The organism is Actinomadura spongiicola (assembly GCF_003432485.1).
GTDB classification, from domain to species: domain Bacteria; phylum Actinomycetota; class Actinomycetes; order Streptosporangiales; family Streptosporangiaceae; genus Spirillospora; species Spirillospora spongiicola.
Genome location: NZ_QVNQ01000006.1, coordinates 397,204 through 510,473 on the forward strand (window position 1 = coordinate 397,204; position 113,270 = coordinate 510,473).

Consider the following 113,270-nt stretch of genomic DNA (forward strand, 5'->3'; position numbering starts at 1 on the left):
CGTGTCCGTGCGTGACTGGACAGAGCAGATGCTCACGAAGCGCCGCGCGGTCGATTTCTGCCGCGTGGCCGCCTCGCTCTGTCGCATGGCCTGAGGCATCGAGCCCGTCCGCCCCCGAGCACTTTCCACCCCAGCTCGTACGCACGCTTCCTCCGCCATGGAGAACCCCGATGCAGGTTGATCCGCGTGGGCCGCGCTTCGGCGCGTCGGTCACGACAGCGGTCCTCGTCGCGGTTCTGGTGACCGGAAGCTGGGTCCTGCTCGCCGCCCAGGCCGTCGTGTTCGCCCTAGCGGCGTTCCTCGGTCTGCGGTACGCCCCGTACGGACTGCTGTTCCGAGTGCTGATCCGTCCCCGGCTCGCTCCGCCCAGGGAACTGGAGGACGCGGCCCCGCCCCGCTTCGCGCAGGGCGTCGGCTTCGTCTTCGCCCTGGTCGGCATGGCCGGATACGCGACGGGGACCATCTGGCTCGGTATCGGTGCCACCGCCCTCGCCCTGGCGGCGGCGTTCCTGAACGCGGCGTTCGGGTTCTGCCTCGGGTGCGAGATGTATCTGTTCTTCCGCCGTGTCACTGCGAAGTTTCGCTCCGAGAGGGAGGTCCCCGCATGAGCCGCTCCGACGTCCTGGTGGACACCGACTGGGTTGAGTCCCACCTGGACGACCCCGGTCTCGTTCTCGTCGAGGTCGACGAGGACGTGTCCGCCTACGACAAGGGCCACATCCGTGGCGCCGTGAAGATCGACTGGAAGACCGAGCTGCAGGACCCGGTCCGCCGCGACTTCGTCGACAAGACCGGGTTCGAGCAGCTGCTGTCCGCCAAGGGCATCGCCAACGACGATCTGGTGATCCTGTACGGCGGCAACAACAACTGGTTCGCCGCGTACGCGTACTGGTACTTCAAGCTGTACGGGCACGACAAGGTGAAGCTGCTCGACGGCGGCCGCAAGAAGTGGGAGCTCGACTCGCGCGAGCTCGTCACCGACGTTCCGACCCGTCCGACGACCGACTACAAGGCCCAGGAGCAGGACCTGTCGATCCGCGCCTTCCGCGACGAGGTCGTGGACGCGATCGGCAACAAGAACCTGATCGACGTCCGGTCCCCGGACGAGTTCAGCGGCAAGCTGCTCGCGCCCGCGCACCTGCCGCAGGAGCAGTCGCAGCGTGCCGGGCACGTCCCGACCGCGCGCAGCATCCCGTGGTCGAAGGCGGCCAACGACGACGGCACGTTCAAGTCCGACGAGGAGCTCCGGGAGCTGTACGCCGAGGCGGGCGTCGACCTGAACAAGGCGACCATCGCCTACTGCCGGATCGGTGAGCGCTCGTCGCACACCTGGTTCGCGCTCCGCGAGCTCCTCGGTCTCCAGGACGTCAAGAACTACGACGGATCCTGGACCGAGTACGGGTCGCTCGTCGGCGTCCCGATCGAGCTGGGCGCCCCCAAGTAAGTCCACGACTTTCCACCCAGGAGGAGTAATGACCCAGGGCTGCGCAGCCCCTGAGCAGACGGCGCACCTTCCCGCGACCGTCGACCTCACCAACGAGGCCGTCATCCAGGGCACCGTCACCCGTGACGGCGCCCCCGTGTCCAGCGCCTACGCCCGCCTGCTCGACTCGTCCGGTGAGTTCACCGCCGAGGTCGTCACCGGCGAGGAGGGCGTGTTCCGGTTCTTCGCCGCCGACGGCGACTGGACCGTGCGCGTCCTCGCGGCGGGCGGCGTCAGCGTCGACAACGCCGTCACCGCCAAGACCGGTGAGGTCGCCGGTCTCGAAGTCGCGATCTGACCTGCGTCGTTCAACGGATCCCGCCGTCCCGGTCAGCCGGGAGGGCGGGATCCGTTGTGCGTGGGGTCGGCGTCCCGGCGTACGTTTCCGCTTCCTGAATGCCCTACGATCGGCGCGATGTTGCGAATGTCCGCGCGATCGCCGCTGATCCTGCCGTGGGCCACGCTGAAACTCGCGGGACGGTTCCTGCTGCCGCTCGCCCTGTGGTTCACGGTGGGCGAGCTGCTGCGCTACGGCGCGATGTACGGCGGCTACCGGCTCGGCTCCATGAAGGGGACGGCCGCGACCGTCGCCCCGATCGCCACCATCGGCCTCCTGGTCGTCATCACGCTGACCGTCGCGGTGCTGATGGTGCACAGCGTCCGGGAGGGCCTGGACGTCGTGCACGCCCGCGAGGCGGACGGCGACCTGACCCCGTGGGCCGTCGGCAACGAGGAGTCGGTGATCGGCGCGCTGGGACGCGCCGCGCTCCCGTTCGTCATCTTCTACCTGGCGTGGGGGCTCCAGGGCGAGGACGCCCGCGAGTTCGCCGACATGGCCGCGAGCCGCGGCTTCGCCGAAGGCGGCATCCAGGGGCAGATCGACAGCCTCGGGATGCTGCTCTCCCTGGAGAAGCACATCGGCCTCGCGATCGGCCTCACCACCGGGCTGTTCGTCCTGAAGGTCGCGGCGGAATGGCGGCTGGAGGAGCGGCTGCCCCGCGCCGTCGGCGCCCTCGTCGCCTTCCTGGAGATCAACTTCGCGTTGTTCGGCATCTTCACCATCGACCATCTGCGCAACAAGGGCACCGAATGGTTCACCGGACGCCAGGCGTGGGCGTGGGTGACCGACGTCGCGGGCCCCGCCCTCCAACTGTGGGGGCCGTTCAAGGAGGCGGTGCTCGGCGCGCTGATCTGGCTGGTGATCGCCGGTGTGATCCTCGGGCTGGACGCCAGGGACGAGCAGATCGTCCTCGGACGGAGCCGGGCCGCGCAGCGGCTCGCCCGCGCCGGCGGCGTCGACCGGGTGAACAGCCCCCGCGAGATCCTCACCCGCGGCCTCCGGGAGATGTGGCTGCCCGCCTGGTACGGGCTGCGGCTCGTCCGCCGCTCCGGAATGATGCCGTTCGCAACCTTCTGCCTACTCTTCGCCGGTCTGGACCTGGCCGAGGAGGGTTCGCGCCGCTTCGTCTACGAACTGATCGGCCCGCACGAGGTGACCTGGTGGATCCGGGCGCTGCCGTTCGTCGGATACGGAACGGCGGTCGTCTTCGAGATTCTCCGGATCTGCCTGCTCGCCGCCGCGTTCAACCTCGTCATGGCGAGGGTCACCGCTCGAACCGCAGCGAAGGCCGTGGATCCCCCTGACCCTTCCGTTCCGTCTTCGGCGCCCGTATCACCAGCTCCAACGAGCCCGCCATGGTACGGGGCACAGTCCCCTTGACGGTGACGCGGACCGCGACACCCGGCCGAGGCTCACCCACCCGCGACCCCATCGCCGACCACTCACGCCCCTCGTCGTCGACGAACCGGTAGACGAGCCCGTAGGAACCGACCGCCTTGGCGCTGGCGGCGTCCCCGGGACGAACGACGACCGCGAGCCGCAACTCCGTCACATCGTTCGACCCGCCGCCTAGGGGCCGCCCCTCCTCACGCCCCATCACCTTCCACTGCGCGCCGACAAGCTCCCCGATCTGCCCCGGCCCGACAGTGCTCACCTTCTCCGGGGGTTCCAGGTGCTTCCGGACGTTGTTGGTCTCGTCCAACCACTGCACGGCGAGAAAGGTGGAAACAGCGCACACCAGGGCGATCGCCTGCACGATGCGCCTGTCCAGGGGACGCAGCCCTCGCTCGTCTTCGGCCTCCACCTGGACGATCGGCTGCGGCCTGGTCTCCGCCGCCGTCACGGTTCGTCCACCTCGACGTCGTAGCGGTCGACGGCCCGCCGGACCAGCTCGTCCACCCGGCCACCGGTGAGACCCAGATCGATGTCGGCCGCCGCGGACAGCTGCGGCAGCAACCCGCCCGTCCCGACGACCAGATGCGCCCCCTCCAACCGGTGCTTCGGCAACTCGAACACGAACACGGTCGGCGTCCAGATCACCGGCTCGAACGTCGGCGGGGACACCGTGGACGCGGAGCCCATGCGCGGGTCGTCCCTAAATGTGTACCCGCCGGGCGTCTCCAGCTCCGCCGACCGCAGCTCCAACGGCTCACGGTGACTCGTCGCCCGAACCCGGACGATGAGGTAGATCCCGTCGGTGCCGACCGGCGGAGGATCGCCGAGACTGAGCCCCGGCGAGAGCGACCGCGCCGCCTCCACCTTCTCGACCCTGATGCTGAAGAACCGGTTGCGAACCTCTTCACCGACCGTCCCGCCGCTCCGGATCGGCTCCAACTCCGCCGCCCGCACCTGAGGCCGCAGCGTATGCAGCCACATCGCCCCGGCAAGGAGCGCCGTCCCACCGATCCCGGCACCACCCTTGAGAAGCACCATCCGCACATTCATCGGCGGCCCACCCTGGGCTTCCGCGCACGCTTCTTGGCACGCGGCGTCGGACGCGTCACCTGCGGCTCGCTCACGGCAAGCGTCAACCGACCGACAAGCCGGTCGTTCTCCCGGTCGACCGTCCAGTTGAAGGTGCTATCGGTGAACCCGTGGCCATACGTCCACTTGCGCAGGCCCACGGTCAGTTTCTGCGGCGCGTCCGCCGGCCCCATCTTCCACATGGCGGACGCCTCGACCGGCAGCCCCGGCTGAACGACATCCGTCTTCGCGCCCCCGGCGACGCCCTCGACCTGCTCGGGCTTCACCCATTTGCCCGCCCTCGTCAACGCCGCGACACCGTCCGCGAGCCCGCCCGTGTTGAGCGGCTCGGTCTCCTTGCCCTTGTTGACGACCCTCATCCGCACGATGAGGAACCGCTCCTTCTTGCTCCCGAAGGCGGCGTCCACCAGCCCGATCCGCGCGTCCCGGACGGTCACGGCGAACAGCCCGAGGTCAAGCCCGCTCCCCGCGGCCCTGACCGGCTGCTTCGGCCTCTCCTCGAACCCACCCGTAACCCACAGCACCGGCACAAGCACGACCACCACGCACAACGGCACCATCCACCGCCGCCACCGCCGCCGTCCTCCCTCAGAACCCGGAGGAATAGCCGCATAAGACTGCATCCGCCAGATGGTAGTCCCCAATGTCCGCAAAATGTCTAGCCGCGAACGCATAGGGTGTCTGTCGATCATGCCGCGAGTTCCTGGAGGAAGACCGATGCGGCGTCCGTCCACACTCTCCTTAGCCTCGGCCCTCGCGCTGTGCGCCGCCTTCGCGTTCCCGCTGTCCGCCCAGGCGGCGGCCTGCGAACAAGAACTGGTCTACGGCAGTCCCGCGCAGGAGCTCCCCCCACAGCTCTGGCCACAGGAGCGCCTGAACTTCACCGACGTCTGGCAGCACACCCGCGGCGCGGGCGTGAAGGTCGCCGTGGTCGACAGCGGCGTGGACACCGCCCACCCGCAGTTGAGGGGACACGTCAAGGCGTTCGACGTGACGACGAGCGGCCTCAAGGACTGCGTCGGCCACGGCACCGCGGTAGCCGGCATCATCGGTGCCGCGGACATGCGCGACAAGGGCATCCCCTTCGTCGGAGTCGCCCCCGAGGCCGAAATGGTCTCCGTGAAGATGGCGGTGAAGGCCAGCGGAAACGATTCCCGCTGGGCCGCACAGGCCATTAAGAAGGCGGTCGACCTCGGCGCGCGGGTCATCAACATCTCGTCCCAGTCGCCGGACCTGCCCGACCTGCGCCAGGCCGTCCACTACGCACAACAACGCGACGTGGTGATCGTCTCCGTCGCCGGAAACCTCACCGACCGCACCAAGCAGACCCCGCAGAAGGCGTATCCGGCGAGCTACCCCGGCGTGATCTCCGTCGGCGCCCTGGCCCAGGACGGGACACTGGCCGGCTTCTCCAACACCGTCACCCCCGTCACCGTCACCGCACCCGGCCAGTCCGTCATCAGCACCTGGCCCCGCGGCTCCTACAAACTCGACGACGGCACCAGCCTCGCGGCCCCCTACATCGCCGGTACCGCCGCCCTGATCCGCGCCTTCAACCCGAACCTGACCTACCAACAGGTCAAACACCGCATCGAAACCACCGCCGACGGCGCCCAAGCCCAGGGCACCGGCTCCGGCGTCGTCAACCCCCTCCGCGCCGTCACCACTGTAGAAACAACCACCGGCAAGGCACCCCCACCCAACATCCACCGCGTCTCCATAGACCAACCACTCCCCAAAGACACCGTCGGCCGCAACCTGGCCCTCTCCATAACCGCCGCCGCCCTCGCAACCGCCGCCATAATCGCCACCGCAGCCGTAGTAATCCCCCACACCCGCCACCGCCCCTAACCCCCACAACTGCAACAAAAGCGCCGCGCATGACCCGACCCAAGAAGAACCATTGGCCGCGTCTTGCCGCCGGCCACCAACCAACGATCGTGGATGCTCAGCGCATGCTGGTCGATTCGTTCCACAACGTCCCCGCCGATCGCTGGACGGCGGCCCGAAAGACTTCGGACCCCACCTTGAAGGTGTCGAGCTCGCACACCTTTACGCCAGCGTGTTCTGCCTTCCACTCTGGTTGATACACGCGCTTAGGTAGTTGAATCGGTGCCTGCTTCGGCCAAGCCATCAGCCATTCGCCCTTCGCTGGAGCAGGCGCCGGAACAATTCGCACTTCCTCCAGTTGGGTCCAGAGAATCCGAGTCGTTCTACCCTTTGCTCGCACTTCCATGGCGCCGTCATCCACGCGAAACTCCAGCGGGTTGTACGCGTACGAGAGAACTGATAGACCACCGAGGAATAGAAAGAAAAAGAAAAGTAACGACATCATGCCGATGACCGGGTTCCAACCATAGATCACGCTCAACACCGTCAGGCTGAGCATAAGCGCGGCCAGTCCTAAAGCCCCCAGTGCGGACTGCCATATCGGCTTCTTATTTGCGTGGAGAACTTGAGAGTACATCGCCTCACCAAACTTGGCTGTTGGGCGTAAACCGCCCATAGGTCGGCACCGGGTTAGCCTATCTTAGTAAAAATTTCTGTGGCGAGCGGCTTGATCTCGGCCACAAAGGAAGGGAAGCAGAAAACAAAGAAACGACGCTGGACTTCGTTCGGCTCGGCCCGAAGAAGGTGCCGCCATTTCCGGGCCAAGCGTAGCCATGACCCCTTGGTGCCCCTGCCAAGCCCAGTGCCCCAGCTTCTACACGTGACCTACCAGCACGGCAGGCTCTGACCTCCTCTTGGTGATAGCCACGGCCCCTACCGTGCGGAAAGCCGACCCGACCTCAGCGCGTCCATGTAACGATGGCCGTCCTTAAGGTTGAGATCGGTGTTGAGAACGATGAGCTTCGTGGCATCGACCGGTTTACCTTTCGCTACGAGAGCGATGGCCGCGCGTTCGACCTCGACGGGTACGTGCCGGGCGAGGACCTCGGCTCGCAGCACCTCAACGTAGGCCTTAGCGTGCTTGCGGTCGGCGCCCGTAGCTTTGTGGACCAGGCTAACCGCCTTGAAAATCTTGCCTTCGGCGACCAGTTCCAGAGCAAACTCGCGAGTCTCGGGGAGCACCCTCAGATGCGGTACCTGGTTGCTCGGCATTCCTTCTCCTTACGGTTCGAACGTCCGCCGACCATTGCCTGTGTGGCGACATCCTGGCGAGACGGAGTCGCCCGAACTTCTCGATCGGCTCGTGCCTCCGGGCCGGAGCATCTTAGGGCTGGATGCGTCGACGCAACTTCTCAAGGTGAAGAGATGCGTCGCCCAAGGCGCTGTCCAAGAGGTCTCGTACCTCCTCGATCCTGGCCGTCATCTTGGCCGGATTCTGCATCATCTCCACAGGGCTGTCGGGCTGCCCCTGGTATATTTCCGCCATCACCGCTCGGACGTTGGTCTGAAGGTCTTTAGCGGCGTCCTGGATGACATTTTTGATAGTGTCGGCGAGGTCGGCCGACGGCATGCGCATGGCTCGCGGGTTGATTTCAAGATCCGCGATTCCTCCAGCGCTGGTGTACGTCACCTTGACGTGCCCATCGGGGGATTCGGCCCGGCCGACTACATCGGAAAGCTTGTTCTGCAACTCGGCGGCTTTCGCGGCGTGCTGCTTGGCTCGCTTGAGCATCTCCTCTGCATCGATGTTGGCGAAGTCACCGAAGTCCTGGGTCATGCCTCGTCCTCTCGACAAGTGATTTCCGTGTACCGGCTACTTGAGCGGACCGCTCGGCATCTCGATCTTGACCTCCTTGAAGTTCGGATCCTGCGCGCCGAGGGTGATGAGGTTGCTGCCCCAGGCACCGCCCGCCACGCCGAGAGCGAGGCCCCCGAAAGCGACCAGCATGGCCTGGACGTTGGCGAATACGGGCATGCTGACCTCCATGATCGTGCATGCTATTGACATGGCCGCTACGTAAGCGGCCTCTCCGATGACCGGAATCGCGAGCTGCGGGATGGTGGCCAGGGTGAGGGCCAAGGCCGCCGTGCCTACCGTCAGCACGGCGATGCAAAGATAGAAGAGGATCTTGGCCACCAATTTTGCCAGACCTTCGACTGTATTCACCGTGTTGTTTAGTTTGTCCAGTTCTCGGATGTAATTTTCGACCGCATTGTCGAAGAAGACCTTGTCGTCTGCCGTCCAGTTCGTGGAGTCAGAATCGAACTTTTTCTTTAGGTCTTCCAGAGCCTTCTTGTAGTCTTCTAGTTTAGCTTTGGACTGCCCCCAGTGCTCCCCTGCGGTGTGGATCATTCCAGGGTTGGAAGTGGCGATGGTCATCAGGGTGGCGACCGGGATGAGTGGTGTGAGCAGCCAGACGGAACCCCATGTCATGGCGGTACCGGCGAGGTGCATGGGCATTCCTGATTCGTACGACATAGTTTCCTCGGTCAGGTGTAGTGGACTTTGCGGGTCCGTACCGGTTGTTGTGGGGGTCAGTAATCGATAGTAGCCGCACTAGTATCATCGGCCGTTGACCACGTCAACGCTGTCTTGATCAACGCTTCTTGAAAAGTGCCCATCTGCTCTCGCGCGCTATCGATGTTGTCCATCGCTTCTTTCTTCAAGCGCTCGTGCGCGAAATGCAGCGGCAAGCCGAGTACGGAGAAGCCGGGAAATCCTACTGATATTTCGTTCAAAATATCTTTTGCGTTGGGCAGATGGGCAGCTCCGATATTCTTCATTTCTTCACCCAGTTTGCGGATGTTAGCGGCTTTGACCTTGGCTTCGATGCTCATTGAGAAATGTCCGTTCGGATAGAAAGGGATGGCGGGAAAGGCGTTCGGTCGTGGTCATCGATGGCACAGTAGATCCGTATCCTGGCGTCGTTCGCATAACAGGTCGCTGCGTGTGGCTGCTCAAAGGAAAAATGCTTTCTAGCCCAGCCTTGACGAGGAGGCTAATGGGGTTGGTCGTTGCGGTGGGGGGTTTGGGTTAGGCGGGTGCCGGTGCGGCGGTCTATGTGGTAGCCGCGGCCTGGGGGGAGTTTGTGGGGTTTGATGTTGCCGAGGAGGATGCCCTCGTCCTTGTTGCCGGACATGAGCAGGCCGGGGGAGGCCATTTCCTTGATGCGGGTGATGGCAGGGTCGAACATGCCACGGCCGGCGCCGCCCATGGCGCGGGCGAGGATGACGTGCAGGCCGATGTCGCGGGCCTGGGGGAGTAGTTCGACGAGGGGACGCAGCGGGTTGTCGGACGTGGCGACCATCTCGTAGTCGTCGATGATGAGGAAAAGGTCGGGGCCCGTCCACCAGGAGCGGGAGCGGAGTTGGTCGGGGGTCAGGTCGGCGGGTGGGAGCCGCTGCATCATGGCGCTGCGGACGTCGTTGACCAATGAGGTCGCCGCGGGCGCGGAAGCGCCGAAGCCGATCTGGTGGTCGGTGTTCGCGACGTCCAGAAGGCTGCGGCCGTAGTCGATGAAGATGATGCGGGCCTGCTCGGGGGTGTAACGGCTGGTGATGCCGGTGGCGATGTGCCGCAGCAGGTTGGACTTGCCGCATTCGGCGTCGCCGAGAAGGAGGAAATGCGGGTCCTGGGAGAAGTCCAGGTAGACGGGGGACAGGGAGTCCTCGTCGATGCCGATCGGGATGCGCATTCCCGTTTCGGCCGGGGACGGCAGTTCCGACACCGGCAGCACGTCCGGGAGCATGCGGACCTGCGGGGCACGCGGGCCCGTCCAGGAATCGTTGACGGCCTGGACGAGTTTGAGGACGCCGTCGTTCAACGATTCGTCGGCGCCGCCGCCGTCGATCCGCGGGACGGCGGTGAGGAAATGGAAGCCGTCACGGGACAGGCCGCGGCCGGGACGTCCCTCGGGAACGTTGTCGGCGAGCTTACGGTCGATTTCCGACTCGTACGGGTCGCCGAGCCGCAGTTCCAGTTTGGTGCCGAACAGGTCGCGGACGTTGCTGCGGAATTCGGTCCACTTGTTGGACGCGGCGATGACATGGATGCCGTATCCGAGGCCGCGGGCGGCGAGCTGGGTGATGGTGTCCTGTGTGGCCTCGTAGTCCTGGCGGAGCGTGAGCCAGTTGTCGACGACGAGGAACACGTCGCCGTATCCGTCGCCGGGGTGTTCGCCGGAGGCGCGCATCCGCCGGTAGGTCGCGATGCCGTCGATGCCGCGTTCGGCGAATTCGCGTTCGCGCTGCTCCAGAAGGCCGCTGACCTCCGCGACGGTTCGGCGGACCCGGTCGGCGTCGAGGCGGGTGGCGATGCCGCCGACGTGGGGAAGGTCGGCGAGTGCGGCGAGGGCGCCGCCACCGAAGTCCAGGCAGTAGAACTGCACCTCGGCGGGGGTGTGCGTGAGGGCGAGGGAAGCGATAAGAGTTCTGATCGTGGTGGATTTGCCGCTCTGCGGGCCGCCCGCGATCCCGATGTGACCCGCGCTGCCGGACAACTCCAGCCAGTAGGGGTCGCGGCGCTGGTGGAACGGTTTGTCAACGATGCCGGCCACGGCGTAAAGGCGTCCGCGACCGTCCCATCCGGGTGTGGTGAGGCCGTACTCCTGGGTGACCTGTAGGGGCGGGAGTAGTTCGTTCAGCGCGGGTGCCGCGTCCAGCGGCGGTAGCCAAATCTGGTGGGCCTTCGCTCCGTGGCCGGCGAGTTGCCGGACCACCACGTCGAACAGGACCTCTCTGTTCTTGTTCTCCTCGGGCTGCGGCTCCGGATTGGGCGGCTGCTCAATGACCTGCGGCCGCATGTAGCCCGGCAGGTACGGGACGATCTGAGTCGTGACCGGCCCTGACGCTTGGCCACTGTTCTGCTGGTCGGGCTGCTCGTCGACCGGGCCCGACACGTAGGCGGCCTTGAAACGCACCATCGGTTCGGTGGCGAACTTCAGGTACCCGTTTCCGGGAGCCGGGGGCAGTTCGTAGGCGTCGGGAACACCGAGGACCACCCGCGACTCCATCGCGGAGAACGTCCGCAGGCCGATCCGGTAGGACAGGTGGGTGTCCAGTCCGCGCAGCTTGCCCTCTTCCAGGCGCTGCGAGGCGAGCAGCAGGTGGACGCCGAGAGAGCGGCCGAGCCGTCCGATCATGACGAACAGCTCCGCGAAGTCGGGCTTGGCGGACAGCAGTTCGGAGAACTCGTCCAGGACGAGGAAAAGCGTCGGCATCGGTGGCAGGTCGGCGCCGTCGAGCCGGGCCTTCTCGTAATCGCGCAGCGAGGCGTAGTTGCCCATGGACCGCAGGTATTCCTGGCGTCGCACCATTTCGCCGTGGAGGGCGTCGTACATGCGGTCCACCAGCGGGAGTTCGTCCTCCAGGTTGGTGATGATGGCGGAGACGTGCTCCAGGCCGTCCATTCCGAGGAAGGTCGCGCCTCCCTTGAAGTCGACCAGGACGAAGTTCAGGATGTCGGGCGGGTGCGTCATGGCGAGGCCGAGCACCAGTGTGCGCAGCAGCTCCGACTTACCGGAACCGGTCGCGCCGATGCACAGGCCGTGCGGCCCCATGCCGCCCTGCGCCGACTCCTTGATGTCGAGTTCGATGGGACGTCCCTCGGCGTCCAGTCCGATCGGCACCCGGAAGCGGTTGCGCTGTGCGCGCGGCCGCCACACCCGCGCCGGGTCGACCTCGTACGGGTTGTCGACACCGAGCAGGGACGTCAGCGTCAGGTTCCCCGACAGGACGTCATCTTCCTCGGTCGTGTCGCTCGCGCTGGTACGGAGGGGGCAGAGTTGGCGGGCGAGGCCCTCGGCCTGCTGGATGCTCACCTTGTCCGGTGCGCCGATCGGGGACGGGACGTCCTTCCCGGTTCGGTCCTTCTTCAGCATGTGGACCCGTCCGGGGGCGACGTTCAACCGCAGAGTTCCGGCCTCCGTGGTGTGGCCGACGGTCTGCCCCAGATCGATGACGCAGACGCCCTCGATGCCGTCGGCGGCGAGTTGCGAGTCGTAGGACGCCATGCCTCCGTCCACGACGACCACGTGGAGCGGCAACTCGTTGGACGCGCGGCCCGCCACGAACCGGGAGCGATCCTTGACCTCCTGACCCAGCAGTACCTCAAGCTCGGACATTGTCGGCGCGATCCTGCGGACCTGACCTGCGGCGTCGTACTCGGTCGGGTGAAGGGCGTGCGGTAACCACTTCGTCCAGTCCCAGAGGGGGAGGTGTTCCTGGGACGTGCAGATGCTGATCTGCAGGTCGTCGGGGGAGTGGAACGCCGCCATCTGCATGAGCATGGCGCGGACCATGGCCCGCTTCGCCTCCGTGTCACCGGACAGGAAGATCCGTGAGAACGACCGCAGGTTGATGGCGACGGGAAGCGCCGGGACGGTCGAGTGCGTCCGCACGAACCGGCGGAGGGCGCCCGCGCTCATCGGTTCCAGGTCTTCGACCGGCTTGGTCTCCGGCGCCACGAGCTGGACGGCGAGCCGCTGCGGACCGGCGCCCACCCGCACCTGGCCGAAGTCGCCGTCCTCGGCGCGCCGTTCCCAGAGCCGGGCGCTCATGACGATCGACCACAGGCGCGTCGGGTCAGGGTTGTACCACTCCAATGCCTCCCGTTGTTGGGTGGCGGCCTTGCGTACCTTCGTCCGGACCTGGCCGAGATAACGCAGATAGTCGCGCCGTTCACTGTTCAGTTTGGACTTCCGCTCGCCGGACTTCTGTCCGACCTGGCTGAACATCATGCCGAACATCGACAGGCCCATCATCCCGCCCGCCACCATCTGTAACGGGTTGGAGTTGGGATTCAGGAACATGAAGGCCATCGCGCCTGAACCAGCCGCCATCGGCAGGTACATCAGGACGTTGCGAAACCCATCGTTGGTGACCTCGGGAAGTTCGGGCGGAGACTCCAGCAGAACCTCTCCCCGCGGCATCTCCGGCGGCTTCCTGCGTTCCTTGCGCCGCACCAGCACAGTGCCCACTGGACCGGGCTCCCCTCTTGCCGTGGGATGTCGCAGCCCGACATCATACGGATAAAACACACCGTCGGCCTTCGGCCTTCGAGTGATCATCAGAGCGGGGTGGTCGGCAGGATACATCCCGCTCTACCGGACGGCCGATGCTGATACCGTCCTCGACGGTGGAACGACCCCGTAGGCACGCGATGTCCTGATTTATCGCGTCATGGTTTCGCCGGTATCCGGATGCTCCCAGGAGCCATGCTTACAGGTGAGGAAGATCAGTGGCCTCAGTCACCGGGGCGGAGCTGTGCAGGGTCACCATCGTGGCCCCGAAGCGTCGCATCGATATCTCACTGCCTGCTCATGTACCGTTCGCGCAGTTCTTCCCCACGATCCTGCACTATTCCGGCGCGCAGATGGCAGACGCAGGTCTCGCGCACGGCGGGTGGGTGCTGCAGCGGCTGGACGAGGCGCCGTTCGACGGGGGAATGACGCCGACTCAGGCCGGCCTTCGCGACGGTGAGGTCCTGTACCTGCGTCCCGGCATGTCGCAGTTGCCCGCGTTGGCGTTCGACGACGTGGCGGACGTGGTCGCGACCGCGATCAACGACCGGCGTGACCGCTGGCGGCCGGAGTGGACACGGCAGTTCTCCCTGTCGGTCGGCGGTGGCGCCTCGGTGGTCGCGACCGTCGTGGTGCTGCTCGCCGGGCCGTCCTGGATCGTCCCGGCCGCATCGGCGGGGGTCATCTGCCTGCTGTACCTCGCCGCGGCGGTCTCGGTCTCGCGCGCCGCGGGCGATGAGCGGGCGGGCACGGTATTGGGGTTCGCCGCGTTACCGCACGCGTTCCTCGCCGGTCTGCTCGCCCCCGCCCGCGACACCCCGCTCTCCGGCCTGGACGCCCTCGACGCGCTGGCCGGCTTCGGCACCCTGGTGCTCGCCGCCGTGATCGCGGTCGTGGGCGTCACCCGGGGCGCGTCGGTCTTCTGGGGGATGGTCGTCGGCGGGCTGCTCGGCACGGTCGCCTCCGGCGTCGCGCTGGCGTTCGAGGACCTCTCCGCGACGGGGATCGCGGCGGTGACGGTGGTGGTCGCGATGATGCTCACCCCGCTGACCCCGACGCTGGCCTTCCGTTTCTCCAGGGTGACACTTCCGCCGGTGCCGCAGAGCGCCGAAGACCTGCGGCGCGACACGATCACCGTGGACGGGCAGGAGATCCTGACCCGCACCGGCCGCGCCAACCGGTTCATGACCGGGTTCACCGCCGGGCTCGGCGTCATCACGATCGTCGGGCTCGTCCCGTCCGCCTTCGACGACGGCTGGCTCGGCCCGACCACCGCGGCGGTCGTCTCGGTGCTGTTGCTGCTGCGCTCGCGGCTGTTCCGCAGCCGGCCCCAACGGCTGAACCTGCTGGTTCCCGGGATGCTCGGCGTCGCGGCGCTGGTGGTCGCGCAGGCATGGGACGCGTCGCCGACCGTGTTGGTGGCCGGTGCGCTGCTCCCCCTGATGGCCGTGGCGGCGACCGTGGTGGGCGTCGGCCTCTGGCTCCCCGGCCATCGGCCCTCACCGTTCTGGGGTCGTGCCGGGGACATCCTGGAAATGCTCCTGCTGATCGCGCTCATCCCGCTCGCCCTCGGCGAGTGCGGTCTGTTCGCGTACATGCGCGGCCTCGCCGGTTAGGAGTCCGCATGCAGACCCGCAAGGACCTGTTACAAGCCCACCGGCTGATGAGCCAGCGGGCGTCGCTCGCCCTCATTTCCGGGGAGCCGGACAACCCCGAGCTGCCGATGCGACGAATGAACATCGCCGCGTTCAGCGGCATCATGATCGGCATCCTGTGCATGGCCGCGTTCGGCATCTATGGCGTCATCCGTCCGGGCGGCGCCACGGGCCTGGAAAAGGCCGGAATGCTGATCGTGGAGGAGGAGACCGGCGCCCGCTACGTATGGTGCGAGAACGGCAAGCTCTGCCCGGTCGGCAACTACGTGTCCGCGCGCCTGGTCGCCGGTGAGAACTCTGACAGCCGCAGGACGGTCTCCACCGCGTCCCTCAAAAAGTTCGAGCGCGGCCCCACCCTGGGAATTCCGGGCGCGCCGAATACCCTTCCCGAGCCGAACGAGTTGACGCGGGGCCCGTGGGCGGTCTGCGTGCGAACGGTCGAGAGCACATCACTGGGACGCCGATCGCTGGTCACGCTCACCGCCGAGCGAAATGTCGGCGGCACCCCGCTGACAGACGGCCAAGCGCTGGTCGTGACGGCGGACGGGCACCACTGGTTGCTGTGGCGCAATTCGCGGATGCGGATACCGCCGTACGGGCTGGCGACGCTCGGAGCGACCCCCGTCCAGATCGCCGGCAAATGGTTGAACTCGGTGACGCAGGGCCCGGATTTCGCCGCGCCGAAAATCCCTGGCATCGGACAGCCCGTGAACGGACCGGCCGGACGCGCGAAAGTGGGCCAGATCTTCAACCTGAGCACGGCGTCCGGCGCGTCGTCCTCGTTCGTCCTCCTCGCGGACGGTCTGGCCCCAATCACTCCGATCCAGCGGGACTTGCTCATCGCCGCTCCGGAAACCCGCGGAGCCTACGGCCCGGAGGGAGTCCGGGCGATCGAGATCAACGCGGGCCAGGTCAACACCGTCGGACGGTCCTCGCATCAGATACGGGATCAGAGATTGGAGGGCAGGGCGCCGGCGATCGTCCCGTTCGGCGGAACAACACCGCTGTGCGCGCTCTACAGCGACCCGAGCGGCAACGACGGCGCCACCCTGACGCTCAACGGCTCGCTACCCGCACCCCCGGAGACAGCGAGCCCCCAGGGCGCCGACCAGATCGCTTTCCCACCCGGAAGCGCCGCGCTGGCCGGTCGGGTCCCGAGCCCAGGGAAGGCAGACCAGGTCAGCACCTATTACCTGGTCGCCGAAGGAAAACGATTCCCCATCAAGGACAGCGAGACGGTGGGAAAGCTCGGTTACTCGCTGCCGGGTGACGCGTCAAAGGTGCCGGCCGGGGTTCTGGACCTGATCGTGCAGGGACCGGTCCTGGACCCTGCGGCCGTATCCGCCGCTCGACCCACGAATGCCCAGGCAGGGAACTAATCATCAAGGGATTTCGGATTCGATGAAACCGGAATGGGAGTCAACACGTCTATGACTGTCGAAGAATGGATGGACAGCCGCCGATGAAGATCCTAGGGTAGGAGAACAATCTGTGGTGCGACCCAAGCCTTCGGAGGCTGAAGAGCTGATTGCGCCACTAAGCGGGGGCAGGTTGGTGTTGGCCCGGCGCCTCTGTTCCGGACCGTCTTCGCGGGTCATGACGAAAACAAGTCACTGGAGGTGACTGATGGGGCAGCAGTCGGCCGTCGACAGAGCGGCAATGAAGCAGGCCGCGGACGACATCGACGCATCCGCGAACGTCATCAAGGGTCTGCAGACGCAGCTCGAAGGCCACAAACAGCAGGTCCGCTCGGCCTGGGAGGGTAACGCCTCGATGGCCTTCGAGCAGGTCTTCAACCGGTTCAACGAAGACTTCACCAAGGTGCTGCGCGCCCTGGAGGGCATGCACCAGAGCCTCGTCCAGACGAAGATCACCTATGAGTCCAAGGAAGAGATGTCGGAGCAGGCCGTAAGCAAGGTCCAGTCTCTGCTCAACGGCACGACCTGACCGAAATTCCTATTAGGTGTCAACGCCTGGAGAAGGAGAGTCATGAGCTACACGAGGGCCAATTTCGGCGGCCTCACGGAGGGTGAGGCCCAGTTCAGCCAGGCCGCGCGTGCCCTGATGGACGAGCTGAGCGACCTGGAGGGCAAGCTCCGGACGAAGCTCAACCAGTGGGAGGGCTCCGCCCAGGAGGCCTACTGGGTCTTTCAGAAGCAGTGGGACGGGGCCGCCAAGGACATGCAGAACGTCGTGGCACAGCTGGGTCTGGCCATCCGCGACGCCCACGACAACTACCAGCAGGCCGAGCGAAGCAACTCCAGCATCTGGGGCTGAACCGCCGACGATGACCGTCCCGGGACACCCCGGGTGTGGTGGCCCTGGCCGTGCGCCCGGCCAGGGTCCGCTTCGTCACCAAGGAACCGGCATGCGGATCGGTGCCGTCTTGTCTCCCGGCGCAGCCGATGAGGCGAGAGGCTGACTAGGAGGTAAGCATGGGACACCCCAAGTATCTGCCCCCCACCGGGGGCAAGGAAATTAAGATCAACCACGACACGATCGACGACATCGTGAGGAAGCTCGAAAAGGACTTAAACGAGCTTAAAAGGCGCCCGACACACAGCCAGCTCATCAATGACGAGACCCCACCCGAGTCCGCGATGGGAAATTACCAGGCGGGCCGTAGCATGTACGCCACGATCACGTCGGCCCGCGACCAGATCGGCAACACCTTCGATCAGTTCGTCGCCGCCTACGAGCAGGTGATCGAGGCTATTCGCGCGTCGAACAAGAACCACCGCACGGCCGACGACGCGTCCAAGCACGGCGTGCAGGCGGCCGGCAATCCAGGCACCGCCATCTGATCAGTCGTGAGTACGGAAAGGGGGATCGTCCGTGGGGAACAATCAGCCAATCCGGAAGGATGTTCAGTTCGGTGACGAAGGCACCGGTGGACTGAACAAGTTCATGGTGTGGAAGGACAATTTCGACAAGGTGCGAGAAATTGTTGATTCCATGCAACCCGGCAAGATGTACACCAGTTCGACGGCCTACAGCAAGCTCGCCGCGCGGATGGACGAGTCCGTTGGCCTGATCTATAACCAGGCGACACGGCTGGTCGAGTCCTGGGGTGGCGAGGACGCCGAAAAGGCGATGACCCAGATGAACAAGGCCTACCGTCAAGCCCAGGAGATTCACGCACAGGCCGACAGGACCAGCAAAGCGCTCAAAACCCACGGGGAGTTGCAGGACGGCTGGCAGAAGCAGTACGGCAGTGGCAGCAAGATGGACAGCTGGGTCAAGGACGCCTTCAACTGGGGCCAGCGCATCATGGCAACCAACCCCGTTACCGGCCCACCCGCCGTCAGTTCCATGATCGGAAACAACCTTGCCGCCGACGCCGTCCTGGACCGCATCCACGACGGCACCAAGCAATCCAACTTCAACTTCCCCGAGGGCATCCGCCAAGACATGCCCCAAACGAATCCAACTATCGGGGGCACGGATCCGCTCAAGAATGGCACCGGCTCTCCCCAGCCGCCCAAGATGCCGGGTGGAGGTGGTCCGGGCGGCGGTCCCGGTGGCATGCCGGGGGGCCCAGGTGACCTGCCCGGCGGTCCTGGAGGTCCTGGCGGTCCCGGTGATCTGCCGAGCGGTCCTGGCGGACCTGGAGGTGTCCCTGGTGGCCCGAATGGTCCCGGTGGCATTCCGGACGGTCCAGGTGGGCCGGGTCTACCCGGGGGACCTGGTAGTGGCAGTGGTTCTCCAGGAACGGACCTGGCCAGTCTGCCGCCGGGGGGTCCTGGCGGTGGCCCTGGCCTCGGTGGTGGCGGCCTGGGAGGTGGTCCTAGCGGGGCTCCCGGACTTGGCAGTGGCGGCCCGGGCGGAATCCCTGGCGGGGCTCCCGGTCTCGGTAGCGGTGGGATCGGTGCCGGTCCGGGCGCCATGGGTGCTGGCGCGCTGGGCGGAAGCGGTTTTGGAGCCAGGGGCGGTATGACCGGTATGGGAATGCCCATGGGCGCCGGTGCCCGCGGCGGCGGGGAAGGAAACGAGCACGAACGCAGCACCTGGCTGACCGAGGACGAGGACGTCTGGGGCGGTAACGACGACACCGCACCACCGGTGATCGGCTGACACAGAGGAAACATGTGACGTACGTGACGGCTTCGGCAGACCTGGCCAGCCCGTCTGCCGAGCTGTCGTTTAACCGCTCCATGCAAAGGGAGTGCAGATGTTGAGGCGAAGCCGAAAAGTGGCTCGTTCAGTCCTGGCCTTGCTCATCGTCGGAGCGATCGCCTGGCCTAGCTCGGCTTCGGCGGCGCCCAAGCCCCGGCCGGACCAGTGGTGGTTCAAGTCCTGGGGTGTACAGAGCCACCTCTGGCCCCTATCAGCGGGGACGGGTATAACGATTGCCTTGATAGATACTGGCGTCCAGGCAAACCTTCCTGAACTTCAAGGTGTTGTACTTTCGGGCATCGATCTGGAGAACGGAACCGCTGACGGTCGCCAAGATCTTGATCGCTTCAACACGCCACCCGGCCATGGCACCGCGATGGCGTCGCTGATTGCTGCTCAAGGTGGACGAACCGGCCTGGTGGGAGTAGCTCCTGAGGTTAAAATTCTTCCGATTGTGGCCCACAGCAATGATGCCTATGCAAAAGGGATCCGCTATGCGGCGGATCGTGGTACTCAGGTGATCAACCTTTCGCAGGCGATCCCAGGGCCGTGCCCCCGCAATCTACAAGAGGCCATTGCGTATGCGCTCGAAAAAGATGTAGTGATCGTCGTGGGGGCGGGAAACGATGGCGACGGTGCCAATTCCAGCAACGCGCCGGCCAACTGCATGGGTGTCTTGTCAGTGGGTGCGGTCGATTCTAAGTTCTCTCCGTGGGTGAAGACGCAGCGACAACCATATGTAAAAGTAGCAGCTCCCGGTGTGGATATGCGGGTCCTTCTTAAGGACGGGGAGTTGTACCGTGGAAAGGGTACAAGCGACGCTGCCGCCGTCACCTCGGCTGCCGTAGCGCTTATTCGGGCAAAACACCCGAATATGAAGAACCGGGAGGTTGTGCGGCAGCTCATCGCCTCGGCGCTGGACATTGGGGAGAAGGGGAAGGACGACCTGACCGGGTACGGCATCATCCGTCCATACCGGCCGCTCGCGGGGAAGGCGCCTCGGGGCACGGCGAATCCGGTGTTCGACGAGTTCGATCGCTGGAGGAAGACCCACGAACCCCAAGAGTCGAAGTCAGCGGCCCCGGCCGCGTCGGAGGACGACGACTCTTCGGCCTCCCTCATCGTGTGGATCGCGGTTATCCTCGCGATAGGGGCGGGAGCGGGTGTTTTCGGGTTCTTCTTCTCCCGCCGGAAGCGGGGCGGGCCGCCGCCCATGGGGCCGGGTAGCGGCTTTGGCGCGCCGCAGGCGTTCGGGCAACAGCCGCCGGGAGGTCCGGGCGGTCCGTACCCGCCGGTTCCGCCGCAGGGGGGCCCGCCGCACTATCAACCGCACCCGCCTGCGCCGCCAGGTCAGCGACCGCCCGGTCAATGGCCGCCAGGTGGTGCTCCTCCGGCAAGGCCACCCCAGTAAGACGAAAGGGCCACTGTGGTCACCCTTAGCAACACACGTCGTGCTCCGTGTGTTGAGTTTCGTGTGGGGTGGACAGGGCGATGGCCCATCGCGATCGGGGTGCCTTGCCATTGATCTCGACCACTGCGGCGTAGGCGTACCGATGACGCCAGCACAATCTTCGTTTTGCTCGTATGCTGTTCGACGGAGGTCTTCGCTGTTGCGATAAGGTTCCGGCTCGGCGACGAAGTCGCTCGCAGGGTGGTCACCTCCTGTGTGCTGTGCCTTTCATCTTCCTGATGAAGTCAATTCAATTGGCCATCAGGTATGTGGGCATCTCGGCGTTATGGAGAGGGATGGGCAATGTCCGAGAGGACTGTCTTCCACTCCCGTAAGGCCAGGGCGCCGCCTGTCGGCTTGGGTGCGGTGGGGAGAAGTGGCGTGAGCGGCTGACGACCTCGTGACCGCTGTGGCCCGGCGGGATCCGTTTTCGCGGTGCTCGTTGACGGAAAGGCTGCCCCTACGCCACCTGTTTCGGGCCTTGTCTTTTGAGGATTTGTGTGCACCTAAAATTTGGCTGAGGGGGGCGGAGGTCGGGATGATGAGACTGATTATCGGTGGCATCTCGGTGGGCGGCTTACTAGCGGGCGGAAGCGTTTGTTCTGTGTTCGACCGAGGGAGTCTTCGGCTCGGGCGATATACGTCCATAACTGGCTTGGGTTAGGTGGGAGTGGGGTGGTGGGTGGCGGGGGCGTTCGGGGATCAGGGTTGAAGGCCTAGGGTGGCGGGGGACGAAAGGAGGGCGGGTGCCGGACTCTGGCTGGCAGCACTCCGTGTTGCGTGATCTTGGGGTGTCTCAGCGTGGGATGGTGGCCTTCGGGTCCGCGTCGGCGGTGCTTGCCGATGCTCGTTGGGGGGCCGAGGCGGCCGAGCACAGTGCGCGGCGGCCGTCGCCGCCGCCCGCCGTGCAGGAGCCCATCGCCGCGCCTTCGACGTCTGCCGTAGCTCCGGCCAAACCGGCTCCTGCGGGAGGCGAGCAGCCTCGAGTGAACGAGCCGATGCCTGGGCCGCCGCAGTTGGGTGCGCAGGAGCCTTTGGGGAATGAGTCGTCTTCCGGGGTGTCGCAGCCAGTGCAGCAGCCGTGGGAGGACGGTTCGGTCGCCTTTCCGCCGCAGCCGGGCCCCCGGCAGGCTCGGGGGAATGAGTCGTTGCCTGGTCCACCGCAGCCGGGGCCGCAGGAGCCTCGGGTGAATGAGTCGTCTGCCGGGGTGCAGCCTCCGGTGGACGGGGCGGGGGCCGTTCCGGCGGCGCAGCCGGGCCCTCAGCAGGGTTGGGGGAGTGAGTCGGCTTCTGGAGTGTCGCAGCCGGGGCAGCCTTCGGTGGACAGGGCGGTGGGGGTTCCGTCGCAGCCGGAGGAGCCTCGGGCGTTCGGGGGAGTTGATGAGCCGTCGCAGCAGGAGGGTGCTGGGGCGGGTGTGCCGTTGGTCAACGATGAGTTCAGTTGGGATGCGGCGATCTCTCCGATCGCCGGGGCGCAGCCTCCGGGTGTTGAGGAGGAGGCCGGGTCGGAATCGGGGCCCCCGGCTGCGCATCCGGGTTCGGGGGCGTCCGCGCCCGTTGCGGGGCCGCCGCAGGGGCATTCCGTGCCGACGGCGGATGAGTTCGTTCGCCGGAACCAGCACGGGGACGCGCTGGTTCATCGGGTGGGACGAGGGGTTCGTAAGGCCGTCGGGTCGTCCGGGGAGGCTCGGTCGCGGGCGGAGATCGGGGAGTTTCTGCGGCAGCCGGTCGGTGGATTCCGGCAGATCACGGTGGTGAGTGTTCGGGGTGGTGCGGGGAAGACGACCGTGGCCGCGTTGGTGGCCACGGAGTTGGCGCGGCACCGGTCTGATCGGGTACTGGCGATGGACGCCGACGCCGAGCTCGGGTCGTTGCCGTTGCGGCTTGGTGTGCAGTCGGAGTTGTCGTTGTTCGATCTCGCCGCGCAGCGGCCGCGGACGTTCGAGGAGGCCGCTCGGTACCTGCGGCAGACCCGCGAAGGGTTGTGGGTGCTCGCGGCGACGCGGGGCGGACGGATCACCGGTGAGTTCACGTTCGAGACGTATCAGGCGGCGTTCAGTGCGGTGAGCCGTTACATCTCCACCGCGGTGACCGACTGCAGCGCGGGTATTCTCACCGAGCTGCACCGGGGCATCCTCGGGCAGTCCCACAGCGTTGTCCTCGTCACGCCGGGGACGGTCGACGGGGCGTTGAGCGCGCGGGGCGCGTTGGAGTGGTTCTCGCAGGGGGCGCAGCGGAGTCTGCTGCCCCGGACGGTGATCGCGATGGTGTCGCACGCGCCGCAGGTCGGGGCGGACCTCGACCGTGCGACGGAGATGCTCACCGCGTGGGGGACGCCGGTCGTGCAGCTTCCCTACGACCGGCAGATCGCGACCGGCGCGGCGGTCGACATGTCGCGGCTCGGTGACGCCACCCGGAAGGCCGTCGGCCGCATCGCCTACGAGGCGTTCGCGCGGTCGCTGGGTGCCCGGGCGCCGGGCCGCTGAGGCGGCCCGGCACGGGGCTCAGTCCGTCCAGAGGAGGCTGTTGGTCACCTCGACACCGAGTTCGCCGGCGGTGGCGAAGACGCTGCCGGTGCGGCCGCCGGTGTCGGCGCCGGTCGACCAGTACGACTGGGCGTAGATGACGTTCGAGCCCTGCGTCCAGGAACGCGTCCAGTAGGCGGGATCGGGGCGGGGCTGCGGGAGGCCGCTCGCGTCGGACGGCGTGAGCAGCAGCGGCCAGCCCTTGTCATTGGTGATCCGGCTGATGTTGCTCGCCGCGGTCGGGCTGGTGAAGCGAGCGATCGACACCGAGGTGATGATCTGCCTGGTGGGGCTGGCGTAGACGGCGGAGTGCATGACGCCGACGCAGGGGTATGAGCGCAGCGCCACGCGCAGTTTGGTGTTGGCGCGGCTGGTGCACGACGCGGTGCGGGTGCCCGCCCGGGTGAAGGTGTTCCCCTTCGCCGTCCTGATCGTCGGGCCGAGGACGGAGGACGGATCCGAGCCGCCGCCGGTGCTGCTGGTCTCGGAAGGTGTCGGCTCCGCGGTCTGGGACGGGGAGTAGGGCGTGTACGTGGGCTGCGAGATCGTCCTGATGGGATCGTCGTCGTCGCTTCTGAGGACGAGGAAGGCGCCGACACCGACGACCGCGAGAACCGCCACCATGCCGACGATCAGCAGGGGGACCAGGGCGCTTCCGCCGCCGCGCGGCGGTGGGGGCGACGGGAAACCGGGGCCTCCGGGCAGTGGTGGACCCGGTGGTGCGGGTGGAGGATAGCCCGGCCCGCCCGGAGGCTGACCGGGCCATTGGGGGGAGTTCATGGAGGCTCCGTGCTGATGTCCGTTGCGTGATCGCGGTTTCGGATCGCTCCAGCGTAGCGGTCAGAACGTGGCGATTTTATGGGGAATGGTAGTTATGTCGGACGTTGTAGGTTTTCGCGAACGCGGCGGCGCCCGCGAATGTCTCATAGGGTTGCGTCGGAGGGGGGAGGAAGGTGACCGACTCAGTCGGCGACGTGGTGACGACCCGCTCAGTCCGTCCGACCAGGGGGTGACTCGATGAGCAGTGACCTGGTGGCGCTGGTTCGGCGCCGTCCGGATGCGCGCGCCGTGGCCGACGGCATGATCGTCATGGGTGAGGCGCTGGAGCTGCGCGGCGGCGAACCCGAGCCGATCCTGGTGTACGACACCGAGGGCCGGTTGCTCGTCTCGATCGAGGACGCGGTGCGGGTGTCGGCGCAGGGCGAGATCCGGCGGCTGCTCGGCGACGACTTCGCCGACCGCGTGACCGTCCCCGTGTGGTGGGTGGAGGTCCGCGCCGTCGCCGACCTGCCCGACGCGATGCGCGTCGCCCGCAAGTTCACCGACTTCCTGGTGCACTGGGCAGGGGGCACCGTCTACCCGGACGGGGCGAGCGAGGCTCCGGCGCGCAGCTGGAAGGTGTCCGGTGCCGCTGCGGACGGGCAGGACGGCGTCGCCTACCACGGCGGAGTCATCGGCGGTTAAGCCGGCGGGGGCGTGGGTCAGGGCCAGTCGCGGGTGAGGTCGAGATTCCATGGGACGAGGTTCCAGGGGCTGCGCGCGTCGGTGTTGAGGTCGTCGATGAGACGTTCGTACTCGGCCTGCGCGTTCCCTCCGCCGCCCGACCAGAGCAACCTGCCCTGCAAGTAGCAGGTGCCCATGTCCTGCCAGGACGAGTAGCGCCGCTGGATGTCGAGCGCCAGCGGCAGCATCCGTTCCCAGCAGTACTCCTCCGTCAGCCACCCCACCATGTGGCCCCACCGGTAGAGCATCAGGGCCCGCCCGTAGTCCCAGATGAGGAACCGTCCGACGTTGGCGCGGAGCACAGGGTCGGCGAGGGCCTTCAGGCGGTGCAGTTCCTCGGACGCGTGGTTGCGGTCGTTGAAGAGCTGGTGAAGGAAAAGGGCGAGTTCGGCGCCCTCCTCGCTGGCGTCCGCGCCGGGCTCGTCGCGCAGCAGCCGCGGGACGAGCCGGGCGTACGAGCCGCCCTCGTCGCCGTAGCGGACCCGCACGAGTTCGATCAGCCGCTCGACGAAAGGGGGTTCGAGCCGGTCGCGGGCGATGAGGTCGTCGACCTCGCGGAGCAGCGTCCCGTACTCCTCCTGCGCGGCGGGGGAGCGGGCGGCGAGATCGGCGTCCTGGGTGAAGTCGGCGCGGTGCCCGTCCTGGACGAGCCAGTTGACGGCGCCGAGGAGCTGTTCGAGGTCGTAGGCGCCCCACGGGTCGTGGAGGAGTTCCTGGGCTGTACGGCGGTCGGCGGCGGCGGCTTCCGCGTCCGGCGCGACGCCGAGCCGGTCGAGCCGGAACCCGTTGATCGCGCCGTAGGGCGCTCCGGCCGCGACGATCCAGCGTTGCACCGGGGTGAGGTGGTCCGCGTCCGGCGCGGCGTGGGCGAGGACGCCGGGAAGGTCCGGCGCGGAGATCAGCTCCCACAGGCGTCGCCGGAACTCCTCCGCCTGCCGTTCCTCGCTGCCGAAGAACCCGGCGAGCTGTTTGCGCAGCGACGGGTGCCGGACGTACAGGCGCCGGAAGAACCGACCGTTCTTCCACACCAGGTGCTCGGGCCGCAGGTCGCCGAAAGAGATGCGGGTGCGCCGGTGCACCATCACCTGCTCCGCGAACCTCAGTTCCAGGTCCGACCACAGCGCGCTCAGCGGGGTGAAACGCAGCAGGACGACGAAACCGAGCACGAGACCGAGCATGAGCGCGCCGGGGGCGAGCGCCCAGCGTGCCGCGTCCTGCAACCCCGCCAGGGACAGCACGGCTCCGCCGAGGAGCAGCCCGACGCCCGTGACGCCGCAGGACAGGAACCAGCTCGTGGTGAGGATCAGGGATCCCTCGATGCGGAGGACCGCCTCCTCGCCGTCGAACTCGAACGATCCTTCGGCGAGCGTCCCCTCGACGGCCCGCTCAAGCGCGTCGAGCTGACCGGCGTTCCCCATGGGCAGGACCGTACATCATCCCTGACGGGTAGATCATCAGCGGTGCGGGGCGGCTGTTGAGACCGCCGACCGGCCGGTCGGCGGACGGTGGTCGGCGAGGAGCGTCATGCCGACCGGAGGTGCTGCATGAGGAAACTGTGCCGCTGCCATCCGTCCGCGGAGCGCCCGTCGCCGAGGGGGAAGAACGTGAGCGGGGAACGCTGCGGTCCGACCTGCTGACCGGGCAGGCCGGTCGGCCCGCCGACGGTGCCCGCGACGGCGAGGGCGACCGGCCCCGGCGCGCCTGTCCAGCGGGGTTCGGTGGTGAGGTCCGCGCGACCCGGGGTGAGCTGGACGAACAGCGACGCGACGGGTTGGTCGGCGACGAGCGCGCCGACGAGCGTCGGCAGATGTTGGAGGGGCGGCGGGTCCTCCGGCATGTAGCCGATGGTGACGGTGCTGACCTCGGCGACGGTGCCGCCCGCGTTGGAGGTGAAGTCGCAGATGGCCTGCGCGGGACGGGGGCCGTCGCCGCCGACGATGAGCCGGGACTTGGCCCGTCCCCGCGCGTACTCGGTGAACCGGTCGGCGTTCCAGGGATGCTCCAGCGGCTCGGACGCCCCGAGCCCGCCCGGGTTCTTGCCGGTGAGCAGTTGCAGGAGGCGTTCGACGGGCCCGCTGAGGTGGCCTTCGGCGCCGTGCCTGGTGCGGTAGACGATGGTGAGCTGCGAGCCGATCGGCGCGGTGGGACGGGTCGTGAACCCGGGCGAGTAGTCGCGGGCCTCGGGCACCGGGACGAACGTCCCGCCGTTCCACTTCAGTGGCCGCCCGGTCAGTCCCTCGTAGTAGCCGTCGCCGTCACGGACGACCCACTGCATCTCCTTCCCGGACGCGGCAGTACGGAGGGGCAGCGACAGCCGGGACGCCAGGGGGGTGACGAGCTGCAGGGTGCGGTCGCTCGCCGCGCAGTCGCCGACGGCCTTGTTCAGCCAGGCCGTCAGCGGCACCAGCGGCCTGTCCTGTAGCACGACCATGGCCTGATCGGTCAGCGCGTCTACTGTGCTCATCTTCGGGGGAGTCTAGCGACCGGGACCCGCGCCGTGACGGGCTCCTCGCGCCCCCCGCGGCGCCGCCGGACGCCGTGCCGGACGCGCTCGCAGGTGGCCGGGGGCGGTGAGACGACTTTGTCGTGACGACGGTGACGGCTGTCCAATCTGTGCTGAAATGTTACGGATGCAGCGAGCCGCCGCGCCGTCTCCGGTGTACTCCGCGCACGCCTCACCGACACCGGAACCGCCGGAGCGGGGGCGTCTGTGGCGCGTGCTCGGCTGGGTGTCGATCGCGATGTCGGTCGTCCTCGTCGCGACCAGCCTCACCGCGTACGGGTTCTGGCGCCGCCTCGACAGCCAGATCGACCGCGAGAACGTGGACGGCCGCCTCGGCGACGACCGTCCCGAGAAGCTCAACAACTCGCTGAACATCCTGCTGATGGGCTCCGACAGCCGCCAGGGCGAGAACGCCCGCTACGGCGTCGAGGCCGGGCAGCGCTCCGACACCACCGTCCTGCTGCACATCTCGCCCGGCGGCGAGAGCGCGATCGGCATCAGCTTCCCGCGCGACTCGATGGTGCAGATGCCGTCCTGCGAGAAGAGGAACGGCGCCGTCGTCCCCGCCCGGTTCGGGATGATCAACGCGGCGTTCTCGAACGGCGGCCCGGCCTGCACCTGGAAGACCATCGAGTCCCTCACCAAGATCCACATCGACCACTACGTCGAGGTGGACTTCGCCGGGTTCAAACGGGTCGTGGACGCGCTCGACGGCGTGGAGATCTGCGTGCCGCACCGCATCGACGACCCCAAGGCGGAACTGCGTCTCAGGGCTGGCCGCCAGACCGTGCGCGGCGAGCAGGCCCTCGGCTACGTCCGCACCCGGAGCCTCGGCGACGGCTCCGACCTCGGCCGGATCAGACGGCAGCAGACGTTCATGGCGTCCGTGGTGAAGAAGGCCACCGACAAGGGCATGCTCGCCGACCCCGGACGCGCCTACGCCACCCTCTCCGCCGTCGCCAAATCGATCAAGGTGGACGACAGGCTCACCCTGCCGGTCATGCAGAAGATCGCGGGCAGCCTGCGCGAGATCAGCGCCGGGAAGGTTCGGTTCGTCACCGTCCCCGTGCAGGCGTTCCCGCAGGACCCGAACCGCGTCCAGTTCGACCGGGCACTCGCGGAGCCGCTGTTCGAGGCCGTCCGGGAGGACAACAAGCTGCCCGAACCGACCCCGCCGCCCGTCCCGGCGCAGAACCAGAACAAACTCCCGCCGGTTCCGCCGCGAGAGGTCAGGGTCGGCGTGTTCAACGGCACCGGCACCCCGGGCCTCGCGCAGCGCACCGCCGACCAGCTCACCGAACGCGGCTTCACCGTCGTGAAGGTCGGCACAAGCAAGAAGCGCTACGGCCGCACCCAGATCCTGTACGGGGTGGGCGCCGAGCGGCAGGCGGCCCGGCTGGCGATCGCGCTGCCCGGCCACCCGCCGCGCCCCTGGAAGTCCGCCAAGCCCGGCTACGTCTACCTCGTCATCGGCAAGGACGGCGCCGTGCTCCGCGGCCGGACCGCGACGGTGCCGAAGGTCGCCGGAGAGATCCGGGCAGACCGTGACATCTGCGCGGGAGCCTGATCTGGTCGGCGATTGTCATGCCGACCCTCCGGGCGCACCGGTATCTTGGCCGGGCCAACCAACACCCCGACTGAAGCGTCACCTTTAAGACGGCCAACTGAATCCCCCCGATCTCCGCCCCGAGGAGCCGCCCCCCGCACCGGGCTCTACCGGGTGCTCACGCTCCCCCCGGAACGGACGCATGCAGCCCGAACCCTTCTCCCTCCTGATGACCGTCTACGGCGGTGATCGTGAGGAGCACGTCAGGGCCGCCTTCCACAGCGCGGTGCACGACCAGACGCTCCCGCCCGACCAGGTGGTCCTGGTGCGGGACGGACCCGTCTCCGCCGAGCTGTCCTCCCGCCTGCGGGAACTGGTCGAGAACAGCCCCGTCGAGGTGTCGTTCGTCCGGCTTCCCCACAACCGCGGGCTGGGCCCCGCCCTGGACGCGGGCCTGCACGCCGCGCGGTACGACATCGTCGCCCGGATGGACGCCGACGACATCGCCATGCCGCACCGGTTCCAGATGCAGGTGCCGCTGGTCCGCGCGGGCGCCGACCTCGTCGGCGCCGGCCTGCTGGAGTTCGGCACCGACATCTCCGACATCGTCGGCCGCCGCATCCCGCCGAGCGACCCCGACGACATCGCCCGCTACTCCCGCCTCCACGACCCGTTCAACCACCCCACGGTCGTCTACCGCCGCAGCGCCGTCGTCGCCGCGGGCGGGTACGGCGACCTGCCCCTGATGGAGGACTACTGGCTGTTCGCGCGCATGATCGCGAACGGCGCGCGGGTCGTGAACGTCGCGGAGCCGCTCGTCTACTACCGGGTCGGGGACGGCGCCTACGAGCGGCGCGGCGGCCGTGACCTGCTGCGCTCGGAACTGCGGCTCCAACGCCAGATGCTCCGCGAGGGCTTCATCTCCCAGCCGCAGTACTGGCGGAACGTGATGGTCCGGGGCGGTTACCGGCTCGTCCCCACGCTGATACGCAAACCGTTCTACCGGCGGGTCGTCGCACCTTACGGCGCCCGCCGCAACCGGTCCCGCGACCGTACGGACGCGCGCCGCGCGACCGCGCCGGAACAGCCCGGGTACGTGGACGTCCCGGAGCTGAACGTCCCGGACGTGGACGTCCCCGACTACGATCCGGCCCCGCCGAACCCCGAGCGCTGAGCGCCGCATCGCGCCGGGGTCCGGTACGTGACAGGACGGTTCCCTAGGACCCGAGCTGGACGTCCCGGAGCTGAAAGTCCCTGACTATGCTCCGGCCCCGCCGAACCCCGAGCGCTGGGCGCCGCGTCGCGCCGGGGTCCGGTTACGAAGCAGGACGGTTCCACAGGACGGGCTGCTCACCGGAGGGGGTGACGGTTCGTCCCACGCCGAGCAGCCGGTCCTTGAACGGCGCCAGGCCCGTGATCTCCTGCCGTCCCGTCCCGGCGAGGACGTCGCCGCCGGGCGCCTTCGCCTGCCAGGTCGTGCCGTCGGCCGAGGTCCATGTGACCACGTCGGACATGCCGGTGCTTCCGGTGGTGCCGGTCATCGCGAAGCCCTGGGACGTCGCCGTCACGGCCGTCACCCGGACGGATCCGGCCGAGCCGGGTGCCGGCAGGTCGGTCTCACGCCAGGTCCGCCCGCCGTCGGAGGAGACGAAGCCGAACCCGTCCGTCCCGGACGAGCCCAGGCCCTCGCCCGTCGCGACCAGGACGTTCCCCTTGGCCGCGACCTGCGTGAACCAGGCCTGCGCCAGCCCGGCGGGCAACGGGAGCTCCTGCATCCGCCACTTCTTACCGTCGGTCGACGCCCACACCGCCGGACGACCGATGCCGGGGGACTTCGGGTTGTGCATGCCACCGACCGCGACGAAACCGAACGTCCCACCGGCCGCGGCGCGCACCCAGCGGTTGGCGTTGGTCGCGGCGGCGAGGTCGTTGCGTCGCAGACCCCCGCCCCGTTGCCAGGTCTTGAGGTCGGGTGAGAACCAGATCGCCCCGGACGGCCCGTCCTCGCCGACGACCACGTACCCGGCCGGACCGGCGGCCGCGCCGATGGTGGCGAGCGCCTGCGACCCCTTTGGATCGAACATCGGGTCGGTGTCGACGGGCTTCCAGACGGAGCCGTCCGCCGACGTCAGCACCAGCGGCCTGCGCGGCGGACCGCCGCCGTCGCCGACCGCGAGCCAGCCCGCGCCGCCGTGCACCACGCCGGACAGTCGCTGGAGCGCCGGACGGGACATTCCGCCGGGGAAGCGTGCGCGGCTCCACGCGGAACCGTCCGCGGACGTCCAGATCGCGGCGTCGCCGCCCGTGCTGCCGACCGCGACCACGTGGGTGTCCGTCCCGCCGACGGCGGTGACCGCCTGGTCGTTGTGGAAGGCGCCGGGGATCTTGAGCGGGTCGACGGGGATCTCGGTGCCGCGAGCGTCGCGGACCGCCAACAGCGCGTTCAGGTCACCGTTGGCGGCGTCGTGGCCGACCAGCACCGTGTGCTGCCCGCCGGCGGCCGCTCCGAGCAGGGCCCGGTTGGACGCCCCGGGGAGCGTACCGGCGTTCTGCCAGCTCCTGCCGTCCGACGAGCGGACCACCAGAAGGTCGCGGCTGAGTTGCACGATCCCGGCGTAGCCGGAGTCGACGGGCAGCAGCTGGTGGACCCACTGGTACCCGGGTGCCTGGAGCCTGCCGCCCTTCTGCCACTTGTTGGCGTCCGTCGAGGTGTAGACCTGGCCGTAGATCGACTTGCCGGACTTGACCTCCCGGACGGCGACCAGTCCCGCCTCGCCACCGCCGACCCGCAGGCCACGGGTGCCCTTCGGCGCGGGGATCTTCGCGGGTGTCCAGGTTCGGCCGCCGTCGGTGGACCGCCACGCCCGGCGGAACGGCGGCTTGCCGGGGCTCGGGGTGTGCGCGCTGCCCATCAGAACCACACCGCTGCTCGCCGCCGCCGCCTCAAGGGAGACCTTGCCGCGGAGCGGGAGACCGACCTGCTTGCCGGTCAGGGCTTCCCAGCTCTTGCCGTCGCCCGACAGCCAGACGGCCGGTACCGCGTCGCTGAAGTCGCCCTTGCGGGAGTGCTCACCGATGGCGAGAAAACCCTTGTCGGTGCGGACGATCTGGGTGACGCGGCCTCCGGAACCGAAGGCGTCTCCGACGGCGTCGGGTTGACGCTGCCAGACCTGGCCGTCGTCGCTCGTCCACACGACGCCACCGCCGGGACGGGTGCCGATCGCGATCCAGCCGCCCTGACCGCCGTCGACCGCCCGCGGCACCTCCGCGTCCCCGGGCGCGCCGCCGTCCAGGCCCTTGACCTCGGCGGCCTTGAAGGTGCGGCCGCCGTCCGTGGACACCACGAACACGCCCCGGTAGGTGCCCGGGTGGGCCTCACCTCCCACGGCCACCACCGTGGAACCGGAGGCCGCGACGCCGGTGAGTTCCTGGTCACGGCCGTCGGAGCGGGCGGCGGGGTCGGCGGGGAACAGCTTGCCGGCGACCTGGGCGTTCGCGTCTCCGCCGCCGTCGGAGCCGGCACCGTGGTCGAGCACGAAGAAGACGCCGCCCGCCACGAGCGCGGCGGCGGCGACACCGCCGAGAACGCCGAAGATCACCTTCTTGCGGCCGCCCTTGCGCCGCGGAGCGGTCGTGGTGCGCCACGGCTCCTCGATCGCGGGCGGCGGCGCGGCGGACAGCGGGGCGCCGACCGGTGCCGGACCGGGGACTTCCTGCGCGTACGGGAAGGGGGCGGGAGCGGCGGGACGCGAGGGCGGGGCCGGTGTCTGGCCGGGGATCTCCTGCGCGTACGGGAACGGCTCGGGAGCGGGCGTCCTCGGGGTTTCCGGAATCTCCTGCGCCCAGGGGAACGGCTCTGGCGCGTACTCGGGCTGTGCCGCGGGAGGCGGCGGCGCCGGGAGCGGGGCGGGGGGTTGAGCCGCGGCGGCCGGGAGCTGGGGCGGGGACGCGGGCTGCGAAGGCGGAGGCTGCGAAGGCGGAGGTTGCGGTGACGCCGGTTGCGAAGGCGGAGGTTGCGGGGACGCGGGGTGTGGGGGTGCGGGTTGCGGAAGTTCGGGGAGCGCGGACGCGTCGGGCGGGGGCTGCCCGAACGCGGGAGCGTCGGGGATCTCCTGCGCCCACGGGAAAGGCGGGAGGGGCGGCAGGTCCTGTTCGTCCGGCTCCGGTTCCGGGGTGGGACCCAGCCCGGGTACGACGCGGGTACGGTCCTCGTCGTCGTCCGTGGCGTCGGACCGCGCGCCGCCGGTCTCCGGGGCGTCGAAGGTCGTGCCGCGGGAGAAGTCGGTCATGGTGAAGTCGGCCATGTCGCCGACCGGTGGCGTCGGCGCCGCCGGTCGCTCGGACTCTTCCGCTTCGTCGAGTACTTCCGGTGGCCTCGGTGGACGCCCGTTTCGCGGGAAGACCTGGGTCCGTGTTTCCTCGGCGTCGCCGATCGGCTCGTCCTCGGCCGTCCCGCCGACTTCGCCGACCACTTCGGGCCCGCCGGATTCGTTCTGCTCGTCGTCCTCGGTGAGCCAGTGCGGCGGTGGGGGCGGTCCCGGCAGGTGCTGGGCCGGCGAGCCCTCATCGGGTAGGTCGTCCCTGCGCTCGTCGTCCGGGGTCCCCTGCGAAGTCACACCCGCCCTCCCATTGGCCCTGTCTGGTCCATGTCGTCAGGGATCATATCGGCGCGCCGCGCCCGAAATGACGTCCTCGGTCGGTCGGGGACGCCGCCGCACGCCGTCGCGGAAACCGGCCCGCAGCCCCCTGCGCAGGGTCGCCCGGTCACGCGACCGCGCGTACGTGCGCGCCCAGCGCCGGACGGAGGATCCGGCGTACAGCAGGCGTTCGGCGGGGCCGAGGCCACGGCTGCGCGTGAACAGCCAGAGCTTGTTCCGCACCTCGTAGTAGAAGCGGTCGCCCGGGTCGGCGTCCGCGCCGCCGAACGTTCTGGTCTTGTGGACGACGACGCTCGCGGGGCAGTACAACCCCGTCCGACCGCGCAGCAGTCGGGTGGTGAACTCGAAGTCGTCGTTCCACAGGAAGTAGTCCGCCACCGGGAGGCCGCGTTCGCGCACCGCCGCCGCGTCGACGAGCACGGACACGAACGAGGCGGACCGGACGGGCGTGCATCCGGCCTCCGCCGCGGCCGCCAACTCCGCCCGGGACGCCCCCGGCTTGACACGCGGGGTGTTCATCGGATGGTCGCGGCCGTCGGTCCACACGACGCGGCTGGCGACGAGGGTGGGTGGTCGGGGCGACCGTTCCCAGGCGTCCAGCAGGGCTTCGAGCGCACCGGGCTCCGGGACGGTGTCGTCGTCCATCAACCAGATCAGCGCGGTCGTGTCGGTGGGAGTGTCGAGCGCGCGGGCCGTCCCGGCGGCGAACCCGCCCGCGCCTCCGGTGTTGACGTGAAGCTCGACCAGCTCGGCGTGCGGGTAACGGTCGCGGACGAGGTCGGGCGTGCCATCGCCGGACGCGTTGTCCACGACGATCAGGCGATCCGGTGGCCGGGTCTGGACACCGATCGCGTCCAGGGCCTCGATGAGGAGCTCCCGCCGGTTGTGCGTGACCACGACGGCGGTGACGAACGGGCTGAACGCGCCGCCGTTCACCGCTCCCTCACCCGCCCTGTTCACCGCTCTGTTCACCGCACCGGGGCCCGCTGGGACAGGACGATGCCGGGACCGGCCGCCGCGTCGTCGCCCGCGTCGGCCTCGGGCTCGGGCTCGGGCGGCGGCTCGATTCCCTTGAGCCGCTCCTTGAGATGCCAGTACCCGACTCGCATCTTCCAGACGGCCTGGTTCCGTTCGCTCAGATGACGGGCCATCAGTTTGGGGAGCGCGGTCTCGTGCTGCTCCGACCGTTCGCGCCGCAGTTCGGTGAGCTCCTCGGTGAGCACGGAGACCTGGTCGAGAAGCCCGAGAATGGTGTGGGCGGCCACGTCGAGCAACTCCGCCTGACCGGGAGCGAAGCCGCTCGGCCCTGCGGGCTCCCGTTCACTCGGCGACTGCCCGGGGAGGAGTTCCGCCAGGTCACCGACGACGTCGTAGCCGGCGGAACGGATCGCCCCGGTCAGCTCGCGGGCCTTGTCCGCCGCCCAGGCGCGACGATCCAGCGGCAGCGGGACACGACCCGGCTCGCCCCGACCGGGCAGGATCTTCAACGCCAGGACGTCGGTGACCAACCGGTGGTACAGCCACATCGGCACGCTCTCGTCGACGGCGGCGTTCACCGCGCGCAGCAGCTCGGTCTCCGTCCAGCTCAGGGACGCGTTCGCGCGGGCCGTCGACGGGTCGGCGACGGCGGGGTCGACGCCCACCAGAGCCGCGAAGCGTTCCCAGAGCCGCTCGCGGGGAGCGTCCGGGCCGGGCAGCGTCAGGACGTGGACGCGTTCGGGCGGGACGTGCCGGGCCCACCGTCCGAGCACCTCGGGAATGTCGTGCACACGCCAGAACCACTGGGCCGCGCCGCCGCCGCGTGGACCGTCGACCACCTCATGAAGCCAGTGGTCGAAATCGTAGTGGAACCGGTGCTTGACGTACTCCTGCCATTCGGAGGGCAGCAGCCCCGCCAGGTCGCGGGCGGAATAGACGATGTGCACCTCGTATGGCGCGAGGGACCGTACGGCCCGTTCGGCGCCCTCGTCGTCCACCGCGCAGAGGACTTCGTTGGAGATCACGGCGACGCGGTACGCGGGCTCTTTGACGTGATCACCGAAATGGTCGGTGACATCGGCGGCGAGCTCGTCCCACGCGCCCTCCCAGGCGGGCCTCGGATCGTCCGGCTCACGGCTCAGGCCGCGCAGGTCGCGGGTGGCCCGGACGTGCGCGTCGAACGAGTCGCCCGGCAGGAGGACTCCCGCCTCGGACAACGCCTCGGCGTTGTCCCACAACATGCTCTGCAGGTACGTCGTCCCGCTTTTGGGCGCGCCGATGTGAAGGTACACGGCGGGTGTGGGACCGCCGGAGGGCACTGCCACCGGTGAACTCCTCGGAGGGCTCGCTGACGACGCACGAGGCGCCGATCTGGTTCACAGGCAAAGTTCAACGGCCAACCGGGGCGATTCCGCACAAGTGGGAGGATGATCTCGGTATCTTGGCCGCGCGGCCCTTGCCGGATCCTTTGTACCAATTCTCAGTGTCGACCTCAGCTCCTCATCACCGATCCACGGCACCGCCCCTCGAACCCCGCGAGGCTCGGGCCCGGGTGCGGCACGGATCGGCCCCACGACGCGACGGGGGCGTCGCAGGAAGATGAATCGTGAACGTTGATCTAGTAGTGGTGGGATCGGGTTTCTTCGGGCTCACGGTCGCCGAGCGCTGTGCGACCGGGTTGGGGCTGCGGGTACTGGTCCTGGAGAAGCGCGACCACATCGGCGGCAACGCCTACAGCGAGGACGAGCCCGAGACCGGTATCGAGATCCACCGGTACGGCGCGCACCTCTTCCACACGTCCAACGAGCGGGTGTGGGAGTACGCGAACCGCTTCACCCGGTTCACCGACTACCGGCACCACGTGTACTCGACGTTCAAGGGCCGCGTGTACCCGCTGCCGATCAACCTCGGCACGATCTGCGCGTACTTCGGCCGGGCGTTCACCCCCGACCAGGCGCGGGCCCTGATCGCCGAACAGGCCGCGGAACTCGCCGGACGCGCACCGCGCAACCTGGAGGAGAAGGCGGTGTCGCTCATCGGACGGCCGCTGTACGAGGCGTTCATCCGCGGCTACACGGCCAAGCAGTGGCAGACCGACCCCCGCGACCTGCCCGCGGAGATCATCACGCGGCTGCCGGTGCGGTACACCTTCGACAACCGGTACTTCGGCGACACCCACGAGGGGTTGCCGGTCGACGGCTACACCCCGTGGCTGGAGCGGATGGCCGACCATCCGAACATCGAGGTGCGGCTCGGCGCCGACTTCTTCGACCTGCGTGACGACCTCGTCGGCCGGGTCCCCGTCGTCTACACCGGCCCGCTCGACCGCTACTTCGGTTTCGCGGAGGGCGAGTTGGGTTGGCGGACGCTGGACTTCGAGATGGAGGTCGTGCCGACGGGCGACTTCCAGGGAACGCCGGTGATGAACTACGCGGACGAGGACGTCCCGTACACCCGCGTCCACGAGTTCCGGCACTTCCACCCCGAGCGCGGGCACTACCCGGACGACCGAACGGTGATCATGCGGGAGTTCTCGCGGTCCGCCGGCCGTGACGACGAGCCGTACTACCCCGTCAACACCGCCGGCGACCGCGAGCGCCTGCGCCGCTACCGGGAGATGGCCCGGCGGGAGGACGGCGTCCTGTTCGGCGGGCGCCTCGGCACCTATCAGTACCTTGACATGCACATGGCGATCGCCAGCGCGCTGGGCCTGGTCGAGAACCGGCTGCGGCCCCACTTCGAGAAGGGCGAGCGGCTGATCAGCGGAGGAGTTGACCGATGACGGAGCAGACCACGCGGCCGAAGCCTTCCACGAAGCCCGCGGCGGACGGGCACGCGACCGCCGAACGCGCCGCCGACTCCGCCGTCCCCGGTGCGGGGCTGCGCGTCCTGCACCGCGTCGTGATGCCCGGCGAACGCGACTTCGACGTGCTGAAGCTGTACGTGGACGGGAACGCGGTGTTCGGCCGCCGCACCGCCGACCTGGAGAGCGCGGCCGAGCGGGTCCTGGCGGAGCAGGACGGTGACGCCGGTGGTGCGGCGGCGTTCCGGCCGTCGTCCCAGGACGACAGCGCCGAGATCATCGGCCGCCGCAGCATCGTCGTCCCGTCCGGCACGCGGGTGTCGTTCTGCAGCTACTTCAACGCCTTCCCCGCCGGGTACTGGCGCCGCTGGAGCACGATCGAGAATGTCCGGTTGCGGGTCCGGGTCCGCGGCGAGGCGACGATCCTGATCTACCGCTCCACGGGGAAGGGCCATCTGGAGCGGATCAAGTCGCTGCACATCGACTCCGAGTCCTCCGTCGAGGAGACCGTCGACCTTCCGCTCGCGCCGTTCATCGACGGCGGCTGGTACTGGTTCGACATCATCGCCGACGGCCGTACCGCCGTCCTCGACGGCGCGGACTGGTGCGCGGTCACCGACCGTACCCGGCCGGGAACCGCCACGATCGGCATCACGACGTTCAACCGGCCGAAGTTCTGCGTCGAGCAGTTGACGGCCCTGGCCAAGGCGGGCGACGTCCTGGACGTCGTCGACGAGATCCTGGTCGTCGACCAGGGCACCGACCGGATCGAGGACCATCCCGACTTCGCCGCCGCGGCGGAGGCGCTCGGGGACCGGCTCCGCGTCATCGACCAGGCCAACCTCGGCGGCTCCGGCGGCTTCGCCCGGGTCATGCACGAGACCGTCGAGTCGGGGCGCAGCGACTACGCGCTTCTCCTGGACGACGACGTCATCCTCGAACCCGAGGGCATCCTGCGTTCGACGACGTTCGCCGACCTGGCCCGTGCGCCGATGCTCGTCGGGGGCCACATGCTCGACCTCTACAACCGGTCGGTGCTGCACGTGTTCGGCGAGAGCATCGCCCGCTACCGGTGGTGGATGGTCCCGGCGGCGCACACCGAGATGTCGCACAACCTGGCCGACGCCCCGCTCCGCCACACGCCCTGGCTGCACCGGCGCGCGGACGTGGAGTACAACGCGTGGTGGATGTGCCTGATCCCGGTCGAGGTCATCCGCAAGGTCGGGCTCTCGCTGCCGTTCTTCATCAAGTGGGACGACATCGAGTACGGGCTCCGCGCCAAGGCCGCCGGTTTCCCGACCGTGTCGTTGCCGGGCGCCGCGGTGTGGCATGTGCCGTGGCATTCCAAGGACGTCATGACCGACTGGCAGGCCTACTTCACCGAACGCAACCGGATCATCACCGCGTTGATGTACTCGCCGTACGACCGCGGCGGCAACATGCTCAAGGAGAGCCTGTTCATCACCATCAAACACGCTCTGGCCATGCAGTACTCCACGGCCGAGCTGATGCTGATGGCGATCGAGGACGCGCTGAAGGGCCCCGAGGACCTGCACCCGTCGATCGTCACGAAGATGGGGGAGCTGCGGGATCTCCGCGCCCGGTTCGTCGACGCCCGGGCCAAGTCGGACCTGGACGAGTTCCCCGAGGTCAAGCGCAGCAAGCCGCCGCGGAAGGGCCGTGACGTCGTCCCGCCGAAGAACCGGCGCGCCATGTTCCAGACGGCCCTGCTCGGCGCGGCCCGCCAGGTCAAGCCGGTCGGTCCGTTCCCGCGGACGCATCCGGAGGCGCTCGTCCCGCACGTCGACCAGACCTGGTGGTTGCTGACGAAGTTCAACAGCGCCCTCGTCTCGTCCGCGGACGGAACGAAGGTCTCCTGGTACCAGCGCGACCCGCAGCGGTTCTGGTCGCTGATCCGCCGGGCGACGGCGCTGCACGCCCGGCTCGGCAAGGACTGGGCGTCGCTGAGCGAGCGCTACCGGCAGGCGCTGCCGGTGCTCACCTCACCGGACGAGTGGCGCGAGACGTTCGAAACGGCGCGGCGGCACCGATGACCTCGGTCTCGGGGACGGCGGGCGCGCACGAACCGGAGCTCGCCGAGCCGGGACGCGGCGGGGGCCTCACCGAGGTCGTCCGCCGCCGCTACCTGCTCAGGCTGATCGTGCGGCGGGAGCTGCGCGCCCGCTACCAGGGGTCGCTGCTCGGCCTCGGCTGGTCGTACGTGCGGCCCGCCGCGCACTTCGCGGTGTTCTTCTTCGTCGCCGGCGTGTTCCTCCGGATGAGCGAACAGATCGAACACTTTCCGATCTTCATGTTCTCCGCGCTGGTGCTGGTGTCGTTCTTCAACGAGACGCTGATCAACACGACGCACGCGGTGGTGGGCAACGCCCCGCTCGTCCGGAAGGTGTATCTGCCGCGCGAACTGTTCCCGGTGGCGTCGCTGCTCGTGTCGTGCGTCCACCTGGTGCCGGGCCTCGTGATCGTGATGGGCGTCGCGGTGGCCTGGGGGTGGACGCCGTCGGCCGCGGCGATCGGCTCGGCGCTGCTCGGGTTCGCGCTCGTCGCGACGCTCGGCATCGGTCTCGGGCTGATCTGCTCCGCGCTCCACGTCTTCTACCGGGACACCGCCAAGGCCGTCGACATCGTGACCCTGTTCGTCACCTGGTCGGTGCCGATGATCTACCCGTGGACGATGGTGCGGGACACCGCCCCCGGCTGGGCCCTGGACCTTTACCTGGCGAACCCGCTGACCCTGGGCGTCCTGCTGTTCGAGCGGGCCTTCTGGTGGCCGACGACCGACGGGACGCTCCCGTTCCCCGCGCACCTCACGAGGGACGCGTTCATCGCGTTCGCGCTCGCGGTGCTGCTGCTCGGCGCGGGCCAGTTCGTCTTCTCCCGGTTGCAGCGCCGCTTCGCGGAGGAACTCTGATGGACGAGCCCCGGCGCGCGGTCGTCGTCGACGCGGTGACGAAACGGTTCACGCTACGGCACGCCCGCTCCATCAAGAACATGACGCTACGGACGCTGCACGGTAAAAGGCTCCGCGACCGCTTCACCGCGTTGGACGCGGTCTCCGTCACCATCGACGTCGGCGAGGCCGTCGCGCTGGTCGGGCTGAACGGCTCGGGCAAAAGCACCCTCCTGAAGATCATTTCCGGGGTGATGCCACCCGACGAGGGGTCGGTCCGGGTCCGCGGCCGGATCGCCGGGCTGATCGAGGTCGGCGCCGGTCTGCACCCCGACCTCACCGGACGCGAGAACGTGTTCCTGAACGGCGCCATCCTCGGTATGGACCGCGAGGAGACGCTCCGGAAGTTCGACTCGATCGTGGAGTTCGCCGACATCGGACGGTTCCTGGACCAGCCCGTCCGGTTCTACTCCTCGGGCATGTTCATGCGGCTGGCCTTCTCCATCGCCGTGCACACCGACCCCGACGTCTTCCTCATCGACGAGGTCCTGGCCGTCGGAGACCCGCTGTTCCGCCGCAAATGCATCGAACGTCTCCACGAATATCGCGACAGCGGCCGCACCATGGTGGTCGTCGCCCACGACGCCAACCTGCTGCGGCAGCTCTGCACACGCGGCGTCTTCCTTGAGGACGGCCGCGTGCGGTGGGACGGCGACATCGACACCGCCGCCGACATGCTGCTCAAGAAACGGCAGGAACGCCGCCGCGCCGAGGCGAACCCGTCGGGGGCGGTCGAGGCGGGCCGATGACGCCGGTTCCGCCCACCGAGCGGCGGCTCCGGGAACTGGACATGCTCCGCTTCCTCGCCGCCCTGCTGGTGATGCTCCACCACTTCGTGCCCAGGCTCGGCGGATGGGGCGTGGAGAACCACCACTACATGCCGGGCATCGCGCAGATCGCGCACTTCGGGACGCTCGGCGTCGACCTTTTCTTCCTGGTCAGCGGTTTCGTGATTCTGATGAGCGCGTGGGGACGCGGCGTCGGCGACTTCGCCGTCTCGCGGGTCGTGCGCATCTTCCCCGGCTACTGGTTCGGCGTCACGCTGGCCCTCGTCGGCTTTCTCGTGGTCGGCGCGGCACCGCTGAACTCACCCGACGCGATCCGGCCGTACCCGTCGAACCTGACGATGCTGCACCCGGGGCTGGGTGTGCCGCACATGGAGATCGTGTACTGGACGCTGTGGCTCGAACTGCATTTCTACGTGCTGATCGCCTTCCTCGTCTGGCGCGGGATCACCTACGAGCGCTGTGTGGCGTTCATGGTCGGCTGGATCGTGCTGGGAGTGTTCGCCCAAGAAGCCGACTTCACACCGCTCACCATCGCGCTCATGCCGTCGTGGGCCCCGTACTTCGTGGCGGGCATGGCCTACTTCCTGATCCACAGGTTCGGCTCGAACCTCCTCCTGTGGTTGATCGTGGCCGGATGTTGGGCACTCGCCGTCCCGTACCGGATCGCGTCCGTCACCAAGGAACTGGCCTGGCCGGGAGTGTGGGACGCCGTCGTCACCGGCGGTGTCACGTTCCTCTTCCTGATCATGGCCATGGTCGCCACCCACCAGTTCGACATGGTGAGCTGGCGAGGGTTCACCCTCCTGGGCGCTCTCACCTACCCGCTCTACCTGGTCCACGAGACCGTCGCGCGAACGCTGGCGCACTTCATCGGTTCCGCGCTCGGGCGGTGGGCGCTTCTCGGCGTGTTCTGCGCCGTCGCCCTCCCCACGGCGTACCTGGTGCACCGGTTCGTCGAGGAGCCGGCGCAGCGTCTGCTTCGTCCCCGGCTCAAGGCGGGGCTCGTCCGGTTGCGTCAGAGCCGCGTCCCGATTCCACGTAACCAGACCCCGGCACGCAAGACCGCGGAGGTCGCCAGATGACCCGTCCCGTCACCCATTCGATGCCCGCTTCCGCGCCCCCGCGCGTCGCGGCGCTCCCCCCGGGGCCGCCGCGGCTACGCGAGTTGGATCTGCTGCGCTTCGTCGCCGTGGTCGCGATCGTCCTGCACCATTTCGCCGGGGTGCGCAGCACGATCTGGCCCGGACGGGACGCCCAGAAGATCTATCCGGAGTTGGCGCCGGTCGCGCATTTCGGCTACCTCGGCATCGAGTTGGCGTTCCTGATCAGCGGCTTCGTCATCCTGATGGCCGTGTGGAACCGCGGCGTCGCCGACTTCGCCGTCGCCAGGGTCGTGCGGATCTATCCGGCGTACTGGTTCAGCGTCCTGCTGAGCCTGTCGCTCTTCCTCATCTGCGACTCGGCGGTGCCGTACGAGGAAGGCGACGACCCCGTCGGACGATTCCTGCCGAACCTCACGATGCTCCAGGACGGGCTGCATGTCACGCCGCTGGAGGTCGTCTACCGGATGTTGTGGGTGGAACTGCACTTCTACGTGCTCATCGCGCTTTTCGCCCGCGCCGGTATCACCTACGCGCGATGTGTCACCTTCATGGTCTCCTGGTTGCTCGTCGGCGCCTACGCGAACGAGACCGACAGCGAATTTCTGAACGCCATGTTCCTGCCGACGACGGCGCCGTACTTCATCGCCGGGATGGCGTTCTTCCTGATCCATCGTTTCGGGTCGAACCTCGTGCTCTGGCTGATCATCGCGGCGTCCTGGGCGCTGTCGGTGCACTACCTGGTGAACGACATCAGCCCGCTGAACGAGTGGAAGGGCGTGCACGAGATCGTGATTCCGATCGTCGTCACGCTCCTCTACGCGATCATGGCCCTCGTCGCGTCGCGGAAGCTGTCCTGGTTGAGCTGGCGCGGCTTCACCTTCCTCGGCGCGGTCGCCTACCCGCTGTACCTGGTGCACGAGATGGTGGCGCGGGCCATCGTGAAGGCGTTCTTCCCGCATCCGATCATCGATCGGCTGGTCGTCCTGCCGGTCATCACGGTGTCGTCCCTGGTGACGGCCGTCCTGGTGTACCGGTTGGTCGAGAGGCCGTTGCAGCGGCTGATGCGGCCACGGCTGATGGCCGCGGTCGCGCAGATCCGCCGGAACGGCGCGGGTCCGCCCGTCTCGGGTCCGCCGCCGCGCGATCCCGTTCCGGCGGCTCCGCCCGCCGGCGTGCCCTAACCTGATCATGATCGGCGGGCCCGCTGCCCGACGTACCACTCGCTCCACGTATCACCAAGGGGAATGGATGCTGGTCGCCAGGCCGCGACGACGATGGCACGGGGTGCGGGCGGCGCTGCTGGCGGGCGCGCTGGTGCTGGCCGGATGCGCGAGCCCCGCGGACCCCGGCGAAGGAAAGGGCGGACGGGTGTCGGCCAGCCCCGCGAAGCCGAAGCGACCCAACATCGTGTACATCCTCACCGACGACCTGTCGTGGGACCTGGTCAAGTACATGCCGAACGTCCAGCGGTTGCAGAAGCGCGGCATGACGTTCTCCAGCTACTTTGTCGCCGACACACTGTGCTGTCCGTCCCGCGCCACGATTCTGACCGGCAAGTACCCCCACAACACCGGCGTGCGCAGCAACGACCCGCCGATGGGCGGGTTCTCGGTGTTCCGCGACCGCGGCAACGAGCAGAACACGTTCGCCGTGTCGCTCCAGAAGGCCGGGTATCGGACGGCGCTCATGGGCAAGTACCTGAACGGCTACGAGACCACGAAGAGACAAGGCTCCTCCCGCACGCACGTGCCGCCCGGCTGGACGGAATGGCAGGTGACGGGCCTCGGATACGCGAACTACAACTACTACCTGAACGGCAACGGCACCCTCACCTACCACGGACGGTCGCCGCGCGACTATCTCACCACGGTCCTCGGCGGCAAGGGCGTCGACTTCATCAACCGGTCCGCCGACGCCAAGCAGCCGTTCATGCTGCACATGTCGACGTTCACCCCCCACGCCCCGGCGACGCCCGCGCCGCAGGACGCCGCCAAGTTCCGCAACCTCCGAGCGCCCCGCACCCCCGGCTTCAACGAGCCCGACATCTCCGACAAGCCCGCCTGGCTGCGCAAGTACCCGAGGATGAAGAGGCGCCAGCTCCTCACCATCGACAGGTCGTACCGCGAGCGGGTGCGGTCCGTCCAGTCGATCGACAGGTTGGTCGGCCAGTTGGAGGCCGCCGTCAACGCCAAGGGCCGGGGCGCCGACACCTACTTCGTCTTCAACTCCGACAACGGCTACCACCTGGGCCAACACCGGCTCGTCGAGGGCAAGCTGACCGCCTACGACACCGACATCCGCGTTCCCCTGATCGTCGCGGGCCCCGGCGTCCCGGCCGGGAAGACCGAGCGACGGTTCGCGCAGAACACCGACATCTGCCCGACGTTCGAGGAACTGGCGGGTCTCAAACCATCAGCCTCAGCGGACGGACGGTCACTGGTGCCGCTCCTGCACGGACGTCCCGTCCCCGACTGGCGGACGACCGCGTTCATCGAACACCTCGGCCCCAACTACCGCCACACCGACCCCGATCTGCCCCGAAAGTACGGCGGCAACCCGCCCACGTACTACGCGGTCCGCACGGCCAACGAACTCTACGTCGAATACGAGAACGGCGACCGCGAGTACTACGACCTGGCCCGGGACCCCTGGGAACTCGGAAACATGTGGACCCAGGCCCCCACCGCCCGAAAAGCGGAACTGAAGTCCCTGGTAGCCACCTACCGCACCTGCACCGGCCCCAACTGCCGCGACCTATGACCCCCGACCTCCCGTTAACCTCCGCGCCCATACTCCAACCCGCACCAACGCAGCCATTCCAAACCACGCTCGAACCCGACGACCCCGCCCCCAGCAAAGTCCTGTGGGTCAGACGTCAAGCGACCGGTGGTTCCTTTGCCTGAGTTCTGGAGTGTCATCGGGTCGAATTCGGTGCAAACCTCAGTGGACGTGCAAGCGGCTCTTGAGAGAGTATCCGCACGACTCAACGGGTTGCCCCCTGCCGAGCTGATCGACTTCGTCGAGCAGTTGCGCGCGGCGCTCTATGAGATCGACAGACGAGAACTAGCCGAGATCCCCGTGAAATTCAAGGGCCTGACGCTCCCGCAAACAGGTGACCACTTCCTGTACGCGCGTTGTGCATGTGTCCTGGCGGGCAGAGAAGCATATCATGCCTGCCTCGAAACAAGCTCGGAGTTTGCGCGTTTCGTCAGACCCTCCTCCCAGTCCGCCGAACTGCTTCTCTACATCGCCGAAGATGCCTATCGGAGAGAAACCGGCAAAGAAGTAAAAGCTTCCCAGGCCTTCTCGATTGAGTCCATGTCCAACCCGCGGGGTTGGACGGAATAGCAATGCGCTGAGCGAGGAGTCCGGGTCGTGGAGCGTTACCTGTATTTGCGGAAGATGATAACGGAGTTACTTGAAGAATCCCCGCTGACTAGAGGGGAGGTCATAGGGGACGTTCGCCACCTGATGAGAGTCGGCGAAGAGGAGTTGGCTTTCGACGCTATGTGCTCCTGGATCTACGAGGATTCTCACTCGATCACCTCGGCGTACTACGAGCGCCTTGTGGTGGCTGCTGAGGAAATGGACACACCCGAGTCGGTACAGAAACTAGTGAACTCATCGAAGACCGATAACCCCGCTCCGGGCCGATGACTCGCGGCCGGTGAAACCGGTCGAAAAGCTCGCGTGACTGGCTTAGTGGCCTTGGAGGTAGAGATGGGAACCTGGGGATCAGGCCCGCTCGACAGCGACACGGCCGAGGACTACCTCGATGAGCTTGAAGACCAGTCTGCATCGCATCGGCTGTCCGTCGTCAAGCGAGGATGCTTCGCTGGCGGTGCAGGCGCTCGATTATATCGTCGCGCCGGAATCTGACGTCAGACAACTATGGGCGCCGTCACCGAAGTACGAGGCTTGGGTAAGTGAGGTTAAGCGGATAAGAGCTGTCTTGTTGCGCGGTTCCGGAGCCCCTTGATCTGGCAAGGCCCTTGATGCACAGAGAGGACCGTGCCTTATTTGTGGTCGTCTCGGCCCTCGGGCGAGTCGCAGAGCCTCCGGTCGGCTCCTCAGCCCTGGGGGCTTGAGCGCTGCCGTGGAGGCTAGGGGTGGCCGGATGTGGTCAGGGTGGGTGGGGGTGGTTTGGGGAGTTGGGGGCGGGTTTTGGGGGTGTTCGGTTGAACGGGGGGCGGGGACGGGGCAAGCTCTTTACCCTGGGCTGTGTAGACCTAGGTAGAAATCGACCTGGCCACCCCGAGGCGTTCCCATCATTCCCGCGACTCTCAGGGGTCTCTCGACGTGACGGACATGGCGAGTGGGTCCGCGATGGCGCGGCTGACGCAGCCCGACCGCGTCTATGTGGGCTGGCGGTACGCGCAGGTGCACCCCGATCCGGGGCCGCCTCCGGGGCGTCCCGAGCAGCCCGAACGGGCGGCGGCGGCGCCGCCGGCCCGGCGGCCGCATGAGCATATGGCGGCGCTTCCGCTGCGGATCGTGTTCGGGGGGACGCTCGCCGGTGTCCTGCTTGTGTTCCTGTGCGGGTTGGTCGGGGTGATTCCGTGGGCGTTCGCGGGTGTGACGGTGGTGGCGTTCGGGGGTGTGCTGGGGATCACGGGTGGTGCGTTGTGGCGGGACGAGCGGGGTGTGCGGGCGCGGATCGCGCGGGAGCGGGAGGCGGAGGAGCGCGAGCGTGCGGAGCGGGAGCGGCGGCGGGACGCGGCCGAGAAGGCGTATGCGACGGCCAGGGCGGAGTGGGAGCGGCGCCGGTCGGCCTATGAGGGGCAGCGGGAGTGGTATCCGGTGGCGGTTCCGCCGGGCGTCGACCGGGTGGACGTCGTCGGCGGGACGCTCGCCGGGTGGTCCGCGGCCGTCACGACGATGGGCGCGGCCCGGCTGGCGGTGGGGGCGCGGCTCACCGTCATCGACCTGTCGGAGGGGGCGGTCGCGCATGACCTGTTGCGGCTCGCGGCGGACCGGGGCGACGACCCGCTCGTGTGGGTGCTGCCCGACGACCTGCCGCGCCTCGACGTCACCCGCGGTCTGAGCCAGGAGGCACTCGCGGACGTGCTGTCGCTGGTCGTCAGCGCGGGCGAGGCGGAAGGCGGGACAAGGGACCTGTCGTTCGACAACTCGATCCTGGAACGCATTATCGACGTTCTTGGTCCTGAGGCGACGATCCCGCGGATCACGGCGGCGCTGCGCGTCCTCGCCCAGGTCGGCGATCCGCGCGACGACCTGCGCAAGGGGCTGTTGACCGAGGAGCAGTTGGAGCGGATCGCGACGCTGTTCGGGCGGGACGCCACCGACCGGATCGTGGTGCGGCGGGCGTGGGCGCTGGAGGCGCAACTCCGGAAGCTGGAGAAGCTCGCGACCGAGCCGGTGCGGTTGCCGCCGTCCCGGTTGCACGTGGTGTCGATGGACCGGCGTGCCGGCGTCCTCACCAACCGGATCCTCGGGACGTACGTCACGACGGCGCTCACCCACCGGATCAGGGAGGCCCCGCCCGGTGGACGCTGGGACCACACGCTGTTCCTCTGCGGGGGGGAGAAGCTGCGCGGCGACGTCCTAGACCGTCTCATCGACGCCTGCGAGGCCACCGGGACCGGGCTCGTGCTGATGTACCGGTCGATCCCGGGGCATGTCCGGGAGCGGCTCGGGCGGCGCGGGCACGCCGCCGTCGGGTTCATGCGGCTCGGCAACCCGGACGACGCCCGTGTCGCCGCCGAGCACATCGGCGCCGGGCGGCCGCTCCTCATCGCCGAGATCACCGAGGCGGCGGGGGAGACGCTGCTCGACGTCGCGGGGGAGAGTTACGCCAGTACGGTCGCGTTCGCGCGGCCCCGCGGCGACGGGCTCACCGACCCGGTCTGGTCGCCGCTGCCCGCGCCCGCCGCGGACGACTCGGTGCTCGTCGAGGGCATCAGTTCCGCGACGGCGTGGGGCCGGACGGTCGAGGCCCGCGATGGCAAGCAGCGGTTCCGTGAGCTGAGGGTCGAGCCGCCGCAACTCCAGGAACTGCCGCCGACCGCGATGGTGTTCACGCATTCGGGGTCGACGGGCCGCCGCGTCCTGCTGGTCGACGCCAATCCCGGCATCATCACTCTGCCGACCGCGCATTCGATGGAGTTCGAGGAGTATCTGCGCGAGCAGGAGGCCCGCGACGCCGAGCCTCCACCGCCGGTCCCCGAGCCCGAGGAGCTCGTCCGGCCGTCGCGGGCCCGGCATGCGCTGCCGCGTGGCGCGGCGCGGCCGGTCCGGATCGTGCCGCCGCTCCGGCCGAACGGCAGGCACAAGGCCGATCCCGAAGGTTGATCATCCGGTTTCGTTGGCGTGGCGGCGGGCGGGCGGTAAGGATGCTGGGGTGACCACGCCGCCTGGTTCGCCGCCCCCCGGAATGCAGCCCTATCGAAGGGGAGCAGCGCCGCCGCCCGCGACGCGGGGAGAGGAGCCCCCGGGGCCCTGGTACCGGATCCAGGCGATTCCGGCGCCGCAGCGGGACGCGTCCGCCGAGTGGGACTTCGTCAGTGTGCTGCCCGCCGCGCTGTCGGCGGCGCGGCTCGGCAGGTCGTTCGTCGTCGGGTGGCTGTCGGCGGGCGGTGGAGCGCCGCTCGAACTGATCACCAACGCGGGTCCGATCGGCACGCCCGAGCCCGGCGGGGAAGCGCACGGGTTGCTGTTCCCGAGCGGCGGGCGCGGCGTGCCCGTGGGGGACGGGTGGTTGCGGCAGGCGGAGCGGATGGTGTGGACGCGCTGTCCCGGCCGCCTCGCCCCGCAGGTCGGACGTGCGGACGCCGGCCCCGGCCTGTTCGAGGCGACGCTCGTGACGCTGATGGAGCGGCCGTTCGGCTGGTTCGTCGTCGCCGACCCGTGCGACGAGCGGCTCATCGACACCGAGATGCGGGAACTGCACCACGAGCTGCGGATGCTGCGGCGCGGTGAGGACGAGCAGGCGCGGCTCGCGGTGGCGCGGGCGGACCAGCGGCTCGCGGAGCTGGACGCGTTCCGCGAGGCGGGGCTGTGGCAGGTCAGGGTCCTGGCGGGGGCGGCCACGGAGGCGGAACTGGGGCAGATCGCGCCGGTGCTGGTCGGGTCGATGGAACTCGGCCACCACCCGTACCGGCTGAGGTCCGGGTACGGCAGCGGCTCGTTCCGCGCGATGCTCCAGCGGGCGCCGACCGAAGGGCCCGCAACGGTGCGTTCGGTCGCGGAGCCGGAGCAGCGGTTCCCGTTCGTCGCGACGGCGGGCGCGCTGGCGGCGTTGGCGGGACTGCCGCGCCGCGAGGTCCCGGGCCTGCGGGTGCTGGACGCCGGGTACTTCGACGTCACGTCCGAGACGGACGGGGACGCGGAGGAGGCACGGATCGAGCTGGGCGCCATCCTCGACGGCCAGGACCGGCAGGTCGGACGGTTGACCGTCCCGCGTTCGACCATCAACCGGCACGTGTTCGTGACGGGAGCGACGGGCGCGGGCAAGTCGCAGACCGTCCGGCATCTGCTGGAGCAGTTGACGCGGGCGGGCATCCCGTGGCTGGCGATCGAACCGGCGAAGTCGGAGTACGCGGCGATGGCGGGACGCATCGCCGACCTCGGCGGCCCGGTCACGGTCGTGAACCCGTCCGACCCGGGTTCGGTGCCACTGTCGGTGAACCCGCTCGCGCCCGAACCCGGCTACCCGGTGCAGGCGCACATCGACATGGTGCGGGCCCTGTTCCAGGCAGCGTTCGACGCCGAGGAGCCGTTCCCGCAGATCATGGCGCAGGCGTTGCAGCGCGTCTACGAGAACAACGGGTGGGACGTCGTGACGGGCGCGGGCGTACCCGGCTCGCTCATCGAACCGGCCGTACCGACGCTGGAACAGTTGCAGAACGCCGCGCTCCAGGTCATCTCCGACGTCGGTTACGGCCGGGAACTGATGGCGGACGTGCAGGGTTTCGTGGACGTCCGGCTCCGTTCGCTGCGCATCGGCTCGGCCGGACGGTTCTTCGAGGGCGGTCACCCGGCCGACATCGGCGGGATGCTCCGCGACAACATCGTCCTCGCCATCGAGGACGTCGCGAACGACGAGGACAAGGCGTTCCTCATGGGGACGCTCATCATCCGCATCGTCGAGCACCTGCGGATGCGGGAACGCGGCCGCGACGGCTCAGACCCCTCGTGGGATCCGCGGCGCCGGACGGGCGGCCCCGCCCTCCGGCACGTCATCGTCATCGAGGAGGCGCACCGGCTCCTCCGCAACCGCGGCCCCGAACGCACCAGCTCGCACGCCGTCGAACTGTTCGCCGGGATGCTCGCCGAGATCCGCGCGTACGGGGAGGGCATCATCGTCGCGGAGCAGATCCCGACGAAGCTCGTCCCGGACGTCATCAAGAACACGGCGTTGAAGGTCGTGCACCGGCTGCCCGCGTTCGACGACCGGCACCAGGTCGGCGCGGCGATGAACCTGGACGACGACCAGTCCCGCGAGGTGGTGTCGCTGCGTCCGGGTGTCGCGGCCGTGTTCGCCGACGGGATGGACCGTCCGCTGCGGGTCCGGGTCCCGCTCGGGGAGGGCCGCGAGGGGGAGCGGCCGGGCCCGCCGCCGCCCGTGGACGGCCGCCGCTCCGCCGCCTGCGGCTGCGAATGCCGCTCCGGACGGGCCTGCACCCTGTACGAGCTGCGCGAGGCCGACCTGGTCGCCGGGCATCCCGACTGGGCGTGGCTGCGGTTGTGGGCGGAGACGCTCGTCCTCGCGCATGTCGTGAACCGTCCGATGCCCGCCGTGCCGCCGGAGCTCGCACGCGCCTGGTCCCGGCTGACCCCGCGGCTGCGGGAGTGCGCGCTCGCGACCGTGCTGGAGCGCGCGGTGACGCGGCGGTCCCGGGCGCTGCGGACCGCGTATCCGCCGGCCGAGCTGACCGCCGCCGTCGCCGAGGTCGCCGGGCGGCTCCTCACGGGCGGCGCACCCGGCACGGCGCCCGGCCCGGACTGGGTCATCCCGCAGGTCAGATGGCTGCACGAACTGGACCGGCTGTTCCCCTTCGGCGGCGGCGCCCCCGACAAGCACGCGCCCGCCCCACCGCTGGACTACCCGCTTCCCGGCCTGAAGCAGCCACCGGACCCGAAGCTCGGCCACCGCCTGCGCGCCCTGCGCCGCCACCCGCTGTCGATGGAACTCGAACGCAACCGGCCCGTCGCCCTCACCGCCCTCTACGGTGACGACGACCATGCCGGTTTCCACGAGGACCTGTCCGTCGTCGCGATCGGCTTCGAGGAGGACGAGCAGATCGGTCACGTCGCCGCGACGATGGGCGTCGTCGAATGGCTGGACCCGGTCCTGAGCTGGTTCGAACGCTTCGTCGCGCCGTTCGAGGACCCCTCCGCAGGTCTACCCTTCCTCGGCCGCGTCCCGGGGACGGAAACCGACGCTGAGTAACGAACGATTCGTTTATTACTCACCGTCTGTCGGGCGTTGGCGCTAAATTCTGTCACGGACGTACTCCGCACCGAACCTGTGGAGGGTCGAACCCCTTGGACGTGCAGACGGACAGCCCCCCGAGCGCCACCTTCTTCCGTCACGGGCCGGGCCGGGAACCTTCCACCGGCCCGATGCAGAGCCTCACTCGCTACATGGCCGCCGCGACGTACCTGGACAAGGGTCTGTGCGACACAGTCATCAGGGAGTACGTGTACGACTGGCATCGCGCGATCGTCCCGTCCCACGGCTACGACCTCGAACCGGTCATCAGGCACGCCCGTCGGGCCCGCAGGATGCGGATCGTCCGCGACCTCCTCATCGGCGTGCTCTGGTTGTCCCTGCTGGTCCTCCTGCCCGACCTGATGGTCTCCTTCGCGTTCGCGCTGGGCTACTGGGCGCTGCTGGTCCGCCTCTGGCGCCGTTTGTCCTGGCCGGGACGGTTCTTGCTCCTGCTCGCACCGACCTTCCTGACGGTGAGCGCGGCGGTCTTGGCCGCGGGCCTCCGGGAGGCGGCGGTCAACGCGGGCGTACCGCCGGTGGAATTCGTGCTGGCCGCCGCCTTCACCGTTCTGGTCGTCGCGGCGACGCTGTTCGGGTTGTTCTCCATCGTGGTCGTCGGCCATCTGGCGCTGGTCCTGCGGCGGCTCGCCCGGGATCTCGCACCCGGGGCGGACGGCCCGGGGCCGGGCGGCGGCGGCACCCGGTTCGAGAACGCGCTGGCGCGCGTCCGGGCGTCCCAGAACGGCAACGTGACCCTGTGCGAGGGCGACAACCCGTTCCTCGGCGCGGGTGACCCACGCGGGAAGGAGGCGAAGGTGTGGTCGGTCATCGTCGAACTGGACCGGAAGACGCCGAACCTTCTCGGCAAGCCGTCATCGCCGGACCCGCTGTCGCTCGACAAGGACGCCGTACCCGCGACAGTCGACCCCGTGGTGATGCACGACCGCATCCGCGCGAAGCTCCTCCAGATGCGGGACGACTCGACGCCCGGCGGTGACGGGGAACGTCCGCTGCCGACGAACGAGCGCATCCACGGGCTCGTCACCGGCTGGCAGGTCGTGGCGCGCGGCCGGTGCGTTCAGCGTCCACGTCCGGTGGACGCCTTCACGCAGGACGGATACGAGGGTCATCCGCTCATCGACCCGGCCGGGCCGCTCCCGTTCTCGGTGGCGTCGCAGGAGACCGTGGAGGCGGCCGTCCGGCACCCGCAGAGCGGTATCCGCTGTTTCCAGCGCGTCTCGGTCGGCGCTCAGGGGCAGTCGATCCGGACCCCGGACGGCCGTGTCGTGGCCCCCGCGGAGGAGCAGGACACGGCGATGTCGGCGTTCGTCCACCTCGCCGTCGAAGGCCGGATGCTGTACGCGCAGTTCGTCGTGACCGTGCTGCCGCCCGTCCACGCCGGGTTCAAGATCGTGGACGAGTTGCCCGTCTGGGGCGCTGGAAGACTGGTGTGGAACGCGTTCCGCCTGACCTTCCCCCGGGTGCTGTTCACCGCGCCGCTGCTCGCCCCCTTCCGGCTCGTGTCGGCGCTGTGGCGGATCATGCGGGAGGCGTCGGCGGCGGACGCGCCCGGCGACCCGAGGGCGAACCTCGTCCACGACTACGGCGCCAGGATCAGCGTCCGCGAACTGGTGGCGGACGCCGACACCCAGGACCTGTTCCAGGAACTCGACGTCGACAAGTACACGCGGCTCATCGAACGTCGTGTCAACGAGGCGCTCCTCGACTACCTCGGCGACGAGTGCGGCATCGACGTGTCCGCGTACCGGACGCAGGCGAGCGTCATCATGAACCAGGGGGTCATCATGACCGGCGGCTCCGTGACCGGCCAGATCGCCGCCGGTGAGCGCGTCCAGCAACGGCAGGGCGGCACCGACCGCATCAACCCGTGACCGAACCGGAGGACGGCATGACGAAGCACGGTGACCGGGGCATCAGCATCGGCGGCAACGCCCACGTGTCCGGGATGGTCGCCACCGGCGACAACGTCACCCAGAACCAGCAGGTCAGCGTCGCCTCGTCGGGGGATGCCGCGGCGGTGCTCGAACGGATCGAGCGGATCGAACGGCTGCTGGACCAGTACGCCGCGGAGGTCCCCGAACTCGACAGGGCCCGCAGGGACCTCGCCGACGTGCGTGAGGAGGCCGAGTCGGACGACGCGGACCCCGAGCGGGTGGAGGGAGCCCTGGAGCGGCTCGGGCGACGCGTGGGCGGAGTGGCGGTGCTGGCCGAGGCGGTCGGGCAGCTCGGCGCCGCCATGGGCGTCGGCTGACGCCGTCTCAGATGTCGTCGGCGGTGCGCTCGACGAGACCGGCCTGCCGTGCGATCGGCGACCAGTAGCCGATGAACTCGTTCTTGGCGTCGCTGGCCCGCTGGTTGACGCCGATGACCTCGCTCTCGGGCGGGCAGCCGGGCGCGACGTCGAGATAGCGCTGGTTCGACTCGGCGGACGCCTCCAGCGCCCGGATCAGCGCCTCCTGCATCTGGGTGCCGCCGGTGAGCGCGTCCACCTTCAGGGCGCGGGCCTTCTCCAACTGCGACGTGCGGGCGTCCAGGACGCGTTGCAGGCCGCTGCGCTCGCAACCGCCGACGACCACCGTGCCGAGGTCGGACCGGGTCGTCGCCATGTCGGCCAGCAGCACGTCGACCGCCCTGGCCTGCGCGTCGGCCGCCTGCGTGTCGGCGGGCTCGCTCTCGGGGACCACGTTCGGGGACTGCCGCGTCGACGCCCCGCCGCCGCCTCCGGATCCGGCGGACGGATCCGACCCGCTCGGCCAGAACACGATGCCGAGGGCCACCACGACGAGCAGGACGACGCCCGCCACGAGGAGGTACGGGGCCTTGCTCCGCTTCGGCGGCGCGGGCGGCCGCCAGATCGCGGGCTCGGCCCACGGCTCGGGCGACAGCCGGGTCGACGTCTCCTCGGACGGCGGCATCGGGTTCGTGTAGTCGGGCGGCGGCGCCGGGATCGTGAACTCGGGCGGCGGCGCAGGAGCCGTGGACCCGGGCGGCGGCATGGGAGGCGGATACACGGACGACGGGTCGGGCGCCGTCGCGTCACCGCCGGGCGGGACGTTGAGGGGCGCGTTGCAACGCGTACACCGGGGCAGCGCCGACGTGGTGTCGCTTCCGCAGCCCGGACACCGCATGTGGCCCCCTACCCGGTGAGATTCGACCGTGACCAAGATAATGCGCCGTCACGGGACGACGACCATCCGTGCCTAGGTCGAAACCGGGTCGTGACCGGCCGTCACACCCTCCGCCAGCTCCGCTTCGGCTGCCCGGTCTCCTCGGCGACCGGATTCCACAGGACGACGAACCGCTTCTTCGCCGCCGTCGCCCGCCGCTCGATCGCGGCGCGTCCGGGAACCTGCGCCGCGCTCGGACGCGGCTTGCCGCGGCAGTCCCGCTGGTTCTGCTGCGCCCACTGCAACAGAACCTGGTCGACCTGCAACGACGCCGTCAGCGCTTCGGCCAGCGACGTGCGGAGACGCTCACCTTTCGTCAGCTCGGTCACCTGGAGCCTCCGGGTGCGGGCCAGTTGGTTCTGGCGCTGTTGCGCGACCGTCTGGAACCCCTGGATGGCCTGCGGCAGCGTCTTGCACTTCCCGGCCCGGCTGATCGCGGCCGCGAGGATGCGGCGGGTGCCGACGCTGTCGTCCAGCACCGCGTTCAGCGCCGTGGCCTGCTCCTTCGTCCCCGGGGAGAGCGACTTCTCCTGCGCCACCGGCTGCTGGCCGGCGGGCGTCTCCCGGGGAGCGGGCTTCTTGGACGGCTCGTCGCCGTTCGGCCACACGACGAACACGACGGCCCCGACCGCGACCGTGACCAGCGCGGCGGCGGCGGCGATGAGCGGCTTGCTCGGCCCGCCTCCGCTCTTGCCCGGCGGATACCCGCCGGGACCCGGGTCGCCCGGCCCGACCTGGCCCATCGGCACCGGAGCGAACGCGCCGGGCCCGCCCGGCCCCTGGACCATCGGTGCGTGGCCCATCGGCGCCGGAACCATTCCCATCTGGGGCTGGCCCTGCTGGACCTGACCCATCCGGCCGGGGCCGAGTTGAGGTTGGCCGAACTGGCCGGGCCCCGCGGGCTCCAGGCCCGTCGGTGTCTGGCTCATGGGAGGAGGGGCGCCCATCGGGGACCCGGAGTCCATTCGCGTCCGTTCGAGGTCGCCGCCGAAGCCCATCGGCCCGGACGCGATCTGCGTCGCGTCGGGGTCCGGCGCGTCGACGTCCTGCGCGTCGGGCTTGCGGGGTTTCGCGAACCACGAGTCCGGGACGATCGACTCCGTGGGCTCGGGCGCCGGCTCCAGCCCGAACCCGGCCGGCGCGGCGTTGGCCGGTTCGGCCGCGGGCAGCGCGGGCTGCGCGCCGGACCACACGGACGGCCCCGGGATCGCGTTCGGCGCGCTGAAGCCCCCGGAGGCGTCGTCCTCGTCGGGGACGAACGTCCACGCCGCGGTGTCCTCAAGGTCGTCGGCCGGTGGCACCGACGACGGCGCGGCCGGAGGCACCGCCGGGGTCGGCTCCACGGAGAGCCGGAGCGGGGGCTGCGCCGCGGCGGGCGGCTCCGGTGACGTCTGCTGCGTCGCCTGATGCTGCGCGGCGTCGTGCTGCACCGTCGGGTGTTGTCCTGTGTCGTGCTGGACCGCCGGGTGTTGTCCTGTGTCGTGCTGGACCGCCGGGTGTTGTCCGGTGCTGTGCTGGACCGCCGGGTGTTGACCTGTGTTGTGCCGCACCGCCGGGTGCTGCCCCGTGTCGGGCGGTGCCCCTGGAATCGCCGAGATCGGCGGGATCGGCGTGGTCGGAGGCGTCGGAGTGCTCACCGAAGGCGGCATGGTGAAGTCCGGGGTCACCGGCGGCGGGGAGTCCGGGGCCCAGGACGACGCGGGCGGCGACGTCCACGCCGTCCGGTCGCCGAGCGTGTCGGCGGGGCCGGTGGCGGGCGGCGCCGACAGGAGGGGCCCGGCCGAGTACACGTCGATCGGCGCCTCACAGTGTGAACACTTGCCGAGCGTCCCTGGCGTGTCGTTACCGCACGTCGGACACTGCATAGCTCAGACCTCGCCTAATAGCCGCTTCGCCCACGCCTGCGTTTCAGGCCCGCCGTCGCGGCGGGCATCACGTCCCCGTGAACCAGCGCGGGGCTCCCGACAAAAGTAGTGGGTGACGCCGTTCTCGGACGCGTGGATGGGAATCTGACACACCGCAGTCGGAGGCCGCACCAAATCACGACATCTCAGTACAGGTCAAGATCGCGCTGAAGGTTTACCTGGTCACTCTGTGATGATGATCACAATCTCGACCTGTTCGTCCGAGATGTCCGGAAGCCAGGTGTTGAGCCCTGCGCGGTGCGCGTAGCGGCTAGGCTCGGAGCGGTTTTCCAGCGCATCCAGAGAAGACGGAGTCGATGAGCGATCTTCCGCTGCGTTCGCAGCTGGCCGTCGCGCTTGGTCGTACGGCCGCCAAGATGTCCCGCATGGCGGGCCGCGGGGACGGCTCGGTGATCGGCGGACGGGTGGGCCTCCGCCTCGACCCGGAGCTGCTGACCAGGCTGGCCAAGGACCGCAAGCTCGTCCTCGTCAGCGCCACCAACGGCAAGACGACGACGACCCGGCTGATCACCTCGGCGATGACACCGCTGGGGGAGGTCGCCACCAACGCGTTCGGCGCGAACATGCCGACGGGTCATGTGTCGGCGCTCGCCGCCGCGCCCACGGCCCGGTACGGCGTCCTGGAGTGTGACGAGAAATACGTCCCGATGGTCCTGCGGGAGACCGGGGCCAACATCGTCGCGCTGATGAACCTCAGCCGCGACCAGATGGACCGCGCCGCCGAGATCTGGCTGCTGGCCGGGAAGTGGCGCCGCGCCCTGGAGGCGGCCCCGCAGAGCCATGTCATCGCCAACTGCGACGACCCGCTCGTCACCTGGGGGGCGTCCACCGCGAAGAGTGTCACGTGGGTCGCGGCGGGCCAGCACTGGCGCGAGGACTCCTGGTGCTGTCCCGAATGCGGCGGCCCCCTCGACCGGCAGGACACCGACGAGGACAGCGACTGGCGCTGCCGCCAGTGCCACTTCGCCCGGCCACGCCCCGACTGGACGCTGAAGGGCGACCTCGTCACCGCGCCGGACGGCCGGACGTTCGGGCTCACCGAACTGTCCCTGCCCGGCCGCGCGAACCGTTCCAACGCGCTGATCGCGCTCGCCGTCGTCGCCCAGTTCGGCGTCCCGCCGGAGCAGGCGCTTCCGCTGCTGTCGCAGGTCACGTCCGTCGCCGGTCGTTACACCACGGTCGAGCACGAGGGCCGCAGCATCCGCCTGCTGCTGTCGAAGAACCCGGCGGGCTGGCTGGAGGCGTTCGACGTCCTGCAACCCGCGCCGGGGCCGGTGGCGTTGTCGATCAACGCGCAGGGCCCGGACGGACGCGACACGTCCTGGCTCTGGGACGTCGACTACCGCATCCTGCGCGGCCGTCCCGTCTGGGTCACCGGTGAGCGCCGGATCGACCTCGCCGCCCGCCTGGAGGCCGCCGACGTCACGTTCACCGTGGTGGACGACATCGACCAGGCGGTCATGGCCGTTCCCCCGGGCCATCTCGACGTGATCGCCAACTACACCGCCTTCCAGTCCATCCGAACGAGGTACGGCCGTGTCGTCTGACCACATCAAGATCGTCTGGATCTACCCGGACCTGCTCAGCACCTACGGCGACCAGGGCAACACGATCGTCCTGGAGCGTCGCGCGGCGCTGCGTCGCATCCCGACGCGGACGGTCGCCCTCCGCTCGGACGAGCCCGTCCCCGCCGACGGCGACATCTACCTGCTCGGCGGCGGCGAGGACCGTCCGCAGATCCTCGCGGCGCAGCGCCTGCGAGGCGACGGCGGGCTCGCCCGAGCCGTCCAGTCCGGCGCCGTGGTGTTCGCGGTCTGCGCGGGATACCAGCTTCTCGGTCACGAGTTCGGTGGCGAGGAGGGGCAGCCCGTCCCGGGACTCGGCCTGCTCGACATCCGCTCCACCCGGGGCGAGCGGCGCGCGGTCGGTGAGATCGTCGGCGATGTCGCGGCCGAGTTGAACGTGCCCCGCATCACCGGGTTCGAGAACCACCAGGGCGTCACGCACCTCGGCCAGCACGCCCGCCCGCTGGCGAAGGTCACGCACGGCATCGGCAACGGCGACGGCTTCGAGGGCGCCTACAGCGGCCGTGTTCTCGGCACCTACATGCACGGTCCGGCCCTCGTCCGCAACCCCGGTCTCGCCGACCTGCTCCTGCGCTGGGCGGTCGGGCACGACCTTCCGCCGCTGGACGACTCCTGGGCGGGCCGCCTCCGCGAGGAACGCCTCAAGGCCGTAGCGGGCTGACCCGCCCGACACGCCGCCCAGGCGGCGACCACGGTCGGCGTGGCCGAAAAGCCACGCCGACCGTCCTTTCGTCGCCATTCTGTGAATCGGCGATGAGTCGGAGCGCCCTGCCGAGTCAACCTTCCCGTCACGGAAGGAGACGCTCATGGATTACCCGCAGGGCGATGTACGCCTGCTCCAGACCGATATCGCGCGACGTCTGCTGAACTCGACCATCCCGGCCCGGGTCGCCTACACCGCGACCGACGGGACGCCCCGCGTGATGTCGTCCTGGTTCGTCTGGACGGGCGACGAGCTGGTGATGGCGACCTACCTGTACTGCCCGCCGATCGGAGTGCTGCGTCCGGCGTATCGCGTGAAGGCTTTGCGCGAACGTCCCGATGTGGCGATCACGATCGACACCGAGCCGCAGCCGCCGGAGGTGCTTCTGCTGCGCGGCCGTGTCTCGATCACCGAGGTGAAGGGAATGGTCCCCGAGCAGGCGGAGGCGGCCCGCCGCTTTCTCGGCGAGGAGGGCGGCGCGGGCTATGTGGCCGCGGCCGACCACCCGGAGACGCTCATGGCCCGCATGGCGCTGCGCCCCACGTGGGTCGGTGTCCTGGACTTCCAGACCCGGCTGCCCGACCTCATCACCACCTGACGCCCGCCCCGGACCGCCATTATGAGGCTTTTGTTCAATCTGTCCGAAAGGTAGGTAATCTCATCTAAATAGCGAAGTGAACCATTCTGAAGGTGTGTTCAGGGTGCTTCAGTTCGGGCTCAGAAACGTTCGTCAGTGTGAACTCCATCGAAGCGTTCAGCGCACCGATCGGAGGAGAAGGCCGATGACGTTTCTCCTGGACGTCTCACGCGGGCGGACCGACGCCGAGGAGGGCCCCACCGGCCCTGAACTCCGCGAGATCCGCGGTCCGCGGGTGCACCCACAAAGCTCGCCCCTACGTGCGGGCGGCGTTCAGACGGCCACGGAGAAGTGGCGCTTTCACTGCCTGCGCTGCCTGCACGTGTGGGAGGAACTGTACGAGGCGCGGTACTGCGGTGACGCGGTCGCCTGGCGGTTGAGCGGGGTGGCCGCCCAGCCGCCCTGGGTCGATCGGGCGTGCCGGGGGTGCGACGGACTGTGGGTGAAGGCGCTCCCGGACGGCCTGGTGGCGCGACGCGTCACGGCGAAATGACCTGCGCGGCCTGCCCGGACGAACCGTCGGCGGCGAAACCGCTCCGGCTCCCGAAGAGATCAGCCGTCGTCCTGTCCGGCGGCGCCCGGGGTGACCTCGCCCGTCGCGGCGTTCACCCGCAGCGTGTGCTGCCCACCGTCATCGGCGGTGATGTCGACTTCCCAGACCGATCCCGTCCGCCGGTACTCGAAGTCGATCGAGGTCGCGGTGCCGGACACGGTCGCCACGGCCGCCCGTGCCGCCCGGGAGGCGGTGATCTTCGCCGAGCGCAGGGCCGTGACCGGGTCCGTGTGTTCGGTGGCGCCGTCGTCGGGCCTGGAGTCGTCGCAGCCGTCCGCGTCCTCGCCCTCCTCGGGCGGGTCGACCTGATCGGCCAGCACGCGGCCGTCATGGGCGTCGATGTGCATCTCCCGCGCGGTGCCGTCGCCCGCCAGGACGTCCGCCTCCCAGATCAGGGTCCGGCCGTTGAAATCGATCTCCAGGCCCTCGATGTGGCCACCGGGCGCCGCCGCCAGCGCGACACCGGCGGCCCGCTCGACGTTCAGACGCGCGGCGACGGGTGAGACGCGCTCGTCGTCCCCGGCGGCGATCGCGGTGGCGGCGGCCCCCGCCGGTGCCGCCACCGCGCCCGCCGCGATCGCGGTCAGGAGCAGTCGCCGGCGGGCCGTCAGCGCGTTCTTCGCGGCGAACCTCATGCCTTCCCTCCCGCTCGAAGTCCGCGATCCCGAAGGGGCGGGACGTGAGGGTGCCCGGCAGCCCCGGGCCGCCGATCACATCTCGACTACACTATGTTATCGAAGCGCCACCGAGTGCAATGGGCGACGAAAAGGGCTGGGCTGATGCGCCTGTTGATCGTCGAGGACGAGAAGCGGCTGGCCAGGTCACTGGCACAGGGCCTGGCCGCCGAGGGCTTCGCGGTCGACCTGGCGGACGACGGCGAGTCCGGCCTGAACCGGGCGCTGGAGAACGACTACGACCTGATCCTGCTCGACATCATGCTGCCCGGCATGAACGGCTACCGGGTCTGCTCGGCCCTGCGCGGGGCGGGCGACGACACCCCGATCCTGATGCTCACCGCCAAGGACGGCGAGTACGACCAGGTCGAGGGGCTCGACACCGGCGCCGACGACTACCTCACCAAGCCGTTCTCCTACGTGGTGCTGCTCGCCCACATCCGGGCCCTGCTGCGGCGCCGCACCCGGGGCGCGTCCCCCCTCATCGAACTCGGCGACATGTCCATCGACCCCGCCGCCAGGCGCGTGCTGCGCGCGGGCGTGCCGGTGGAACTGACGGCCAGGGAGTTCTCCGTCCTGGAGTATCTGGCGACCAACGCGGGCCAGGTGGTGTCGAAGACGCAGATCCTCGCGCACGTCTGGGACGGCGCCTTCGAGGGCGACCCCAACATCGTCGAGGTCTACGTGAGCGCACTGCGCCGCAAGCTGGACGCCCCCTTCGGCCGCAGATCGATCACCACGGTGCGCGGCGCCGGGTACCGGCTGGCCATCGACGGCGGCGCCGTCCACCCCGGCGGCGCCCTCCACCCCGACGGGGGCGGGGGCGCCTAGATGTCCCGCCTGCTCGACCCGTTGGGCTCGGTGCGCGCCCGCACCACGATGGGCGCGACCGTCGTGGTCGCCGCCGCGCTGGTCGTCATGGCGCTGGCCGTGTTGTCCCTGCTCCGGGCGAACCTCGCCGGGCACGCCGACCTCCAGGCCGAGATGACCGCCCGGGGGATCGCCGCCGAGCTCGCCACCGGCACCCCGTACGAGCGGCTGGACCTGGACGACGCCGAGGAGCGCCCGGTCCAGATCGTGAACTCGTCCGGCCGGGTCCTCGCCGTGAGCGAGGACCTCCAGGCCATCAGCGGCACCGGCCATCCCGCGACCACCCCCGGGCCGGGGACCGCCGCCCTGGTGTCGGCGGACGGCGACACCCCGGACGAGGAGGACCCCCGTCCCGGCCAGGTCTCCGACGAAATCCTCCACACCGCGGGCCGCGTCACCGTGAACGGCCGCACCGCCGATCACCGGTTCGCGGCGGTGGAGGCCACCACGCCCGCGGGCCAGACCGTCACCGTGTACGCGGGCGCGAGCCTGGCCACCACACGCGACGCGGTGGCCGCGGTGGGCCGGGGCATGCTGGCGGGCCTTCCGCTGCTGGTGGCCGTCGCGGCGGCGCTGACCTGGCTGGTCACCCGGCGCGCGCTGCGTCCGGTGGCGGCGATCCGCGGTGAACTGGCGGAGATCACCTCATCGGGCGACCTGGCCCGCCGCGTCCCCGTGTCCAGGTCGCGGGACGAGGTGGCCGAGCTGGCGCACACGACGAACCAGACCCTGGCCGCGCTGGAACGCTCGGTGGCGCGGCAGCGCGCCTTCGTCGCCGACGCCGCGCACGAGCTGCGCACCCCGGTCGCCTCCCTGCGCACCCAGCTTGAGGTGGGGGCGGCGCACCCCCATCTGCTGGACGTGGCCGAACTGACCGAGGACGTCGTCCGGCTCCAGCACTTGGCCGCCGACCTGCTGCTCCTCGCCCGCCTGGACGCCGGTGACCGTCCCGCGTCGCCCGAACCGGTGGACGTGGCCGAGCTGTTGCGCGACGAACTGAGGCGCCGTCCCGCGGGCGCCCGCGCCCTCACCATCGAGGCCGACGTGTCGGACGCCCCCCGGGTGCTGGGCAGCCGAGTGCGGCTCGAACGCGTCCTGTCCAACCTGCTCGACAACGCCGAACGGCACGCCGCCTCCAGAATCCGCGTCAACCTGGGCGCAGGGGACGGCGCGACGGTGCTGCGGGTCGCCGACGACGGCGTCGGAGTGTCACCGGCCGACCGTGAGCGGATCTTCGAGCGGTTCGTCCGGCTCGACGAGGCGCGCAGCCGCGACGACGGCGGCGCCGGGCTCGGCCTGGCCATCACCCGAGACCTGGTCCGCGCGCACGGCGGGGACATCACGGTCGGCGACGCGCCCGAAGGCGGAGCGCTGTTCGAGATCCGCTTCCCCTCCTGCACGGCGCCGCCGAGCGGCTAGTCTCCGACCGTATGACGCTCAAAGACAAGATCGCCTTGGTGACGGGAGGTTCGCGGGGGATCGGCGCGGCCATCGTGCGGCGCCTCGCCCGGGACGGCGCGCGGGTGACGTTCAGCTACCGGGACGACGAGGACGCCGCGAACGCACTGGTACGGGACGTCGCGGGCACGGTCGCCGTCCGCGCCGACCAGGAGGACCTGGCGAGCATCGACGCGTTATTCGAACCGGTCGGCGACGGGCTCGACATCCTCGTCAACAACGCCGCCATCAACCCGCCGACCGCGATCCGCGACATCACCCCGGAACTGTTCGACCGGGTGATGACGGCGAACGCGAAGTTCCCCCTGTTGGCGATGCGCCGGGCCGAGCCCCTATTGCGCGACGGCGGACGCATCGTCAACATCTCCACTTTGAACACCGTCCTGCCGGTGGCGGGGCTGGCGCTGTACTCGGCGAGCAAGGCCGCGTTGGAGCAGTTCTCCGCCGTCGCAGCCCGCGAGTTCGGCGCGCGGGACATCACGGTGAACACCGTCTCGCCGGGCGCGACCGACACCCGGATGCTGCGCGACACCAACCCGCCGGAGGCCCTGGAGCAGACCGCGGCGTTCACCGCCCTGGGACGCCTCGGCACCCCCGCGGACATCGCCGACGTGGTCGCGTTCCTCGCCGGGCCGGACGGGCGCTGGATCACCGGGCAGAACATCCGCGCGACCGGCGGACTGATCTTCTAGCTCCCCGTTCAGCGGGCGGCGGGCTCCTCCTCACGCGGCCGCTCGCGGCGCTTGCGCAGGGAACCGGCGTGCGCCTTCTCCTCGGGGTGGTGGTGGACGCGGACCAGGCTCGCGGCCGTGGTGAACAGCAGAATCACCATGATCACGCCCAGCGACAGCGGCGTCGGGATCTCCGGGATGGACTTCGTGACGTCCTCGTGCAGGAAATGCAGGATCAGTTTGACGCCGATGAACGCGAGGATGATCGACAGCCCGATCGACAGGTAGACGAGCCGTTCCAGCAGGCCCTCGATGAGGAAGTACAGGGCACGGAGGCCGAGGAGCGCGAACGCGTTGGCGGTGAAGACGAGGAACGGGTCCTTCGTCACGCCGAACACCGCCGGGATGGAGTCGAGCGCGAACAGCACGTCCGTGCTGCCGATCGCGATGAACACGATGAGCAGCGGGGTCGCCACCCGGCGGCCGTCCTCGTGCGCGAGCATCCGTCCGCCGTGGAAGTCGTCGCTCACCGGGAAGAGCTTGCGGGCGCGGCGGACGAAGAAGGTGTCCTCCACGTCGGGTTCCTCGTTGCGATGCCGGATGAGCTGCACCGCCGTCCAGATCAGCACCAGACCGAAGATCAGGAAGGTGAAGGAGAACAGGTTGATCGCCGCGGCGCCGACCGCGATGAGCACGGCCCGCAGGATCAGCGCCGCGGCGATCCCGAACAGCAGCGTCTTCTGCTGGTACTCCTGCGGCACCGCGAACCGCGACATGATGATCACGAAGACGAAGAGGTTGTCGACCGACAGGCTCTTCTCGACGATCCAGCCGGAGAAGTACTCGGTGCCTCCCGTCGACCCGGCCGCGGCCCACACGACGAGACCGAACAGGACCGCGACGGCGATGTAGAACACCGACCAGAACGTCGCCTCGCGCAGCCCGACGGCGTGCGGGCGCCGCACCGCGACGACCAGGTCGAAGACGAACAGTCCGATGATCAGCCCGATCGTGGCGACCCAGGCCCAGACGGGTACGTCGATCATCCGATGGCTCCACTAGGTTCGGGACGTGCGGTGGTCCGGCCGTGCTCCGCTGATCTATATCCGTTCTGCGGTGCTTTTACCTTCCCTCCTGCCACGTCCCCTGGTGCCCTGGGTACTCACACTCAGGCACATCTGAGTATCCGCACCGATGCGGGCGCTCTCACCGGATCGTCAGGCTGATGGCATGAACCCTTCCCGATGGCTTGTTCCCGCGCTCGTCGCCAAGGCGGCGTTGCTAGGCCTCCTCGGCCTCGCCGTTGCCTTCCCCGAGTGGGACCGGTTCGCGGACAAGGCGATGGGCGCCCGCGCGGTCGCCTATCCCGCCGCCGCCCTGGTCGTCGCCCTCATCTGGGCGCTGCGCGGCCGTCCCAGGCCGTTCCCGTGGGACGTCGACCTCCTCGTGACCGCGCCGTTCGTCATCGACGTCGCGGGCAACGCCGCCGACCTGTACGACTCCGTGGGGTGGTTCGACGACGCCTGCCACTTCGGCAACTGGGCGCTGCTGTGCGCCGCCGCGGGGATCGCGCTACGTCGGTGGGGTGGCCTCAGGTCGTGGACGCTGGCGGTCTGCTGCGCCGGGATCGGGGCGGCCGCGGCGATCGTGTGGGAGGTCGCCGAGTACGGCCTGTTCATCCTCGACACCCCCGAGGCGACGACCGCCTACCGCGACACCATCGGGGATCTTGTACTCGGCCTCACCGGGGCCGTGGTGGCGGGTGTGGCCGTCGCCGCCGTGCCGACCCGGTCAGTAGACCAGCGCCTGGACGTCGTCCCGGGTGATCTCCTCGACGAACGTCGGGGCTCCGGCGATGCGGACGCCGGGCAGGACGTCGTCCGGTCCGATGTCGCGGCGGGCCGCGCACTGCGTGCAGAGGGTGACCTGGCCCGCGGTGAGGATCACGGTGAGCAGATCGTCCAGGGGAGTGGCGTGCGGAAGTGAGAACTCCGCCGCGCGACCGGGCAGCGCGAACCACGAGGACTCGCCGGTCAGCCACAGCGACACCGGGACCCCGCTGGCGACGGCCGCCGCCGCGACCGTGAACGCCTGGTTGCAGCGCTCGGGGGCGTCCGCGCCCGCCGTCACCTTGATGACCAGTGGTCTCGCCATGCTCGAACTCTAGCCGGACGATCGCGCACGGTCGCGCGTAGCATCGTCCGGTATGAGCGGGATGGTGAACGTCGGGATACTCGTCGGCTTCCTCGGGTTCATGGCGGTATCCGCCGTACTACTCGTGATCCGCCTGGCTCGCCTGAGATAGGGCGGGTCAGTCCCCGTAGTAGATGTGGTTGACGAGGACGATGACCCCGCAGATGAGGACGATGAGCGAGCCGCCGCCGTAGCCGATGCCCATGAACATCACGGCACGCCGCTGGAAATCCCGCCGCGTCCGCGTGGTGATGCTGTACTGGCCGGTCTCCTTGTCCTTGCCGATGGACCCGCCCGTCGACGTGCCGAGGACGTACAGGGGGCCGTCGGCCGGCAGGATCCACTCCTCGTAGCGGTACTCCGCGACCTCCTCGTCCACGCCGGGCAGGTTCCCGTTGTGGGCTCGCCGCTCGTCCATCGTCTGGACGGGCGCGTCCACGGCCGCGTTCTCCGGGAAGACGGTCAGGCGCCCCGTCTTGTCCTGGAGGTAGAAGGGCGCCTTGGACTTCTCGTCGACGAAGACGCGCTTGCCGCCCGCCCTGGTCTTGGCCGTGGCCTTGATCTTGTACCAGGCGCACGGCGTCCCGGAGAACGGCGCGGGCTGGACGGCGAGGGCCGTCCCGGTCACCTGGCAGGGGACGCCGTCGTGAAGGGCGGCGACCCCGGCGCAGTCCGTCAGGGTGCCGCGCCGCAGATTGCGGAAGCGGATCCGCCAGACCCAGCCCGCGGCCAGCAGAGCGGAGGCGATGATGAGCGGGAGGAGCAGGACCACCATGAGGCTTGACACGTTCCAATGATTCGGAAGGCGCGCGGTTCCGGACAGGGACGCAGGTCCCGAGTTCGGCGGGGGCACGGCACCGGGACGCGCCGCGCCGCCTGCCCCACTACCCTCGGTGCTCATGGATCCTGAGCTGCACCCGGACCTTGAGCCGCTGAAATTCCTCCTCGGCACCTGGGAGGGCGCCGGTGTCGGCGGCTATCCCACGATCGAGTCGTTCAACTTCGGGCAGGAGCTGTCCTTCACCCACAACGGCAAGCCTTTTCTGAGCTACGCGAGCCGGACGTGGCTGATCGAGGAGGACGGCACGCTCGGGCGCCCGCTGGCGGCGGAGACGGGGTACTGGAGGCCGCGTCCCGGCAACGGGGTCGAGGTCACGCTGGCGCACCCGACGGGCATCGTGGAGATCTACGTCGGCACCGTCGCGTTCAGCCGGGTGGAGATGCGGACGGACGTCGTCGCCCGCACCGAGTCGGCCAAGGAGGTGACCGCCGGGCACCGCCTGTACGGCATGATCGGCGAGGATCTCGGTTGGGCCTACGACATGGCGGCGATGGGGGAGAAGCTCCAGTCGCACGTGTCGGCGCAGTTGAAGCGGGTGGCCTGAGAAATGAACGATCCCCGGACCTTCCCGCCGTTTCGGGGGCGGGGCGATGGACAGGACGGGTCCATCGGTCCGGGGACCGGGTAACTGCCTGGGATTCGCCGGTCACCGTCGCGACCGGTTGCCACCGCCGGAGGCGGCGGCGCCGAGGCGGAACGGCGACTAGCGGACAGCCACCTCGCGAGTCCTAAGATCAACCATGTCTTGGACCACCTCCTTTCGCGCGTACCCCGCACGTTATGTGAGCCTCGCGCGGACGGGCAAGCGTTTTTTCGCCGACCGGACGTCCGCGGTGAGGTTCCGGGCCGGCGGGATCTAGACTCGTGACATGGTCGAATCGTGGCAGGAGGAGCTGCGGGCGAAGGGGTACCGGGTCACCCCCCAGCGCCAGCTGGTCCTCGAAGCGGTCACCAACCTGGAGCACGCGACCCCGGAAGAGATCTGCGCCGAGGTGCAGCGCACCGCCCGCGGTGTGAACATCTCCACCGTGTACCGGACGCTCGAACTGCTCGAAGAGCTCGGGCTGGTCAAGCACGCACATCTCGGGCACGGCCCGCCGAACTACCATCTGGCGGCCGAGGCCGAACACATCCACCTGGTGTGCCGGAACTGCCACACCGTCGAGGACGTCGATCCGCGTGCGGCGGGCGGGCTCGCCGACGTCCTGCAACGCGACTTCGGTTTCGAGACGGACGTGCATCACCTCACGGTCTACGGGCGGTGCAAGGACTGCCGCGCGACATAACCTGGTGGCATGGAGAGCCCGCTGCTGGAGTCGCCCGGAGCCGTCCCCGCCGACGCGCCCGACCAGGAGGTCGCCGCGCACTACGGGGAGCCCGCGCAAGAGCAACGCGCCCTTGAGGACGGGGCGGCGTTCGTGGACCGCGGCAACCGGGGTGTCGTCAAGGTGTCCGGCCCCGACCGGCTCAAGTGGCTGCACAGCCTGCTGAGCCAGCACCTGGACGCGTTGAAGCCGTTCGAGCCGACCGAGGCACTGCTGCTCGGCCCCAACGGGCACATCGAGAACCATCTCTTCCTGATCGACGACGGTGAAGCGGTCTGGGCCCATGTGGAGCCCGGCACGGCGTCCCCGCTGGTGGAGTTCCTCGACCGGATGCGGTTCATGCTCCGCGTCGAGGTCGCCGACGTGTCCGCCGACCACGCCGTGATCACGGGGCCCGGGCCCGCCGGTCCCGGCGAACTCGCGTGGCCGGACGTCGCCGGAACCGTCACCCGGATCGTCCCACGCGGCGAGTTCCCCGAGGGCCTGCGACCAGCGGGACTCTGGGCCTACGAGGCGCTCCGCATCGCCGAGCACCGTCCCCGCTTCGAACTCGACACCGACCACCGGACGATCCCGCACGAGGCGGGATACGTGGAGACGGCCGTTCACCTGAACAAGGGCTGCTACCGGGGGCAGGAGACCGTCGCCCGCGTCCACAACCTGGGACGCCCGCCGCGCCGCCTGGTGTTCCTGCACCTCGACGGCAGCGTCGACCGGCTGCCCGCGCACGGCGACCCCGTCGAGATCCCCGGCGGCCGGACCGTCGGGTTCGTCGGGTCGGCCGCCCGGCACCACGAACTGGGCCCGATCGCGTTGGCGCTGGTCAAACGGAACGTCCCGCTCGACGCGGAACTCCTGGCGGGCGGAGTCGCCGCCGCGCAGGAGGTCGTGGTCTCCCCGGACACGGGAGCGAACGCGCAGATCGATCTTCGGCGGCGACCCGCGAAGTCCGGGTAGATCACCACCGGTTAGGGCAATATCGTCTGATGTAGACGATTTCTGACCGGCCGTGGCGCGTGAAAGGCGGTTTCCTACCGATGGTGGCCAACCTGGGGAAAGAGGAGCCGCCCGCGGCACGGAGGGGTGCCCGGCGCCTTCCCCGCAGGGAGCCCGCGGCGCTGTGGTGGGTGATGTTCGCCGTCTTCACCGGGGTCGCCCTGTGGCTCGGGTCGTGGCGGGTCGCGCTGCTCGTCCTCCTGGTGTGGTGCCTGTACCAGTTCATCCTCGTACCGACCCTGTGCCGGGTGCTGAAACCCCAGGGGCACCCCTGCGCGGAACGCGTCCGGGGACGGCTGTTCGCCTGCGGACCCGATCACCAGCAGCTCAAAACCGACGCGCTGTGGCAACTCGTCGGAATGCGCAACCCCCTCCAGAGAAACCAGGAGATCGAGGCCGAGCCCGGTGTCGTCCAGTCCCCCTACGTGCGCAGCCGCCTCACCGGCGCAGACCGCGCCCTGATCGTCCTCGCCGCCCTCGGCACGCTCACCACCCTGGTCGGGATGATCTACGGCTTCCGCTGACCTCACATGTCCACGACCAACGTGATCGGGCCGTCGTTGACGAGGGCTACCTGCATGTCCGCGCCGAACTCACCGGTCTCGACCTTCGCGCCGAGCGCCCTCAGCTCGTGGACGACCGCGTCCACCAGCGGCTCCGCGACCGGGCCCGGCGCGGCGGCCGTCCACGTCGGGCGGCGTCCCTTCCGCGCGTCCCCGTAGAGGGTGAACTGGCTGACGACGAGCAGCGGCGCGTTCACGTCCGAGCACGACTTCTCGTCCTTCAGAATCCTCAGCCCCCACAGTTTCGCCGCGAGCCTGCGGGCCTTCCCGGGATCGTCGTCGTGCGTCACGCCGACGAGGACCAGCAGGCCCGGCCCCTCGATCTCCCCGACGATCCGCCCGTCCACGGACACGCTGGCCTGGCTCACTCGCTGGACTACCGCACGCATGACCATGCATTCTGCCGCCATGGGAGCAACGACGCTCATCACGGTGGCGCCGACCGGCGCGGAGTCCACGAAGACCGACGTCCCCGCCCTGCCCGTCACCCTCGATGAGCTGGTCAGGACGGCCAGGGAATGCGAGGCGGCCGGAGCGGCGGTCATCCACGTGCACATCCGCGACGACGACGCACGGCCCACACTCGACCTGCCCCGCCTCCGCGACACGGTGCTGGCCCTTCGGGAGAACACGAACCTGATCGTCCAGCTCTCCACGGGCGGCGCGGTCACCGACCCCTACGAGGACCGCCTCCGCGTCCTGGACGCCGACCCCGACATGTGCTCGCTCACCTGCGGGACGGTCAACTTCGGCGCCGACGTCTTCATGAACCCGTGGCCGTTCATGGTGGACCTCTACCAGCGCACCCAGGCCCTGGAGATCGTCCCGGAGTTCGAGCTGTTCGACCTGGGCCACATCGCCGCGCTGCACCGCCTCCTCGACAAGTACGGGCTTCCTTCCGGCGGCCACGTCCACTGCGACCTGGTGATGGGCGTCCCCGGCGGCATGCCGGGCGACACCCGCACCCTGGTCGCCGCCGTGGAGGCCCTCCCCGCCGGTGCGACCTGGTCGGCCACCGGCATCGGGCGCACGAGCGTCCCCGTCCTGCTGGCCGCCCTCTCGGCGGGCGGGCACCTCCGGGTCGGCATGGAGGACACGGTCACCTTCGCCAAGGGGCAACCGGTCACGGCGAACGTCCAACTGGTGGAACGCGCCGCCCAGGCCGCGACGCTGGCGCAGCGCCCACCCATGCCGTCCGCCGACGCCCGCGCCCTGTTGCGCGTCAAGCCACGCTGACCGCGTCGTCGTAGAGACGGAACAGGCGAGGCGGTGACGGCGAGTCGGCGCGAAGAGCCGTCCAGCACTCGTGGAAGAGTCGCCGGGCATGGCTGCCGGGCCAGGGCTGGGGCAGCAGTTCCGGGGGCAGGAGCGGGTCGGGGGTCATGGCGCGGCTGAACTCGGCGGCGAGTTCGACCGCCAGTGTGAGCCGCTCGACCTCGGAGAGACCCCGCTTCAGTTGCTCGGCGGACGTCCGGGCGAACGCGGCCAGGCGTTCGTGCCGTGCCGCGATCTCGTCCAGGGGCCATATCTCGGCCGCCAGGCGGCGGGGGTCGTCGATGTCGCCGACGCGCAGGTCGGTGCTGGTGAGGAAGCTGACCGAGTCGATGACGCCGAGGTGACGGGCCTGGGCTTCGACCAGCTCGGCGATGGGGTTGGCGCTGACGTACAGCCCACCCTGGACGGGCGCGGCGCCCAGGTGCAGGAGACTCTCCCGCAGGGCGTCACGGGCGGTGCGGAGCGACTCCGGGACGGCGAAGGCGAACAGATACCAGGTGCCGTTCCAGGGGGCGAGCCCCTGGTCCTGCCGGTAGGCGTAGCGGACATGCCCGACATCGGGAGCGATGGCGCCGGTCGCGTCGGCCACGGCCCGCAGCACGGCCTTGCGCCCCCGGCCCTCCTGCGTGAACCGGCCTTCGGCGACGAGGCGTTTGACGCACAGCCGAACCTGCTGGTCGCTCATGCCCAACAGCCCGGCGACGGCGTACAGCTCACCGGCGTCCACCGTCCCGTCCTCGCGCAGCAGGGCGTGCACCAGCAGCCGCGTGGGGATCTCCGGACGCTCACTCATCGGCCACCTCGGTAGGCAAGGGACGGTGCATGGTCGTCACCGCCCCGAACCCCATCAACCCTCGCAGAAAGGGCGTCTGCTGCGTGCGCACGGCGCTGAAACCGTGGCGTTCGTACAGCGCCCTGGCACGCGGGTTGACGTCGATGACGTCGAGCCGGATCCGGGAACACGCGTGCTCGGCGGCCACGGCGATGACCTCCCGCAGCAGCATGCCGCCGATGCCGGAGCCGCGGTGTTCTTCCGCGACGCAGATTCCGTCCATCACGAGTTCGCCCTTGGCGGCCGTCCGGGTGAAGAGGGCGAGCAGGACCAGCCGCGGCACCCCTCTGAGCACACCGTACGCGGACAGTACGTCCCATGCCGAGCCGCCGGTCAGGGCCCGGCCCCCAAGGTTGTATCCGGCGACACCGACGACCCGTCCTTCGTCGTCCAGGACGGCGATGCCCCGGTCGTGGTGCAGATGGGCCGCGAGGAACGCCCGCCCTTTCTCGGCCGGACCAAGCGCGGCCTCAAGCTTGCGCCCGAACGCCTCCCAGTAGAGCCCGGCCACCTGCCCTTCGGCCCCCTCGGGAATCCCTCTACGCAGGACGACACCACGACCGTCCCGCCCCCTCACCCCCACATGCCCTCCCATCGCACCCAGAACCATCCTAGTACGTTCGTTTCAAAACGATCGTTCACTAGATGATAGTTTCCCTCCATGAGAACCCGGCCAAGGACAACGAACGACCCCTCGCACCCCACCAAGCCGGCCTCGGGCCCACCCGACGGAGCCCGCCTCACGCAGGTGGACGCACTGCGAGGCTTCGCCCTGTTCGGCATCCTGATGGTCAACATCACCTACATGGCGTCCGCCTACCACGGCACCGGCCTGGAGGATCCCGGCCTCGACGGCCCGGTGAGCACCGCCGTCCGCTGGGTGGTCACCGTCTTCTTCGAGACCAAGTTCTTCCTGCTGTTCTCGTTCCTGTTCGGCTACAGCTTCACGCTGCAACTCGACTCCGCCGAGCGACGCGGCGTCCGGTTCACCCCACGCTTCCTGCGACGCCTCACCGGCCTGTTCGTCATCGGCGCCGCGCACGCGGTCTTCCTCTTCCCCGGCGACATCCTCACCCTGTACGCCGTCCTAGGCCTGGTCCTGCTCGCGTTGCACCGCATCAAGCCCGCTACCGCAGTCCGGGTCGCCGTAGTGACGCTGGCGGTCACAGCCGTCGCGTACATGCTCCTCGCACTCGCCGTGGCGCAATCAGGCGGCGACGGAACGATCCCGGAGTCCGTGGCGGCCTCCGCGGCTCAGACGACCGAGGACCTACGCGGCGCCCCGGCATCCGTCATCGCCGCCAACCTTCGCCAACTACCGGACGTCGCCTTCCTGCTCATCTTCTTCCAGGCCCCGTCCGCACTAGCCGCCTTCCTCCTGGGCTTGGCAGCGGGACGCCGAAAGGCATTCACCGCCCTTGACCAGCGGTTCCTACGCCGCCTGCAATGGACGGGTTTCACCATCGGCCTGACAGGCGGCATCGTGTACGGGCACGCGACCCTGAACCACCCCGAACCCGCCTACCAGGTCGTCGCCCTGGGCCTCGACGTGATCACCGCACCCCTACTGGCCGCCGCTTACGCCGCGACCGTCCTCCGAGCCTTCGAGGGCCGTCACAGCCGGACCCTGGTGCGCGCCCTCGCCCCAGCCGGACGAATGTCCCTGACGAACTACCTCGGCCAGTCACTCATCTGCGCCCTGCTGTTCACCGGCTTCGGCGCCGCCCTCATAGGCCGTGTCGCACCCCTCGGCGTCGCGGCAATCGCCATAACCCTGTTCACGGCACAGACAGTGACCAGCCGCTGGTGGCTCCGACACCACGCCTACGGCCCCCTCGAATGGCTACTGCGTGCCTGGACGGCACTGGCAATCCCCCCATGGCGCCCACCGCAGCCCGCTAACCACCGCCCCTAGGACGGACCATGCCGCAAGAGGTACTCCACCTGCTCCCGGCTGAACCTGCGATGCCCACCGAGCGTGCGGACGGAGGCGAGCTTTCCTTCCACCGCCCACCTCGTCACCGTGGCACCGCTGACACCGAACATCCGGGCCACCTCCGTGATGGTCAGCAGGTGACCGGGGCTGAAGTCCCAGCCGTGGACATGCGTTCGAATCACTGGAAGGTCTCCCTGGGCACCGAGTGCAGCGGGTCCTGCACATTGCGCATCGCGAGCATGAGCCGGGCATGCCCGACACGACCGGCCGCACGAACGTGCTCGTCACCTGGAACCACCCCAGGCTTACGAAGCCACGGCCCGTACACGCGTATGACGGCGATCTGAAGCCAGGTGTCGACCGCCAGTTCGTCGGGGGTCATGGGATCGTCCACTCCGCGTAGACGACCTTCCCGCCCGTCTCGATGTGCCGCACGCCCCACCGACAGGCCAGTTCGCTTACCAGCAGAAGCCCCCGCCCACCAGACTCAGACGGCTCAACACCGTCCAACGGCGGCGGAGTCTCATCCGCGTCCCACACTTCCAGGACATACCGGCGCCCCCACGAGTAGGCGTGCACCGCGACCACGTCGGTCATGGCATGCTGAATCGCATTCGTCACCAATTCCGACGTGATCAGACAAACATCCCCGCTGTCGACCGGCCAACTAGCCGTGATCTTGTTAATATGATCACGTGCCCACCCGGCACTCGACGCCTCACTCGGCAGAATGATCATTCGCCCCACCCTCCTCCCGCTGCCTGTTGATTCGCGGTTCCAAGGATGGAGTTGCAGAGTTACCCTTGACGATACGGAGCACGACCACAGCAGAATGACAAGACCTCACCCCCCGGCGTATCGAGGTGTATCCGCTCATGGCCAACAACCGCATGACGCCTCGCACATTCCTTGCTAAGCAGATCCGACGCCTTCGCGTATCGGTCATTGATCCCGAAACGGGCAAGGAGATGTCCCCTGCGGGGTTGGCCAAACTGGTCTATAGAAGCGAATCCCTAGTCAAAGCCTGGGAAAGCGGACGCCGCGTCCCGCAGCCAGACGACCTCCAGCGCCTCGACGAGATCTTCGACACGAAAGATCTCCTGGCCGAGCTCGGCAGGGGGCTCGTTAAGGACGAGCGAGCGCCGGAGTACATGGACAAGTGGCGTGAGGTCGAAGAGCAGACAACGCTAATTCGCTCATACCATCCACTTCTTGTCCCCGGCCTTCTCCAAACGCCAGAATATGCACGCGCGGTCATCGCGTCGTCCGGAAGGCGTGTGGCAGATATAGACAAGCAGATACAGATGAGAATGGAGAGACAGGAGATCATATGTCCCGAGAGTGATACAATGATCGTCGCGGTCATGGATGAATTCGCACTCTATCGACCGATCGGCGGGCCTGAGACGATGCATGATCAGCTTGTCAAGTTGCTGGCGGTAGCCGAACAACCGAACGTTCGGATTAACGTCGTGCCGACGAGTGTAGGCGAATACGCTGGATTGGCCGGAAATCTCGACATCGCCACCATGGACGGTCGAGGATTTGCTTATGTGGATGACGCATTCAGCGGAGACGTCCTAGAATACCCTGAGGACGTATCGATCATGGAACATGTCTGGGAGGAAATTCGCGATAAAGCCCTATCGGTGGACCAGTCAGTTGAGTTGATAGTGAAGGTAGTTGAACGATGGAAATGAGATGGCGAAAGTCGTCGTACAGTGGCAATGGGGGAGCGCATTGCGTGGAGTTGGTCAAATCCCCTCGCGGCATTGGTGCTCGAGATAGCAAGTACCCGGAAGGTCCACGCCAAGAGTTCAGTGTTATGGCGATGGCGGCGTTGTTCGAGGAGATCCGGCGCGGCGACTACGACCTGACCTAATTTGGATGGTTTGTATCCCGGGGTTACCGCCCCGGGATACGTCAGACGGCACTTCGACCATTTGGCGGCCTGCCACGGCGAGCACCACGCGGCAGCAGCGACTCCAAGGTCCGCCACTGCCGATCCGTCAGGTACTTGCGCGCTCCGATCGATACGCTGGGCACGAGGTCTCCGGTATTGATGGTCTTCTTGGTCGTTGATCCATCTACCGGAGACCCCACTCGTCTTTAGACGCGACATGCCGCCCAAACGAAGGCCCGGGGGGCGGCCGGGAGATCCGCGCCCCTGCCGGAAGGTCCCCTCCACCCGTTGCCGAACGTCCTGCGGATCGGTCATGTCCGAGCGCGGATCCCCGCCCTGCTCATTCCGGCTTCCCGCAGGAATCGCCGCGGAGAGGCAGGAAGCCGTACTCGGCAATGTTCGCCTGCGCCCGGGGACTGGAGCAGATCCAGCTGTGCGGACCGGCGAACAGGCGAGCCGGACCGCGCGGCAGCCTTCCGTCCGGCCCGGCGAGCACGGCCACCGACTCTTTGATCATCAGCGTCGACGGGAACGCCGGAACGCCCGCGACCTGGCCCGCGTTGATCTCGACACGGCCGCTCGCGGGGTTCCGCACGGCCGGGGCCAGACCTTGGATCATCCGTAGGGACAGCGCGCCGTGCTGGTCGTCGTGGCCGTACTCGGCCTGTGCGAGGTACTTCGCGATCGAATACCACACCAGGGCATTGGGGTTTCCCGCGATCAGCGGGTCGGTGCCCTGGTCTTGAGGCACACCGGTCCGTACGCAGTCCCCGAGCTTGTCCACGCCGAGCTGGTTGAGGAAGTAGGTGATGCCCGGGCCGACGATCGGCAACATCGGCTGGATCGTGTCGGCCGAGGTGCCGCCCACCCGGTCCCAGGTTCGCACGCGGCAGGTGAAGATGTCCGCCAACTGGGGCGGGGTGAGCGAGTCCGGAGCGTTTCCGTCCGTATTGGCCGCCCACGTCAATCCGTCGGTCGCGAACGGGAACAACCTCAGGTTCGGCGGGTCGCCGGGAAGCCGGGGCCGGATGCTTCGCGCGAAGTCGATGCACGGCCGCCCACCGGGCAGCACCTGCCTGGCGATCAGTGCGTCGATCCCCTGAGATGATCCGGGCGGCCGTGTGATCGGCCGGCATCCGGCCTTGGGCCTGATGGTGGCGGAGCCGTGCGTCCGCCAGCTGAACAGGCGGCGCCCGTGCCGCGTCGCGTTGTGATCGGACGCCAACTGGTCGAAGAGTGCTTCGGTGGTGTCCGCGCCGACGCCCACGACGTCCGTTGAGCGGGGCGTGACGCCGGGGTCGGCGAACGCGCCGGATGTGGGCGGCGCGACCACGGCCGCGATCAGCGCCGTCGCGGCGCCGACCAGGGCGGCCGCACCTCGGGTCCGATGGTTACGCATTCTGGCCTCCAGTTTCGACTTCGTTGCGGATCGGCTGCCCTGCCGGATTTGCAAGCGTGCCCGTGTCCCCCACCGGCCACGGCCGGAACGCCTCGTCGTGTTCCCCGCCGCGCCCCTCCCACCAGCGCGCCAGCGGTCGCGGCGCCCACCAGACGCGCGGGCCGACCAGCTTGATCGTCGCCGGCAGGAGCAGGCCGCGCACCAGGGACGCGTCGACCAGGACGGCCAGCACCACGCCCACACCGATCATCTTCATCACGGTGATCTGCGAGAACACGAACCCGCCGACGACCACGCAGAGCAGCAGGGCGGCGCTGGTGACGATCTTGGCGGTCTGCTGGATGCCCGCGGCCACCGACTCCTCAAGGTCGCCGGTGGCGTCCCACTCCTCCTTGATGCGGGCCATCAGGAAGACCTCGTAGTCCATCGCCACCCCGAAGGCGATCACGACCACGAGCAGCGGGAAGTTGACGTCGACGGCTCCGATCGGGACGAAGCCGAGCAGGCCGTCGAGATAGCCGTCCTGGAAGATCAGGCGGATGGCGCCCAACGCGGCCGAGAGCGACAGCAGGATCAGCACGATCGACTTCAGCGGCAGCACGACCGAGCCGAACGCCAGGAACAGGACGATGAACGAGACCACGCCGACGAACAACAGCATCCAGGGCAACCGCGAGGACACCATGTGGACGATGTCGACCCGTGAGGCGGGCATGCCGGTGACCGACGCGCGGGCACCTTGCGGCGGGGCCTCGGAACGCACCTCGGACACCATCGTGCGCGCGGCGCGCGACATCGGGTCGATGGAGTAGCCGAGAGTGATGCGAGCGGTGGCGCCGGCGGTACCGGTCACCCGTCCGCCGGTCACGTTCGGGACCGCGTCCAGGCGGCGTGCGTAGTCGTCCAGGGCCGCCCGTGTCCCCGGCTGGTCGGCGGGCCCTGGGAGCTCGACGGCGACGGTCATGACCTTCGCGGGGTCGGCGGCGAAGCGCGTTCCCAGTGCCTGCGTGACCGATCTCGCCTCACCGTTCTTCGGCTGGACCCAGTCGCCGGGCCGGGCCCAGTTCGCGCTCAGGAAGGGAAGGCCGAGCGCCACCAGGAGGACCACGACCGCGGCGGTGACCGCGAGCGGACGCCGCATCACGGCGCGGGCCAAGGAGTACCAGCGACCGTGAGCGACGGCGCCCGGAGTGACCTGGCGACGGCGGCCGGGGAGCGGGACTCGCAGCGAGTCGACCCGGTGCCCGGCGAACGTCAGCAGCGCCGGCAGCAGTGTCAGCGAGCCGACCACCGAGAAAAGGGCGACGCCCACTCCGGCATACCCCATCGAGTGCATGAACCGGGAAGGGAAGACGATCACGCAGGTCAGCGAGGCGCCCACGGTGAGTCCTGAGAACAGGACCGTGCGGCCGGCGGTCGCGACCGTCCGTTCCACCGCGTCCTCGACTCCCACGCCACGCGCCAGCTCCTCGCGGAATCGGTTGACGATGAGGAGCCCGTAATCGATGGTCAGCGCGAGCGCGAAGATCGTGACCACGTTGACGGCGAACGTGGAGACATCGGAGAAGAAGGTGGCCAGCCGCAGCACGACCAGCGACCCGAAGGCGACCGCGATGCCCACCACGAACGGGAGCAGGGCGGCTACGGCACTGCGGAACACCAGTACGAGCAGGAGCAGGAGCAGTGGCATGGAGAACAGCTCGGCCCGGCCGACGTCCCGCAGCGACTGGGCGTTGACCTGCTGCGTCATGGACGTCAGACCACCGAAGGTGACCTTCAGGCCCGGCACCTGCAAGTTCTTCTTGAGGGCCTTGAGCTGCTCGACGCGTTCCTGCTCGTCGTTGGACGGGAGTTGGAGGGCGACATACGTCGCGTGCCGGTCACGGGAGACGAACGAGGTGTCGCGGGTGGACCAGTAGGTCCGGACCCACTTGGTCGAGCCCGCGGGCAGCCCGGCCACCGCGCGCTGGACGGGTCCGGAGAAGGCCGGGTCGTCGACCGTCTTCGTCGGGTCCTGGTAGAGGACCACGACATCGGCGACGTGGCGTCCCAGCGGGCCCTCCAGGACTTGATTGGCGTGGACGGACTCGCTGTTCGGATCATCGAAGCCCGACCCGCCGGTCAGGGACCGGAAAACGCCGGTGCCCCAGACGCCCGCCGTGATCACCAGGACGACCGTCCCGGCGACGACCCACCAGCGGCGTCGGGCGGCCACCCGGCCAAGACGCGCGAACATCACAGCTCCTATAGATAGCAGCACTTACCGCTATTGATAGCGCCATTGTCCATGCCGCTACCCGGTGGCACAAGGGCTTCGGTCGGGAGCTCCACCGGGACGACAATGGATCGTGCGGGGAAGTCCCTGGTCGGAGCGGAGCTCTCCCACTTCTGGAGGAGAAGGCGCCAGGTGGGAGGTGTCTTCGGGATCGCCGTCGTGTCGGGTGTCTTCGCGGAACAGGCCGGGGTCGGTGGTGGCGGCGACGCGTTCGTCGCCGGGTCGCGGCCTGTGCTGTGGGCGGCGACGGCCATCCTCGCGCTGGCCGTCGTGGCCGCGACGCTCACCCCGTCGAGCTCGCTCCACCGGCCCGCCGAGCCACTCCCCGGCAGTGCTCAGGCCGCCTGACGCGACGTTATTGTAGGGACGGTGGAGCGGGACCCTGCCCAGCCGACACGAGGGCGACGCCGAGGGGAGAGGAATCCATGCGGATCGCCGAGCTGAGCCGCAGCAGCGGGGTCCCGGTACCGACCATCAAGTACTACATGCGCGAGGGACTGGTCCCCCCAGGCGAGCTGACGAACCGCAACCAGGCGCAGTACACCGATGAGCACCTGCGTCGGCTACGGCTGGCCAGAGCGCTGATCGAGGTCGGGGGGCTGCCGGTCGCCACGGCCAAGCGCGCGCTGGCCGCACTCGACGCCGCGGGCAACGTCCGCGATGCGCTCGGCAAGGCCCAGTACGCGGCGACCACCGTCCGGCCGCACACCGTCGACGACGAGGCATGGGGCAAGGCCCAGGCCGCCGTCAGCGGCCTGCTCGCCGGTCGCGACTGGGCGATCAAGGCCGATGGGCCCGCCCTGCTCAATCTCACCGAGACCGTCGCCGCGCTGCACCGGCTCGGCCAGGACGACCTGCTGGCGATGCTCGACCACTACGCCGACGCCGCCGAGGCGCTGGCCAGGGCGGAGCTCCCAGAGATCGCCCGGCGCACCACCACCGACGGCATGGCCGAGGCGGTCGTCCTCTGGACCGTCCTCGGCGACGCGCTCCTGGCCGCCCTGCGGCGCCTGGCACAGGAGAACGAGTCCGCGAAGGTCTTCAACGCCACCACTGAACCGACCACTTGAACACCCACGTCGCGGGCGTGCCGTCGGCGAGCCCGTAGCGCGGGTACACGGTGCCCGCCGGGCTGGCCACCGGCGGTTCGAGGAGGGTGAGTTTGTGGGCACCGCGCCGCCGCCGAACCCCTTCTTGCCTACGGCGAAAAGCACGGACACGGCTTGGCGGAACGCGCCGCCCGTGGCGCTGCGGCCAGGCTTCCAGGCGCCGCATGACGTCCCCGATCGCGAATTTCCTCGCTTGCCGTCACCCTTGTATGGGTGGCGAGATCCTTGTGTCGCCGCCTGAGTCTTAGCAGCATCAGCAGTTGGTGCACCTACGGTAGGTCTACCATGCGTGACCATCATGACTCATAGAGTGCGCCGGATTCGACCTGATGAAATCGTGTTCTACGAGATCGTTCTGGGAGAGGGCGGTGCGGGGTATCAGCGGCGTGATCAGGAAGTTGGACGGCAGGGTTGTTTACGAGAATCGTTGGATGACCGTGACGGAAGATCAGGTTGAGCGGCCGGACGGGTCCCGGGGGATTTTCGGGGTCGTTCACAAGCCGGATTTCGCGCTCGTCATCCCGGTCGAGGGCGACGGCTTTCACATGGTGGAGGAGTACCGGTATCCGATCGGGAAACGTACCTGGAGTTTCCCGCAGGGGACTCTGCCCGATCGACAGGAGGCGGATCCCGAAGAATTGGCGCGGCTTGAGTTGGTCCAGGAGACGGGCCTGCGGGCTCGCACGCTGCGTCATCTGGGCTACTTGCATTGCTCACATGGGAGCAGTGGGCAAGGCTTCAACATCTTCCATGCGAGTGACCTGGAGAAAGGCGAGCATGACCGGGAGGTGGAGGAGCAGGACATGCGCCAGGCTTGGGTGTCTCGTCCCGACTTCGTCGCGATGGTGGACGACGGCCGCATCACCGACGACTCCACGCTCGCCGCTTACGCCCTCCTGCTCATGAAAGGTTTGTGATCAAGGGCATTCGTGCTGGTGGGGTGGGTAGTTGGTAGGGGCGGGTGGTGGTCGGGCTTGAGGGGGGACGGTGGAGAGCAATCCTGTGTTGGTTGAGGTGGAACGGTCCGGGTTTGTGGAGTCCCGGCATCGGGGGGTGGCCGTGGGGCTCGCCGGGGATGGGGCGGTCGCCGTGCGGGTGGGGGAGGTTGAGGCGCCGATCTTTCCGCGGTCGGCCAACAAGCCGATGCAGGCGGTCGCGATGTTGCGGTGTGGGTTGGAGTTGGACGGTGAGCTGTTGGCGCTTGCTGCGGGGAGCCACTCTGGGGAGGACTTTCATGTCGAGGGCGTGGAGAAGATCCTCGCCGGGGTCGGGCTGGTGGCCGGTGATCTGCGGTGTCCGGAGAGTTGGCCGCTCGATCCGCAGACGCAACATGACCGGGCGCGCAGTGGTGGTGGGGCCTCGCGGATGCGGATGAACTGCTCCGGGAAGCATGCGGCGATGCTTGCCACGTGCGTGGCGGCGGGGTGGTCGACGGACTCTTATCTGGACGTCGATCATCCGTTGCAGGTCGCCGTGCGGGAGACCGTGGAGGAACTGGCGGGTGAGCCGGTCGCGGCGGTCGGGGTCGACGGGTGTGGGGCGCCGTTGTTCGCCGTGTCCACGGTCGGGGTCGCGCGGGCTTTCCGGGCTCTGGTTCAGGGCGGGCCGGACAGTGCGGAATGGCGGGTCGTGGATGCCATGCGGACGCATCCGCAGTGGACGTCCGGCACACGGCGTGAGGAGCGGGAGTTGATGGACGCCGTTCCTGGGCTGGTGGTCAAGTGCGGCGCGGAGGGGGTGGACGCGTTCGCGTTGGCGGATGGGCGTGCCGGGGCCGTCAAGATCGATGATGGGGCGATGCGGGCGCGGACGCCCGTCACCGTCGCGCTCTTGCGGGCGCTCGGTGTGGAGGTGCCGGACGCGTTGGCGGTGGTCGAGGTACGGGGTGGGGAGGGAATGGTGGGGGCTGTCCGGGCGGTGCCGGGCGTCTTCACGCGGTAGGGCGGGGGTCGTCCCCGTGCTCCCTCAGCTCCTCGAACTCCTCCTTGAAGATCGTCTGTTCGTACAGGACGCCGTCCGGCCAGGGCTTCTTCGGTTCCCGGCCGGGCTGCGGGTTGTCCTTGCGGAACTCCTCCCACTGCGACTCCCGGCTCGGCGGGTAGCTGTGGGAGAACATGCCGGGCCGGTAGGTGTACGTGCCGCCCTGTTCCATCCCGCGATGGTTGTGCTGGTCGTTCCTACGTTCCGGGTGGATCTTCCGGGACGACGCCAGAACCGTCATGCACAGTCGGCCGACCAGCGCGATGACGGCCACGACGGGAATGATGAACGCCCACCAGATCGGACCTCGGGGCGCGGTCTCGGCCAACGCCGGATCGGCCAGGATCGTGGAAAGCATGTCGGTCCACCTCCCGGTAGCTTATTCGGCCTGGCATGGGGTTATTTAGGGATGTGTCCGATAAAGGCGGAGTTAATCCTTTCTGGGGCGGGTGGGGTGGGGTTGCCGATCGTCCGGTCGCGTCCGGCCGCCAGGCCGGGGAGGGCCAGGACGGCACTGATCAGCACGACCACCGCCATCGGAACGCTCCAACCGCCGGTGGCGTCATGCAGCGCGCCGAGGGTGAGCGGGCCCGCCGCCGCGATGACGTAGCCGACGCCCTGCGCCATTCCGGACAGTTGCGCCGCGACCCGGGTGTTCTGGGCGCGCAGGCCGATGAACGCCAGCGCGGTCGTGAAGCCGAAGCCCTGGCCGATGCCGAGGACGACCGCCCAGATCCACGCCGATCCGATCGGCGCCCAGCCCATGCCCGCGAACCCGGCCAGGGTCAGCGTCACGGCGGCGATCACCAAGGGACGCTGGTCGCGTGACCGGCCGGCCAGCACCGGGACGGCCAGCGACCCGACCGCCTGCACCGCCGCCGTCATGGCCAGGACGTATCCGGCCGCGGACTCGTCCATTCCGCGGTCCTGGCAGATCGTCGGGAGCCAGCCGAAGGTCACGTACGCCAGCAACGACTGGATGCCCATGAACGCCGTGACCTGCCACGCCAGCCTCGACCGCCACACCAGCGCCGCCACCTCCCGCGAGGGCGCCGGGGGTGGCGCCGACCGCGCGGCGTGTGCGGCCCGCCGCGCCTTCGGCAGCCAGATCAGGCCCGCGAACGCCGCCGGGATCGCCAGCAGGCCGAGCGGCAGCCGCCAACTCGCGTCGAACCAGTCCTCGATCGGGACGGCCAGCCCGGACGACACGGCCGCGCCGCCCGACAGTGCGAGCGTGTACACGGCCGTCACCGTGGTGATCCGCTCCGGATGGTCCCGTTTGATGACGGCGGGCATAGCGATGTTGCCGATGCTGATCGCGATCCCGGCGATCAGGGACCCCGCGAACAGGGGGAAGGGGGCGTCGAGGAGCCGGAGCAACAACCCCGTGACGAGCAGCGCCATCGCGGTGACCAGCAGCGTCTCGCTGCGTGGCGCGCGGCGCAGGAACGCCGCGAGGAGGCCGTAGGAGCCGAAGAACGCCAGCGGCAGCGTGGTCAGCGCCCCGGCCGCCGTCCCGGACAGATGGAACGCATCGCTGATCTCGGTCAGCACCGGCCCGACCATCGCGATCGCGGGCCGCAGGTTGATCGCCACCAGGACGATCAGCAGCAGCGCCCCGACCGTCCCGGCCCGCCGATGCTTCGGCGGCGTCATCGTTCGGCCCGCGCGTCACGTTCGACCAGGCTCTCCAGGACGGCGAGCGTGGGTTCGACCACCGCGGCGGCCGCCGACGCCGCGGCCTCCGGGTCGCCCGCGGCGATCGCGTCCAGGACGGCGCGGTGCGGCCCCGGACCGGCCTCGGGGATCTCGTGGTCGAGCCGGACGGCGCGCATCGACTCGCGTTGCAGGTCGATGAAGTAGCGCATCGCCTCGATCAGCACGGGGTTGCGGGACGCCTCCGCGACACCGAGGTGGAAGGCGGTGTCGGCGGCGCCGAACGCGTCCGCCTCGGTGGCCTCGTCGCGGGCGCGGAGCAGCACCTCCAGCCGCGCCAGGTCGGCGTCGGTGCGGCGGCGCGCCGCGAGCCGGGCCGCCTGCACGTCGTAGGCGAGCTGGAGTTCGAAGAAGTCCCGGATGGACGCTCGTGCCAGGCGGCTCAGGAGGGGCCGCGGGTTCGCGGTCGTGCGGACGTACGTCCCCGCGCCGCGCCGCACCTCCAGGACCCCGACATGCGTCAGCGCCCGGATCGCCTCCCGGACGGCAGGACGGCTCACCCCGAGCCGCGCCGCCAGCTCCGTCTCGGCCGGGATGCGCGTGCCGACCGGCCAGGTGCCGTCGCTGACCTGCGCCTGAAGCTGGTCGAGCACGGCGTCGACGGTCGACCCGCCGGGAACGGGACTCAGACCCACCGGAACCCCCCTCAGTAAGACGTCAGACATCTTACTTGGAGGAATTCGGACAAAACGCCCCGGGACCCGCGGTGGCCGCCGGGAGGGGTCTCGGACGACCACGGCGGGCCCGAACAACGCCCGCCGGACCGGGGGTATGGGGCGAGGGAAATGACCGTTCCGGCGGGCGTCGCGTTCTTGCGGGCGCGGTGGTGGCGGGGGGTCAGCGGGGTTTGCGGCGACCGAAGCGGCGTTTCGTCGGTTCGCGTTCCGCTGTTTCGTGTTCCTCCGCGCGTGCGCGGTCGATGTCGGCCAAGACCTCGCGGTGGGTCACCGACGGAGCCGGGTCACGGCGCGTCCGCTGGGCTGGGCTGCCCGAGATGACCCCGCCCTGCACGGGCCCACGATGCGGCAGGCCGCTGCTTCTGTGCCTGGTGGGCGGCGGCTTCCGCCCGCTCATCAGCGTGATCAAGACCCAGGCGAGCAGGACCGCGAAGATGACCGCGGGCCCGATGGCCATGAAGTACGCGTCCCCGAGCCGAGTCGAGTCGGCGACGACGGAGCCCGCGGAGAGGGGAGCGGCGAGCATGAGGGACACCTCCTCGCCCCACCCGTACCCCCCGTCAGATCTTTAACCTTCCGGCGCTCACATTCCGCGCGACTGGGAGATGGAACCGGACGTGGCCAGCGTGAAGACGCGCATCGACTCTGCGAACTTCGACAGGTCCCACTCGGCCGGGCCCTCGTACCAGTAGAGGTTGTCGGCGCCCTCGGCCCGCTCGCCCGCGTCCTTGACCGTCTCCGCCCACTTCGGGACGACGCCGAACACCACCGCGTACGGCAGGAACCGCGAGAACAGCGCGATCCGCTGCCGCGACGCGATGCCGCCTTCCCCGTACACGTCACTCTCGGGGATGGTGCCGCGCTCCAGGAACGCGCGGAACCCGATGGTGTGCGCGAGCACCGTGGCGCCGCGCGCCGTCTTCGCGGGCATGTACTGGCCGCCGTACGCCAGCGCCGCACCCGCGATGATCAACGCGAGCCCGGCGAGGGCCCATTCGGTGGTGAGCGCCAACGCGACGGTGCCGCCGATGCCGAGCAGCGTGATGACGATGCCCGCGATCGTCCAGCGGGACCGGACGGTGTCGGGACGCCGCGCGAACCAGCCCTGCTTCACCACGTCCTCGTACATCGCCGACCTGACCTGGGCGAGCTTCGTGGCGAACGTCCCGCCGAGCTGCGACAACTTGACCGCGTCGCGTGTGGAGCCGTCGGGGGCGGTCAGCAGCGCGTCGAGAAGGATCCGCTCGTACGGCAGCAGATCGACCTGCGGGCGGTCGAGACGGCGCAGCGTCCAGTCGAGCCGCCCGGTCCGGGCCCTGTCCTCCTCCTCGATCAGCAGGTAGCCGCGAACGGCGAGGTCGACGATCGTCGCCGTCACGTCGATCACGTCGGCCTGCTCGTCGATCAGCGTGCCGATCTGGCCGGGACGCACCCCGTCCGGCGGCTCGAACTCCGTCCCGGCGACCGGCGCGTGATCACCCTCGGCGGCCTTCTTCCCGACGACCCGCGCGTCGCGTCCGCGAAGCAGGTAGAGGACCGCGACGCCGCCGCAGAGCAGCACCAGCAGCCCGGCGAGCGCGGAACCGGTGACGGCGTTGACGGAGAACGCCGTCGCGACCGTGTGGCGCCGCTCGTAGAGGGCGCGGCCCCCGGTGGTGCGCGCCGGGAGACCCGCGACGACCACGAGGTACTCGCCCGGCAGCATCCCCTGCTGCGCGAAGACGCCCTGCGTGTGCGTGTGGTTCATGTAGTACTGCGTGCAGCCGATCATGCTGCCGATCGGTCCGGTGAAGCAGTTGACATTGCGGATGGCGGTGCCGCCGTCCACGGTCGCCCGCGCCTCGTCCAGCGGCACCTTCCAGCCGCCGATCACCGGCCAGCGCAGCTCCTCCGCCGCGCCCATCGGCGTGATCGCGCCGCGCAGGTCGTACTCCAGGACGACCGTGCGGTCGCCGGTCAGCTTCGCCCCGCCGGTCACCTCGACGGTCGTCCTGGTGTCGTCCTCGGACGTGTCGACCCTGGTGGGCCCGCCGTCGGGGCTGCTCGCCCGCAGATTCTGGATCTTGTAGACGCGGTCCTCGGTGAGGCTCTCATGGCTGCGGGTGGGATACGTCCGCTTGAAGCCCTGTCGCCCGGCGAACCGGTAGCGGATGGTCTCCTTCACATGGGTCACACCACCCTGACCCGGGGTGAGGACGGCCTCGTCCTTCAGGACGCGTTCCGCCGCGGCGGCCTGGTTCCACGCGGGCTCGGCCCCTGCCGCGGACGCGGGCGTCAGGGCGGTCAGCAGGCCCGTGGCCAGCCCCGTGGCCAGCCCTGTGGCCAGCAGGGTGGTCGACGCCGTCACGACCACCGACCGCGTCCGGAACATTGCCGCAAGAGCAGACATGGCCGCAAATGGTATCGGCAATGCGTGCGATGATGCCCTCCTATGGCAGGTCAGTACCCTCCGCCCCCTTCGTCGCGCCCCCCGGCGCCGCCGTACGGCAGTCCCGGCCACGGCCCCTCCGGGTACGGCCCGCCGCATCCGCCCCCACCGCACGGACGGTATGTCGGGTCGCCGTACCACTACGCGCGTCCCGCGCCACGCCGTTCCACCGGTGCGACGATCGCGGGCATCTTCGGCGGCCTCACCGCGCTGGTCGTGCTCGGCATCCTCGGGCTCACGCTCCTCGGCGCGCGGGACGGCGCCGCCGGCGCCCGTCCCACCGCCTCGTCCGGAGGCGGGACGCCCACACGCGAGAGCGCCACCGGCAACAGGCTCTACGCGACCGGCGCCCTGACGCCCGTGAACTGCCGCCTGCCCCAGATCGACCCGACCGCGGAGTCCATGCGCCAGTTCATGGACGTACTGAGCGACTGCCTGGACGTGACGTGGTCGCGCCAGTTCCAGAAGGCCGGAATACGGTTCGATAAGCCCGACCGCGTGTTCTGGCTGGAACCGGGCCGCAGCCCGTGCGGCACCTACCCGGCGTCCGGCGCGTCCGCCTTCTACTGCCCGGCCAACAACACGATGTACGTGGGGCTCCGGCATGTCGTCGAGACCTCCGGCGACCAGCCGCTGTCGAACTACGCCGTCTTCGCGCGGGTCATCGCGCACGAGTACGGTCACCACGTCCAGGACCGCGCGGGAATCCTTCTCTACGCCGACCGCAGGATGGACTCCGCCGACACCGGCACCCGCAACGACGCGAGCCGCCGCATCGAACTCCAGGCGCAGTGCCTCGCGGGCGCGTTCCTCGGCGCGGAGCGCGAGACCCTGCCGATGACGCAGGAGCAGTACACCACCATGATCGTCGACCTGCGGGGCCGCGGCGAGGACCACCTGCCCCCGGAAAAACGCGACCACGGCTCGGGACGCCACTACGCGGGCTGGGTCGTCACCGGCTACAACGAACGCGACCTGGCCGCCTGCAACACCTGGACGGCCCCACCCACCAGAGTCAGCTGACCCCACCCACGTGAGCGGACTCACCCTGAGCTGCGCTAGCCGTCCGCTTGCAATTGCAAGCACTTTGACGCAGGGTGGGGATATGACAGGTTCGAAGGTCGGCTCGATCGGGGAGTACATCCGGGAACAGCGGACGCGGGCGAAGATCTCGCTGCGTCAGCTCGCGGACGTCTCCGGGATATCCAACCCGTACCTGAGCCAGATCGAGCGCGGCCTGCGCAAGCCGAGCGCCGAGATCCTGCAGCAGATCGCCAAGGGGCTGCGGATCTCCGCCGAGGCGCTGTACGTGCAGGCCGGGATCCTCGAAGACCGCGAGGTCGAGACGGACGTGCACACCGCCGTCCGGGGCGACGTCCTCCTCACGGAGCGGCAGAAGCAGGTTCTGCTCGACATCTACGCGTCGTTCCTGAAGGAGAACGAGGCCGCCGGCGTGTTCTCGGCAGAGCGCGCCACGCCGGCCCCGGACGCGCCCGAACACGAAACGAACACACCGAGACAGGACGGAAAGGAAGAGGTCGGATGACGCTGGCCAGCAATCTGCGAGAGAACAAGGCCGTGTACGCCGTGGCCGGCGCCGGCGACCTCGCGGTGCAGAAGCTCCGCGAGGTTCCCGAGCAGATGACCAGGTACCAGGGCCGTGCCCGGGAGACCGCGACGAAGTACCAGGGTGAGGTCCGCGAGACCGTCGACCGCTACCGCGTGCAGGTGCGCGGCAGGGTGGCGCGCTACCGCGGCGAGGTCTCCCGCTACCAGGAGCGCGTCGACGCCCGGGAGCTGCCCGGCGCCGCCGTCGCCTACGCCACGCACGTCGGCATCCGGGCCGTCGGGATCATCGACGAACTCGCCGAGCGCGGCAAGAAGGTCGTGCACCGTGAGGCCGCCGAGGCCGCCGAGATCACCGCGGCCGACGCCAGGCCGAAGGCACGGGCGCCGCAGCCGAGAAGGAGCACGCGGACCCGGTCCACGACCAGGAAGACCGGCGCCTGAGCGCGCGATCTCGTCAGGGCCTGGCCGCGGAATACGCGGCCGGGCCCTGACGGACCGGTTGCCCGCCTCCGGGTTTTCCGGTGGACGGCACGCATAGGGTTGGGGTATCGACGTGGAGTCGCCGTCCGAGACGAGGAGCGCTGATCGCCGATGTCGGATTTCAACGTGCTGGACTACTTCTTCTGGCTGCTGCTGATCATCGCGTTCGTGATGGAGGCGTGGGCGCTGATCGACTCGCTGACCGTGCCCGAGAGCGCCTTCAGCGCGGCGGGCAAGTGGCGCAAGAAGATGTGGACGATCGTGCTGATCGTCACGGTCGTGGTCGGCGGGGCCTACGCGGTCGCCCCCGCGGCGCTCGGCGCGAGCCCCATCGCGCTGCTGCTGGGCATCCTCCCGGTCGCCGCGTTCATCGCCGCCTCCGTCTACCTGGCGGACGTCCGTCCGGCGGTCGCCCCGTTCAAGAAGCGCAACGGAGGCAACTCCCACTCGGGCCCGTACGGACCCTGGTGATTTGGTTCCCTCGGCAACGATGTCGCGTGCGCGTCGTTAGGGTGAGGGAATGGAGAAACTTGGGCGGACGACCCGGTTGGAACTGGACGACCAGGCCCTACGGGAGTGGGAGGCGATCGTCCTCGACTCGGGGCCGGACGGCATCGTCCTCGACCGGTCGGCCTTCTACCCGGGCGGCGGCGGGCAGCCGCCGGACCACGGAGTCCTGCTCTGGCAGGGTGTGCAGACCCGGATCGCCGGTGTGCGCAAGGGCGACGACCTGACGCTGATCCCGGTGGAGGACGACCCCGTCCCGCCGGTCGGCACCGTCGTCGAAGGCGCCGTGGAGGACGCCCGCCGGACCGCGCTGATGCGCACCCACTCCGGCCTGCATCTGCTGTGCGGCGTGGTCTTCCGCGACTACGGCTGCCTCGTCACGGGCGGCAACATGGAGCCGCTGACCGCCCGCATGGACTTCGACCTGCGCGAGGTCCCGCCCGGCTTCAAGCAGGCCGTCGAGGACGCCTGCAACGCCGAGGTCGAGGCCGACCGGCGCATCGACATCAGGACGCTGCCGCGCGCCGAGGCGTTCGAGATCCCCGACATCATCCGGACGGCGACGAACCTGGTACCGCCCGAGGTACAGGACGTGCGGATCGTCGACATCGTCGGCCTCGACACCCAGGCGGACGGCGGCACCCACGTGGGGTCCACCAAGCAGATCGGCCACATCACGGTGGCGAAGGTCGAGAACAAGGGCCGCGGCTTCCGCCGCCTCCGCATCAAGATCGACTCGTAGCCCTCGCGGTGCCGGGCACCGCGCGGAGACCGCCGGGGCCGGACTGGCCCGGCGGCTGACTTTGACCGGGGCGGCGGCGTGATTCCACGGCCTCGCCACCGTCGGTTCGCGGGTCGCCTCGCCGACGGGCGGCGGCACCGTCCTGCGGACGATCGACGGCGGGCGGACGATGCCTTGACTGGCATCCGTGGAATCCTCATGATCACGACGAGGGTCATTCCGAACTCTCGTCGTCATCCTCCCGAAACTCCCCAGTCAGGAGACCTTATGTCCGTCCGTCGTGGTGCCAGCGCCATCGCACTGTTAAAAATCGGCATCGCAGTCGTCTTGGCCGCGTTCGCTTTGGTGGACCCCGCTTGGCGGGCCGCCGCATCGGCTGATCCGCCACAGGGGCCCCCGAGGTCAGCCCCGCCGCCCGGTCAGCAGGGAATCGTCGAGACCGGCACGCCTCCTGACGCCGAGAAGATCGGCTCAGAGCGCGGCATCGAACTGGTCGGCGGCAACGGCCTCATCGAATACACCGAATGCGGTCCGACCGGCCTGCTCCAGGTCCGCTCCGCCACCAATGGCCTGCTTTGTTTCACGGCCCGTGCGTGGCCGGGTACCGACGGGTTCCTGGCCGTGAAGATTCCCGACACCTACTCCATCAAGGGTGACGGTGACCGGCACCAAGTGAAAGCGATCCTGACCACTGAGGCCGGAAACAAGAAGACCTACGACATCCGCCCGGACGAATGGACCCCCGTTGGGCAGGGCGCCGATCCCGACAACGGCCCGGAGACCCTGATCGAACTGCGCACGAAGGCGGCGGCGTGACCGGCGGCGTCGCGCGCCTCCCGTGGCGCTGGGTGGCCGTCCTCATGGGCCTGGTCCTGACCGCGTCGCTCGCCGCGCCCCCGCCCGCGGCCCGGGCGATCGGCGGCGGGCGGAAGGTCACCGGCGACCCCGGCTTCACGGTCCGCTTACAGTTCGGCGCGCAGCGGGCCTGTAGCGGGGCCCTGGTGCGGCCGAACTGGGTGTTGACCGCCAAATCCTGCCTTCCCTCCGCCGCGGGCCGTAAAGGCGAGGTGCCGGTCCCCGCGGGTACCTTCGCCACCGTGGGGCGCGTCGACCTGACCTCCGGCAAGACCGGTCTCAGGGCCTCGGTTCTGACCGTGATCACGCACCCCGACCGTGATCTGGTCCTCGCTGAGATCGACGGCTGGGACGCCGACGGCTTCGTCCCGATCGCCGGGACGCCGCCGTCCGCGGGGGAGAAGCTCACCGGCTCCGGGTACGGACGCACCGCCACCGAGTGGGTGCCGGACGGTCCGCATGCCGCGGCCTTCACAGTCCAGAGCGTGGACGGTGCGACGGTCAGCCTCAGTGGCGACGAGAAGGCGGCCATCTGCGAAGGCGACGCGGGAGGCCCCGAATACCGCGTCCGGGACGGCAAGGCGGAACTGGTCGCCGTCCACACCTCGTCCGGGCTGCGCGGCTGCCACGGCGCACCCGAGGACGCCACCGGTGCGGCGACCGGAACCCGCGTCGACGACCTGGCCGGATGGGTGGAGTCGTCCACCACGCGTACGTACCTGGACGCCAGGCGGGACCGCTGGTGGAGGATCGGCGCGGGCGCGGTCGTCTACCCCTGTTACAGCCCGAACGGCAAGGCGCGCCTGCGCATGGGCGGCGGATTCCTCAAGGTGTACGACACGACCACGGCCCGGTACCGGCTCGCCGCCGCCGACGACCCCGAATATCTGCACTTCCACGCCGACGGCAATCTGGTGATCTGGAAGGGCGGTAAACAGGTGTGGTGGTCGGGCACCAACGGCCATCCCGATGCCCGTCTCGAATGCCGCGACGACGGCGACGTGCGCATCACCGAAGGCGGCAAGCTGCTCTGGCGCAGCGGTACCGGCACCGGTCTGGAGGCCGGCGCGGGATACAGCCGGCGCTACAGCGACCGCTTCGAACCCCTGTGCATCAGTGCGAACCACCGCGAGTTCCTGTGGTGGTTCGAAGGCGGGCTTGTCGCCCGAAGCGGCTGGCGCACCGAAGGGCATGGCCGCCGCCCCCGAGACTGGAGTCTCCGGTTCGGTACCGACGGACAGCTCGTGGTAGCCCGGGGGGACGGCGTCGCGCAGTGGACGTCACCGACACGTGGCCACCCGAACGCCCGGCTGAACTGCAACGATGACGGAAGTATCAGCATCGACGATCAGGGTGTCACCCTGTGGAGCAGCACCGGCCATCCCACCGGGCTGCTCATGTCCGCCGTCGGTGACGGCTACCTGTGCGCCCGCGACAACGGCAAGATCGGGACGCTGACCAGGCAGTGCTACGGCGAAGCGGGGTTCAGGCTGCCTCGCACGGACGGCCAGGTGCAGGCGCTGGGTGCCGATGGGGTCGTCTGCCTCCGGGTCGTGCCGAGCAACCCGGCCAAGAACGGCGACAAGGTCACCGGCGGCGGCTGCGCGGCCACCCCCGAGACCACCTGGACGAAACGTGCCGACGGGGTGCTGTACAACCCGCTCACCAAACGATGCCTGGACGTCCCCAACGGTGAACCCGTGGACGGCGCCCAGCTCCGGGTATGGACGTGTAACGGCACCGTGGCCCAGAAATGGGCTCTGTGGAACGCGTGGTGGGAGGGTCGCGGCACCGGCGTCGCCGTGAAGGGCGTCGCAAGGCACGACCGCAACGTCCCCAGCGGCCTGCCGACGCCGCGAAAGCGGCGGTACACCGCGTACAACCGTTCGACCCGGGCCCGGGTGGAGGTGCAATGCGTCCACCGCATCAATCTCATCAGCCGCTGGGAGTGGTCGGAATACATGTTGACCGGCATTGACGAGACGGCCAACAGCGATGCGACCTGCGATAATGGATGGATCGACCAGATCAAGTCCGGCGCGCGGCTGCAAATGCAGAACTGGTGGATCGGCCCGCAGAAGAATGCCGAATGCAACCGGCGATGGTGCACGGCCCTGAATGTCCAGCACCAGCAGTCGTGCCGGGGCGCACCCCACGAATGCGCGGGTCGGCAGTACATGACCGGGACGGTCAACATGCGGATCGCCAAGGACAGCGACTGGGTCTGGGCCGAGAATCAATGGTGCACCATACGCCAGGACGGCAAGCTCCTCGAATGTGTTGACGACGATACGGCGGTGGTCCCACCGGCCTACTGACAGATCACGAACACCCCCGGACCGGCCCGCACACCCGGGGTCGAGGGTCGGTCGCCACGCCGCTCGCGGTCACCGCGAGCGGCGTGGCGGGATGTCGGGGAACGGTCACGGTGACGCGTCCCGCGGGCCAGGTGGCAACCGCGCCAGGGCCGCCCGCAGCGGCGGTGATTCGCGAAACTGGAGGAAGCGTCGCAGGACCGGCACGGCATCGTGATAGTGCTCCAGGCCAGGGCCCATTCCCCCGGCCCGGTCCATCGCGTGGAGGATCGCCTCGGCGCCGTCCAGCAGCGCCTCGTCCGGCTCCGGTACCTCGAGCGCGCCGCGCAGGTCACAGCTGACCGCGACCTCTCCGGCGTAGTAGCCGGACAGCGGGTCGTCGGTCACGGAGTGCCGGAGCAGCCAGGCTTTGATCGCCGGGTCGGTCGTCGTCCTGCACAGGGCTTCGACCGGATACACCCGGGCCCATGCGGTGGTCCGGCGGGCGATCCACCATAGCGTCGTGTCGGGATCGGGCATCCGCTTCAGGATCTCCACGACCGACGGGCTGAAGGAGTTCCCCAGGATGGCCAATGCCGAAATGCAGTCCACGTCCTCGGCCTCGGCGACACCCTGCAGGAGCACCAGGCCGACCTGGACCGGGCGGCGGTCCGTGCCTGTCCTGGTCAACCGTCGGCCCAGAGCCAGGACCCGCCCGAATTCCACGCCGGAAATAGCCGGTTCCAGCACGCTGATCAACTCATGCCAGGGCGGGCAGAAGACCGAGACGAGCGTCTGGCAGAGGTCGGCGTAGTCGGCCCCTCCGCCGAAGTAGGCGCCGACCGCCGCGCCTATCCGCGCGGCTCCGGCTTCGCGTGCTCGGCTGTTCGGGACCGGCTGCCGGTAGTAGGTGTCGTGATCGGGAAGGGGCAGCCCCTGGCCGGGCAGCGGACCGTCCGGATGCTCACGCAGCAGCCGCTTGGCGTATTCGTAGAGGGCGAGCGCGTCGCCCTGCGACAGATCGACATTCATCGAACCGGGTGCTGACCGCCCTTCTTGCTGACCGCCTGACCAGAATGCCCCTGAACTTACCGTCGCTGATGGCGGGCCGGGCCCGACGCGCTGGTACCCCGGCCCGCCAGGGTGCACCGTGGACCCGGCCGAGGTATTCCAGCCGCCGGCGCACCCGCACTTGTTCAGAGTTCTCGGTGTGATCACCGACTTGATGAGAGGTTCTTTCCGGTCAACACCCTTCCTTCAACGTGGGGTAGATGGAACTGAACTTCCCGTTCGGATAGAACCACAAGACGACATATTTCGTCTCTGTGTAGTCCTTGTCGTCCTCGTTCCTTTTGGCTTTTCCTATGAACCGGCCAAGGTTCAGCCAGTGGCAGTGTCGGCTTGTCTGCGGGGAGCCGGTCGCCTCCAGAACCTGCCAGATCAGTTCGATAATCGCTTCTGCGCTGCCGAATTCTTCATTGAACTTGGCCGCATTCATGGTTGAATTGGGGCCGTGCTTGGGGAGAACATGCAGACCGATCTCCTCCAACATGTGGAGGAGCCCGAACGCGTTGTCATGGTCTGAGCGTCCGCAGTTGTGGACCAGGACCAGTGCGGTACCCGCTTCCACGTAGTAGGTGCGGACTCCTTCGACGGTGAGGTTGTGGACGCGTTGGTCCGGTGTCGTCCATGCCCGGAGTCCGGTGACCAGAACATACTTCCCCGTGCTGCTCCGCAGCCTCATACCGGGCTTGAGGCGTTCGGCGTGGACCCACTCCCGTGTCGAGCCTCCCACCCAGAAGGGATGTTCGCTGGATGCGGTGACCTGCCCGTACGTCACGGGTTCACCGGCCCCACCCCCGCGTACGGTGACGCTGACGAGCTGCTTGTCGCCCTTGGTGGAAATGGTCCTCAGCACTTTCCGGGGAGTCGTGGCCCCGGTCTTCGGGTCCGTGGCGAGGACTCTGTCACCGACTTGGACATTTTCGATGGGGCGACGACTTCCATCGGCCATCAACACGCCGGTGCCGGGGGTGAAACTGCTGCGTTTGCATCCGATTTCGATTCGCCGGGCGACGTAGACCATGCGGTCGGTCTTACGGATCAGCACATGGGCCGTGGAGACGGTCTTGCGGAACGGGCCGATTCCGGTGGCGATGCGCCAGATCGTCTTGCCGATCGGTTTGAGCTTGGCGCCCAGTCCGATGAGTTTGAGCGGGCCGAGTGCGTTGAGTGCGGTGAACAGGCAACCGACGATGTCGCCCTTGGTGAAGCAGTTTTTCGCGTCCGTCCAGCCGATGACGTCGAGAACGAGTTTTCCGCCGATGGAGACGACGAAGTCCATGACGCTCTTGGCCGCGTTGGCGCGTGCGTTGCGATATTGGTCGAGACCCTGCTGCCCGTTGGCCGCGAGGATGATCTGCTCGTCGCTGACCGAGGAACCCGGAGAGGATTTGTCCTTGCGCCCCTGCGCCTGTTCCTCTCGGCGCTTCCGCTCGGCCGCGGCTGCGGCTTCGGCTGCGGCGCGTGCGGCCGCCGCGGCGTCCTTGCCGGCCTGGATGGCGTCGCGGCGGGCACGTTCGGCGGCTTCGCGGGCCTCATCGGCGTAGGCGCGCGCCTGGCTCGCGGATCGGTCGGCGCGGGCGGCGGCCTGTGCCGCGGCTTTCGCCGCCGCCTGGGCGTCCTTGGCGGCCTGACGGGCGATCTTCGCTGATCGGGCGGCCTGTTGCGCGGCGTTGTGCGCCCGGTCAGCGGAGGCGCGAGCGGCGTTGGCGTGGGCCTTGGCCTCGTTGGCGTGGGCACGGGCCTGTTTGGCGTGGGCGTCGGCTTCGGCGGCGGCGCCGCGTGCCCGGGCCGCGGCGGCCTGGGCCTCGGCGGCGTTCTCGCGGGCGGTGGCGGCGGTGCGATGCGCGCTGGCCAGGAACGCGCCGATCTCGGCGACGTGCGCGGCCTGGTCGGCGTCGCGCTGGCGGGCGTTGTGCTGTCCGACCTGGACGAACTCACGTACGTAGGTGGCCGGGCCCGACAGGGCCGCCTGGGCGGCGGCGTTCAGCTCCGGTCCCGCATCGGGGAGCATCTGGTTGATGGCGAGGCGGTCGTCGGTCTCGCGGGCGGTGTGCTGCCCGCTGCTGATGAACTCCAGCAGCGCCTGCGGGGTGTCGGCGTCCAGAGCCGCGCTGGCGGCCTTCCTCACCCAGGGGCCGCCGTCGGCGGATATCTGGGTGACCTGGATGCGGTAGTCGTCCATCTGCAGCCGGTGCTGTCCGGTCTCCAGGAACGCCTTCACCTCGGCGTGGTCGCCTTCGTCGGCCTTGTAGGCGGCCTCACGCAGTTGGGGCTTGTTGTCGGTTTCGGCCTGGGTGGCGACGTGGTCGAGGCTGGCGCGGTCGTCGGCCTCGGTCGCGTTGCCCAACCCGGTCCGGACGAACTCGATGGTGTCCTCTTCACCGCCCGCCAAGGCGATTTCGGCGGCCCGTCGCACGTGGGGGCCACCGGTCTTGAGCAGCCGGACGGCGACTTCGCGTCCATTGCCGATCACGGTGGGGCGGGGTGCCCCGTCGGCCCGTGCCTGGGCCAGGAGCCGGTTGGTCTCGGCCTCGAACGCCTGGGCCTGCCCGGCCTCCCATTCGGCTTTGGCCTTGCTTTCGGTCTCGACGGCCAGGGCGTCCTCGGCGTCGGCGGTCTGGCGGTCCTGCCAGGACGCCAGCCGCTGCTCGTCGACTTCGCGGGCCAGGTCATGGACCTTCTGGGCCTGGTTGGCGGCCGCGGTGGCCTGGCTCGCCGACGCCGAGGCGTCGTTGGCGTGCCGGGTGGAGACGGCTGCGTTGTCCTTGGCCTCCCCGGCGTGCGCGGCGGCGTCGTCAGCGGCGTCGGCGGCCCGCTCAGCGTGCAGGGCCGCGTCGTTGGCGTGCTTCTCGGCCTGCCGTGCCGCGTCGGCCGTCTGCCGCGCCAGGTGCTGCACCTTGTTGGCGGCACGGATCGCCGCGGCGGCGCGGCGCTGGGCATAGGCGGCGGCCTGCCGGGCGTGCTGGGCGTCGGCACCGGCCTGTGTGGCCCACTGGTCGGCCTGGTTGGCGAACCCGGCGGCCTGGTTGGCGTGCGCACCGGCGTTGGCGGCGGCGACCGCGGCGTTACCTGCGGCGATCGCGGCGTCCGCCGCGGCCTGGGCGGCCTTGGCGGCGGTCCGCGCCCCCACCGCCACATCCCGGGCGTTCTCGGCGGCGCTGCGCGCGGCGGCCGCGTGCCGGGCGTCGCGGTGCGCCGCCTCAGCGGCCCGGTTGGCGTTGGCGGCGGCCCGACCGGCCAGCGACGCGGCGGTCGCGGCGCGGGAGGCGGCCGCCGAAGCGATCCGGGCAGCGCGGTTGGCGGCATCGGCGGCATCGATCGCGATCCGCGCGGCACGGGCGGCCCGTTCGGCGGCACGAGCGGCGCGTGCGGCGGCCGCGGCGGCCTTGTGCGCGGAGTCCTTGGCGGCCTCGGTCTCCCGGGCAGCGCGTTCGGTGGCCTTCTTGGCCAGTTCGGCGGCGCGGACCGCGCGGGCGGAGGCCTCCTGCGCGGCCTGGGTCTGCAGCGCGGCCCGCCTGCCCGCGTCGTCGGCCAGGTCGGCCAACTGGGAGACCGCGTCGGTCTCGGCGTCGCGGGCGGCGGCGACCTCGTATCCCAGGCCGAGGAAGTCGTGGACGTCGTCGATGCTGCCGTCCATCGCGGCGCTGGCGGCCTCCCTGACGTGCGGTCCGCCCGAGGCGCTCAGCTGCGAGACCCGGATGCGGTCGTCGGCGTCCTGCGCCTCCTGGTAACCGGTCTCCAGAAACTTCAGCTGGTCGTCGGCGGTGCCGTCCAAGGCCTTGTTGGCGGCGGCGCGGACGTAACGGCCGGTGGCCGCCGCGAGCACCTGGTTGATCTCGACGCGGAGGTCCTCCTCCCACGGCTGCTTCCAGCCCTGGTCCAGGAACGTCCTCATAGCGGTGGGACCACCGTCCAGGGCGGTCTGGGCGGCGCCGCGGACGGTGCTGCCACCGGCCGCCAGCACCTGCTCGACGGCGGCGCGCAGATCCACTTCCTCAGCGGCGTTGCGGCCCTCGGACACGAACGCCCTGACATCCGCGTCGGTGCCCAACAAGGCCACCTCGGCCCGCGCGGCGGTCTCGGGCCCGCCGGTCTTCAGTAACTCCACCGCCTGCGCCCGGTCGACCGGCGGCGGGTCACCGCCGCTGTCGGGGCGAACCGTGGCATGACCGGGTAACAGGCCGATCAATAGCGTCATGACGGTAGCCAGCGTGACGATTCCGAACACGTGGTGACAGCGACGGATCCTGGCGTTGATCACAGGGAGCTCCAGGTGTGAGGCGTGTGCGGCCGAACCGGAGCCCTGACGGGGAAGGAGCCCCGGCGCCCCGAGTGAAACCCGGGCTGATCATCCGAGCAATGTGACCCAAGTCACAAAACAATCCCATCGAATGGTTGCACAGCGTGAAATAGGGGCGCGTGATCTCACCAATTGTGATAGTTGACCCGCCCGCATCCTGACCTGACCGTTTTCGGACAGGTCAGGAGGCATTGACAATCTGGCAAATGCCGCAGACATCATCGGCGCATCAGCCGCCACATCCCTTCTAGCCCGCGACAGCAGGCGTGGAGTCGCGGTGGGGGTCGTTGGGCCTGGACGGCTTGATCATCTTTCGTTAGCTTGCGCGCATGACGCCGATGAGGGCTTTGGCCCGGAACATGTCGTTTGCCGGATTGTGTGCGGTGGTGGTCGCGGCCTCCCTCGCGGTGCCGGCCACCGCGGGGGCGGAGACCGCCAGGGGCGGACCGGAGTGGCGGCTCACGCCGACCGGGACGGACGCGCGGTTCCGCGGCCTCGCCGCCGTGAGCGAGCGGACCGCCTGGCTGGCGGGCAGCGGTGGCACCGTCCTGCGGACCACCAACGGCGGTCGCACCTGGCAGAACGTCGCCCCTTCCGACGCCACGGGCCTGGAATTCCGCGACATCGAGGCTTTCGACGCGAAACGGGCCGTCGTGCTGGCCATCGGCGAGGGCGAGGCGTCCCGCGCCTACAGCACGTCGGACGGTGGTCGCACCTGGACGCTCGGTTTCAAGAACGACGACCCGAAGGCGTTCTACGACTGCATGACGTTCTTCGACTCCCGCCACGGGCTGGCCATGAGCGACCCGGTGGACGGCCGGTTCCGCATCATCTCCACCAAGGACGCCGGACGTACCTGGCGGGTGCTTCCGTCCAAGGGAATGCCCGAGGCCCTACCGGGCGAGTTCGCGTTCGCCGCCAGCGGCCAATGCCTGGTCAGCCACGGGAAGAAAGATGTGTGGCTCGCCACCGGTGGGGCGTCCCGCTCCCGGGTCTTCCACTCCGGCGACCGCGGCCGCACCTGGACGGTCGCCGACACGCCCCTCCCGTCCAGCGAGACCCAAGGCGTGTTCTCGGTGGCGTTCCGCGACTCCCGTCACGGCGTCGCCGTGGGCGGCGACTACCGTCCCGGCCAACCATCCCCGAACGCGGCGGCCACCACCAACGACGGCGGCCGCACCTGGCAGCTCGCGGACCGCCCCCCGGCCGAGTACCGCTCCGGCGCCGCCTGGCCCGGCTGGGCGCGCACGGTCGCACTGGCCGTCGGCCCCACCGGCAGCGACCTGACCTTCACCTCCGGCCGCACCTGGACCCGCTTCGACACGGGCAGCTTCGACACCGTCGACTGCACCCCCGACGGCGACTGCTGGGCCGCAGGCGAAAAGGGCCGCGCCGCGCGCCTGCTTGTTTAGTCCCGGCTGTGAATTTCGCAGGCCCGGCCTACTTCGCTCGCCTGGCGGCTCGCTACATGACCGTCCCCGGGGTGAACGCGACATCGCTCCGTGACCCGCCCGGCTCCGCTCGCCTACGGCATCGCTACACCGGGCGGGTAACGCGTTCGCGCGTGGGGTTGAGGCCACGTCGTAGCAGGGCTGTGTATTTCGCAGTCCCGGTCCGCTTTGCTCGCCTGGCGGCTCGTTGCGTGAGCGGGCCTGGGCGAATGCGGTATTGCTTGGCGATCTGCCCGGGTTTGCTTGCCTTCAGCGTTGCTGCGCCGGGGGCACGCGTTCGCGCGAACTGAGGACATGTCGAAACGGGCCCGATGGCTTGGGGCCCGTCAGGTCGTCAGCGGTTCGGGCGCTGGCGCAAGACTGGACGTCGCGCGAGACTAGGTCTAAGCCAGGACGAAGGCATGCGGGTCCCGTTCCGTCCCACCTCGAACCCGGAACAGCCCGTCGCGGATCTCCTCGGAGTGCCATTCGACCAGCTCACGCAACGACTCGGGCCACGACGTGGCTCGATCCCAGACCGTGCCTGCGAGCGTTTCGAGGTTCATGTCTCGCAGATGCGAGGCGTCCACGCCGGACAGGTTCACCGGCACGGCTCCGAGCGCTGCCGCTATCGCCTGGATCAGCTGCCCAGCGACCCACACGGCGTGGTGGATGTCGGTCCTGTAGCTGCTGAAGAAGGCGAAGTCGAGGCTGAATGCGTGCCCGCGATCAAGGGTTTGGTCGAGGGCTTTTCCGAGCCTGCTGTAGAGGTTATTGGCGAGATCTGGTGCGAAGGCGAGTTCGGAGCGGAGATCGAGGTCGAGGGCTGCGGCTAGCTTTTGGGCGAGGACGAGGTCGTGTTGGAGTTCGCGGTAGAGCTCGAGCTCGTGGGCGGGTTGGAGGGCGCAGACCGTCACGAGGCCCTGCATGAGGGTTGTGAGGAGTGCCAGGTACTTGGTGTTGGGGTCGGGGAGGTCTGCGCGGAGTAGTGCGTCGCGGAGTTCGGTGAGGCCCTCTGGCAGAAGCCCGTGGGTGCGGTGTACGAGGCTGCGGAGTTCGAGGATGGTCAGATCGCGGCTGTGGAAGCCCGCAGCGGGTTGGAAGGGAGTGGTGTCGTCCTCCATGAAGGCCAGTAGGCTGGGGATGGGGTCGGTGTGCGCCTGGATGTGGCGGAGCAGGTCGTCGTGTGCCTCTGCCAATAGGCGGTCGTGTTCATTGTCGGGGAGGGTGGCCGGGTCGTTGTCGTGATGTGTCATCGGGCCGCCCCTCCTCCCTGCGTGTGGCTGGTTTGCAGGTGTCGGCTCAGCTGAGTCCGGGCCTTCTTGCGCAGGTTACGGACCTTCTGCGGCTTGATTCCGAGGTGGACCGCGATGACGTTGTCCGGATAGCCGTCCAGGGTGAAGGCCATCACCGCACGTGCCGTGTCGTCGTGGATGGTGTGCAGGGCCTCTAGGACCCGCATCGTTCCCGTTGCCAGGTCGGCGGGGTCGGGGTGTGGGCATTGGATGTCGGTGGCGAGGTCCTCTATGCCCGGGACGGTGGGCAGCTCCCGGCGGCGGGTGCCGCCGGGGCGGTCGTGGCGGCGCAGCGCGATGGTACGTATCCACGCCTCCGGGTTGGTGACGCGGTTCCAGGCGCCGGGCTGTTTCGTGGTGCGCCAGGCCTCGATGAATGCCTCCTGGGCGGCGTCCTCGGCGGTGTGGCGGGTGGCGCGGCGGGCGATCATCACGAACCGCACCACCCGGGGGTACTGCTCGGTGTAGAAGTCCAGGAAGTGTTCGCGCACCTTGCGAACCCTGCCGTCGGTGGCGGGGACGGATCCCGGCGGACGCCACGACTGGCCTGAATCGGCCTGGAGGGGCAGCGGGTCGTCCTGGGCCTCATCGGCGGTCATCGCCGTACCGCCCGTCCCGGACACGGCGGTATCCGGCCGCGAGGGGCAGTAGGGCGCTGATCAAACCCAGCACCGCGATCACCAGGTCAATCGCCGTAGCGACGTTCATGGGGTTCCTTCCACTGGCGAGGTGTCTCATCGCCGTAGTGGGCCGGAACTCCCGTGTTCGGTAAGGCCGCGTCCAGAAATTTCGCTACTTCTTGCCCTTCTTCTTCTCCGGGGGCTTGGGGAGGGGCGGGGTTTTCGCGGCGCCCTGGTTCTTGACGGCCTCGATGGCGGCCTTGGCGGCGGTGGGGTCGAGGTACTCGCCGCCGCGCTTGAGGGGGGCGAAGTCGTCGTCCAGTTCGTAGACCAGGGGGATGCCGGTGGGGATGTTGAGGCCGACGATCTGCTCGTCGGAGACGTCGTCCAGGTGCTTGACGAGGGCGCGCAGGGAGTTGCCGTGCGCGGCGACGAGGACGGTCTTTCCGGCGGCGAGGTCGGGGACGATCGCGTCGTACCAGTAGGGGAGCAGGCGGTCCACGACGTCGGCGAGGCATTCCGAGCGGGGGATCAGCTCGGACGGCAGCTCGGCGTAGCGGAGGTCGTTGACCTGGGAGAGCGGGTCGTTGTCCTTGATGGGCGGCGGCGGGGTGTCGTAGGAGCGGCGCCAGACCATGAACTGTTTCTCGCCGAACTCCTCGCGGGTCTGCGCCTTGTTCTTGCCCTGGAGCGCGCCGTAGTGGCGTTCGTTGAGGCGCCAGGAGCGCTTGACCGGGATCCAGAGGAGGTCGGCGACGTCCAGGGCGATGTTGGCTGTGCGGATGGCACGCTTCAGGAGGGAGGTGTGCACCACGTCGGGGGTGATGTCGGCGTCCAGCAGCAGGTCGCCGCCCTTGGTCGCCTCGCCTTCGCCTTTCGCGGACAGGTCGACGTCCACCCAGCCGGTGAACAGCCCTTCCGCGTTCCAGACGCTTTCGCCGTGCCGCAGCAGTACCAGGGTCGCCATGGACCAGAGCCTAGCGGCATGACGCGGGTCACTCGCGATTGGCCGGATCGGCGAAGGACGCGAAGGCCCGAAGGTTGGCGAGGCTCTCGCCGCGTTTGACGCGCCAGTCCCATTCACGCTGGATGGACGTCTTGAAGCCGCGTTCGAGGGCCTTGTCGAAGTTCTCGTCCGAGTAGGTGAGGACGCAGCCGAGGAGACGGTCGATCTCGTCCGGCGACACGGAGGCGAGGGGCACCCTGCCGACGAGGTGGACGTCGCCGACGTCGTCGAGGGCGAACGCGACGCCGTACATGCGGCCGTTCTTCTCCAGGAGGAACCGGTAGAACTCGGCGTGGTTCTCGTCGGGACGGCGGCAGAAGAACGCCTCGACGTGCAGGCTGTGCTCGCCGACGATCAGCCAGGTCATGGTGGCGAGCTTGCGCTGTCCGGGGAGCTTGACGAAGAACGCGTTCTCGCGGGGCTCGTCGAACTCCAGCTCGGCGGCGCGCAGGGTATCCCTGATGGTCCGGACGGTGTCCGTCATGCGGTGACCTCGGCGACGGCAGGGCTCTCGACGGGAAGCACGGCACCGGTATACACGGCGCCGGAGTACACGTCGAGGAGGGCGTCGACCGTGGCGTCCCAGCCGAAGCGGTGCGCGTGGCGGACGGCGCCGCGGGCGAGACGGGCGTACAGGCCGGGTTCGGCGTGGAGGCGGCCCAGGACGGCGGCGTAGTCGACCGGGTCGTGACCGGAGATCAGGACGCCGGACTCGCCGTCCGCGACGGCGGTGCGCAGGCCGCCGACACGGGACGCGACGACGGGTGTCCCGCAGGCCTGGGACTCGACGGCGACCAGCCCGAACGACTCGCTGTGGGACGGGACGACGGTGACGTCCGCGGCCCGGTACCAGTCGGTCAGCTCGGCCTGCGGGCTCGGGGGCTCGAAGCGCATGACGTCGGTGATGCCGAGTTCCGCCGCGAGGTTCTGCAATCCCTCGGGACGGCAGCGTCCGGAGCCGCTCGGCCCGCCGACGACGGCCACGACCAGTTTGCGGCGGAGGGACGGGTCGTCGGCCAACATCCGGGCGACGGCGCGGAGCAGGACGTCGGGGGCCTTGAGCGGCTGGATGCGTCCGACGAACAGCAGCACGTACGCGTCGCGGGGGAGTCCGAGGCGGCGGCGGGCCGGGCCGGTGCGGTGCGGGAGCAGGCCCCGGAGCGGGAACTCGGGGCGGAAGGTCGACAGGTCCACGCCGGGGCTGACGGTCGCGACGCGGGCGGGGTCGGCGCCGTACAGGTCGACGAGCTGGCGGGCCTCCTCGCCGGTGTTGGCGACGAGCTGGTCCGACGACGCGACGACCTGTTCCTCGCCGAGGACGCGTTCGGCCGGTTCGGGCCTGTCACCGTCCGCGAGGGCCGCGTTCTTCACCTTCGCCATGGTGTGCATGGAGTGGACGAGCGGGACGCCCCACCGCTTCTTCGCCGCCCAGCCCGCCTGGCCGGACAGCCAGTAGTGCGTGTGGAGGAGGTCGTAGTGGCCGGGTTCGTGGGCGGCCTCGGCCCGCAGGACACCGGAGGTGAAGCCGCAGAGATGGCGGGGCAGTTCGGTCTTGTCCAGCTCCTCGAACGGCCCGGCGACGACGTTGCGGACGAGGACGCCCGGCGCCAGCTCGACGACGGGCGGCATGGCGCGGCAGGTGGAGCGGGTGAAGATGTCGACCTCGACACCGCGCGCTGCGAGGCGTTTGGCCACCTCGACGATGTAGACGTTCATTCCGCCCGCATCGCCGGTCCCCGGTTGGTCGAGGGGGGAAGTATGAACACTGACCGTCGCAACCCTGCTGATACGACGCGACACCGGACATCACCTCCGCTAGCGCAACAAAATTAATCTGGTGAGCTGTTCCCATGGCTCGGTGGACAATCGTTACTCCTCTCCGTAGTGGGCGATCTCACCGGGCACCCCCGAGGGGCGAAGAGCGGTGAACCTGGCAGGCTGGGCGCATGCGTAAGACCGCGGTAGTCACCGGAGCGAGCAGCGGGATCGGCGCGGCCACGGCCAGGCGCCTGGCGGCGGAGGGGTTCAACGTCGTGCTCGCCGCCCGGCGCCGGGACCGCCTGGACGCCCTCGCCGAGGAGATCTCCGGCGGCGTGCCGGGCGCCGGGAAGATCGTCCCCTTCACCCTGGACGTGACGTCGCAGCCGTCGGTGGACGCGCTCGCGGCGGCGGTCGGCGGCTGCCATGTGCTCGTCAACAACGCGGGCGGCGCCCTCGGCCTCGACCCGGTCGCGACGGCCGATCTGGGCGACTGGCAGGCGATGTACGACAGCAACGTCCTCGGGCTCGTCCGCGTCACCAAGGCACTGCTGCCCAAGCTGATCGAGAGCGGCGCGGGTCACGTCGTCAACATCACCTCGCTCGCCGCGCACGTCGCCTACGAGGGCGGCGGGGGGTACAACGCCGCCAAGTACGCCGCCTACGCGGTGAACGAGGTGCTGCGCCTCGAACTGGTCGCCGAACCCGTCCGGGTCACCGAGATCGCGCCGGGGCTGGTGAGAACGGAGGAGTTCTCGCTGGTCCGGTTCCGCGGGGACGAGGAGAAGGCCGCGAAACCGTACGAGGGCGTCCCCGAACCGCTGGTCGCCGAGGACGTCGCCGACTGCGTCGCCTGGGCCGTGACCCGGCCGCCTCATGTGAACATCGACCGCATCGACGTGCAGCCGCGCGTCCAGGCCGCGCCGCACAAGCTGCACCGTCAGTAGGGCGCGACTGCCGTCCACGGGAGAGTCACCTCACCGAGGCGCCAGCGTGTTCTGCCCCCGTAGGGCGGACGGGTGAGGACGGGATGGGTCCGCGCCAGGAGCGTGACCGCCTCGATCCAGCGGGCGCGCGGGCCGAACGCGGAGTGCGGCGCGGCGGTCGCCCAGCAGCGGTCGAACGCGGCCAGCAGGTCATGGACGGGCTCACCCGGAACGTTCCGGTGGATCAGCGTCTTGGGCAGCCGTTCGGCCAGCGTGGACGGGCGTTCCAGCGTGGGCAGATGGGCCGCGAACGTGATCGTCCGCGGGCCGTCCGGGGTGAGCGTCGCCCAGACGGCCCGGCGGCCGATCTCGTCGCACGTCCCCTCGACGAGGACACCGGACGGGTCGAGCCGCTCGGTCAGGTCGTCCCAGGCCTGCCAGGCGGCGGGCTCGCCGTACTGCCGCAGCACGTTGAACGCCCTGACCAGCACCGGCGGGCGCGGCACCGGCAGTTCGAACCCGCCGCGCCGGAACGACAGGCCCGCGACGGCGGGGCCCGCGCTCCGGGCGAGCAGCTCCCGGCCCGCCGCGACCCGCCCCGGATCGATCTCGATCCCGACGACCTCCAGGTTCGACGCGACGGCGCGCAGGCGCGTGTAGAGCTCGAACGTCGTGACCGGGGACGCGCCGTAGCCGAGGTCGACGGCCAGCGGACGCGGATGCGAGCGCAGCGGCCGGGCCTGGGTGGCGGCGATCCAGCGGTCCACGCGGCGCAGGCGGTTGGGGGCGGTGGTGCCGCGGGTCACCTCCCCCCGCGGCCGCAGAGTGGGGGGCACGGGGCAATTGTCCCGTGTTGCCCCCTATGCCTGGTCCCTGGATGGAGGTTTCCTCCCTCGGCGCTCTTCGTCAGGGCGTGTCGAGGGCGTGCTCGAAGGCGTCGTAGGCGTCCTGGGTGAACAGCACGAAACGAGCCTCGGTGACCTTGGTCGGCGTGGCGCGGACCGTGCCGACCGCGATGCGGGCGGCGCCGTCCACGGGCCAGCCGTAGACGCCCGCCGACACGGCCGGGAACGCGATCGACTCGACGCCCAGCTCGTCCGCGACCCGCAGGGACTCCCGGTAGCAGGACGCGAGCTGGTCGGAACGGTCCTCGGTCGCCGAGTAGACGGGACCGACCGTGTGGATGACCCACTTCGCGGGCAGCCGTCCGGCGGTCGTCGCGACCGCCTGACCGGTGGGGAGGCCGCCGGCGTACTGGGAGGCGCGCAGTTTGCGGCAGTCGTCCAGGATCTCGGGGCCGCCCTTGCGGTGGATGGCGCCGTCCACCCCGCCGCCGCCGAGCAGCGAGGAGTTGGCCGCGTTCACGACCGCGTCCACGTTCTGCTCGGTGATGTCGCCCCGGACGAGAGTGATCTTCATATCCGCCGTTCCTCCGCTTGACCGAACCCGTCAGAAGAGAAGAATTCTCCTTCACGCCCGGCGCGAAACGCGTGCGGTTGCGTCTCGGCGGTACTCTCGTACGGACGAGGCTACGGGGGGCGGTTCCCCCTTGTCCGATTTTGTCCGACCGAAAGCCGTGGGGGCGTCCATACGGCGGGCCGGACGTGAACACCGAAACAGAGACTGCCTATCCTGCCGTCGAGACGACCACGAAGGCGTGCAAGTCGTGGAGGTACCCCCTTGAAGATTCTCCTCGCCGGAGCGACCGGAGTCGTCGGTCGCCGGCTGATCCCGCTGCTCGTCCAGGCGGGCCACGAGGTCGCAGGGACGACACGCCGCACCGAACGCGCCGACCTGCTCCGCGAACTCGGCGCCACACCGGTCGTCCTGGACGTGCTCGACGCCGACGCCGTGCACGAGGCGGTGGCCGCCGAACGTCCCGACGCGGTGATCCACCAGCTCACCGATCTCAGCGCCGAGGACTTCGCGGCCAACTCCCACCTGCGGATCGAGGGCACCCGCAACCTCGTCGACGCCGCCCGCGCCGCCGACGTCGAGACGATGATCGCGCAGAGCATCGCCTGGCTGTACGTTCCCGGCGACACGCCCGCCGTCGAAACCGACCCGCTCGACTCTTCGCTGCCGCCCTACGAGGGCATCGCGGCGCTGGAGGCCGCGGTCGCCGAGATGCCGCACGGCGTGGTCCTGCGCTACGGCGCCCTCTACGGGTCCGGTACCTGGTACGCCTCCGACGGCGCGATCGCCGAACGGGTCCGCGCGAACACCATGCGCGAGGCGCCGTCGTGGACGTCGTTCGTGCACGCCGACGACGCGGCGTCGGCCGCGCTGGCGGCGCTCGACTGGCCCGCCGGGCCCGTCAACGTCGTGGACGAGGAGCCCGCGACCACGGCCGACTGGCTCCCCGTCTACAGCGCGGCCATCGGCGCGCCGACCCCGGGCAACGCGGGCAAGCACGCCGCCACGACCGGCCGCCCGGTGTCGAACGCGAAGGCGCTCAGCCTGGGCTGGAAGCCGCAGGTCGCGTCCTGGCGCACCGGCTTCTCCCGGATGAACGCGGCCACGGACGCCGTGACAGAGCTCGGAACGGCCGCCGAGGCCGCCGGGGCGGACGACGCCGCGAAGGCGAACGGCGCCGCGCCGAGCCGGTGACGCTGACGAAGGGATGACGTCCGGCGGAACGTGACAAACGTCAGCCGAACTGGAACGAGCGCTTGGCGAGCCCGAACCAGTAGCCGTCGATGACGGCCCGCCGATCCGACGCGTCTCCGGTTCGACTTTCCGCACTCGCGCCGAGCGCCATGAAGAGGGGCGCGAAGTGCTCCGTCCGCGGATGGGCGATGTGCGCCGCCGGGGCCTTGGCGCGGAAGTCGAGGAGGGCATCGATGTCGCCGTTCCGCACGGCGCCGTCCGTCCAGGCGTCGAACTCCGCCGACCACGCGGGCGGCGCGGCGTCGGCTCCGGCCGGCAACCCGCGCAGGTTGTGCGTCGTGAAACCGCTCCCGATGATGAGGACGCCCTGGTCACGCAGCGGCGCCAGCCTCCGCCCGACCTCGAAGAGCCGCGCGGGCTCCAGCGTCGGCATGGACATCTGCAGCACGGGGACGTCAGCGTCCGGGTACATCTCGACGAGCGGCACGTAGGCGCCGTGGTCCAGGCCGCGCGCCTCGTCCCGCCGGACACCGGGAATGAGTTTCGCCACGTCGTCGGCCAGTTCGGGGGCGCCAGGAGCGTCGTACCTGACGCGGTAGTAGCGCTCGGGGAATCCCCAGAAGTCGTACACGAGCGGTGTGCGGCGGGTCGCGCTGACGGTCAGCGGCGCCTCCTCCCAGTGCGCCGACACCATCAGGATCGCCTGCGGTCTGGGCAGGTCCGCCGACCAGCGGGCGAGTTCGTCCGTCCACACCGGGTCGTCGGCCAGTGGCGGGGCGCCGTGGCTGAGGTAGAGCACGGGCATCCGGTTCATGGTTCCCCCTTTTAGTTCACATTTTAACAATACCTCCCAATAGTTGAAGCTTCAAGTCTTGAGTGTTCAATCGCCTGGGTAGAGTGGGCGACATGACGGACACGCCCTGGCTCGATGCCGACGAACAGGAGACCTGGCGCGCCTTCCTGTGGACGTCCCGGCTGCTCAACGAGGCCCTCGACCGCCAGCTCCAGCGCGACTCCGGCATGCCGCACGCCTACTACATGATCCTGGCGATGCTGTCGGAGTCGCCCGGACGCGCCCGCACCATGTCGGAGCTGGCCGAGCTCGTCCACTCGTCCCCGAGCCGGCTCTCCCACGCCGTGAACCGCCTGGAGGACGCCGGTTGGGTGCGCCGCAGCAAGCAGGGCGCCGACCGTCGCACCACCATCGCCGAACTCACCGACGAGGGGTTCACCGCCCTCGCCAAGGCCGCCCCCGGCCACGTCACCGAGGTCAGACGCCACCTGTTCGACCCGCTCACCCGCGAACAGATGCTGGAATTCCGCGCGACCCTCCACACCCTCCTCAGCACCCTCGACTCGTGTTTCTAAACAGGACCGGCCCACTTCGCTCGCCTGGCGGCTGTGTTGATTGCAGGACCGGCCCACTTCGCTCGCCTGGCGGCTCGCTACGTGACCGTTCCTGTGCGAACGCGCATCGCTTCGCGATCCGCCCGGCTCCGCTCGCCTCCGGCATCGCTTCACCGGGCGGGTCACGCGTTCGCGTGCGGGGTGAGGTTATTGAGAGACAGGGGTTAGGCGAAGATCACTCGGTGCGTTCCGGCCTCGGGGTGGGCCGTGGTGAGCAGGCGTAGGGCCTCTTCCTCAAGCGCGGTTCGCGCTTGCGCCGGGACGGGAGTGAACGGGGCGAGGTGCAGCGTCGCTTCGCCGCGCTTCTTCTCGATCTTCCACATGCCGTGGACGAAGCCGTCCACGAGGAACGTCGCCCGGATGATGCCGTTGACCGTGAAGATCCGTTTGCGGTGCTCCTCGGTGATGATCCGGGCCCGGTCGGCGTGGGAGAGGAGCAGATTGTCGAAGTCCGGGACGAACCGCACCGGCGCCGGAACGTCCGGGTCGGGCCGCGGCGCCTCGGGTAGGTCGTACAGGGTGCGGCCGTTCTCGTCCTGGAACACGAGCAGTTTCGGGGAGAGCCGTTCCATGACGTCGCCGAGCCGGGTCAGGCCCGACCACTGCTGGACGTCCTGGACGCTCGCCGGACCGAACGCGCCCAGGTAACGCAGCACCAGATCGTCCACGGACAACTCCGGCGCCGCGAATTCGCCCAGCCATGCGTCGAGCGTCGTGTGCCGGGCCATGCCCGACGCGCCCCAGATGCCGCGCGGCGGAACCTGGACGAGCGGCAGGCTGAGACGGACGGCCCAGGTCAGCAGGGCCGCGTCCGCGTCCGGCCACCGCTCGGTCAGCAGCGCCCGCAGTTCCTTGTCGGTGCGCGGCTCGTCCTCCAGCAGCCGCCGCGCCTCGGCGACCACCGCGTCGAGGTCGATGCCTTCCAGGTCGGTGGCGCGGGTCTTCAGGTGGCCGTCCCTGATCGGTCGCGTCAGTGACCGCAACGCGCGGGCATCGCGGGCGCTGACCAGGTGGAGCGTGCCGCGCATCACCACGATCCGCAGCGCGCGTCGATCGGTCATCAGCGCGCCGATCTCGTCGAACGCGAAGTCGGCGAGACGGCTCCACAGCCCGATGTACGGCGGGTTCGGCGCCTGCGACTGCATGCCGACGAGATGCTCGATCGCGTCCAGCGCGGGCATCGCGCGCCGCTCCAGCAGCATCTGCCGCGCCAGCAGCGCGCGGTTCAACGCCCGTTTCTCCATTACGGGGGCCTGCGGGTCAGTCGTCATAGCGGCTCCGAAGCTCCTGCCACGTGGGAGGAGGGCCCGGAAGCTCCCCCTTTCCCACCAGGTGGAGGCCGTCCAGCATCAGGGCCAGGTAGCGGTGCTGCACCCGGCTCATTCGCTCGTCGTCGCCGATGCGGATGGCGTGCAGATACTCCAGCATCACCGAGATGTCGCCGACCTCGATCCCGGGACGGAGCACGCCCGCCTCCCGGGTGCGCTCCAGCAACCGTTCCGTCGCGCGATGGATCTCCCGCCCCTTGTGGCTCATCGCCTCGGTGACCTCGAAGCCGCCCGCGAGGCGCATGGTCAGCGAACCGGCGCCGATGTCGAGACAGCGCCGCATGAACCCGGCGAAGACCTCCCAGGCGTCGCCGTCGTCGTCCAACGCGGCCTCGACCTCGGCGAGGTAGCGGTCCATCCCCTCGTCGGCGAGCTTCTGGAGCAGGTCCTCCTTGCTCTTGTACCGGCGGTACAGCGCGCTGATCCCCACTCCGGCGTGCTCGGCGACCGCCGAGATCGGCGCGCCAGGGTCGGCGGTGAACACCGCTCGCGCCGCCTCCCGGATCAGCTCGTCGTTGCGTGCCGCCTGAGCCTTGCGTCCGCTCATGGGTGCCCGTCTGGTGGTCTCCATGCTTCCATAGTAGAGGAACGGATAATTCCGTTCTACTACTGCGAATCCTTCGCCGAGCGGGAGGGCGCGGTGTACGGCGGGCTCGCGTGTTCGGCGAGCCCGCCGAATCGATCGCTGTCCGGCCCTCACGGCAGAGGTACCGTCGAAGCGGGTGGGGCGACGTCAGATCTTCTTGTTCCCGCCACCGTTCTTGATGCTCGCCTTCTTGCAGTTGTTCCAGGTCAGCGGGCCGGCCTTGCCGCCGCCGCACTTCTCCGAGCCGATCGGCGCGAGACGTCCCCACTCGCTGATGGCCCCGGACTTCCCGGAGCGACTGATCGTGTCGTTCTCCACGATGTTGTTGCTGCTGCGGTCGCCAAGACGCACCGCGTCACCGGTGATGCGGGAGAACGTGTTGTGTTGGATCTTGCTCTTCGTGGTCCGGTACATGTAGACGCCGTGCATGTGATCGACATCGCTGAGATTGGTAAAGGTGTTGTTCTTGATGGTGATGTTGCTGGACTCCTTCACGTGCACCCCGGCGTAGCCCTCGCTCGGAGCCATATCGGGGATCCGCCATTCGCCTAGGAGGTCATGGCCGTTCTGACCTCCGTCAAAGTGCGGTCCGCGATCGCGCGAGCACGCTCGTTGCCCTCGTCGAGGACGCGACGCAGATACGTCCGGTCGGCGGCGAGTTCGGCGCGGCGGGCGCGAATCGGGCGCAGGAACTCGTTGACGGAGTCGGTCACGACCTTCTTCAGCGCGGCGGCGCCACCGGCACCGATCTCGGCGGCGACGGCGTGCGGGTCGCGGCCCTGACAGAGCGCGGCGAGCAAGACGAGATTGGACACCTGCGGGCGCGTGTCGGGCGCGAAGGTGATGTGCCGGTCGGTGTCGGTCACCGCACCTTTGATCAACCGGGCGGTCTCGTCCGGTCCGGCGGACAGGGCGATGGCGTTGCCCCGGCTCTTGCTCATCTTCTGGCCGTCCGTTCCGAGGAGGCTCGGCGCGGCGGACAGCAGCGCGTCCGGGACGGGGAACACGGGCCCGTAGCGCTCGTTGAAGCGCCGCGCGACCGTCCGGGTGATCTCCTGGTGCGGAAGCTGGTCGCGGCCCACGGGCACGAGGTTCGCCTTGCAGAAGAGGATGTCGGCGGCCTGGTGGACGGGATAGGTGAACATCAGCCCGCTGACCGACGCCTGCCGCGACGCCGCGATCTCGTCCTTCACCGTTGGGTTGCGGCTCAGTTCCGCGACCGAGACCAGGGAGAGGAACGGCAGCATGAGCTGGTTCAACGCCGGAACGGCGCTGTGCTGGAAGATCGTCGCCGTGGACGGGTCGATGCCCGTGGCGAGATAGTCGGCGACGAGCCCCTCGACGTGCTCGGTCAGCCGGTCGGCGACGTCCCGGTCGGTCAGCACCTGGTAGTCGGCGACCAGGACGAACAGTTCCACGCCCGCTCGCTGGAGCCGCACCCGGTTCGCGAGGGTGCCGAAATAGTGACCGAGATGGAGCGGGCCGGTGGGGCGGTCGCCGGTCAGGATCCGGA

Annotated in this window: 110 protein-coding genes (1 of these 110 running past the window's edge); 61 read left to right on the forward strand and 49 right to left on the reverse strand. The window is 69.3% G+C overall.

All coding sequences use genetic code 11. The features are described from left to right. Positions 1-28: 28 nt before the first annotated feature. From D0T12_RS37430 to D0T12_RS21555, 5 genes are all read left to right on the forward strand, one after another. On the forward strand, positions 29-94 hold the full coding sequence (locus tag D0T12_RS37430; RefSeq protein WP_353819285.1) for a putative leader peptide: 66 nt from the start codon (positions 29-31) through the stop codon (positions 92-94). A 76-nt stretch (positions 95-170) separates the two neighbouring features. Beyond that, positions 171-608, forward strand: a complete 438-nt coding sequence (locus tag D0T12_RS21540; RefSeq protein ID WP_117401439.1) for a DUF4395 domain-containing protein — start codon at positions 171-173, stop codon at positions 606-608. Then, on the forward strand, positions 605-1,444 hold the full coding sequence (locus D0T12_RS21545) for a sulfurtransferase (RefSeq protein ID WP_117401440.1): 840 nt from the start codon (positions 605-607) through the stop codon (positions 1,442-1,444). The genes D0T12_RS21540 and D0T12_RS21545 overlap by 4 nt, the downstream gene beginning before the upstream one ends. A gap of 28 nt (positions 1,445-1,472) precedes the next feature. Beyond that, entirely contained in the window at positions 1,473-1,781 is a 309-nt protein-coding gene (locus tag D0T12_RS21550; protein ID WP_117401441.1) for a DUF1416 domain-containing protein, read from the forward strand. Between the two features lie 117 nt (positions 1,782-1,898). Continuing rightward, entirely contained in the window at positions 1,899-3,203 is a 1,305-nt protein-coding gene (locus tag D0T12_RS21555) for a hypothetical protein (RefSeq protein ID WP_147339579.1), read from the forward strand. Here D0T12_RS21555 and D0T12_RS34930 read toward each other — a convergent pair. From D0T12_RS34930 to D0T12_RS21565, 3 genes are read right to left on the reverse strand one after another with little or no spacing between them, the layout of a single operon-like run. Continuing rightward, complete coding sequence (locus tag D0T12_RS34930) at positions 3,088-3,666, reverse strand: hypothetical protein (RefSeq protein ID WP_147339580.1); 579 nt, start codon at positions 3,664-3,666, stop codon at positions 3,088-3,090. The genes D0T12_RS21555 and D0T12_RS34930 overlap by 116 nt on opposite strands. Then, positions 3,663-4,268 carry a hypothetical protein gene (locus D0T12_RS21560; protein WP_147339581.1) on the reverse strand — a complete coding sequence of 202 codons (606 nt, stop codon included), beginning with the start codon at positions 4,266-4,268 and terminating at the stop codon, positions 3,663-3,665. The genes D0T12_RS34930 and D0T12_RS21560 overlap by 4 nt, the downstream gene beginning before the upstream one ends. After that, entirely contained in the window at positions 4,265-4,852 is a 588-nt protein-coding gene (locus D0T12_RS21565) for a hypothetical protein (protein WP_147339582.1), read from the reverse strand. Before D0T12_RS21565 ends, D0T12_RS21560 begins: the two co-directional genes overlap by 4 nt. 172 nt (positions 4,853-5,024) lie before the next feature. On the opposite strand from D0T12_RS21565, the gene D0T12_RS21570 reads away from it, so the two are divergent. Next, positions 5,025-6,158, forward strand: coding sequence for a S8 family serine peptidase (locus tag D0T12_RS21570; RefSeq protein WP_158581575.1), 1,134 nt, complete (start codon positions 5,025-5,027; stop codon positions 6,156-6,158). A 97-nt stretch (positions 6,159-6,255) separates the two neighbouring features. Here D0T12_RS21570 and D0T12_RS34935 read toward each other — a convergent pair whose 3' ends face one another. From D0T12_RS34935 to eccCa, 6 genes are all read right to left on the reverse strand, one after another. Further along, entirely contained in the window at positions 6,256-6,813 is a 558-nt protein-coding gene (locus D0T12_RS34935; protein ID WP_147339583.1) for a hypothetical protein, read from the reverse strand. Between the two features lie 257 nt (positions 6,814-7,070). Beyond that, positions 7,071-7,409 carry a hypothetical protein gene (locus D0T12_RS21575; RefSeq protein ID WP_117401446.1) on the reverse strand — a complete coding sequence of 113 codons (339 nt, stop codon included), beginning with the start codon at positions 7,407-7,409 and terminating at the stop codon, positions 7,071-7,073. Positions 7,410-7,521: 112 nt separating this feature from the next. After that, complete coding sequence (locus D0T12_RS21580; RefSeq protein ID WP_117401447.1) at positions 7,522-7,974, reverse strand: YbaB/EbfC family nucleoid-associated protein; 453 nt, start codon at positions 7,972-7,974, stop codon at positions 7,522-7,524. Positions 7,975-8,010: 36 nt separating this feature from the next. Next, positions 8,011-8,658: a hypothetical protein gene (locus D0T12_RS21585; RefSeq protein ID WP_117401448.1), complete on the reverse strand. Its 648-nt coding sequence runs from the start codon at positions 8,656-8,658 to the stop codon at positions 8,011-8,013. A 74-nt stretch (positions 8,659-8,732) separates the two neighbouring features. Then, positions 8,733-9,035: a hypothetical protein gene (locus D0T12_RS34940; protein ID WP_147339584.1), complete on the reverse strand. Its 303-nt coding sequence runs from the start codon at positions 9,033-9,035 to the stop codon at positions 8,733-8,735. 161 nt (positions 9,036-9,196) lie between these two features. Then, positions 9,197-13,174: a type VII secretion protein EccCa gene (gene eccCa / locus D0T12_RS21590; protein WP_117401449.1), complete on the reverse strand. Its 3,978-nt coding sequence runs from the start codon at positions 13,172-13,174 to the stop codon at positions 9,197-9,199. Positions 13,175-13,434: 260 nt separating this feature from the next. On the opposite strand from eccCa, the gene eccD reads away from it, so the two are divergent. The 8 genes from eccD (at position 13,435) to D0T12_RS36670 (ending at position 22,923) form a co-directional block, all read left to right on the forward strand. Beyond that, the gene (gene eccD, locus D0T12_RS21595; RefSeq protein WP_117401450.1) at positions 13,435-14,832 is read left to right on the forward strand and encodes a type VII secretion integral membrane protein EccD; all 1,398 of its coding nucleotides are present in this window, start codon (positions 13,435-13,437) and stop codon (positions 14,830-14,832) included. A gap of 8 nt (positions 14,833-14,840) precedes the next feature. Beyond that, positions 14,841-16,250, forward strand: a complete 1,410-nt coding sequence (eccB, locus tag D0T12_RS21600) for a type VII secretion protein EccB (protein ID WP_117401451.1) — start codon at positions 14,841-14,843, stop codon at positions 16,248-16,250. Positions 16,251-16,497: 247 nt separating this feature from the next. Then, positions 16,498-16,818 carry a WXG100 family type VII secretion target gene (locus D0T12_RS21605; protein ID WP_117401452.1) on the forward strand — a complete coding sequence of 107 codons (321 nt, stop codon included), beginning with the start codon at positions 16,498-16,500 and terminating at the stop codon, positions 16,816-16,818. 42 nt (positions 16,819-16,860) lie between these two features. Continuing rightward, positions 16,861-17,148 carry a WXG100 family type VII secretion target gene (locus D0T12_RS21610; RefSeq protein ID WP_117401453.1) on the forward strand — a complete coding sequence of 96 codons (288 nt, stop codon included), beginning with the start codon at positions 16,861-16,863 and terminating at the stop codon, positions 17,146-17,148. 158 nt (positions 17,149-17,306) lie between these two features. Beyond that, complete coding sequence (locus D0T12_RS21615; RefSeq protein ID WP_117401454.1) at positions 17,307-17,675, forward strand: hypothetical protein; 369 nt, start codon at positions 17,307-17,309, stop codon at positions 17,673-17,675. A gap of 31 nt (positions 17,676-17,706) precedes the next feature. Then, entirely contained in the window at positions 17,707-18,945 is a 1,239-nt protein-coding gene (locus D0T12_RS34945; protein ID WP_147339585.1) for a hypothetical protein, read from the forward strand. Between the two features lie 139 nt (positions 18,946-19,084). Continuing rightward, the gene (locus tag D0T12_RS21630; RefSeq protein WP_158581576.1) at positions 19,085-20,398 is read left to right on the forward strand and encodes a S8 family serine peptidase; all 1,314 of its coding nucleotides are present in this window, start codon (positions 19,085-19,087) and stop codon (positions 20,396-20,398) included. 1,622 nt (positions 20,399-22,020) lie between these two features. Further along, positions 22,021-22,923: a MinD/ParA family ATP-binding protein gene (locus tag D0T12_RS36670; RefSeq protein WP_233526205.1), complete on the forward strand. Its 903-nt coding sequence runs from the start codon at positions 22,021-22,023 to the stop codon at positions 22,921-22,923. A gap of 18 nt (positions 22,924-22,941) precedes the next feature. Here the strand turns inward: D0T12_RS36670 and D0T12_RS21640 are convergent, their stop codons facing one another. After that, entirely contained in the window at positions 22,942-23,742 is an 801-nt protein-coding gene (locus D0T12_RS21640; protein ID WP_158581577.1) for a hypothetical protein, read from the reverse strand. Positions 23,743-23,979: 237 nt separating this feature from the next. On the opposite strand from D0T12_RS21640, the gene D0T12_RS21645 reads away from it, so the two are divergent. Beyond that, the gene (locus D0T12_RS21645) at positions 23,980-24,426 is read left to right on the forward strand and encodes a hypothetical protein (RefSeq protein WP_117401460.1); all 447 of its coding nucleotides are present in this window, start codon (positions 23,980-23,982) and stop codon (positions 24,424-24,426) included. A 17-nt stretch (positions 24,427-24,443) separates the two neighbouring features. Here D0T12_RS21645 and D0T12_RS21650 read toward each other — a convergent pair whose 3' ends face one another. Next, positions 24,444-25,883, reverse strand: coding sequence for a DUF1266 domain-containing protein (locus D0T12_RS21650; protein WP_117401461.1), 1,440 nt, complete (start codon positions 25,881-25,883; stop codon positions 24,444-24,446). 104 nt (positions 25,884-25,987) lie between these two features. Continuing rightward, on the reverse strand, positions 25,988-26,929 hold the full coding sequence (locus tag D0T12_RS21655) for a DUF6177 family protein (protein WP_233526206.1): 942 nt from the start codon (positions 26,927-26,929) through the stop codon (positions 25,988-25,990). A gap of 166 nt (positions 26,930-27,095) precedes the next feature. On the opposite strand from D0T12_RS21655, the gene D0T12_RS21660 reads away from it, so the two are divergent. Together D0T12_RS21660 and D0T12_RS21665 are read left to right on the forward strand one after the other, a co-directional pair. Continuing rightward, positions 27,096-28,535: an LCP family protein gene (locus D0T12_RS21660; protein WP_117401463.1), complete on the forward strand. Its 1,440-nt coding sequence runs from the start codon at positions 27,096-27,098 to the stop codon at positions 28,533-28,535. A 181-nt stretch (positions 28,536-28,716) separates the two neighbouring features. Continuing rightward, the gene (locus tag D0T12_RS21665) at positions 28,717-29,688 is read left to right on the forward strand and encodes a glycosyltransferase (protein ID WP_117401464.1); all 972 of its coding nucleotides are present in this window, start codon (positions 28,717-28,719) and stop codon (positions 29,686-29,688) included. 142 nt (positions 29,689-29,830) lie between these two features. On the opposite strand, the gene D0T12_RS21670 is transcribed toward D0T12_RS21665, so the two are convergent. From D0T12_RS21670 to D0T12_RS21690, 3 genes are read right to left on the reverse strand one after another with little or no spacing between them, the layout of a single operon-like run. Continuing rightward, positions 29,831-33,130, reverse strand: a complete 3,300-nt coding sequence (locus D0T12_RS21670; RefSeq protein ID WP_158581578.1) for a hypothetical protein — start codon at positions 33,128-33,130, stop codon at positions 29,831-29,833. Between the two features lie 36 nt (positions 33,131-33,166). Beyond that, positions 33,167-34,132 (reverse strand): glycosyltransferase, encoded by a 966-nt coding sequence (locus tag D0T12_RS21685; RefSeq protein ID WP_325050834.1) that lies wholly within the window; start codon positions 34,130-34,132, stop codon positions 33,167-33,169. A gap of 8 nt (positions 34,133-34,140) precedes the next feature. Further along, positions 34,141-35,475: a hypothetical protein gene (locus tag D0T12_RS21690; protein WP_147339586.1), complete on the reverse strand. Its 1,335-nt coding sequence runs from the start codon at positions 35,473-35,475 to the stop codon at positions 34,141-34,143. 281 nt (positions 35,476-35,756) lie between these two features. Here D0T12_RS21690 and glf point away from each other — a divergent pair, with 281 nt between their 5' ends. The 14 genes from glf to D0T12_RS21765 all read left to right on the forward strand — a co-directional run bounded on the left by glf (position 35,757) and on the right by D0T12_RS21765 (position 53,538). Continuing rightward, positions 35,757-36,932: a UDP-galactopyranose mutase gene (gene glf, locus D0T12_RS21695; RefSeq protein ID WP_117401470.1), complete on the forward strand. Its 1,176-nt coding sequence runs from the start codon at positions 35,757-35,759 to the stop codon at positions 36,930-36,932. After that, positions 36,929-39,007 (forward strand): glycosyltransferase, encoded by a 2,079-nt coding sequence (locus D0T12_RS21700; RefSeq protein WP_117401471.1) that lies wholly within the window; start codon positions 36,929-36,931, stop codon positions 39,005-39,007. Before glf ends, D0T12_RS21700 begins: the two co-directional genes overlap by 4 nt. Beyond that, the gene (locus D0T12_RS21705) at positions 39,004-39,882 is read left to right on the forward strand and encodes an ABC transporter permease (protein WP_117401472.1); all 879 of its coding nucleotides are present in this window, start codon (positions 39,004-39,006) and stop codon (positions 39,880-39,882) included. Before D0T12_RS21700 ends, D0T12_RS21705 begins: the two co-directional genes overlap by 4 nt. Further along, positions 39,882-40,670, forward strand: a complete 789-nt coding sequence (locus D0T12_RS21710; protein WP_117401473.1) for an ABC transporter ATP-binding protein — start codon at positions 39,882-39,884, stop codon at positions 40,668-40,670. The genes D0T12_RS21705 and D0T12_RS21710 overlap by 1 nt, the downstream gene beginning before the upstream one ends. After that, complete coding sequence (locus D0T12_RS21715; RefSeq protein ID WP_117401474.1) at positions 40,667-41,791, forward strand: acyltransferase family protein; 1,125 nt, start codon at positions 40,667-40,669, stop codon at positions 41,789-41,791. Before D0T12_RS21710 ends, D0T12_RS21715 begins: the two co-directional genes overlap by 4 nt. Beyond that, positions 41,788-42,993 carry an acyltransferase family protein gene (locus tag D0T12_RS21720; RefSeq protein WP_117401475.1) on the forward strand — a complete coding sequence of 402 codons (1,206 nt, stop codon included), beginning with the start codon at positions 41,788-41,790 and terminating at the stop codon, positions 42,991-42,993. The genes D0T12_RS21715 and D0T12_RS21720 overlap by 4 nt, the downstream gene beginning before the upstream one ends. 67 nt (positions 42,994-43,060) lie before the next feature. Then, the gene (locus D0T12_RS21725; RefSeq protein WP_158581579.1) at positions 43,061-44,572 is read left to right on the forward strand and encodes a sulfatase family protein; all 1,512 of its coding nucleotides are present in this window, start codon (positions 43,061-43,063) and stop codon (positions 44,570-44,572) included. A 135-nt stretch (positions 44,573-44,707) separates the two neighbouring features. Next, positions 44,708-45,160 (forward strand): DUF4240 domain-containing protein, encoded by a 453-nt coding sequence (locus D0T12_RS21730; RefSeq protein WP_117401477.1) that lies wholly within the window; start codon positions 44,708-44,710, stop codon positions 45,158-45,160. 27 nt (positions 45,161-45,187) lie between these two features. After that, a complete protein-coding gene (locus tag D0T12_RS21735) occupies positions 45,188-45,469 on the forward strand; it encodes a MafI family immunity protein (RefSeq protein ID WP_199487600.1) in 282 nt (93 codons plus the stop codon). 63 nt (positions 45,470-45,532) lie between these two features. Next, on the forward strand, positions 45,533-45,691 hold the full coding sequence (locus D0T12_RS37435) for a DUF4259 domain-containing protein (RefSeq protein ID WP_147339587.1): 159 nt from the start codon (positions 45,533-45,535) through the stop codon (positions 45,689-45,691). Between the two features lie 429 nt (positions 45,692-46,120). Next, positions 46,121-48,124, forward strand: a complete 2,004-nt coding sequence (locus D0T12_RS21750; protein ID WP_117401480.1) for a hypothetical protein — start codon at positions 46,121-46,123, stop codon at positions 48,122-48,124. Positions 48,125-48,206: 82 nt separating this feature from the next. Then, positions 48,207-51,224 carry an ATP-binding protein gene (locus D0T12_RS21755; protein ID WP_117401481.1) on the forward strand — a complete coding sequence of 1,006 codons (3,018 nt, stop codon included), beginning with the start codon at positions 48,207-48,209 and terminating at the stop codon, positions 51,222-51,224. A gap of 173 nt (positions 51,225-51,397) precedes the next feature. Then, positions 51,398-53,158: a hypothetical protein gene (locus D0T12_RS21760; protein ID WP_147339588.1), complete on the forward strand. Its 1,761-nt coding sequence runs from the start codon at positions 51,398-51,400 to the stop codon at positions 53,156-53,158. Further along, positions 53,155-53,538, forward strand: coding sequence for a hypothetical protein (locus D0T12_RS21765; RefSeq protein ID WP_117401483.1), 384 nt, complete (start codon positions 53,155-53,157; stop codon positions 53,536-53,538). The genes D0T12_RS21760 and D0T12_RS21765 overlap by 4 nt, the downstream gene beginning before the upstream one ends. A 7-nt stretch (positions 53,539-53,545) precedes the next feature. Here the strand turns inward: D0T12_RS21765 and D0T12_RS21770 are convergent, their stop codons facing one another. Both D0T12_RS21770 and D0T12_RS37060 read right to left on the reverse strand, forming a co-directional pair. Continuing rightward, positions 53,546-54,283, reverse strand: coding sequence for a hypothetical protein (locus tag D0T12_RS21770; protein ID WP_147339589.1), 738 nt, complete (start codon positions 54,281-54,283; stop codon positions 53,546-53,548). 233 nt (positions 54,284-54,516) lie between these two features. Further along, positions 54,517-56,319 (reverse strand): hypothetical protein, encoded by a 1,803-nt coding sequence (locus tag D0T12_RS37060; RefSeq protein WP_158581580.1) that lies wholly within the window; start codon positions 56,317-56,319, stop codon positions 54,517-54,519. A 356-nt stretch (positions 56,320-56,675) separates the two neighbouring features. Between D0T12_RS37060 and D0T12_RS21780 the strand changes: the two genes are divergently transcribed. The 4 genes from D0T12_RS21780 (at position 56,676) to D0T12_RS21795 (ending at position 59,798) form a co-directional block, all read left to right on the forward strand. Further along, a complete protein-coding gene (locus D0T12_RS21780; protein WP_117401485.1) occupies positions 56,676-57,926 on the forward strand; it encodes a Mur ligase family protein in 1,251 nt (416 codons plus the stop codon). Beyond that, the gene (locus D0T12_RS21785) at positions 57,916-58,626 is read left to right on the forward strand and encodes a type 1 glutamine amidotransferase (RefSeq protein ID WP_117401486.1); all 711 of its coding nucleotides are present in this window, start codon (positions 57,916-57,918) and stop codon (positions 58,624-58,626) included. Before D0T12_RS21780 ends, D0T12_RS21785 begins: the two co-directional genes overlap by 11 nt. Before the next feature lie 145 nt (positions 58,627-58,771). Continuing rightward, a complete protein-coding gene (locus tag D0T12_RS21790; protein ID WP_117401487.1) occupies positions 58,772-59,266 on the forward strand; it encodes a pyridoxamine 5'-phosphate oxidase family protein in 495 nt (164 codons plus the stop codon). Between the two features lie 184 nt (positions 59,267-59,450). Beyond that, positions 59,451-59,798 carry a hypothetical protein gene (locus tag D0T12_RS21795; RefSeq protein WP_233526208.1) on the forward strand — a complete coding sequence of 116 codons (348 nt, stop codon included), beginning with the start codon at positions 59,451-59,453 and terminating at the stop codon, positions 59,796-59,798. A 59-nt stretch (positions 59,799-59,857) separates the two neighbouring features. On the opposite strand, the gene D0T12_RS21800 is transcribed toward D0T12_RS21795, so the two are convergent. Beyond that, positions 59,858-60,493, reverse strand: a complete 636-nt coding sequence (locus D0T12_RS21800; RefSeq protein ID WP_117401488.1) for a PepSY domain-containing protein — start codon at positions 60,491-60,493, stop codon at positions 59,858-59,860. A gap of 144 nt (positions 60,494-60,637) precedes the next feature. On the opposite strand from D0T12_RS21800, the gene D0T12_RS21805 reads away from it, so the two are divergent. Genes D0T12_RS21805 through D0T12_RS21815 form a run of 3 tightly spaced genes read left to right on the forward strand, consistent with a single transcriptional unit; the run spans position 60,638 to position 63,552 of the window. Continuing rightward, positions 60,638-61,363 (forward strand): response regulator transcription factor, encoded by a 726-nt coding sequence (locus tag D0T12_RS21805; protein WP_117401489.1) that lies wholly within the window; start codon positions 60,638-60,640, stop codon positions 61,361-61,363. Then, positions 61,364-62,821: a sensor histidine kinase gene (locus D0T12_RS21810; protein ID WP_199487601.1), complete on the forward strand. Its 1,458-nt coding sequence runs from the start codon at positions 61,364-61,366 to the stop codon at positions 62,819-62,821. 11 nt (positions 62,822-62,832) lie between these two features. Beyond that, on the forward strand, positions 62,833-63,552 hold the full coding sequence (locus D0T12_RS21815; protein ID WP_117401490.1) for an SDR family oxidoreductase: 720 nt from the start codon (positions 62,833-62,835) through the stop codon (positions 63,550-63,552). An 8-nt stretch (positions 63,553-63,560) separates the two neighbouring features. Here the strand turns inward: D0T12_RS21815 and D0T12_RS21820 are convergent, their stop codons facing one another. The 3 genes from D0T12_RS21820 to D0T12_RS21835 form a co-directional block, all read right to left on the reverse strand. After that, positions 63,561-64,577, reverse strand: coding sequence for a TerC family protein (locus D0T12_RS21820; RefSeq protein ID WP_117401491.1), 1,017 nt, complete (start codon positions 64,575-64,577; stop codon positions 63,561-63,563). Between the two features lie 745 nt (positions 64,578-65,322). After that, positions 65,323-65,685: a DsrE family protein gene (locus D0T12_RS21830; protein ID WP_117401492.1), complete on the reverse strand. Its 363-nt coding sequence runs from the start codon at positions 65,683-65,685 to the stop codon at positions 65,323-65,325. Positions 65,686-65,842: 157 nt separating this feature from the next. Continuing rightward, positions 65,843-66,511 (reverse strand): GIDE domain-containing protein, encoded by a 669-nt coding sequence (locus D0T12_RS21835; RefSeq protein WP_158581581.1) that lies wholly within the window; start codon positions 66,509-66,511, stop codon positions 65,843-65,845. A gap of 112 nt (positions 66,512-66,623) precedes the next feature. Here D0T12_RS21835 and D0T12_RS21840 point away from each other — a divergent pair, with 112 nt between their 5' ends. From D0T12_RS21840 to D0T12_RS21855, 4 genes are all read left to right on the forward strand, one after another. Next, entirely contained in the window at positions 66,624-67,109 is a 486-nt protein-coding gene (locus tag D0T12_RS21840; RefSeq protein WP_117401494.1) for an FABP family protein, read from the forward strand. A gap of 325 nt (positions 67,110-67,434) precedes the next feature. Then, a complete protein-coding gene (locus D0T12_RS21845; protein WP_117401495.1) occupies positions 67,435-67,851 on the forward strand; it encodes a Fur family transcriptional regulator in 417 nt (138 codons plus the stop codon). Between the two features lie 9 nt (positions 67,852-67,860). Beyond that, positions 67,861-68,847, forward strand: coding sequence for a CAF17-like 4Fe-4S cluster assembly/insertion protein YgfZ (ygfZ, locus tag D0T12_RS21850; protein ID WP_117401496.1), 987 nt, complete (start codon positions 67,861-67,863; stop codon positions 68,845-68,847). Positions 68,848-68,927: 80 nt separating this feature from the next. Continuing rightward, complete coding sequence (locus tag D0T12_RS21855) at positions 68,928-69,410, forward strand: hypothetical protein (RefSeq protein WP_117401497.1); 483 nt, start codon at positions 68,928-68,930, stop codon at positions 69,408-69,410. 2 nt (positions 69,411-69,412) lie between these two features. On the opposite strand, the gene dtd is transcribed toward D0T12_RS21855, so the two are convergent. Continuing rightward, positions 69,413-69,838 carry a D-aminoacyl-tRNA deacylase gene (gene dtd / locus D0T12_RS21860; RefSeq protein ID WP_117401623.1) on the reverse strand — a complete coding sequence of 142 codons (426 nt, stop codon included), beginning with the start codon at positions 69,836-69,838 and terminating at the stop codon, positions 69,413-69,415. A gap of 19 nt (positions 69,839-69,857) precedes the next feature. Between dtd and D0T12_RS21865 the strand changes: the two genes are divergently transcribed. Next, positions 69,858-70,685, forward strand: coding sequence for a BKACE family enzyme (locus D0T12_RS21865; protein WP_117401498.1), 828 nt, complete (start codon positions 69,858-69,860; stop codon positions 70,683-70,685). Here D0T12_RS21865 and D0T12_RS21870 read toward each other — a convergent pair. Both D0T12_RS21870 and D0T12_RS21875 read right to left on the reverse strand, forming a co-directional pair. Then, entirely contained in the window at positions 70,672-71,517 is an 846-nt protein-coding gene (locus D0T12_RS21870; RefSeq protein ID WP_117401499.1) for a PaaX family transcriptional regulator C-terminal domain-containing protein, read from the reverse strand. The genes D0T12_RS21865 and D0T12_RS21870 overlap by 14 nt on opposite strands. Next, positions 71,510-72,139 carry a GNAT family N-acetyltransferase gene (locus D0T12_RS21875; protein ID WP_199487602.1) on the reverse strand — a complete coding sequence of 210 codons (630 nt, stop codon included), beginning with the start codon at positions 72,137-72,139 and terminating at the stop codon, positions 71,510-71,512. Before D0T12_RS21875 ends, D0T12_RS21870 begins: the two co-directional genes overlap by 8 nt. 165 nt (positions 72,140-72,304) lie before the next feature. Between D0T12_RS21875 and D0T12_RS21880 the strand changes: the two genes are divergently transcribed. Further along, positions 72,305-73,471 carry a DUF418 domain-containing protein gene (locus D0T12_RS21880; RefSeq protein WP_233526209.1) on the forward strand — a complete coding sequence of 389 codons (1,167 nt, stop codon included), beginning with the start codon at positions 72,305-72,307 and terminating at the stop codon, positions 73,469-73,471. On the opposite strand, the gene D0T12_RS21885 is transcribed toward D0T12_RS21880, so the two are convergent. The 3 genes from D0T12_RS21885 to D0T12_RS21895 are packed head-to-tail and all read right to left on the reverse strand — an operon-like array spanning position 73,468 to position 74,230. Beyond that, positions 73,468-73,674: a helix-turn-helix domain-containing protein gene (locus D0T12_RS21885; protein ID WP_325050837.1), complete on the reverse strand. Its 207-nt coding sequence runs from the start codon at positions 73,672-73,674 to the stop codon at positions 73,468-73,470. The two genes, D0T12_RS21880 and D0T12_RS21885, sit on opposite strands and share 4 nt — an antisense overlap. Beyond that, entirely contained in the window at positions 73,671-73,874 is a 204-nt protein-coding gene (locus D0T12_RS21890) for a hypothetical protein (RefSeq protein WP_117401501.1), read from the reverse strand. Before D0T12_RS21890 ends, D0T12_RS21885 begins: the two co-directional genes overlap by 4 nt. Beyond that, on the reverse strand, positions 73,871-74,230 hold the full coding sequence (locus D0T12_RS21895) for an ATP-binding protein (protein WP_117401502.1): 360 nt from the start codon (positions 74,228-74,230) through the stop codon (positions 73,871-73,873). The genes D0T12_RS21890 and D0T12_RS21895 overlap by 4 nt, the downstream gene beginning before the upstream one ends. A 137-nt stretch (positions 74,231-74,367) precedes the next feature. Here D0T12_RS21895 and D0T12_RS21900 point away from each other — a divergent pair, with 137 nt between their 5' ends. Both D0T12_RS21900 and D0T12_RS21905 read left to right on the forward strand, forming a co-directional pair. Beyond that, complete coding sequence (locus D0T12_RS21900) at positions 74,368-75,192, forward strand: helix-turn-helix domain-containing protein (protein ID WP_147339591.1); 825 nt, start codon at positions 74,368-74,370, stop codon at positions 75,190-75,192. After that, complete coding sequence (locus D0T12_RS21905; protein ID WP_199487624.1) at positions 75,189-75,374, forward strand: DUF397 domain-containing protein; 186 nt, start codon at positions 75,189-75,191, stop codon at positions 75,372-75,374. Before D0T12_RS21900 ends, D0T12_RS21905 begins: the two co-directional genes overlap by 4 nt. Positions 75,375-75,735: 361 nt before the next feature. Here D0T12_RS21905 and D0T12_RS21910 read toward each other — a convergent pair whose 3' ends face one another. Further along, positions 75,736-76,794, reverse strand: a complete 1,059-nt coding sequence (locus D0T12_RS21910) for a PstS family phosphate ABC transporter substrate-binding protein (RefSeq protein ID WP_117401505.1) — start codon at positions 76,792-76,794, stop codon at positions 75,736-75,738. Next, positions 76,787-79,030, reverse strand: a complete 2,244-nt coding sequence (locus tag D0T12_RS21915) for an MMPL family transporter (RefSeq protein WP_117401506.1) — start codon at positions 79,028-79,030, stop codon at positions 76,787-76,789. The genes D0T12_RS21910 and D0T12_RS21915 overlap by 8 nt, the downstream gene beginning before the upstream one ends. Before the next feature lie 171 nt (positions 79,031-79,201). On the opposite strand from D0T12_RS21915, the gene D0T12_RS21920 reads away from it, so the two are divergent. The 4 genes from D0T12_RS21920 (at position 79,202) to D0T12_RS21935 (ending at position 82,119) form a co-directional block, all read left to right on the forward strand. Next, positions 79,202-79,417, forward strand: coding sequence for a hypothetical protein (locus D0T12_RS21920; protein WP_117401507.1), 216 nt, complete (start codon positions 79,202-79,204; stop codon positions 79,415-79,417). A 77-nt stretch (positions 79,418-79,494) separates the two neighbouring features. Beyond that, positions 79,495-80,139 (forward strand): MerR family transcriptional regulator, encoded by a 645-nt coding sequence (locus D0T12_RS21925; protein ID WP_117401508.1) that lies wholly within the window; start codon positions 79,495-79,497, stop codon positions 80,137-80,139. Between the two features lie 470 nt (positions 80,140-80,609). Next, positions 80,610-81,095, forward strand: coding sequence for an NUDIX domain-containing protein (locus D0T12_RS21930; RefSeq protein WP_233526211.1), 486 nt, complete (start codon positions 80,610-80,612; stop codon positions 81,093-81,095). Positions 81,096-81,165: 70 nt separating this feature from the next. Beyond that, positions 81,166-82,119: an asparaginase gene (locus D0T12_RS21935; RefSeq protein WP_117401510.1), complete on the forward strand. Its 954-nt coding sequence runs from the start codon at positions 81,166-81,168 to the stop codon at positions 82,117-82,119. On the opposite strand, the gene D0T12_RS21940 is transcribed toward D0T12_RS21935, so the two are convergent. From D0T12_RS21940 to D0T12_RS21960, 5 genes are all read right to left on the reverse strand, one after another. Then, complete coding sequence (locus tag D0T12_RS21940) at positions 82,109-82,516, reverse strand: hypothetical protein (RefSeq protein ID WP_117401511.1); 408 nt, start codon at positions 82,514-82,516, stop codon at positions 82,109-82,111. The genes D0T12_RS21935 and D0T12_RS21940 overlap by 11 nt on opposite strands. Before the next feature lie 41 nt (positions 82,517-82,557). Beyond that, the gene (locus D0T12_RS21945) at positions 82,558-83,814 is read right to left on the reverse strand and encodes a CynX/NimT family MFS transporter (protein ID WP_117401512.1); all 1,257 of its coding nucleotides are present in this window, start codon (positions 83,812-83,814) and stop codon (positions 82,558-82,560) included. After that, a complete protein-coding gene (locus D0T12_RS21950) occupies positions 83,811-84,509 on the reverse strand; it encodes a FadR/GntR family transcriptional regulator (RefSeq protein ID WP_199487603.1) in 699 nt (232 codons plus the stop codon). Before D0T12_RS21950 ends, D0T12_RS21945 begins: the two co-directional genes overlap by 4 nt. Positions 84,510-84,711: 202 nt before the next feature. Further along, on the reverse strand, positions 84,712-85,077 hold the full coding sequence (locus D0T12_RS21955) for a hypothetical protein (protein ID WP_117401514.1): 366 nt from the start codon (positions 85,075-85,077) through the stop codon (positions 84,712-84,714). 57 nt (positions 85,078-85,134) lie between these two features. Next, entirely contained in the window at positions 85,135-86,940 is a 1,806-nt protein-coding gene (locus D0T12_RS21960) for a DUF2207 domain-containing protein (RefSeq protein ID WP_233526212.1), read from the reverse strand. Between the two features lie 42 nt (positions 86,941-86,982). Here D0T12_RS21960 and D0T12_RS21965 point away from each other — a divergent pair, with 42 nt between their 5' ends. The 7 genes from D0T12_RS21965 (at position 86,983) to D0T12_RS21995 (ending at position 93,450) form a co-directional block, all read left to right on the forward strand. Next, positions 86,983-88,002 carry a neutral zinc metallopeptidase gene (locus tag D0T12_RS21965; RefSeq protein WP_117401516.1) on the forward strand — a complete coding sequence of 340 codons (1,020 nt, stop codon included), beginning with the start codon at positions 86,983-86,985 and terminating at the stop codon, positions 88,000-88,002. A gap of 82 nt (positions 88,003-88,084) precedes the next feature. Further along, positions 88,085-88,525: a helix-turn-helix domain-containing protein gene (locus tag D0T12_RS21970; RefSeq protein ID WP_117401517.1), complete on the forward strand. Its 441-nt coding sequence runs from the start codon at positions 88,085-88,087 to the stop codon at positions 88,523-88,525. Beyond that, a complete protein-coding gene (locus tag D0T12_RS21975) occupies positions 88,522-88,989 on the forward strand; it encodes a hypothetical protein (RefSeq protein WP_117401518.1) in 468 nt (155 codons plus the stop codon). The genes D0T12_RS21970 and D0T12_RS21975 overlap by 4 nt, the downstream gene beginning before the upstream one ends. Positions 88,990-89,139: 150 nt before the next feature. Next, positions 89,140-89,499, forward strand: coding sequence for a DUF2516 family protein (locus D0T12_RS21980; RefSeq protein ID WP_233526213.1), 360 nt, complete (start codon positions 89,140-89,142; stop codon positions 89,497-89,499). A gap of 49 nt (positions 89,500-89,548) precedes the next feature. Then, positions 89,549-90,277, forward strand: coding sequence for an alanyl-tRNA editing protein (locus D0T12_RS21985; RefSeq protein ID WP_117401519.1), 729 nt, complete (start codon positions 89,549-89,551; stop codon positions 90,275-90,277). 267 nt (positions 90,278-90,544) lie between these two features. Further along, entirely contained in the window at positions 90,545-91,093 is a 549-nt protein-coding gene (locus D0T12_RS21990; protein ID WP_117401520.1) for a hypothetical protein, read from the forward strand. Next, positions 91,090-93,450, forward strand: coding sequence for a trypsin-like serine protease (locus D0T12_RS21995; RefSeq protein WP_158581582.1), 2,361 nt, complete (start codon positions 91,090-91,092; stop codon positions 93,448-93,450). The genes D0T12_RS21990 and D0T12_RS21995 overlap by 4 nt, the downstream gene beginning before the upstream one ends. A 105-nt stretch (positions 93,451-93,555) precedes the next feature. On the opposite strand, the gene D0T12_RS22000 is transcribed toward D0T12_RS21995, so the two are convergent. Next, a complete protein-coding gene (locus tag D0T12_RS22000) occupies positions 93,556-94,458 on the reverse strand; it encodes a hypothetical protein (RefSeq protein ID WP_117401522.1) in 903 nt (300 codons plus the stop codon). A gap of 211 nt (positions 94,459-94,669) precedes the next feature. Further along, positions 94,670-98,689: a polymorphic toxin-type HINT domain-containing protein gene (locus tag D0T12_RS22005; RefSeq protein ID WP_147339592.1), complete on the reverse strand. Its 4,020-nt coding sequence runs from the start codon at positions 98,687-98,689 to the stop codon at positions 94,670-94,672. A gap of 431 nt (positions 98,690-99,120) precedes the next feature. Here D0T12_RS22005 and D0T12_RS22010 point away from each other — a divergent pair, with 431 nt between their 5' ends. Further along, entirely contained in the window at positions 99,121-100,203 is a 1,083-nt protein-coding gene (locus tag D0T12_RS22010) for a WD40/YVTN/BNR-like repeat-containing protein (protein WP_199487604.1), read from the forward strand. Between the two features lie 422 nt (positions 100,204-100,625). Here D0T12_RS22010 and D0T12_RS22015 read toward each other — a convergent pair whose 3' ends face one another. The 6 genes from D0T12_RS22015 to mshA all read right to left on the reverse strand — a co-directional run bounded on the left by D0T12_RS22015 (position 100,626) and on the right by mshA (position 104,942). Next, positions 100,626-101,477 (reverse strand): hypothetical protein, encoded by an 852-nt coding sequence (locus tag D0T12_RS22015; protein WP_117401524.1) that lies wholly within the window; start codon positions 101,475-101,477, stop codon positions 100,626-100,628. Beyond that, on the reverse strand, positions 101,474-102,115 hold the full coding sequence (locus tag D0T12_RS22020; RefSeq protein ID WP_117401525.1) for an RNA polymerase sigma factor: 642 nt from the start codon (positions 102,113-102,115) through the stop codon (positions 101,474-101,476). Before D0T12_RS22020 ends, D0T12_RS22015 begins: the two co-directional genes overlap by 4 nt. Continuing rightward, positions 102,102-102,224, reverse strand: a complete 123-nt coding sequence (locus D0T12_RS37065) for a hypothetical protein (RefSeq protein ID WP_267900413.1) — start codon at positions 102,222-102,224, stop codon at positions 102,102-102,104. The genes D0T12_RS22020 and D0T12_RS37065 overlap by 14 nt, the downstream gene beginning before the upstream one ends. 84 nt (positions 102,225-102,308) lie before the next feature. After that, the gene (locus D0T12_RS22025) at positions 102,309-103,103 is read right to left on the reverse strand and encodes a phosphoglyceromutase (protein ID WP_117401526.1); all 795 of its coding nucleotides are present in this window, start codon (positions 103,101-103,103) and stop codon (positions 102,309-102,311) included. Between the two features lie 28 nt (positions 103,104-103,131). Beyond that, entirely contained in the window at positions 103,132-103,626 is a 495-nt protein-coding gene (locus D0T12_RS22030; RefSeq protein WP_117401527.1) for a type III secretion system chaperone family protein, read from the reverse strand. Further along, a complete protein-coding gene (gene mshA, locus D0T12_RS22035; RefSeq protein ID WP_117401528.1) occupies positions 103,623-104,942 on the reverse strand; it encodes a D-inositol-3-phosphate glycosyltransferase in 1,320 nt (439 codons plus the stop codon). The genes D0T12_RS22030 and mshA overlap by 4 nt, the downstream gene beginning before the upstream one ends. Positions 104,943-105,088: 146 nt before the next feature. Between mshA and D0T12_RS22040 the strand changes: the two genes are divergently transcribed. Beyond that, positions 105,089-105,847, forward strand: coding sequence for an SDR family NAD(P)-dependent oxidoreductase (locus tag D0T12_RS22040; protein WP_117401529.1), 759 nt, complete (start codon positions 105,089-105,091; stop codon positions 105,845-105,847). On the opposite strand, the gene D0T12_RS22045 is transcribed toward D0T12_RS22040, so the two are convergent. Together D0T12_RS22045 and D0T12_RS22050 are read right to left on the reverse strand one after the other, a co-directional pair. Further along, positions 105,841-106,662 (reverse strand): class I SAM-dependent methyltransferase, encoded by an 822-nt coding sequence (locus tag D0T12_RS22045; protein WP_117401530.1) that lies wholly within the window; start codon positions 106,660-106,662, stop codon positions 105,841-105,843. The genes D0T12_RS22040 and D0T12_RS22045 overlap by 7 nt on opposite strands. Positions 106,663-106,732: 70 nt before the next feature. Then, a complete protein-coding gene (locus D0T12_RS22050) occupies positions 106,733-107,245 on the reverse strand; it encodes an O-acetyl-ADP-ribose deacetylase (protein ID WP_117401531.1) in 513 nt (170 codons plus the stop codon). 261 nt (positions 107,246-107,506) lie between these two features. On the opposite strand from D0T12_RS22050, the gene D0T12_RS22055 reads away from it, so the two are divergent. Continuing rightward, complete coding sequence (locus D0T12_RS22055) at positions 107,507-108,436, forward strand: NAD-dependent epimerase/dehydratase family protein (protein ID WP_117401532.1); 930 nt, start codon at positions 107,507-107,509, stop codon at positions 108,434-108,436. A 40-nt stretch (positions 108,437-108,476) separates the two neighbouring features. On the opposite strand, the gene D0T12_RS22060 is transcribed toward D0T12_RS22055, so the two are convergent. Then, on the reverse strand, positions 108,477-109,250 hold the full coding sequence (locus D0T12_RS22060) for a dioxygenase family protein (RefSeq protein WP_117401533.1): 774 nt from the start codon (positions 109,248-109,250) through the stop codon (positions 108,477-108,479). Positions 109,251-109,342: 92 nt separating this feature from the next. On the opposite strand from D0T12_RS22060, the gene D0T12_RS22065 reads away from it, so the two are divergent. Further along, on the forward strand, positions 109,343-109,804 hold the full coding sequence (locus D0T12_RS22065; RefSeq protein WP_199487605.1) for a MarR family winged helix-turn-helix transcriptional regulator: 462 nt from the start codon (positions 109,343-109,345) through the stop codon (positions 109,802-109,804). 203 nt (positions 109,805-110,007) lie between these two features. Here D0T12_RS22065 and D0T12_RS22070 read toward each other — a convergent pair whose 3' ends face one another. The 4 genes from D0T12_RS22070 to trpS all read right to left on the reverse strand — a co-directional run. Further along, positions 110,008-111,114, reverse strand: a complete 1,107-nt coding sequence (locus tag D0T12_RS22070) for a winged helix DNA-binding domain-containing protein (RefSeq protein ID WP_117401535.1) — start codon at positions 111,112-111,114, stop codon at positions 110,008-110,010. After that, entirely contained in the window at positions 111,104-111,742 is a 639-nt protein-coding gene (locus D0T12_RS22075) for a TetR/AcrR family transcriptional regulator (protein ID WP_233526214.1), read from the reverse strand. The genes D0T12_RS22070 and D0T12_RS22075 overlap by 11 nt, the downstream gene beginning before the upstream one ends. Positions 111,743-111,904: 162 nt before the next feature. After that, positions 111,905-112,285, reverse strand: coding sequence for a right-handed parallel beta-helix repeat-containing protein (locus D0T12_RS22080; protein ID WP_117401537.1), 381 nt, complete (start codon positions 112,283-112,285; stop codon positions 111,905-111,907). A gap of 20 nt (positions 112,286-112,305) precedes the next feature. Next, positions 112,306-113,270, reverse strand: the 3' portion of a protein-coding gene (gene trpS / locus D0T12_RS22085; RefSeq protein ID WP_117401538.1) for a tryptophan--tRNA ligase. Its footprint extends 55 nt past the window's final position; only the last 965 of its 1,020 coding nucleotides appear in the window; the start codon falls outside the window, past its right edge — the gene reads right to left on this strand; the stop codon is at positions 112,306-112,308.

Coding starts and splice junctions, on each gene's coding strand:
- D0T12_RS21700 (WP_117401471.1), top strand. CDS start 36,929: ATGACGGAGCAGACCACGCGGCCGAAGCCTTCCACGAAGCCCGCGGCG.
- D0T12_RS21560 (WP_147339581.1), bottom strand. CDS start 4,268: ATGAATGTGCGGATGGTGCTTCTCAAGGGTGGTGCCGGGATCGGTGGG.
- D0T12_RS21650 (WP_117401461.1), bottom strand. CDS start 25,883: ATGGGGAACGCCGGTCAGCTCGACGCGCTTGAGCGGGCCGTCGAGGGG.
- D0T12_RS21665 (WP_117401464.1), top strand. CDS start 28,717: ATGCAGCCCGAACCCTTCTCCCTCCTGATGACCGTCTACGGCGGTGAT.
- D0T12_RS21925 (WP_117401508.1), top strand. CDS start 79,495: ATGCGGATCGCCGAGCTGAGCCGCAGCAGCGGGGTCCCGGTACCGACC.
- D0T12_RS22000 (WP_117401522.1), bottom strand. CDS start 94,458: ATGAATGTCGATCTGTCGCAGGGCGACGCGCTCGCCCTCTACGAATAC.
- D0T12_RS21895 (WP_117401502.1), bottom strand. CDS start 74,230: ATGATCATTCTGCCGAGTGAGGCGTCGAGTGCCGGGTGGGCACGTGAT.
- D0T12_RS21865 (WP_117401498.1), top strand. CDS start 69,858: ATGGGAGCAACGACGCTCATCACGGTGGCGCCGACCGGCGCGGAGTCC.
- D0T12_RS21575 (WP_117401446.1), bottom strand. CDS start 7,409: ATGCCGAGCAACCAGGTACCGCATCTGAGGGTGCTCCCCGAGACTCGC.
- D0T12_RS21780 (WP_117401485.1), top strand. CDS start 56,676: ATGAGCGATCTTCCGCTGCGTTCGCAGCTGGCCGTCGCGCTTGGTCGT.
- D0T12_RS21890 (WP_117401501.1), bottom strand. CDS start 73,874: ATGACCCCCGACGAACTGGCGGTCGACACCTGGCTTCAGATCGCCGTC.
- D0T12_RS21660 (WP_117401463.1), top strand. CDS start 27,096: ATGCAGCGAGCCGCCGCGCCGTCTCCGGTGTACTCCGCGCACGCCTCA.
- D0T12_RS21705 (WP_117401472.1), top strand. CDS start 39,004: ATGACCTCGGTCTCGGGGACGGCGGGCGCGCACGAACCGGAGCTCGCC.
- D0T12_RS21715 (WP_117401474.1), top strand. CDS start 40,667: ATGACGCCGGTTCCGCCCACCGAGCGGCGGCTCCGGGAACTGGACATG.
- D0T12_RS21800 (WP_117401488.1), bottom strand. CDS start 60,493: ATGAGGTTCGCCGCGAAGAACGCGCTGACGGCCCGCCGGCGACTGCTC.
- D0T12_RS22070 (WP_117401535.1), bottom strand. CDS start 111,114: ATGACGACTGACCCGCAGGCCCCCGTAATGGAGAAACGGGCGTTGAAC.
- D0T12_RS21930 (WP_233526211.1), top strand. CDS start 80,610: ATGACCGTGACGGAAGATCAGGTTGAGCGGCCGGACGGGTCCCGGGGG.
- D0T12_RS21855 (WP_117401497.1), top strand. CDS start 68,928: ATGGTGGCCAACCTGGGGAAAGAGGAGCCGCCCGCGGCACGGAGGGGT.
- D0T12_RS21915 (WP_117401506.1), bottom strand. CDS start 79,030: ATGTTCGCGCGTCTTGGCCGGGTGGCCGCCCGACGCCGCTGGTGGGTC.
- D0T12_RS21770 (WP_147339589.1), bottom strand. CDS start 54,283: ATGCCGCCGCCCGGGTCCACGGCTCCTGCGCCGCCGCCCGAGTTCACG.
- D0T12_RS37060 (WP_158581580.1), bottom strand. CDS start 56,319: ATGCAGTGTCCGACGTGCGGTAACGACACGCCAGGGACGCTCGGCAAG.
- D0T12_RS34935 (WP_147339583.1), bottom strand. CDS start 6,813: ATGGGCGGTTTACGCCCAACAGCCAAGTTTGGTGAGGCGATGTACTCT.
- D0T12_RS21610 (WP_117401453.1), top strand. CDS start 16,861: ATGAGCTACACGAGGGCCAATTTCGGCGGCCTCACGGAGGGTGAGGCC.
- D0T12_RS21540 (WP_117401439.1), top strand. CDS start 171: ATGCAGGTTGATCCGCGTGGGCCGCGCTTCGGCGCGTCGGTCACGACA.
- D0T12_RS22020 (WP_117401525.1), bottom strand. CDS start 102,115: ATGACCGCCGATGAGGCCCAGGACGACCCGCTGCCCCTCCAGGCCGAT.
- D0T12_RS21615 (WP_117401454.1), top strand. CDS start 17,307: ATGGGACACCCCAAGTATCTGCCCCCCACCGGGGGCAAGGAAATTAAG.
- D0T12_RS21555 (WP_147339579.1), top strand. CDS start 1,899: ATGTTGCGAATGTCCGCGCGATCGCCGCTGATCCTGCCGTGGGCCACG.
- D0T12_RS21815 (WP_117401490.1), top strand. CDS start 62,833: ATGACGCTCAAAGACAAGATCGCCTTGGTGACGGGAGGTTCGCGGGGG.
- D0T12_RS21570 (WP_158581575.1), top strand. CDS start 5,025: ATGCGGCGTCCGTCCACACTCTCCTTAGCCTCGGCCCTCGCGCTGTGC.
- D0T12_RS22065 (WP_199487605.1), top strand. CDS start 109,343: ATGACGGACACGCCCTGGCTCGATGCCGACGAACAGGAGACCTGGCGC.
- D0T12_RS21975 (WP_117401518.1), top strand. CDS start 88,522: ATGACGCTGGCCAGCAATCTGCGAGAGAACAAGGCCGTGTACGCCGTG.
- D0T12_RS21870 (WP_117401499.1), bottom strand. CDS start 71,517: ATGAGTGAGCGTCCGGAGATCCCCACGCGGCTGCTGGTGCACGCCCTG.
- D0T12_RS37065 (WP_267900413.1), bottom strand. CDS start 102,224: ATGAACGTCGCTACGGCGATTGACCTGGTGATCGCGGTGCTGGGTTTG.
- D0T12_RS21585 (WP_117401448.1), bottom strand. CDS start 8,658: ATGCCCATGCACCTCGCCGGTACCGCCATGACATGGGGTTCCGTCTGG.
- D0T12_RS22040 (WP_117401529.1), top strand. CDS start 105,089: ATGCGTAAGACCGCGGTAGTCACCGGAGCGAGCAGCGGGATCGGCGCG.
- D0T12_RS22015 (WP_117401524.1), bottom strand. CDS start 101,477: ATGACACATCACGACAACGACCCGGCCACCCTCCCCGACAATGAACAC.
- D0T12_RS37435 (WP_147339587.1), top strand. CDS start 45,533: ATGGGAACCTGGGGATCAGGCCCGCTCGACAGCGACACGGCCGAGGAC.
- D0T12_RS21965 (WP_117401516.1), top strand. CDS start 86,983: ATGGCAGGTCAGTACCCTCCGCCCCCTTCGTCGCGCCCCCCGGCGCCG.
- D0T12_RS22060 (WP_117401533.1), bottom strand. CDS start 109,250: ATGAACCGGATGCCCGTGCTCTACCTCAGCCACGGCGCCCCGCCACTG.
- D0T12_RS21960 (WP_233526212.1), bottom strand. CDS start 86,940: ATGTCTGCTCTTGCGGCAATGTTCCGGACGCGGTCGGTGGTCGTGACG.
- D0T12_RS21805 (WP_117401489.1), top strand. CDS start 60,638: ATGCGCCTGTTGATCGTCGAGGACGAGAAGCGGCTGGCCAGGTCACTG.
- D0T12_RS21940 (WP_117401511.1), bottom strand. CDS start 82,516: ATGCTTTCCACGATCCTGGCCGATCCGGCGTTGGCCGAGACCGCGCCC.
- D0T12_RS21980 (WP_233526213.1), top strand. CDS start 89,140: ATGTCGGATTTCAACGTGCTGGACTACTTCTTCTGGCTGCTGCTGATC.
- dtd (WP_117401623.1), bottom strand. CDS start 69,838: ATGCGTGCGGTAGTCCAGCGAGTGAGCCAGGCCAGCGTGTCCGTGGAC.
- D0T12_RS21955 (WP_117401514.1), bottom strand. CDS start 85,077: ATGCTCGCCGCTCCCCTCTCCGCGGGCTCCGTCGTCGCCGACTCGACT.
- D0T12_RS21810 (WP_199487601.1), top strand. CDS start 61,364: ATGTCCCGCCTGCTCGACCCGTTGGGCTCGGTGCGCGCCCGCACCACG.
- D0T12_RS21755 (WP_117401481.1), top strand. CDS start 48,207: ATGCAGCCCTATCGAAGGGGAGCAGCGCCGCCGCCCGCGACGCGGGGA.
- D0T12_RS21720 (WP_117401475.1), top strand. CDS start 41,788: ATGACCCGTCCCGTCACCCATTCGATGCCCGCTTCCGCGCCCCCGCGC.
- D0T12_RS22025 (WP_117401526.1), bottom strand. CDS start 103,103: ATGGCGACCCTGGTACTGCTGCGGCACGGCGAAAGCGTCTGGAACGCG.
- D0T12_RS21945 (WP_117401512.1), bottom strand. CDS start 83,814: ATGACGCCGCCGAAGCATCGGCGGGCCGGGACGGTCGGGGCGCTGCTG.
- D0T12_RS21900 (WP_147339591.1), top strand. CDS start 74,368: ATGGCCAACAACCGCATGACGCCTCGCACATTCCTTGCTAAGCAGATC.
- D0T12_RS22080 (WP_117401537.1), bottom strand. CDS start 112,285: ATGGCTCCGAGCGAGGGCTACGCCGGGGTGCACGTGAAGGAGTCCAGC.
- D0T12_RS21550 (WP_117401441.1), top strand. CDS start 1,473: ATGACCCAGGGCTGCGCAGCCCCTGAGCAGACGGCGCACCTTCCCGCG.
- D0T12_RS21970 (WP_117401517.1), top strand. CDS start 88,085: ATGACAGGTTCGAAGGTCGGCTCGATCGGGGAGTACATCCGGGAACAG.
- D0T12_RS21820 (WP_117401491.1), bottom strand. CDS start 64,577: ATGATCGACGTACCCGTCTGGGCCTGGGTCGCCACGATCGGGCTGATC.
- D0T12_RS34940 (WP_147339584.1), bottom strand. CDS start 9,035: ATGAGCATCGAAGCCAAGGTCAAAGCCGCTAACATCCGCAAACTGGGT.
- D0T12_RS21990 (WP_117401520.1), top strand. CDS start 90,545: ATGTCCGTCCGTCGTGGTGCCAGCGCCATCGCACTGTTAAAAATCGGC.
- D0T12_RS21605 (WP_117401452.1), top strand. CDS start 16,498: ATGGGGCAGCAGTCGGCCGTCGACAGAGCGGCAATGAAGCAGGCCGCG.
- D0T12_RS21830 (WP_117401492.1), bottom strand. CDS start 65,685: ATGGCGAGACCACTGGTCATCAAGGTGACGGCGGGCGCGGACGCCCCC.
- D0T12_RS21645 (WP_117401460.1), top strand. CDS start 23,980: ATGAGCAGTGACCTGGTGGCGCTGGTTCGGCGCCGTCCGGATGCGCGC.
- D0T12_RS21640 (WP_158581577.1), bottom strand. CDS start 23,742: ATGAACTCCCCCCAATGGCCCGGTCAGCCTCCGGGCGGGCCGGGCTAT.
- D0T12_RS21710 (WP_117401473.1), top strand. CDS start 39,882: ATGGACGAGCCCCGGCGCGCGGTCGTCGTCGACGCGGTGACGAAACGG.
- D0T12_RS21985 (WP_117401519.1), top strand. CDS start 89,549: ATGGAGAAACTTGGGCGGACGACCCGGTTGGAACTGGACGACCAGGCC.
- D0T12_RS21725 (WP_158581579.1), top strand. CDS start 43,061: ATGCTGGTCGCCAGGCCGCGACGACGATGGCACGGGGTGCGGGCGGCG.
- D0T12_RS21750 (WP_117401480.1), top strand. CDS start 46,121: ATGGCGAGTGGGTCCGCGATGGCGCGGCTGACGCAGCCCGACCGCGTC.
- ygfZ (WP_117401496.1), top strand. CDS start 67,861: ATGGAGAGCCCGCTGCTGGAGTCGCCCGGAGCCGTCCCCGCCGACGCG.
- D0T12_RS21580 (WP_117401447.1), bottom strand. CDS start 7,974: ATGACCCAGGACTTCGGTGACTTCGCCAACATCGATGCAGAGGAGATG.
- D0T12_RS21655 (WP_233526206.1), bottom strand. CDS start 26,929: ATGAGCACAGTAGACGCGCTGACCGATCAGGCCATGGTCGTGCTACAG.
- D0T12_RS21545 (WP_117401440.1), top strand. CDS start 605: ATGAGCCGCTCCGACGTCCTGGTGGACACCGACTGGGTTGAGTCCCAC.
- D0T12_RS21845 (WP_117401495.1), top strand. CDS start 67,435: ATGGTCGAATCGTGGCAGGAGGAGCTGCGGGCGAAGGGGTACCGGGTC.
- D0T12_RS21790 (WP_117401487.1), top strand. CDS start 58,772: ATGGATTACCCGCAGGGCGATGTACGCCTGCTCCAGACCGATATCGCG.
- D0T12_RS21760 (WP_147339588.1), top strand. CDS start 51,398: ATGCAGAGCCTCACTCGCTACATGGCCGCCGCGACGTACCTGGACAAG.
- D0T12_RS22050 (WP_117401531.1), bottom strand. CDS start 107,245: ATGAAGATCACTCTCGTCCGGGGCGACATCACCGAGCAGAACGTGGAC.
- D0T12_RS22005 (WP_147339592.1), bottom strand. CDS start 98,689: ATGACGCTATTGATCGGCCTGTTACCCGGTCATGCCACGGTTCGCCCC.
- eccB (WP_117401451.1), top strand. CDS start 14,841: ATGCAGACCCGCAAGGACCTGTTACAAGCCCACCGGCTGATGAGCCAG.
- D0T12_RS22010 (WP_199487604.1), top strand. CDS start 99,121: ATGACGCCGATGAGGGCTTTGGCCCGGAACATGTCGTTTGCCGGATTG.
- D0T12_RS21910 (WP_117401505.1), bottom strand. CDS start 76,794: ATGCGTAACCATCGGACCCGAGGTGCGGCCGCCCTGGTCGGCGCCGCG.
- D0T12_RS21905 (WP_199487624.1), top strand. CDS start 75,189: ATGAGATGGCGAAAGTCGTCGTACAGTGGCAATGGGGGAGCGCATTGC.
- D0T12_RS21795 (WP_233526208.1), top strand. CDS start 59,451: ATGACGTTTCTCCTGGACGTCTCACGCGGGCGGACCGACGCCGAGGAG.
- D0T12_RS21840 (WP_117401494.1), top strand. CDS start 66,624: ATGGATCCTGAGCTGCACCCGGACCTTGAGCCGCTGAAATTCCTCCTC.
- D0T12_RS22075 (WP_233526214.1), bottom strand. CDS start 111,742: ATGGAGACCACCAGACGGGCACCCATGAGCGGACGCAAGGCTCAGGCG.
- D0T12_RS22030 (WP_117401527.1), bottom strand. CDS start 103,626: ATGACGGACACCGTCCGGACCATCAGGGATACCCTGCGCGCCGCCGAG.